The organism is Vreelandella stevensii S18214 (genome assembly GCF_000275725.1).
GTDB classification, from domain to species: domain Bacteria; phylum Pseudomonadota; class Gammaproteobacteria; order Pseudomonadales; family Halomonadaceae; genus Vreelandella; species Vreelandella stevensii.
The window spans coordinates 1-115,010 of sequence record NZ_AJTS01000015.1 but is presented as its reverse complement, the minus strand read 5'-3'; the positions used below and the strand labels follow the sequence as shown (position 1 = coordinate 115,010).

At 59.7% G+C, this 115,010-nt stretch carries 102 protein-coding genes, 5 tRNA genes and 2 pseudogenes (1 of these 109 running past the window's edge); 54 read left to right on the top strand and 55 right to left on the bottom strand.

The features are described 5' to 3' along the window. The 3 genes from ruvC to HSS18214_RS0102925 all read right to left on the bottom strand — a co-directional run. Window positions 1-458 carry the 5' portion of a crossover junction endodeoxyribonuclease RuvC gene (ruvC, locus tag HSS18214_RS0102935; RefSeq protein ID WP_016913813.1) on the bottom strand. Its footprint begins 94 nt before the window's first position, so 458 of the gene's 552 nt are visible here — the first part of the coding sequence; it begins with the start codon at window positions 456-458; its stop codon lies beyond the left edge, outside the window. Between the two features lie 97 nt (window positions 459-555). Beyond that, entirely contained in the window at window positions 556-2,337 is a 1,782-nt protein-coding gene (gene aspS, locus HSS18214_RS0102930) for an aspartate--tRNA ligase (protein ID WP_016913812.1), read from the bottom strand. A 65-nt stretch (window positions 2,338-2,402) separates the two neighbouring features. Next, on the bottom strand, window positions 2,403-2,678 hold the full coding sequence (locus HSS18214_RS0102925) for an FmdB family zinc ribbon protein (RefSeq protein WP_016913811.1): 276 nt from the start codon (window positions 2,676-2,678) through the stop codon (window positions 2,403-2,405). A 199-nt stretch (window positions 2,679-2,877) separates the two neighbouring features. Between HSS18214_RS0102925 and HSS18214_RS0102920 the strand changes: the two genes are divergently transcribed. After that, window positions 2,878-3,831 (top strand): D-2-hydroxyacid dehydrogenase, encoded by a 954-nt coding sequence (locus HSS18214_RS0102920; RefSeq protein WP_016913810.1) that lies wholly within the window; start codon window positions 2,878-2,880, stop codon window positions 3,829-3,831. Window positions 3,832-3,843: 12 nt separating this feature from the next. Here HSS18214_RS0102920 and yccX read toward each other — a convergent pair whose 3' ends face one another. Together yccX and HSS18214_RS0102910 are read right to left on the bottom strand one after the other, a co-directional pair. After that, window positions 3,844-4,119: an acylphosphatase gene (gene yccX / locus HSS18214_RS0102915; RefSeq protein WP_016913809.1), complete on the bottom strand. Its 276-nt coding sequence runs from the start codon at window positions 4,117-4,119 to the stop codon at window positions 3,844-3,846. 16 nt (window positions 4,120-4,135) lie between these two features. After that, complete coding sequence (locus tag HSS18214_RS0102910) at window positions 4,136-5,035, bottom strand: YihY/virulence factor BrkB family protein (RefSeq protein WP_016913808.1); 900 nt, start codon at window positions 5,033-5,035, stop codon at window positions 4,136-4,138. Between the two features lie 178 nt (window positions 5,036-5,213). On the opposite strand from HSS18214_RS0102910, the gene HSS18214_RS0102905 reads away from it, so the two are divergent. Continuing rightward, entirely contained in the window at window positions 5,214-6,308 is a 1,095-nt protein-coding gene (locus tag HSS18214_RS0102905; protein ID WP_016913807.1) for a bifunctional nicotinamide-nucleotide adenylyltransferase/Nudix hydroxylase, read from the top strand. Here the strand turns inward: HSS18214_RS0102905 and HSS18214_RS0102900 are convergent. The 7 genes from HSS18214_RS0102900 to HSS18214_RS0102870 all read right to left on the bottom strand — a co-directional run bounded on the left by HSS18214_RS0102900 (window position 6,305) and on the right by HSS18214_RS0102870 (window position 13,992). Next, a complete protein-coding gene (locus HSS18214_RS0102900; RefSeq protein WP_016913806.1) occupies window positions 6,305-7,222 on the bottom strand; it encodes a LysR substrate-binding domain-containing protein in 918 nt (305 codons plus the stop codon). The two genes, HSS18214_RS0102905 and HSS18214_RS0102900, sit on opposite strands and share 4 nt — an antisense overlap. Before the next feature lie 49 nt (window positions 7,223-7,271). Continuing rightward, a complete protein-coding gene (gene cls / locus HSS18214_RS0102895) occupies window positions 7,272-8,690 on the bottom strand; it encodes a cardiolipin synthase (protein WP_016913805.1) in 1,419 nt (472 codons plus the stop codon). A 144-nt stretch (window positions 8,691-8,834) separates the two neighbouring features. Beyond that, complete coding sequence (locus HSS18214_RS0102890) at window positions 8,835-10,340, bottom strand: fumarate hydratase (protein ID WP_016913804.1); 1,506 nt, start codon at window positions 10,338-10,340, stop codon at window positions 8,835-8,837. 170 nt (window positions 10,341-10,510) lie between these two features. Further along, a complete protein-coding gene (gene nei / locus HSS18214_RS0102885) occupies window positions 10,511-11,341 on the bottom strand; it encodes an endonuclease VIII (protein WP_016913803.1) in 831 nt (276 codons plus the stop codon). Window positions 11,342-11,344: 3 nt separating this feature from the next. After that, window positions 11,345-13,369 (bottom strand): excinuclease ABC subunit UvrB, encoded by a 2,025-nt coding sequence (gene uvrB, locus HSS18214_RS0102880; RefSeq protein ID WP_016913802.1) that lies wholly within the window; start codon window positions 13,367-13,369, stop codon window positions 11,345-11,347. A gap of 17 nt (window positions 13,370-13,386) precedes the next feature. Further along, complete coding sequence (locus tag HSS18214_RS0102875) at window positions 13,387-13,794, bottom strand: OsmC family protein (protein WP_016913801.1); 408 nt, start codon at window positions 13,792-13,794, stop codon at window positions 13,387-13,389. Further along, window positions 13,795-13,992: a hypothetical protein gene (locus tag HSS18214_RS0102870; protein WP_016913800.1), complete on the bottom strand. Its 198-nt coding sequence runs from the start codon at window positions 13,990-13,992 to the stop codon at window positions 13,795-13,797. It lies immediately after the preceding gene. 217 nt (window positions 13,993-14,209) lie between these two features. On the opposite strand from HSS18214_RS0102870, the gene ygfZ reads away from it, so the two are divergent. Further along, window positions 14,210-15,160 carry a CAF17-like 4Fe-4S cluster assembly/insertion protein YgfZ gene (gene ygfZ / locus HSS18214_RS0102865; protein ID WP_016913799.1) on the top strand — a complete coding sequence of 317 codons (951 nt, stop codon included), beginning with the start codon at window positions 14,210-14,212 and terminating at the stop codon, window positions 15,158-15,160. A 17-nt stretch (window positions 15,161-15,177) separates the two neighbouring features. Here ygfZ and HSS18214_RS0102860 read toward each other — a convergent pair whose 3' ends face one another. The 4 genes from HSS18214_RS0102860 to HSS18214_RS0102845 form a co-directional block, all read right to left on the bottom strand. Next, a complete protein-coding gene (locus tag HSS18214_RS0102860) occupies window positions 15,178-15,951 on the bottom strand; it encodes a TatD family hydrolase (protein WP_016913798.1) in 774 nt (257 codons plus the stop codon). 46 nt (window positions 15,952-15,997) lie between these two features. Continuing rightward, window positions 15,998-17,587 carry a peptide chain release factor 3 gene (locus HSS18214_RS0102855; RefSeq protein WP_016913797.1) on the bottom strand — a complete coding sequence of 530 codons (1,590 nt, stop codon included), beginning with the start codon at window positions 17,585-17,587 and terminating at the stop codon, window positions 15,998-16,000. A gap of 164 nt (window positions 17,588-17,751) precedes the next feature. Further along, window positions 17,752-17,961 carry a putative motility protein gene (locus HSS18214_RS0102850; RefSeq protein ID WP_016913796.1) on the bottom strand — a complete coding sequence of 70 codons (210 nt, stop codon included), beginning with the start codon at window positions 17,959-17,961 and terminating at the stop codon, window positions 17,752-17,754. Window positions 17,962-18,048: 87 nt separating this feature from the next. Next, window positions 18,049-19,290 (bottom strand): NAD(P)/FAD-dependent oxidoreductase, encoded by a 1,242-nt coding sequence (locus HSS18214_RS0102845; RefSeq protein ID WP_016913795.1) that lies wholly within the window; start codon window positions 19,288-19,290, stop codon window positions 18,049-18,051. 347 nt (window positions 19,291-19,637) lie between these two features. On the opposite strand from HSS18214_RS0102845, the gene amt reads away from it, so the two are divergent. Further along, on the top strand, window positions 19,638-23,012 hold the full coding sequence (gene amt / locus HSS18214_RS0102840) for an ammonium transporter (protein ID WP_016913794.1): 3,375 nt from the start codon (window positions 19,638-19,640) through the stop codon (window positions 23,010-23,012). A gap of 94 nt (window positions 23,013-23,106) precedes the next feature. Here the strand turns inward: amt and HSS18214_RS0102835 are convergent. The 4 genes from HSS18214_RS0102835 to HSS18214_RS0102820 all read right to left on the bottom strand — a co-directional run bounded on the left by HSS18214_RS0102835 (window position 23,107) and on the right by HSS18214_RS0102820 (window position 23,595). Continuing rightward, window positions 23,107-23,181 (bottom strand) — tRNA-His (locus HSS18214_RS0102835). 32 nt (window positions 23,182-23,213) lie between these two features. Further along, window positions 23,214-23,288, bottom strand: a tRNA-His gene (locus tag HSS18214_RS0102830). Window positions 23,289-23,345: 57 nt separating this feature from the next. Continuing rightward, window positions 23,346-23,422: transfer RNA gene (locus tag HSS18214_RS0102825), tRNA-Arg, on the bottom strand. 96 nt (window positions 23,423-23,518) lie between these two features. Further along, window positions 23,519-23,595, bottom strand: a tRNA-Pro gene (locus tag HSS18214_RS0102820). A 205-nt stretch (window positions 23,596-23,800) separates the two neighbouring features. Between HSS18214_RS0102820 and folD the strand changes: the two genes are divergently transcribed. Together folD and mtnN are read left to right on the top strand one after the other, a co-directional pair. Then, a complete protein-coding gene (gene folD / locus HSS18214_RS0102815; protein ID WP_016913793.1) occupies window positions 23,801-24,661 on the top strand; it encodes a bifunctional methylenetetrahydrofolate dehydrogenase/methenyltetrahydrofolate cyclohydrolase FolD in 861 nt (286 codons plus the stop codon). 48 nt (window positions 24,662-24,709) lie between these two features. Beyond that, entirely contained in the window at window positions 24,710-25,417 is a 708-nt protein-coding gene (gene mtnN, locus HSS18214_RS0102810) for a 5'-methylthioadenosine/S-adenosylhomocysteine nucleosidase (protein ID WP_016913792.1), read from the top strand. Between the two features lie 42 nt (window positions 25,418-25,459). Here mtnN and pyrC read toward each other — a convergent pair whose 3' ends face one another. Next, complete coding sequence (pyrC, locus tag HSS18214_RS0102805; protein WP_016913791.1) at window positions 25,460-26,497, bottom strand: dihydroorotase; 1,038 nt, start codon at window positions 26,495-26,497, stop codon at window positions 25,460-25,462. A gap of 150 nt (window positions 26,498-26,647) precedes the next feature. Between pyrC and HSS18214_RS0102800 the strand changes: the two genes are divergently transcribed. The 3 genes from HSS18214_RS0102800 to HSS18214_RS0102790 are packed head-to-tail and all read left to right on the top strand — an operon-like array spanning window position 26,648 to window position 28,919. Next, a complete protein-coding gene (locus HSS18214_RS0102800; RefSeq protein WP_016913790.1) occupies window positions 26,648-27,064 on the top strand; it encodes a hypothetical protein in 417 nt (138 codons plus the stop codon). A gap of 6 nt (window positions 27,065-27,070) precedes the next feature. Further along, complete coding sequence (locus HSS18214_RS0102795; RefSeq protein WP_016913789.1) at window positions 27,071-28,342, top strand: ATP-binding protein; 1,272 nt, start codon at window positions 27,071-27,073, stop codon at window positions 28,340-28,342. A gap of 37 nt (window positions 28,343-28,379) precedes the next feature. Beyond that, the gene (locus HSS18214_RS0102790; RefSeq protein ID WP_016913788.1) at window positions 28,380-28,919 is read left to right on the top strand and encodes a response regulator transcription factor; all 540 of its coding nucleotides are present in this window, start codon (window positions 28,380-28,382) and stop codon (window positions 28,917-28,919) included. Here the strand turns inward: HSS18214_RS0102790 and HSS18214_RS0102785 are convergent. Continuing rightward, window positions 28,916-29,689 (bottom strand): 3-hydroxybutyrate dehydrogenase, encoded by a 774-nt coding sequence (locus HSS18214_RS0102785; RefSeq protein WP_016913787.1) that lies wholly within the window; start codon window positions 29,687-29,689, stop codon window positions 28,916-28,918. The genes HSS18214_RS0102790 and HSS18214_RS0102785 overlap by 4 nt on opposite strands. A gap of 93 nt (window positions 29,690-29,782) precedes the next feature. Continuing rightward, window positions 29,783-30,214: a [NiFe]-hydrogenase assembly chaperone HybE gene (hybE, locus tag HSS18214_RS0102780; protein ID WP_016913786.1), complete on the bottom strand. Its 432-nt coding sequence runs from the start codon at window positions 30,212-30,214 to the stop codon at window positions 29,783-29,785. A gap of 150 nt (window positions 30,215-30,364) precedes the next feature. Here hybE and HSS18214_RS0102775 point away from each other — a divergent pair, with 150 nt between their 5' ends. Further along, window positions 30,365-30,628: a GrxA family glutaredoxin gene (locus tag HSS18214_RS0102775; RefSeq protein WP_016913785.1), complete on the top strand. Its 264-nt coding sequence runs from the start codon at window positions 30,365-30,367 to the stop codon at window positions 30,626-30,628. A gap of 129 nt (window positions 30,629-30,757) precedes the next feature. Then, entirely contained in the window at window positions 30,758-31,525 is a 768-nt protein-coding gene (locus HSS18214_RS0102770) for a VOC family protein (RefSeq protein ID WP_016913784.1), read from the top strand. Between the two features lie 25 nt (window positions 31,526-31,550). Here the strand turns inward: HSS18214_RS0102770 and HSS18214_RS0102765 are convergent, their stop codons facing one another. Beyond that, complete coding sequence (locus HSS18214_RS0102765; protein WP_016913783.1) at window positions 31,551-32,213, bottom strand: CoA transferase subunit B; 663 nt, start codon at window positions 32,211-32,213, stop codon at window positions 31,551-31,553. Window positions 32,214-32,260: 47 nt separating this feature from the next. After that, the gene (locus HSS18214_RS0102760) at window positions 32,261-32,959 is read right to left on the bottom strand and encodes a CoA transferase subunit A (RefSeq protein WP_016913782.1); all 699 of its coding nucleotides are present in this window, start codon (window positions 32,957-32,959) and stop codon (window positions 32,261-32,263) included. A gap of 186 nt (window positions 32,960-33,145) precedes the next feature. Between HSS18214_RS0102760 and HSS18214_RS0102755 the strand changes: the two genes are divergently transcribed. The 3 genes from HSS18214_RS0102755 to HSS18214_RS0102745 all read left to right on the top strand — a co-directional run bounded on the left by HSS18214_RS0102755 (window position 33,146) and on the right by HSS18214_RS0102745 (window position 35,977). Then, window positions 33,146-34,042 carry a LysR family transcriptional regulator gene (locus HSS18214_RS0102755; RefSeq protein ID WP_016913781.1) on the top strand — a complete coding sequence of 299 codons (897 nt, stop codon included), beginning with the start codon at window positions 33,146-33,148 and terminating at the stop codon, window positions 34,040-34,042. Window positions 34,043-34,193: 151 nt separating this feature from the next. Further along, window positions 34,194-35,075, top strand: coding sequence for a 1-acylglycerol-3-phosphate O-acyltransferase, YihG family (gene yihG, locus HSS18214_RS0102750; protein WP_016913780.1), 882 nt, complete (start codon window positions 34,194-34,196; stop codon window positions 35,073-35,075). 119 nt (window positions 35,076-35,194) lie between these two features. Beyond that, on the top strand, window positions 35,195-35,977 hold the full coding sequence (locus HSS18214_RS0102745) for a LysM peptidoglycan-binding domain-containing protein (RefSeq protein ID WP_026001679.1): 783 nt from the start codon (window positions 35,195-35,197) through the stop codon (window positions 35,975-35,977). 62 nt (window positions 35,978-36,039) lie between these two features. Here the strand turns inward: HSS18214_RS0102745 and gcvT are convergent, their stop codons facing one another. Together gcvT and HSS18214_RS0102735 are read right to left on the bottom strand one after the other, a co-directional pair. Next, complete coding sequence (gene gcvT, locus HSS18214_RS0102740) at window positions 36,040-37,152, bottom strand: glycine cleavage system aminomethyltransferase GcvT (RefSeq protein ID WP_016913778.1); 1,113 nt, start codon at window positions 37,150-37,152, stop codon at window positions 36,040-36,042. Between the two features lie 88 nt (window positions 37,153-37,240). After that, the gene (locus HSS18214_RS0102735) at window positions 37,241-38,644 is read right to left on the bottom strand and encodes an alanine/glycine:cation symporter family protein (RefSeq protein ID WP_016913777.1); all 1,404 of its coding nucleotides are present in this window, start codon (window positions 38,642-38,644) and stop codon (window positions 37,241-37,243) included. A gap of 409 nt (window positions 38,645-39,053) precedes the next feature. Here HSS18214_RS0102735 and gcvH point away from each other — a divergent pair, with 409 nt between their 5' ends. Then, window positions 39,054-39,443: a glycine cleavage system protein GcvH gene (gcvH, locus tag HSS18214_RS0102725; protein ID WP_016913775.1), complete on the top strand. Its 390-nt coding sequence runs from the start codon at window positions 39,054-39,056 to the stop codon at window positions 39,441-39,443. Between the two features lie 164 nt (window positions 39,444-39,607). Next, window positions 39,608-42,499: an aminomethyl-transferring glycine dehydrogenase gene (gene gcvP / locus HSS18214_RS0102720; protein ID WP_016913774.1), complete on the top strand. Its 2,892-nt coding sequence runs from the start codon at window positions 39,608-39,610 to the stop codon at window positions 42,497-42,499. 32 nt (window positions 42,500-42,531) lie between these two features. On the opposite strand, the gene HSS18214_RS0102715 is transcribed toward gcvP, so the two are convergent. Then, entirely contained in the window at window positions 42,532-43,431 is a 900-nt protein-coding gene (locus tag HSS18214_RS0102715; RefSeq protein WP_016913773.1) for a LysR family transcriptional regulator, read from the bottom strand. Between the two features lie 216 nt (window positions 43,432-43,647). On the opposite strand from HSS18214_RS0102715, the gene ppnN reads away from it, so the two are divergent. The 3 genes from ppnN (at window position 43,648) to HSS18214_RS0102700 (ending at window position 46,085) form a co-directional block, all read left to right on the top strand. Beyond that, the gene (gene ppnN, locus HSS18214_RS0102710; protein WP_016913772.1) at window positions 43,648-45,030 is read left to right on the top strand and encodes a nucleotide 5'-monophosphate nucleosidase PpnN; all 1,383 of its coding nucleotides are present in this window, start codon (window positions 43,648-43,650) and stop codon (window positions 45,028-45,030) included. 33 nt (window positions 45,031-45,063) lie between these two features. Continuing rightward, window positions 45,064-45,792 carry a sulfite exporter TauE/SafE family protein gene (locus HSS18214_RS0102705; protein WP_016913771.1) on the top strand — a complete coding sequence of 243 codons (729 nt, stop codon included), beginning with the start codon at window positions 45,064-45,066 and terminating at the stop codon, window positions 45,790-45,792. 89 nt (window positions 45,793-45,881) lie between these two features. Then, entirely contained in the window at window positions 45,882-46,085 is a 204-nt protein-coding gene (locus HSS18214_RS0102700) for a hypothetical protein (protein ID WP_016913770.1), read from the top strand. Between the two features lie 53 nt (window positions 46,086-46,138). Here the strand turns inward: HSS18214_RS0102700 and HSS18214_RS0102695 are convergent, their stop codons facing one another. The 7 genes and pseudogenes from HSS18214_RS0102695 to HSS18214_RS19640 all read right to left on the bottom strand — a co-directional run bounded on the left by HSS18214_RS0102695 (window position 46,139) and on the right by HSS18214_RS19640 (window position 53,158). Continuing rightward, window positions 46,139-48,850, bottom strand: coding sequence for a cation-translocating P-type ATPase (locus HSS18214_RS0102695; RefSeq protein ID WP_016913769.1), 2,712 nt, complete (start codon window positions 48,848-48,850; stop codon window positions 46,139-46,141). Between the two features lie 169 nt (window positions 48,851-49,019). Beyond that, window positions 49,020-49,096 (bottom strand) — tRNA-Pro (locus HSS18214_RS0102690). Between the two features lie 122 nt (window positions 49,097-49,218). Beyond that, the gene (locus tag HSS18214_RS0102685) at window positions 49,219-50,031 is read right to left on the bottom strand and encodes an inositol monophosphatase family protein (protein ID WP_016913768.1); all 813 of its coding nucleotides are present in this window, start codon (window positions 50,029-50,031) and stop codon (window positions 49,219-49,221) included. A gap of 138 nt (window positions 50,032-50,169) precedes the next feature. Continuing rightward, a complete protein-coding gene (locus tag HSS18214_RS0102680) occupies window positions 50,170-50,649 on the bottom strand; it encodes an anti-virulence regulator CigR family protein (RefSeq protein WP_016913767.1) in 480 nt (159 codons plus the stop codon). Window positions 50,650-51,010: 361 nt separating this feature from the next. Beyond that, a pseudogene (gene tnpC / locus HSS18214_RS17775) lies at window positions 51,011-52,460 on the bottom strand (IS66 family transposase). Between the two features lie 92 nt (window positions 52,461-52,552). Next, a complete protein-coding gene (locus HSS18214_RS17770) occupies window positions 52,553-52,708 on the bottom strand; it encodes a type IV pilin protein (RefSeq protein ID WP_016913766.1) in 156 nt (51 codons plus the stop codon). Between the two features lie 48 nt (window positions 52,709-52,756). After that, window positions 52,757-53,158 (bottom strand): pilin, encoded by a 402-nt coding sequence (locus HSS18214_RS19640; protein WP_016913765.1) that lies wholly within the window; start codon window positions 53,156-53,158, stop codon window positions 52,757-52,759. 245 nt (window positions 53,159-53,403) lie between these two features. Here HSS18214_RS19640 and pilB point away from each other — a divergent pair, with 245 nt between their 5' ends. Genes pilB through HSS18214_RS0102635 form a run of 6 tightly spaced genes read left to right on the top strand, consistent with a single transcriptional unit; the run spans window position 53,404 to window position 59,040 of the window. After that, window positions 53,404-55,161: a type IV-A pilus assembly ATPase PilB gene (pilB, locus tag HSS18214_RS0102660; RefSeq protein ID WP_016913764.1), complete on the top strand. Its 1,758-nt coding sequence runs from the start codon at window positions 53,404-53,406 to the stop codon at window positions 55,159-55,161. An 8-nt stretch (window positions 55,162-55,169) separates the two neighbouring features. After that, complete coding sequence (locus HSS18214_RS0102655; protein WP_016913763.1) at window positions 55,170-56,399, top strand: type II secretion system F family protein; 1,230 nt, start codon at window positions 55,170-55,172, stop codon at window positions 56,397-56,399. A gap of 41 nt (window positions 56,400-56,440) precedes the next feature. Beyond that, the gene (locus tag HSS18214_RS0102650) at window positions 56,441-57,283 is read left to right on the top strand and encodes a prepilin peptidase (RefSeq protein ID WP_016913762.1); all 843 of its coding nucleotides are present in this window, start codon (window positions 56,441-56,443) and stop codon (window positions 57,281-57,283) included. A gap of 12 nt (window positions 57,284-57,295) precedes the next feature. After that, window positions 57,296-57,895: a dephospho-CoA kinase gene (gene coaE, locus HSS18214_RS0102645; protein ID WP_016913761.1), complete on the top strand. Its 600-nt coding sequence runs from the start codon at window positions 57,296-57,298 to the stop codon at window positions 57,893-57,895. Window positions 57,896-57,929: 34 nt separating this feature from the next. Beyond that, a complete protein-coding gene (yacG, locus tag HSS18214_RS0102640; protein WP_016913760.1) occupies window positions 57,930-58,163 on the top strand; it encodes a DNA gyrase inhibitor YacG in 234 nt (77 codons plus the stop codon). A gap of 13 nt (window positions 58,164-58,176) precedes the next feature. Beyond that, window positions 58,177-59,040 (top strand): hypothetical protein, encoded by an 864-nt coding sequence (locus HSS18214_RS0102635; protein ID WP_016913759.1) that lies wholly within the window; start codon window positions 58,177-58,179, stop codon window positions 59,038-59,040. 9 nt (window positions 59,041-59,049) lie between these two features. On the opposite strand, the gene HSS18214_RS0102630 is transcribed toward HSS18214_RS0102635, so the two are convergent. Then, window positions 59,050-59,379, bottom strand: a complete 330-nt coding sequence (locus HSS18214_RS0102630; protein WP_016913758.1) for a hypothetical protein — start codon at window positions 59,377-59,379, stop codon at window positions 59,050-59,052. Between the two features lie 364 nt (window positions 59,380-59,743). On the opposite strand from HSS18214_RS0102630, the gene HSS18214_RS0102625 reads away from it, so the two are divergent. Next, entirely contained in the window at window positions 59,744-60,583 is an 840-nt protein-coding gene (locus HSS18214_RS0102625) for a helix-turn-helix transcriptional regulator (RefSeq protein ID WP_026001678.1), read from the top strand. Window positions 60,584-60,705: 122 nt separating this feature from the next. Here HSS18214_RS0102625 and HSS18214_RS0102620 read toward each other — a convergent pair whose 3' ends face one another. The 8 genes from HSS18214_RS0102620 to HSS18214_RS0102585 all read right to left on the bottom strand — a co-directional run bounded on the left by HSS18214_RS0102620 (window position 60,706) and on the right by HSS18214_RS0102585 (window position 71,673). Then, window positions 60,706-61,080 carry a histone-like nucleoid-structuring protein, MvaT/MvaU family gene (locus tag HSS18214_RS0102620; protein ID WP_016913756.1) on the bottom strand — a complete coding sequence of 125 codons (375 nt, stop codon included), beginning with the start codon at window positions 61,078-61,080 and terminating at the stop codon, window positions 60,706-60,708. A 293-nt stretch (window positions 61,081-61,373) separates the two neighbouring features. After that, window positions 61,374-63,053 (bottom strand): 30S ribosomal protein S1, encoded by a 1,680-nt coding sequence (gene rpsA, locus HSS18214_RS0102615; RefSeq protein WP_016913755.1) that lies wholly within the window; start codon window positions 63,051-63,053, stop codon window positions 61,374-61,376. A gap of 184 nt (window positions 63,054-63,237) precedes the next feature. Next, entirely contained in the window at window positions 63,238-63,927 is a 690-nt protein-coding gene (gene cmk, locus HSS18214_RS0102610; protein WP_016913754.1) for a (d)CMP kinase, read from the bottom strand. Next, on the bottom strand, window positions 63,917-66,205 hold the full coding sequence (locus tag HSS18214_RS0102605; protein WP_156808463.1) for a bifunctional prephenate dehydrogenase/3-phosphoshikimate 1-carboxyvinyltransferase: 2,289 nt from the start codon (window positions 66,203-66,205) through the stop codon (window positions 63,917-63,919). The genes cmk and HSS18214_RS0102605 overlap by 11 nt, the downstream gene beginning before the upstream one ends. Then, window positions 66,202-67,293 (bottom strand): prephenate dehydratase, encoded by a 1,092-nt coding sequence (pheA, locus tag HSS18214_RS0102600; protein WP_016913752.1) that lies wholly within the window; start codon window positions 67,291-67,293, stop codon window positions 66,202-66,204. The genes HSS18214_RS0102605 and pheA overlap by 4 nt, the downstream gene beginning before the upstream one ends. 5 nt (window positions 67,294-67,298) lie before the next feature. Beyond that, window positions 67,299-68,402: a 3-phosphoserine/phosphohydroxythreonine transaminase gene (serC, locus tag HSS18214_RS0102595; RefSeq protein WP_016913751.1), complete on the bottom strand. Its 1,104-nt coding sequence runs from the start codon at window positions 68,400-68,402 to the stop codon at window positions 67,299-67,301. Continuing rightward, window positions 68,386-71,085 carry a DNA gyrase subunit A gene (gene gyrA / locus HSS18214_RS0102590; RefSeq protein WP_016913750.1) on the bottom strand — a complete coding sequence of 900 codons (2,700 nt, stop codon included), beginning with the start codon at window positions 71,083-71,085 and terminating at the stop codon, window positions 68,386-68,388. Before gyrA ends, serC begins: the two co-directional genes overlap by 17 nt. 153 nt (window positions 71,086-71,238) lie before the next feature. Further along, window positions 71,239-71,673 (bottom strand): acyl-CoA thioesterase, encoded by a 435-nt coding sequence (locus HSS18214_RS0102585; RefSeq protein WP_016913749.1) that lies wholly within the window; start codon window positions 71,671-71,673, stop codon window positions 71,239-71,241. A gap of 184 nt (window positions 71,674-71,857) precedes the next feature. Between HSS18214_RS0102585 and HSS18214_RS0102580 the strand changes: the two genes are divergently transcribed. The 13 genes from HSS18214_RS0102580 to HSS18214_RS0102520 all read left to right on the top strand — a co-directional run bounded on the left by HSS18214_RS0102580 (window position 71,858) and on the right by HSS18214_RS0102520 (window position 85,300). Beyond that, window positions 71,858-72,823: a recombination-associated protein RdgC gene (locus HSS18214_RS0102580; protein ID WP_016913748.1), complete on the top strand. Its 966-nt coding sequence runs from the start codon at window positions 71,858-71,860 to the stop codon at window positions 72,821-72,823. A 35-nt stretch (window positions 72,824-72,858) separates the two neighbouring features. Beyond that, entirely contained in the window at window positions 72,859-74,040 is a 1,182-nt protein-coding gene (locus HSS18214_RS0102575) for a 1-acyl-sn-glycerol-3-phosphate acyltransferase (RefSeq protein WP_026001677.1), read from the top strand. 132 nt (window positions 74,041-74,172) lie between these two features. Further along, window positions 74,173-74,454, top strand: coding sequence for a hypothetical protein (locus tag HSS18214_RS0102570; protein ID WP_016913746.1), 282 nt, complete (start codon window positions 74,173-74,175; stop codon window positions 74,452-74,454). Window positions 74,455-74,536: 82 nt separating this feature from the next. After that, a complete protein-coding gene (gene metG, locus HSS18214_RS0102565) occupies window positions 74,537-76,573 on the top strand; it encodes a methionine--tRNA ligase (RefSeq protein ID WP_016913745.1) in 2,037 nt (678 codons plus the stop codon). A 153-nt stretch (window positions 76,574-76,726) separates the two neighbouring features. Next, entirely contained in the window at window positions 76,727-78,316 is a 1,590-nt protein-coding gene (locus HSS18214_RS0102560) for a diguanylate cyclase domain-containing protein (protein ID WP_016913744.1), read from the top strand. After that, window positions 78,313-78,900 (top strand): electron transport complex subunit RsxA, encoded by a 588-nt coding sequence (gene rsxA / locus HSS18214_RS0102555; protein WP_016913743.1) that lies wholly within the window; start codon window positions 78,313-78,315, stop codon window positions 78,898-78,900. Before HSS18214_RS0102560 ends, rsxA begins: the two co-directional genes overlap by 4 nt. Then, window positions 78,900-79,481 carry an electron transport complex subunit RsxB gene (gene rsxB / locus HSS18214_RS0102550; protein ID WP_016913742.1) on the top strand — a complete coding sequence of 194 codons (582 nt, stop codon included), beginning with the start codon at window positions 78,900-78,902 and terminating at the stop codon, window positions 79,479-79,481. The genes rsxA and rsxB overlap by 1 nt, the downstream gene beginning before the upstream one ends. Next, on the top strand, window positions 79,468-81,135 hold the full coding sequence (gene rsxC / locus HSS18214_RS0102545; RefSeq protein ID WP_016913741.1) for an electron transport complex subunit RsxC: 1,668 nt from the start codon (window positions 79,468-79,470) through the stop codon (window positions 81,133-81,135). The genes rsxB and rsxC overlap by 14 nt, the downstream gene beginning before the upstream one ends. Further along, window positions 81,132-82,175, top strand: coding sequence for an RnfABCDGE type electron transport complex subunit D (locus HSS18214_RS0102540; RefSeq protein WP_016913740.1), 1,044 nt, complete (start codon window positions 81,132-81,134; stop codon window positions 82,173-82,175). The genes rsxC and HSS18214_RS0102540 overlap by 4 nt, the downstream gene beginning before the upstream one ends. Beyond that, a complete protein-coding gene (locus HSS18214_RS0102535; protein WP_016913739.1) occupies window positions 82,172-82,807 on the top strand; it encodes an RnfABCDGE type electron transport complex subunit G in 636 nt (211 codons plus the stop codon). Before HSS18214_RS0102540 ends, HSS18214_RS0102535 begins: the two co-directional genes overlap by 4 nt. Continuing rightward, window positions 82,804-83,502: an electron transport complex subunit E gene (locus HSS18214_RS0102530; protein WP_016913738.1), complete on the top strand. Its 699-nt coding sequence runs from the start codon at window positions 82,804-82,806 to the stop codon at window positions 83,500-83,502. The genes HSS18214_RS0102535 and HSS18214_RS0102530 overlap by 4 nt, the downstream gene beginning before the upstream one ends. Window positions 83,503-83,517: 15 nt before the next feature. Beyond that, entirely contained in the window at window positions 83,518-84,156 is a 639-nt protein-coding gene (gene nth / locus HSS18214_RS0102525) for an endonuclease III (protein ID WP_016913737.1), read from the top strand. 28 nt (window positions 84,157-84,184) lie between these two features. Next, window positions 84,185-85,300: a carboxysome shell carbonic anhydrase gene (locus HSS18214_RS0102520; protein ID WP_016913736.1), complete on the top strand. Its 1,116-nt coding sequence runs from the start codon at window positions 84,185-84,187 to the stop codon at window positions 85,298-85,300. Here the strand turns inward: HSS18214_RS0102520 and HSS18214_RS0102515 are convergent. From HSS18214_RS0102515 to HSS18214_RS0102500, 4 genes are read right to left on the bottom strand one after another with little or no spacing between them, the layout of a single operon-like run. Next, the gene (locus HSS18214_RS0102515; protein ID WP_016913735.1) at window positions 85,285-86,337 is read right to left on the bottom strand and encodes a tRNA-queuosine alpha-mannosyltransferase domain-containing protein; all 1,053 of its coding nucleotides are present in this window, start codon (window positions 86,335-86,337) and stop codon (window positions 85,285-85,287) included. The genes HSS18214_RS0102520 and HSS18214_RS0102515 overlap by 16 nt on opposite strands. Then, complete coding sequence (locus HSS18214_RS0102510; protein WP_016913734.1) at window positions 86,337-87,344, bottom strand: ArsA family ATPase; 1,008 nt, start codon at window positions 87,342-87,344, stop codon at window positions 86,337-86,339. Before HSS18214_RS0102510 ends, HSS18214_RS0102515 begins: the two co-directional genes overlap by 1 nt. A 39-nt stretch (window positions 87,345-87,383) precedes the next feature. After that, the gene (locus HSS18214_RS0102505; protein WP_016913733.1) at window positions 87,384-87,683 is read right to left on the bottom strand and encodes a cory-CC-star protein; all 300 of its coding nucleotides are present in this window, start codon (window positions 87,681-87,683) and stop codon (window positions 87,384-87,386) included. A 26-nt stretch (window positions 87,684-87,709) separates the two neighbouring features. After that, complete coding sequence (locus HSS18214_RS0102500) at window positions 87,710-89,386, bottom strand: carbon starvation CstA family protein (protein ID WP_016913732.1); 1,677 nt, start codon at window positions 89,384-89,386, stop codon at window positions 87,710-87,712. Window positions 89,387-89,629: 243 nt separating this feature from the next. Here HSS18214_RS0102500 and HSS18214_RS0102495 point away from each other — a divergent pair, with 243 nt between their 5' ends. Genes HSS18214_RS0102495 through HSS18214_RS0102480 form a run of 4 tightly spaced genes read left to right on the top strand, consistent with a single transcriptional unit; the run spans window position 89,630 to window position 94,987 of the window. Next, window positions 89,630-90,013: a response regulator transcription factor gene (locus tag HSS18214_RS0102495; protein WP_016913731.1), complete on the top strand. Its 384-nt coding sequence runs from the start codon at window positions 89,630-89,632 to the stop codon at window positions 90,011-90,013. Then, window positions 90,010-92,067: a 3'-5' exonuclease gene (locus tag HSS18214_RS0102490; protein WP_016913730.1), complete on the top strand. Its 2,058-nt coding sequence runs from the start codon at window positions 90,010-90,012 to the stop codon at window positions 92,065-92,067. The genes HSS18214_RS0102495 and HSS18214_RS0102490 overlap by 4 nt, the downstream gene beginning before the upstream one ends. After that, a complete protein-coding gene (locus tag HSS18214_RS0102485) occupies window positions 92,064-92,270 on the top strand; it encodes a hypothetical protein (RefSeq protein WP_026001675.1) in 207 nt (68 codons plus the stop codon). The genes HSS18214_RS0102490 and HSS18214_RS0102485 overlap by 4 nt, the downstream gene beginning before the upstream one ends. Window positions 92,271-92,272: 2 nt before the next feature. Beyond that, entirely contained in the window at window positions 92,273-94,987 is a 2,715-nt protein-coding gene (locus HSS18214_RS0102480) for a sensor histidine kinase (RefSeq protein WP_040460758.1), read from the top strand. 354 nt (window positions 94,988-95,341) lie between these two features. On the opposite strand, the gene HSS18214_RS0102470 is transcribed toward HSS18214_RS0102480, so the two are convergent. Together HSS18214_RS0102470 and HSS18214_RS0102465 are read right to left on the bottom strand one after the other, a co-directional pair. Beyond that, the gene (locus HSS18214_RS0102470) at window positions 95,342-95,674 is read right to left on the bottom strand and encodes an HlyU family transcriptional regulator (RefSeq protein ID WP_016913726.1); all 333 of its coding nucleotides are present in this window, start codon (window positions 95,672-95,674) and stop codon (window positions 95,342-95,344) included. A 54-nt stretch (window positions 95,675-95,728) separates the two neighbouring features. After that, entirely contained in the window at window positions 95,729-96,949 is a 1,221-nt protein-coding gene (locus HSS18214_RS0102465) for an argininosuccinate synthase (protein ID WP_016913725.1), read from the bottom strand. A 213-nt stretch (window positions 96,950-97,162) separates the two neighbouring features. On the opposite strand from HSS18214_RS0102465, the gene rnt reads away from it, so the two are divergent. Beyond that, entirely contained in the window at window positions 97,163-97,834 is a 672-nt protein-coding gene (gene rnt / locus HSS18214_RS0102460; RefSeq protein ID WP_016913724.1) for a ribonuclease T, read from the top strand. Between the two features lie 128 nt (window positions 97,835-97,962). Beyond that, complete coding sequence (locus HSS18214_RS0102455) at window positions 97,963-99,222, top strand: 6-phosphofructokinase (RefSeq protein ID WP_016913723.1); 1,260 nt, start codon at window positions 97,963-97,965, stop codon at window positions 99,220-99,222. A 66-nt stretch (window positions 99,223-99,288) separates the two neighbouring features. Here the strand turns inward: HSS18214_RS0102455 and HSS18214_RS0102450 are convergent, their stop codons facing one another. Beyond that, the gene (locus HSS18214_RS0102450) at window positions 99,289-101,004 is read right to left on the bottom strand and encodes a bifunctional protein-serine/threonine kinase/phosphatase (protein ID WP_026001674.1); all 1,716 of its coding nucleotides are present in this window, start codon (window positions 101,002-101,004) and stop codon (window positions 99,289-99,291) included. A gap of 259 nt (window positions 101,005-101,263) precedes the next feature. On the opposite strand from HSS18214_RS0102450, the gene ppa reads away from it, so the two are divergent. The 8 genes from ppa to purH all read left to right on the top strand — a co-directional run bounded on the left by ppa (window position 101,264) and on the right by purH (window position 110,147). Continuing rightward, window positions 101,264-101,794, top strand: a complete 531-nt coding sequence (gene ppa, locus HSS18214_RS0102445; protein ID WP_016913721.1) for an inorganic diphosphatase — start codon at window positions 101,264-101,266, stop codon at window positions 101,792-101,794. A gap of 186 nt (window positions 101,795-101,980) precedes the next feature. Then, a complete protein-coding gene (gene dsbD, locus HSS18214_RS0102440) occupies window positions 101,981-103,846 on the top strand; it encodes a protein-disulfide reductase DsbD (protein WP_016913720.1) in 1,866 nt (621 codons plus the stop codon). A gap of 325 nt (window positions 103,847-104,171) precedes the next feature. Then, window positions 104,172-104,633 carry an acetyl-CoA carboxylase biotin carboxyl carrier protein gene (accB, locus tag HSS18214_RS0102435; protein WP_016913719.1) on the top strand — a complete coding sequence of 154 codons (462 nt, stop codon included), beginning with the start codon at window positions 104,172-104,174 and terminating at the stop codon, window positions 104,631-104,633. 30 nt (window positions 104,634-104,663) lie between these two features. Beyond that, entirely contained in the window at window positions 104,664-106,004 is a 1,341-nt protein-coding gene (gene accC, locus HSS18214_RS0102430; protein ID WP_016913718.1) for an acetyl-CoA carboxylase biotin carboxylase subunit, read from the top strand. 126 nt (window positions 106,005-106,130) lie between these two features. Further along, window positions 106,131-107,045 carry a 50S ribosomal protein L11 methyltransferase gene (gene prmA / locus HSS18214_RS0102425; RefSeq protein WP_016913717.1) on the top strand — a complete coding sequence of 305 codons (915 nt, stop codon included), beginning with the start codon at window positions 106,131-106,133 and terminating at the stop codon, window positions 107,043-107,045. 99 nt (window positions 107,046-107,144) lie between these two features. After that, window positions 107,145-108,185, top strand: a complete 1,041-nt coding sequence (gene dusB / locus HSS18214_RS17760) for a tRNA dihydrouridine synthase DusB (protein ID WP_016913716.1) — start codon at window positions 107,145-107,147, stop codon at window positions 108,183-108,185. Beyond that, window positions 108,182-108,505 carry a DNA-binding transcriptional regulator Fis gene (gene fis, locus HSS18214_RS0102415; RefSeq protein WP_016913715.1) on the top strand — a complete coding sequence of 108 codons (324 nt, stop codon included), beginning with the start codon at window positions 108,182-108,184 and terminating at the stop codon, window positions 108,503-108,505. Before dusB ends, fis begins: the two co-directional genes overlap by 4 nt. A 61-nt stretch (window positions 108,506-108,566) precedes the next feature. Beyond that, complete coding sequence (gene purH, locus HSS18214_RS0102410) at window positions 108,567-110,147, top strand: bifunctional phosphoribosylaminoimidazolecarboxamide formyltransferase/IMP cyclohydrolase (protein ID WP_016913714.1); 1,581 nt, start codon at window positions 108,567-108,569, stop codon at window positions 110,145-110,147. Between the two features lie 47 nt (window positions 110,148-110,194). Here the strand turns inward: purH and HSS18214_RS0102405 are convergent, their stop codons facing one another. Both HSS18214_RS0102405 and folE read right to left on the bottom strand, forming a co-directional pair. Then, entirely contained in the window at window positions 110,195-111,652 is a 1,458-nt protein-coding gene (locus HSS18214_RS0102405; protein ID WP_016913713.1) for an NAD-dependent succinate-semialdehyde dehydrogenase, read from the bottom strand. Window positions 111,653-111,784: 132 nt separating this feature from the next. Continuing rightward, complete coding sequence (gene folE / locus HSS18214_RS0102400; RefSeq protein WP_016913712.1) at window positions 111,785-112,336, bottom strand: GTP cyclohydrolase I FolE; 552 nt, start codon at window positions 112,334-112,336, stop codon at window positions 111,785-111,787. Between the two features lie 325 nt (window positions 112,337-112,661). On the opposite strand from folE, the gene HSS18214_RS0102395 reads away from it, so the two are divergent. Further along, a complete protein-coding gene (locus tag HSS18214_RS0102395; protein ID WP_040460754.1) occupies window positions 112,662-113,237 on the top strand; it encodes a TraB/TrbI/VirB10 family type IV secretion system protein in 576 nt (191 codons plus the stop codon). 52 nt (window positions 113,238-113,289) lie between these two features. Here HSS18214_RS0102395 and HSS18214_RS17755 read toward each other — a convergent pair. Next, window positions 113,290-114,275, bottom strand: a pseudogene (locus HSS18214_RS17755) (serine/threonine protein kinase). Between the two features lie 32 nt (window positions 114,276-114,307). After that, window positions 114,308-115,010 (bottom strand): ComFC family protein (locus HSS18214_RS17750; RefSeq protein WP_337459480.1); only part of this gene is annotated, 703 nt, incomplete at its 5' end.

The following is a 115,010-nucleotide window of genomic DNA, read 5'->3' as shown; positions in this document are numbered from 1 at the left end:
GCCAACGCATCGGCCGCATCGGCTTGAGGGGTGGCAGCCAACTGCAGCAACGTCGTCACCATATGCTGCACCTGTGTTTTCTCGGCCCCGCCATGCCCCGTGACGGCCTGCTTGATATGCCGAGCCGCATACTCGGAAATACTCAGCCCATGGTTGGCCAGGCATACCAGCGCGGCGCCTCGGGCTTGCCCCAGCTTTAGCGCCGAATCGGCATTTTTGGCCATGAACACACGCTCTACCGCCACCGCTTCAGGTCGATACAGGCCGATCACCTCACTCAGACCCGCATAGATTTGCGCCAAGCGCTGCTCCAGCGCCCCATCAGAGGTACGGATACAGCCGCTGGCCACATAGCGAGGCTTCATGCCTTCCAGATCAATGATGCCGTAGCCGGTAATCCGTGACCCAGGGTCGATACCCATGATCCGCACGGCTGCTGCGGACTGATTTCCTTCCATGCACTGACTCCTGGTAACGCATGACCCTAGCGTGACACATAACAAAACACCGACGCAGAGCGTCGGTGTTGACTACCACTGGCAAACAATAAAGAGACTATTCGCCTGCTGTCTCCGCCTTGGCCTTTTGGCGCAGGCGAATGCTCAACTCCTTGAGCTGCTCTGGGCTGACTTCGCCGGGGGCGTCGGTCATCAAGCAGCCAGCGCTTTGCGTTTTCGGGAAGGCGATGACTTCACGGATGGTTTTGGCACCGACCATCAGCATGACCAGGCGGTCCAGACCGAAGGCCAAACCACCATGGGGCGGCGCACCGTACTGCAAGGCATCCAGCAGGAAGCCAAACTTCTCCTGCGCTTCCTCCTGGCCAATCCCCAGAATGTCGAACACGGTGCTCTGCATGGACTGATCGTGGATACGAATGGAGCCACCGCCCAGCTCGGTACCGTTCAGCACCATGTCGTAAGCACGCGATAGCGCGGCGGCCGGGTTGGCCTTGAGCTCTTCCGGCGTGCAGGAAGGCGCCGTGAAGGGATGGTGCAGCGGGCTCAGGCGGCCTTGATCATCGGCTTCGAACATCGGGAAGTCGACCACCCACAGCGGCGCCCAGGGCTGGGTATACATGGCCAGATCAGCGCCCAGCTTGACACGCAGTGCGCCGATGGCTTCGTTGACGATGCTCGTTTTGTCGGCACCGAAGAAGATGATGTCGCCATCTTCGGCACCCACGCGATCGAGCAGCTCCTCGACGACGTTTTCCATGAACTTGACGATGGGCGACTGCAGGCCTTCCAGCCCCTTGGCGCGCTCGTTGACCTTGATCCAGGCCAGCCCCTTGGCGCCGTAGATACCAACGAATTTGGTGTATTCATCGATCTCTTTGCGCGACAGCTTGGCGCCACCCGGCACACGCAAGGCAGCTACACGGCCATCTTCCGCACTGGCAGGGCCAGAGAACACCTTGAAATCCACCTGCTGCATCAGGTCATCGACATCCGTCAGCTCCAACGGAATACGCAGGTCCGGTTTGTCGGAGCCGAAACGATCCATGGCTTCCTGCCAGGTCATGCGCGGGAACTCCGGCAGCTCGACATCCAGCACTTCCTGGAACAGCTGGCGGATCATGGCTTCGGTAATGCCCATGATATCGTTTTCCTCGACGAACGAGGCCTCGATATCGATCTGGGTAAACTCTGGCTGACGGTCGGCACGCAGGTCTTCGTCACGGAAGCACTTGGCAATCTGGTAGTAGCGGTCAAAGCCCGCCACCATCAGCAGTTGCTTGAACAGCTGCGGCGACTGCGGCAGTGCAAAAAAGCTACCCGCATGGGTACGGCTCGGCACCAGGTAATCACGTGCACCCTCCGGCGTTGCCCGGGTCAGGATGGGCGTTTCGATGTCCAGAAACCCTTGGCCTTCGAGGAATGCACGAACGCTGTGTGAAATACGCGAGCGTAGACGCAGCTTCTCGATCATGTCCGGGCGGCGCAGGTCGATGTAACGATGCTTCAAACGCACCTCTTCACCCACCTTGCCGTGCTCGTCCAGCTGGAAAGGCGGTGTGAGGGCGGTGTTGAGCACCTCGACTTCCTTGGCCAGCACTTCGATCATGCCCGTCGGCATGTTGGGATTCTGGGTGCCTTCGGGACGCAGGCGAACACGCCCGGTAATACGCAGAACATATTCACTGCGCGCACGGTCGGCATTAGCAAACGCCTCGGCGGTATCGGGGTCGACGACGAATTGCGCAATCCCATCGCGGTCGCGCATGTCGAGAAAGATAACCCCACCGTGATCACGACGGCGATGTACCCAACCGCAGACGGTGACCGTTTGATCCACCAATGTTTCGTTCAGCTGGCCGCAATAATGGCTGCGCATGTCTCTTCCTGTTCTGTTGCGTGACTATGTAAGGGGTCGCCAACTACCTCGGCTGACCGCCGCGGCTAAGCCGCGGCGCCTTTGCTGGGGGATGGCGTGCTGGTGTCGCTGGACGAAGAGCCAGCCGAGCCACCGCCAGCAGCAAGGTTCTTTTTGCTACCGGTTTTGAAATCGGTTTCGTACCAGCCGCCACCGGCCAGACGAAAGCCTGCCGCAGACACCAGCCGTTCGAGGTCATCCTGCTGGCAAGCGGGGCATTGAGTCAGCGGATCAGCGCTGACCTTCTGTAGTTTTTCCATGCGATGGCCGCAGGCCTTGCACTCGTACTCATAGATAGGCATGTTGAGGGCTCCTGAAAAGCACAACGTCAACAGACTGATATTTACAGAAAAGTGGCGAACGACTAGGCCGCCGAGCTGACAATATGTGGCCTGCTGGGATAAATTCCAAGACTGCGGTTGATAGCGCGAACATTATACCCTTTTGTGCCCCCTGCCGGGCAAGACCAAGCACCACTTGGCAGCCAATGGAGAAAACAACATGCCTCATGCGGTAATGCTGGATGCAGAAAGCCTGGGCCCCCATATCGACCTGACGCCGATTCGCGAAGCAGTCGATCACTTGGAAACCTATCAACAAAGCACCCCAGAGCAGGCCCGCGAGCGCCTAAAGAACGCGGATATCGCCATCGTCAACAAGGTCACACTGGACGCCGACACGTTGTCACAGTTGCCTTCGCTACGGCTGATCTGTGTCCTGGCCACGGGATTGAACAATATCGATCTTGACGCAGCCAAGGCGCATGGCATCGTCGTCAAGAACGTCTCCGCCTACGGCACGGCCAGTGTCTCTCAGCACACGCTGATGCTGATGCTGTCGCTGGCCAATCGCCTGCCGCGCTATCAGGCAGATATCGCCGCAGGAGAATGGCAGAAAAGTGATTTCTTCTGTCTTCAGAACCACCCGACGCTGCAGCTGGCTGGCAAGCAACTGGTCATGGTAGGCAGTGGCGAGCTGGGCTCGGAAGTCGCTCGTCTGGCCGAGGCTTTCGGCATGCAGGTGACCTTCGCCGCGCGGCCTGGCAACGAAGCCGCCGATAAGCGCCCGGCCCTGGACGACCTGTTGCCCCACGCCGATGTCATTAGCCTGCACTGCCCTCTGAACGACGATACACGACACTTGATCAATCAAGCGCGTTTGGCCAAGGCCAAGCCTTCACTGCTGCTGGTCAACTGCGCGCGCGGCGGCATCATCGACGAAGAGGCCGCTCTGGAGGCGTTGCGCAAAGGAGCGCTGGGCGGGCTGGCCGTTGACGTGCTGCCCGCTGAACCACCCCGCCAGGGGCATGCGTTGCTGGATGCCCTGGCAGCAGGAGAGCCGCTCAACTTGATCGTTACGCCGCACAACGCCTGGATCACCCCCGAAGCGCGCCAGAATATCGTCTTGCTGACCGCAAAAAACATCACTGACTGGCAGGCAGAGCAGACCGCATGACGCGGTGACACGTTAAAACGTCGCAAAATGGCCGGGAGCGTGATATTGGGCCAGGGTTTCCAACGATACATGCGACACCCTGGCCCCAGAAGGCCCCTGCCACAGCCACTCACTCAGCTCGGCGACGGCGTCCGCCGAGCCACACAGGATGACTTCCACGCGGCCGTCGGGCAGATTTTTCGCATACCCGGTGACCCCCCGCTGTAGCGCCTGCTCCTGGGTAGCACGGCGGTACCCGACTCCTTGAACCTTCCCTGACACTATTGCACGCAAACAGCACTGTGACATGACAGCCTCCTGTTCATTAAAGCAGTTCCTGGCGTACCAATACGGCGCTGTTGCGGGGCACCAGTGGGCGCCCCCGGCGCAGCAGCAGCGAACGGGTAAACGACGCACCGAACAACAGTATCAATGAACTGTAGTACACCCACAGCAGGATCATCACCACCGAGCCCGCGGCACCATAGGTAGATGCGGTGGCCGTATAGGCCAGATAGATGGCAATCAGGCTACGGCCTATCGTAAACAGAATCGCCGTCACCAGCGCGCCGATCAGCACGTCCTGCCAACGTAATACCACATCGGGCAGCACTTTGAAGATAGTGGCAAACAGCAAGGTCACCATGGCCAGCGAAATAAGCGACTCTGCAGTAGTAGTGACGATGGTCGCGATGGGCAGCAGGTCACTGGTGGCGTGCAGCATGCTGCGCAGGAAAACGCCCAGCACCAGAGAAACGAGCAGAATGAAGCCAATCGAAAGCACGACGGTCAGCGACAGCAGGCGCGTCTTGATGAAAATGAAGGCGCTGTTGCTGGTAGGCTTGGCCGTGACGCCCCAGATGGTATTGAGTGAAAACTGCATCTGAGCAAAGACCGTGGTGGCACCCACCAGCAGTGCAACCACCCCTAAGACAGTAGGCAGCAGCCCGGACTCTTCGATACGCGACTGGGCAACCGCCTGTTCCACCGCTTGGGCAGCCTCGGCCCCTAACGTGCCTTGAAGCTGCGCCACGATTTGCCCTTGAGCGGCATCTTCCCCCAGCACCACCCCGATGACGGTGACCGCAATAATGATCGTCGGAGCCAGCGAAAAAAGCGTATAGAACGCCAGCGAACCAGCGTAGCTGAAGGCATTACGCTCCAACCATAGCGAGACTGCATCTTGTACCACGTTCCACCAGAAAACGAGCGTGCGCTTCAGCATAGTTATTCCCTTTAAAACCATTCCCAGCGTCCTTTTTTATAACGCCACTATTGCTATCAGTAGGTAAGCATACCGAATGAAACCGTTGAGCGCAGGATTTGGTGCATTGCACAGCGTTAGCGCTCTGACCATAATGGCCTCGCCTGACGACCAACTGATCAGCGAACAAGGACACCCCATGACATTGGATGCGGCCCCCACGACATCGACCCACGAATTCGACTGCCTGGTATTCATCGGTCGTTTTCAGCCGCCGCATCTGGGCCATTTGGCCATCATCCGCGAAGCCCTCAAGCAGGCACGTCAGGTCATCGTCATGGTCGGCTCTTCGTGGCAAGCGCGCTCCTTGCGTAACCCTTGGCACTTCAATGAGCGTCAGGCCATGATCCGCTCGGCGTTCGACGAGGCCGAGAACCGCCGCCTGGAAATCACCCCACTGCTGGACGCTCTTTATAATGACGATGTCTGGGTACGGGATGTACAGCGCAAGGTGCGTGACCTGGCCACTCCAGCCAACGCGCGCCTGCCACGTATCGGCCTGATCGGAGCCAGTCGAGGCCAATCCAGCTACTATCTTTCGCTGTTTCCTCAGTGGGAGTCGGTCAGCGTTCCGCTGGTGGAGGGAATTTCAGCAAGTCAGATTCGTGAGCGTCTATTTCGCTCACCGGACGCCACCGGCGACTATCTAAGCACCGGAGCATTTCACGACCTCCCCCCCGGAGTGGTCAAAAGCGTGGGGCAGTTCTGCAAGGGCGACGCCTATCATCAACTGCTGGAGGAGCAGCACTTGCTGGACCAGTATCGCCAGGCGTGGGCCAAGGCTCCCTACCCGCCCATTTTCGTCACGGTAAATGCCGTGGTGGTGCAATCCGGCCATGTGTTGTTGGTCAAGCGTACCGCCGCCCCGGGCAAGGGGCTGTTTGCCCTGCCCGGCGGCTTCATCAATCCCCACGAACGCCTGCTGGATGCCTGCCTGCGCGAGCTGCGCGAACGCCTGCGGCTGAAGGTGCCGGAGCCGGTGCTGAAAGGATCGTTACGCGGCCAGCGCCTGTTCGATGAGCCCCATCGCAGCTGGCGCGGGCGCACGCTGGCCGAGGCCTTCTACTTTGCGCTGACTCCCGACCAACAGCTACCTCGCTTGAAGCCGGTCAAAGGCGGCGAGCATGCCCGCTGGGTGGCGCTAGCCGACCTGGAGCCAGAGAGCCTGTTTGAGGATCACTTCTTTATCATTCAAAATTTTCTGGGGCTGCCAGCCAATCTGGGTGGCGCTTAGCCCTGCAGAAAATCGCGCGGCAGCTTCATCATCTGCCGCCAGAGGCGCTCTACACCGGGCTTGTGCACCAGCGAGCAACGATACAAACGGATTTCCAGAGGAATATCCCACCCCTCATCTCCTGCCCGAACCAGCCGACCGCTCTTCAACTCTTCACGAATGCAGAAGTCGGGAATCCAGGCCACGCCGACCCCTTGCAACACCATGCCCTTCAGGCCCTCGGCCATGGCGGTTTCGTACACGGTGCGTAGCTTCATGCGTAGCGGATCGTTCTTCAGCAGCATGCGCACACTGCGACCGAGGAAAGCACCCTGTGTATAAGCCAGGTAGGGGATCGACTGGTCACGCTGTAGTGAAAAGAGCGGTTTGCCCTGCTCATCCGGGAGTGACACCGGCAACATCTTGACCTTGCCAATCGAAAATGAGGGGAACACTTCGGCGTCCAGCTGCATGGTGGCAAACGGGTCGTAATAAGCCAGCATGAGGTCACAGTTGCCCTCCCGCAGAACATGGATGGCCTCTCCCACGTTCATGGCTACCAGCCGCGTCGGCAGTTCGCCCAGCCCCTTCTGCAGCCGAGATATCCAGGGCGGATAAAAGCTCAGTGCCAGGGAGTGGGCAGCCACGATATCCAGCGCTTCATTGGCAATGGAGAGGCCACGCAAATGGCTGAGTGATTCATTGAGTTGCTCCACCAGGTTGCGCGCAGTGACCAAAAAAAGCTGCCCTTCCGAGGTGAGCCCGACAGGTGTCGTCGAACGATCCACCAGGGTGACGCCCACCGCTTGTTCCAGCGCCCTGATACGACGACTAAAGGCAGGCTGGGTCACATGACGCTGTCTGGCAGATGCAGAGAAACTGCGCGTATTGGCCAGGGCCACAAAATCCTCTAACCATTTTGTTTCAAGATTCACCCAACACTCCCTTTGTTTATTGGCTTTGTGATTGCGGCTGGCCCAGTCGCTACTGAACGGGTGACATCAGGTACGCAGCGCGGGATACGACTTTTTTCCACATCGGGCGCTGGCTGACTTCATCGAGGGTGACGCGTCGACACTGAGCAAAATCGGCTTCCAGCATCTCGGCCACTTGCCGAGTAAAATCAGCGCTGGGTATGAAGGCGGTAATCTCGAAATTCAGTCTGAACGAGCGATTATCCAGATTGACCGTGCCGACGGCAGATGAGCTGTTGTCGATAAGCATGACTTTTTGGTGTAAAAAGCCAGGCTGATAACGGTATATTTTAACACCTGCCTTGAGCATCTCTGGCAAAAACGAGAACGCCGACAGGAAGACCAGCAAGTGATCCGGGCGCTCCGGGATCATCACACGCACATCCACACCGCGCATGGCCGCCAGGCGCAGCGAGTCTTGTACGCCCTGGTCCGGCACGAAATACGGGCTGGTGACCCAAAAACGTTCGTTGGCACTGTGGATCAGCTGCTGCACCAGCAACCCTGCGGTATCCTGCTTGTCAGCAGGCCCTGACGGCACGATGACGACCTGCTGGTCATGCCCCGCAGCGGGTGATGCATGCCAATTCAGCGTGATCACCTCTCCCGTGGCCCAGTGCCAATCCTCCCAGAAAGCCTCCTGAAGACCGAGCACACTAGGGCCGTTCAACAGCAGATGGGTATCACGCCAGGGGCCGTGCTTCTTGCTCTGCCCCAGGTACTCTGTGCCAACATTGAAACCGCCTACCCACCCTTGCTCCCCATCCACCACGGCAATTTTGCGGTGGTTACGGAAATTGAGCTGAAAGCGGTGCTTGATGCCGCGCGACGATCGAAACGGGGTCACTTCGACACCTGCCTGCTTCAGCTCTTTGAAATAACCGTCTCGCAGTTTGCGGCTGCCAATTTCATCGTAGAGAAAATAGACACGCACACCACGTTGTGCCGCGCTCACGAGATGCTGCTGCAGCTCACGTCCCAGCGCGTCATCCCTCACGATGAAGAATTGCAGCAGCAGGTAGTGCTGAGCCTGTGCAATACCTTCAAACAGGCTGTCGAACGTCGCCTGCCCATCGATCAACAGCTGCGGGTGATTGCCCCGGGTCAGGGGCATCATGGCCAGCTGCTCCACCGCCTTGATGTCGGTATTGGTGGACTCGACCACATGGGGTTTGATGTTATGACGATAGCGTACCAATACCCTGCGCAGCACCGTATCCTTGGCACCCCGGGCCGTTACATAACCATAAAAGCGGGGGCGCCCAAAAAACCAGTAGGCCGGTAACGCGATATAGGGAAAGGTCAGCAGCGAAATGATCCACGCGACGGCGCCCTGCGACGTCCGACTGGACATCAGCGCCATTACCGCCGAGACCATCCCCAGAACGTGGATCATCATGATCCCTGTGCCTAGCAGCCATGAGGCCATTAACGCTTCCTCGTCATCGTCGGAACACCTACGGTTTACTGCGCCTGAAGTTTTTCAACTTTTCCATCGTGACCATGCGGAAAAGCCCCGCCTGGGACGGGGCTTGCGATCACTCACCCGGTCACCCGGGTTGCCTATCGGCCATCAGGCCTTTTGAGCAATGATCTCTTTCCATTTGGCAGGCCCCGTCTGGTGCACTGACGTGCCCTGGCTATCGACGGCGACCGTGACCGGCATGTCTTCTACCTCGAACTCATAGATGGCTTCCATCCCGAGGTCCTCGAAGCCTACTACACGAGACTGCTTGATGGCCTGGGCCACCAGATAGGCAGAGCCCCCGACCGCCATCAGATAGACGGCCTGGTTGTCGCGAATCGCGTCGATGGCCGCCTGGCCACGCTCGGCCTTGCCCACCATCCCCAGCAGCCCGGTCTCTTCCAGCATGGTACGGGTGAACTTGTCCATACGAGTGGCGGTCGTTGGCCCTGCTGGCCCCACGACTTCATCGCCTACCGGGTCTACTGGCCCAACGTAGTAGATGAAGCGCCCTTTCATGTCTACCGGCAACGGCTCGCCTTTGGAGATCATGTCGACCATGCGCTTGTGCGCCGCATCGCGGCCGGTCAGCAGTTTTCCGTTGAGCAGCAGCGTGTCGCCTGGCTGCCAGGTGCTGACCTCTTCAGGAGTGACCGTATCGAGATTCACGCGCTTGACGTTATCACCCGCTTCACGAGTGATTTCCGGCCAATCTTCCAGCCTGGGAGCTGGCAACGAGACGGCACCGGAACCATCCAGAGTGAAGTGCGCATGACGCGTAGCCGCACAGTTGGGAATGATGGCCACCGGCTTGTTGGCCGCATGGGTGGGATAATCCTTGACCTTGATATCCAGCACAGTGGTCAAGCCGCCCAGCCCCTGGGCACCGATACCACTCTTGTTGATCTTGTCGAACAGCTCCAGACGCAGCTCTTCTGCCCGATTGCTGGGGCCACGTGCCTGAAGGTCTTGGATGTCGATCGGATCGAGGAGCGCTTCCTTGGCGATTTCCATGGCCTTTTCGGCGGTTCCACCAATCCCGATACCGAGCATGCCGGGCGGGCACCAGCCAGCACCCATCTTGGGCAACTGTTCCATGACCCAATCCACCACGCTGTCGGAAGGGTTGAGCATGGCAAACTTCGATTTTGCCTCGCTACCACCGCCCTTCGCTGCCACGTGAATGTCGACCTTGTCGCCAGGCACAATCTTGTGATGGATGATGGCGGGCGTATTGTCCTTGGTGTTTTGGCGCTTGCCATCCGGGTCCGCCAGAACCGACGCACGCAGGACGTTATCCGGCAACTGGTAGGCCCGGCGCACGCCTTCGTTGATCATGTCATCCAGGCTGAGATCCGCGTCCCAGGTCACGTTCATGCCGACATGCACGAATACCGTCACGATGCCGGTATCCTGACAGATGGGACGATGGCCCGTGGCGCACATCCGTGAGTTGATCAGGATCTGAGCAATGGCATCCTTGGCCGCCGGATTCTCTTCGCGCTCATAAGCGGCTGCCATGGCATCGATGAAATCCTTGGGATGATAGTAAGAGATGTACTGCAGAGCATCGGCAACGCTTTGAATCACGTCGTCCTGGCGAATCACGGTCATGGATGAACAGCTCCTCGGTTATCGTGCTGAGTGCGACCTTCTCGGCCGTCTAAGTGTGCAGGAAGTATACCGTATTGAAGCAGCCACGGCAGCCAATACAGGCCCACGCTACCGCTCCGAGCGTAAGGCTTTGGTCTGACAAATCTTCAACAGGCAGGATAACGGTATAACTATGCAGAAGAGGCTTTCTGACAACCCGGACACCGATATAACCGCCGGGAGCCGACCATGCTGCGTTCGATGACATCGCCACAGCGATGGCAACTGAGGCCAGCCCGCTCGAATACTGCAAAACGCCACTGCCTGCGAGGCTCCCCTGAGGCCACCGCCTGGGATATCCACTCGGGCAGGTTGGTGACGCCCGCCTGCAGATAGGCCTGCCGGGTGATCTCGACGATATTTTCGGCCAGTAACGCGAGCTGCGTATCGTTCAGCTCAGCAGGCCGCTGGCGGGGATGCAACTGGGCGAAAAACAGAATTTCCGAGCGCAGGTAGTTACCCAGCCCTGCCACCAGACTCTGATCCAGCAGCAGTGCCCCCAGGCTACGCCGCCGAAAAGCAGGCAACAGCAAGCGCTGCCTGACCTGCGCGGGGGTAACCCGCTCGCTCAACAGATCAGGGCCAAGCCGAGACAAGAACGGGTGTTGAGGCAGGTGCTCTTCATGCCACAAGGAAACATCCGAGGCGCTGTAAAGACTGGCAGACCTTCCCTCCGCGGTCAGCCGGACACGCAACGAGCGCTGGGTACTGGGCGGCCTGTCCTCGGCATGCAGTTTCCAGACGCCATAGAGCTGATTGTGTGAATAGAGCACACGCTGATCGGCAAAGCGAATCAGCATCGCCTTGCCACGGGTATCCACCGCCTGCACGTTGACGCCAATGAGCGATGCCGCCTGCGGGGCCAGCTCCGGAAACGCAAACCACACGTCTTCCAGCGTCTTCTCCGCGAGCTGCTTCTCGATACGATCCGCGGCACGCCGGATTTCAGGGCCTTCAGGCATCGCCTACCCCAGCGCCAGCTGCTGTTCTTTCATGCGGTGCACCTGATCACGCAATCTCGCCGCCTCTTCGAACTCCAGGTTCTGGGCGGCCTCGAACATGGCGTCTTCCAGCTTGCTGATGGCCGCCAGCAGGTCTTGGCGACTCATGGACGCCACGTCATAGCTACCCTCAGGCTCGGCCACCTTGCGCTCGTTGCCACGACGACGGGAGCTCTTCTTGCCGGGCGTTTGGGCGGCTTCGAGAATGTCGGCCACCGAACGCGTCACGGTGGTCGGCGTGATGCCATGCTCTTCATTATGGGCCATCTGCTTGGCGCGGCGGCGCTCGGTTTCATCGATGGCCTTGCGCATCGAGTCGGTAATCCGGTCACCGTAGAGAATCGCTTTACCGTTGGCGTTACGCGCCGCGCGGCCAATGGTCTGGATCAACGAACGCTCGGCACGCAGGAAACCTTCCTTGTCTGCATCCAGAATGGCGACCAGCGACACTTCCGGAATATCCAGCCCTTCGCGCAACAGGTTGATCCCCACCAGCACATCGAACTTGCCCAGCCGTAGATCGCGGATGATTTCCACCCGCTCGACAGTGTCGATATCGGAGTGCAGGTAGCGCACCCGAATATCGTGTTCGTCGAGATAGTCGGTCAAATCCTCGGCCATACGTTTGGTCAGCGTGGTCACCAGCACGCGCTCGCCCACCGCGGTGCGCAAGCCGATTTCGGATAGCAGGTCGTCGACCTGGGTGCTGGCAGGGCGCACTTCGATTTGCGGGTCGAGCAGCCCCGTGGGGCGCACCACCTGCTCGACCACCTGACCGGCATGCTCTGCCTCATAAGGCCCCGGGGTAGCCGAGACGAAAATCGTTTGCGGCGAAATCGACTCCCACTCTTCGAACTTCATCGGCCGGTTGTCCAGCGCGGAAGGCAGGCGGAAGCCGTACTCCACCAGCGTCTCCTTGCGGGAGCGGTCACCTTTGTACATGCCACCCACCTGGGGCACGCTGACGTGGGACTCATCGATGAAGAGCAGCGCATCGTCGGGCAGGTAATCGAAAAATGTCGGCGGCGGCTCGCCAGGGGCACGGCCAGACAAGTAGCGCGAGTAGTTTTCGATGCCGTTGCAGTAACCCAGCTCCAGCATCATTTCGATGTCGTAGAGAGTGCGCTGTTCCAGGCGCTGGGCTTCCACCAGCCGTTCATGCTTTCTCAGCCACTCGAGCCGCTCTTTCAACTCTCCCTTGATGGCATCGATGGCCTCCAGGATGGTTTCCCTGGGAGTGACATAGTGCGACTTCGGGTAGATCGTCATGCGCGGTACCTGGCCACGTATATCCCCCGTCAGCGGGTCAAACAGGCGAATGGAGTCGATCTCGTCGTCGAAGAGTTCGACACGCACAGCCTCTTCATCGGCATCCGCCGGAAAGATATCGATCACATCGCCTCGCACACGGTAGGTGCCGCGACGAAAGTCCATGTCGTTGCGCGTGTACTGCAGCTCCGCCAATCGGCGCAAGAAGGCACGCTGATCGATCAGCTCGCCGCGGGTAAAGTGCAGGCGCATTTTCAGATACTGGTCCGGATCACCCAGACCATAGATCGCCGATACCGACACGACGATCAAGGCGTCACGCCTTTCCAGTAGCGCCTTGGTGGCAGACAGCCGCATCTGCTCGATGTGATCATTGATCGAGGCATCTTTTTCAATGAACGTGTCCGAGGAAGGCACGTACGCTTCCGGCTGATAGTAGTCGTAGTAGGAGACGAAATATTCGACGGCGTTGTCGGGAAAGAACGACTTGAATTCGCCGTACAGCTGAGCCGCCAGCGTCTTGTTGGGCGCCATGACGATGGTCGGCCGCTGTAGTTGCTGCACCACGTTGGCCATAGTGAAGGTCTTGCCGGAGCCGGTCACGCCCAGCAGCGTCTGGTGGGCCAGGCCCGACTCCAGGCCGTTTACCAGGCTGCGGATCGCGGTGGGCTGATCGCCCGCAGGCTTGAATTTTGACTGCAGACGAAATTCCTTGCTCATCATGGCTCCTGGGGTGGTCACTCGGTGCGAGTGGTGATCTCGATGGTGGCCTGGGTCATCAACCGCTGAATGGGGCATTTGTGGCTGATCTCTTCCAGCTTGGCTTTCTGCTCAGGGTCGCTGATACCGTGCAGTTCGAGCTGAACGGCCAGCCGATAAACGCCCTTCTTTTCATCCTGGTCGTCTCGCTGCACCGTGACCGTAATGCCTTCCAGCGGCCACTGCTTGCGCTTGGCATACATTTGTACGGTAATGGCCTTGCAGGTTCCCAAGGCAATGTCGAAATAGTCGTGAGGGTCCGGCGCGCTTTCATCGCCACCCACCACCGCGGGTACGTCTGCGTAGAGGTCTTCCAGGCCATTGACCTCGATACGCTGACGAAACGCCCGGTTGCGCTCACTGATCACTACGATAGGCGGATGCATTCACGACACCTTGATGGGTAGTTTGAGCTGTTCGACCGCCTTGATCAGCGCGTCGCGCTTGGCGCGTCCTTCCACTTCGGCGCCATGACGCCCTACTTCGGCGCTGTCCACCCCATCCAGCATCATCAATGCCGTGGTGATCTTGTTCACCTGATCAGCGTTGGAAACCCCTTGAAAACTGAGTGATTGCACTGCCATGCGCTGCCCTTTTATGTGTTAATGAGTCTTGTTAAGTATATGCTAGCGGGATCGATCGGCGATACGACGCAAAAATTCTTGTGCAAGACCGATACGCGGAATTGAAGTTTAGCACGCGCAAGTGCGCTTGCAATTGCAGCCCACTGCCCGCACCTAGCGTAACCTATTGCCGCGCCTTTCACTTCATGTCGCGCAGCTTTCATCTTCAGGAGAGACCATGGCCACCGCCGAGACTCACCCCTTCACCGGTACCGTTTATTTGACGCACCTGGCAGCGCTGGACGTCACGGGTCCTGATGCCGAAAAATTTCTTCAGGGGCAAACCAGCGCCCAGGTCGGCCTCGCCAATGGACACTTCGCCCCTCTGACGTGCTTTTGCACCCCCAAAGGGCGCATGCTGGCCAATGCCCAGCTGCTGCGCCTGGCGCCACAGCACTATCGGCTGGTTCTCGACGCCTCGCTGGCCGAATCTCTGGCCAACCATTTGAAAAAGTTTGCCGCTTTCTACAAGACCGAGCTGACGATTGCCACATCCGTAACGTTCGTGGGCAGCAGCGCCCCGAACGCCTCGCTACTGGAGCAGACAGGCGTGACGTTGCCCGATCAGGCCTATACGCATCATACCAGCCCCTTGGGCACCGCCCTGCGTATGCCAGGCACTCCTCGCTGGCTGCTGATGCTGGAAGAGACACCCCCAGAGGAGGCTTCGCAAGAGACGCTACAGCAAGCCTGGCAGTTGGCGGATATCCGTAGCGGCCTCGCCTGGTTGACGGCGGCACAGCAGGATCACTTCCTGCCACAAATGCTCAACTGGGAAGCACTGGGCGGCATCAGCTTCAAAAAGGGCTGCTATACCGGGCAAGAAGTCGTCGCTCGGGCGCACTTTCGCGGCCAGGTCAAAAAACGCCTGGTGCATGCGCACCTCAGCGCCAGCGCATTACCCCAGATAGGCGACAGCCTGGTAGATAAGGAAGGGAAAGCCCTGGGTGAAGTCGTCAACAGCGCGTTCAGTGACGAGCAGCAGGTAGAGCTGCTGGCGGTTATGAATACCAAAGTGGCGGAGGAGCAGATCTCCGTCTACTGGCAAGCGCAGCCAGTGAGCCTGCACGCGCTGCCTTACCCCGTCGAGCGCCTGGACCCTGAAGCGCTAGCGGCTCAATTGAGCTGACACCAGCGGGGCAGCACTCACAGGCCGAAAATACGTGCAGCGTTGGCACTGCTCAGCGCTGCGACGTGTTCCAGCGATTGCTGACGCAGCTTAGCCACCTGCTCAGCGACGTGCTTCACGCGCGAAGGTTCATTGCGCTGCCCTTGGAAGCCACTCAGCGGCATATCGGGGCTATCGGTTTCCAGCACGAACCCGTCATCCGGCAATGTGGCCACCACACGATGCAGGCGCTGAGCACGAGCGTAGGTGACGGCGCCTCCCAGCCCCAGTACAAACCCCGCATCCAGAAACCTTGCGGCCTGCTGGTAGGAACCGGCAAAGGCATGGATCATGCCGGGCCTCGCCAGTGACCGCTGATGAAGCCGCTTGGCCACGTCATCGTTGGCCTTCACACAGTGCACGACGGGGGGAAGCTGGCAACGGCTCGCGATACCGAGCTGGGCATCGAAATATTCCCACTGCGGCGAGAGACTCTCGCTGAAGCGGCCATCGATACCACACTCGCCAATCGCCACCAGGGCGGTTTCCGGGCAGGCCAACTGCTGCTTGACCAGCGCCTCCAGCGCCGCCAGGTCATCGGTGTGATGCTGGGCAATGAAATAGGGGTGAAGCCCGAGGCAGATGCTGACCCCTTCGCTCTCGCCCAGCGCCAGCACATTCTGCCAGCGCTGGCGCACCGTGGCAGCCACGATGAAACCCGTGACGCCCACGGCCCTGGCTGCGGCGATGACGGCCTTTCGGTCTTCATCGAACTCCGCGGCATCCAGGTGGCAGTGGGCGTCAATGAGCATGGCAAGCGCTCTCGTTTGGGTAGGCCTCTTGAGGCGAGTCTTGAGATTAGTGCTCTCGGGTCGGCTGGAAACGGATATCCGGCCAGCGCTCCTGGGTCATTTGCAGATTGACCCGGGTCGGGGCGATATAGGTCAGGTAGCCGCCGCCGTCGATCGCCAGGTTGGCACTTGCCTTGCGCTTGAACTCTTCCAGCATCTTCGCATCGTCACAATAGACCCAGCGAGCCGTCTGCACGTTGACACCTTCGTAGAGACAATCGACCTTGTACTCTTCCTTCAAGCGGTGTGCGACGACGTCGAACTGCAGCGTACCTACTGCGCCAAGAATCAGGTCATTGTTATCCACCGGCATGAAGACCTGAGTAGCTCCTTCTTCCGATAGCTGCTGCAGGCCTTTCTGCAGTGCTTTCATCTTCAGCGGGTCTTTCAGGCGCACGCGCTTGAAGAGCTCCGGCGCGAAGTGCGGGATGCCCATGAAGCGCATGTCTTCACCCACGGTAAAGGTGTCACCAATCTGAATGGTGCCGTGGTTGTGCAAGCCGATGATATCGCCGGGCCAGGCCTCCTCCACGTGGGAGCGGTCCGAGGCCATGAAGGTCAGCGCATCGGCAATCTTGACGTCCTTGCCAATGCGCACATGGCGCATCTTCATGTTCTTTTCATACTTGCCGGAACACACCCGCAGAAAGGCAATGCGGTCACGGTGGTTCGGGTCCATGTTGGCCTGGATCTTGAAAACGAAGCCGGTAAAGCGATCGTCCTTGGCCGTGACTTCTCGAGTATCGGTCTCGCGGGGCTGCGGCGATGGCGCGTACTCGACGAAGCCGTCGAGCATTTCACGCACGCCGAAGTTACCCATGGCGGTACCGAAATAGACCGGGGTCAGCTCGCCACGACGATAGGCTTCCAGGTCGAACTCATGGGAAGCGCCGCGCACCAGATCGACTTCCATGCGCAGCTCTTCGGCCTGCTCTTCGCCCAGAATGGCATCCACCTCTGGGTTATCCAACCCTTCGATACGCTTGTCGTCAGGGATACGGCTGCCCTGCCCCTGGGTATAGAGATGAATCACATCGTTGTAGAGATGATAGACACCCTTGAAGTGCCGCCCCATGCCAATGGGCCAGGTCATCGGAGCACACTGAATGTTGAGCACCGTCTCCACTTCATCCATGACTTCGATGGGGTCACGAATATCGCGGTCCATCTTGTTCACGAAGGTGAGGATGGGCGTAGTACGCAGCCGGCACACTTCCATCAATTTGATGGTGCGATCTTCGACACCCTTGGCCCCATCGATGACCATCAGTGCAGAGTCGACGGCGGTCAAGGTGCGGTACGTGTCTTCAGAAAAGTCCTCGTGCCCAGGGGTATCCAGCAGGTTGACGATTCGCCCGCCGTAGGGGAACTGCATGACCGACGTGGTCACCGAGATGCCCCGCTCCTGCTCCATCTTCATCCAGTCGGACGTCGCGTGGCGATCATTGCGCTTGCTTTTCACCGAACCGGCCATCTGAATGGCGTTTCCGAACAGCAGCATTTTTTCGGTGATGGTCGTTTTACCGGCGTCAGGGTGGGAAATAATGGCAAAGGTGCGGCGTAGCTCTGCTTCGCGCGCTAATTGAGCGTCAGACATGGAGTTCTCTAAATAGGGGGACTGCGTAATAACCAAAAAAGCGCCAGACCAGTGGCGGGGTGCGCCTATGGTAACGCAACTCCCTGCCTGCGGCATACCAAAGCAAAAAACGCCGACAAGGTCGGCGTTTGGGTATTGATTGAGAAAGGCGTTGTTCCAGCGGATTAAGCGAAGGTATTGATTTGCGTACCGACGCTACCTTCCTGAGCAAGCTCGGGCTGCGCTGCCGAATCCGCCGACGCCAATACTTCCGTGACCTGATCGGCTTGCTGCTCCAGCGCATCTCTGAACATTTGCATCTGCGCCTGTTCCACGGTTTGCGCCTGATTCATGTAAAGCGCCGTGCTCACCGTATTACTGACCGCGACATCCATTGCGGAACCTCCATCTAGCGGAATTTCATCTACAGCCTAGCAAACATCCCTTCCGGGTGCCAAACAAACCGGAACGCCACCTGACATCTAGAAGCGGTCCGCGCGGAACGGTGCCATATCGATGGCTGTCGGTTTATTCTCCATCATGTCAGCCAGCAGTTGGCCGGTAGCAGGCCCCAGCGTAAAGCCCTGGTGGCCGTGACCGAATGCCAGCCACAAGCCCGGATGGCGTGGCGCCGGGCCAATCACCGGTTTCATGTCCGGCAGACAAGGACGCGCGCCCTTCCAGGCACGCTCGCCCTTGCGATCGGCCAGCGGAAAAATGGTCCGCGCCACGCTCTCTGCCGCCCCTAGCTGCTCTTCATCGGCCGGCGATTCCAGGCGATCCAGCTCCGCCCCCGTGGTCAGCCGCACGCCAGCGTTCATGGGCGCCAGCAGGTAGCCGACTTCTGCATCCATCAGCCAATAATGCAGCCTGGTGTCCGGTTGCGTGGCGTAGTGCATATGGTAGCCACGCTTGACGAACGTCGGGAAGTGGTAGCCCAGCGACTTCATCCACTCTCCCGCCCAAGGGCCCAGTGCCATCACCACATCATCTGCCGTGAAGGTATCGGTGGCGGTGGTCACCTGCCACTGCGCCCCCTGCTGACTGACGTCGGTGATGTCCGCTTGTACCAGCTGGCCACCCAAAGCAACGAACGACTCGGCGTAGGCCGCTACCAGACCACCGGGGTCAGCAACGGTCCAGGGGTCCAGCCAATGAATAGCTCCAATGATCTGCTCTCCCAGCTGGGGCTCTTTTTCGGCAACCCCTTGGCGGTCGAGCACCGCAAACTGCACACCATAGAGATCGCGGGCTTCCTCTGCTTCCTTGACACGCTTGGCCAGCTTCTCGGGGGTTCGATAGATTTCCAGCCAACCCTCGCGACGTACCAGCGCATCGGCACCTGCCGCTTCGATCATCGGCGCGTGGGCGTCGAGACACAGCTGGATCAGCGAGGCGTACTCCGGGACGATCTTCTTGTAGAGCCGCGACGACGAATGATGCCAATAACTGAGCAGCGGAGAGGCCGCCTTGATCATGCCGGTGGGCCGATAGCGAATATCGACACGACGGTTGGGCAGCACACTCAAGATGGTTTTCATATCGCGCGGGAACGGATAGGGGCGCACGGCCTCACGCTGGATGATGCCCGCGTTGCCAAACGAGGTTTCACGGCCGGGCTGACGACGATCGATCAGCGTCACCTGATAACCGCGCTTTTGCAGCTGCCAGGCAATACTGACGCCCACCATCCCTGCCCCTAAAACCACTGTTTGACGCGCCATTTTGATGCACTCCTTTCCGAAAGATGATGGTGCTACCAGACCCTCCCCGGCAGCACTTCAGTAAATTGAAAAATATCACCATTCAAAGAGTAATTGCACAGTCATAAATACCGTTTTTTACCTAAATTTCAGTTTTTAATCACGTAAAAAACCAAAATAAGGAGGAGTTCACTAGCCACGGCATGACATTTGCTTGATTCACATTAGCAGTGCTGCAAGCGTTCGTCACGGCGACGGGGATTCCCGCTCCCTTTACCCAACAGTGACGCATTTACCCACCCCCGAAGCACCAATGCAGTGCACACCCTGCACCAGGCAGCGACAAAAGCACCAACAAGGACCCGCACATGGCAATGATTCTGGAGACCAGGCTTCTCGATACCTTATGGGTGCTGTGGGCCGCCGCCATGGTGTTCGTCATGCAAGCGGGTTTCCTGTGCCTGGAGGCAGGCACTACCCGCACCAAGAATGCCATTAACGTCGCCATGAAAAACCTGGCCGACTTTGCGGTTTCGGTGACGGTTTTCTGGCTGATCGGCTTTGGCATGATGTTCGGTGTTTCCCAAGGGGGTTGGTTGGGGCTGTCGTTATTCGGCTGGGAGATGGAGGCCAGCAACGCCTGGCTGATGACCGTGTTCATCTTTCAAGCCATGTTCTGCGCCACCGCAGCCACTATCGTGGCGGGCGCAGTGGCTGAACGCATGCCTTTCCTGGGCTACCTATGGACAGCCTTCTGGATAGCACTATTGATCTACCCAGTGTTTGGCCACTGGGCGTGGGGGGGCTTACTCGGTGGCACGCCTGGCTGGCTGGCCGCTCGTGGGTTCGTCGACTTTGCCGGAGCCACGGTAGTGCATAGCGTGGGCGGCTGGGTGGCCCTGGCCGCCGTTCTGGTGATTGGCCCCCGCACCGGGCGCTTTCGCGACGGCGTTAACGCCAACCCTTTTCCAGCGGGCAACCTGCCGCTGGCCATGCTGGGCGCACTGTTCATGATTTTGGGCTGGTTTGGCTTCAATGGTGGCAGCACCCTGGCATTGACTAGTGCCATTCCTGGCATTATCGCCAACACCCTGCTGGGCGCGACAGGCGGCATTCTATCGGCCATGTTGATGGGCTGGCGTATTCGTCGTTATGCCGACGTCATGTATGCGATCAACGGTGCCATTGCAGGTCTGGTCGCGGTCACGGCAGGTGCTCACGCCCTGTCGCTGCACGCTGCGTTCATGCTGGGCAGCGTTAGCGGCGTACTGATGGTGGCCGCCAGTGAGTGGCTGCTCAAAAAACGCGTCGATGATGCCGTAGGCGCCATTCCCGCCCACCTTGTCACCGGCATCTGGGGCACGCTGGCACTGCCCTGGGTGGCTAACCTGGAAGCGCTGGGCACCTCGCTGAGCCGCTGGGAGCAGTTTCATGTTCAGCTCATGGGGGTGATTGTGTGCGGCGCATGGAGCTTTGGCATCGCTTGGCTACTGCTAAAGCTGAGCAAGCGTCTCATGCCTCTGCGAGTTTCACCCGATGCCGAAAAGATGGGACTCAACCTGGCGGAACATGGCGCCAAGAATGAGCTGCATCAGCTCCTCGAACACATGCGCCAACATGAACGCCAGGGCGACATGCGCCAGCGTATCGACGCCGACCCGTTTACCGAGGTAGGGGAAATCGCTGCCAGCTACAATCGAGTATCCGCCGCCCTGGAGCGCGCCGTAGGCCACACCCGCGTCATGCTGCGTAACCTGCGTGACGGCGTCTTGACCTGGCAGGCAGATGGCACGCTTACCAGCCTCAACCCTGGCGCCGAGGCCTTGTTCGGCGTACAAGCCCAACAGCTCATTGGGCAGCCCATCAGCACGCTGTTACCCCGCCGCTCCTTGACGCCTGGCACACGGTTGGAAATCAAGCGACGCACCGAAGACCAACAGGTACGCTATCTCGAAATTCAGGTCAGCGAGGGGGCTGAGGGGTCACACTCGGAACGTTCAGGCATGGTGCGCGACATCACCGAGCGCAAACTGCTGCAGGAGCAGCTGAATCGAGAGCGCGATCTTGCCCGCACCACGCTCGCCTCCATTGGCGACGGGGTGATCACCTGCGATGCCAGTGGCAACATTACCTTCATGAACAGCGAAGCGCAGCGCTTGACCGGCTGGGACGCCAGCGAAGCCTCGAACAAACCGATTCACCGTATCTATCAGCTGCGTGACGAACATAGCGACGAACCAATCAACAATCCCGCCCGCCATGTCCTGACCCAGCATCGTCCACTTCAATACACCGACCCCAGCATGCTGCTGCACCGCAATGGCAAGCGCTACCCGATCCAGCACAGCGCATCGCCTATTCGCTCGCGCAGCGGCATCACCCTGGGTGCTGTCGTGGTCTTTCAGGATGTCAGCCTGACGCGCAAGCTCTCCGAACAGCTCAGCTATCAGGCCTCCCACGACAACTTGACCGAACTGGTCAATCGCCGCGCCTTCGAATCGCTGCTCGGCAAACTACTGGCACAGCCGGGAGGCGACCACACGCTTTGCTACCTGGACCTGGATCAGTTCAAGATCGTCAATGACACCTGCGGCCACCAGGCAGGTGATGAGCTGCTTCGTCAGGTGGCGCGCAAGCTGAAAGCGCATGTCCGCAGTAGCGATACCGTGGCGCGCCTGGGGGGCGATGAGTTTGCGCTGCTGCTGCCCGACTGCTCGTTGGAAAAGGCCCAACTAATTTGCGAAGCGCTACGCAGCGATATAGAGCAGTTCCGCTTTGCCTGGCAGGAGCACACCTTCGGCATCGGTGTCAGCATTGGGCTCGTCGCCATTACCTCAGCCCACCCCATGCGCCTTGCCGACACGCTGCATGCGGCCGACGCGGCTTGCTACAGCGCCAAGGAGGCAGGCCGCAACCGGATCCACTGCTACCAGCCCGACGACCAGCTGCTGCTGGAAAGACACGGGGAACTGCAGTGGGTACAGCGCTTGCAAAATGCTCTGGACAACGACACTTTCCGCCTGTTTGCACAGCCAATCTACCCTGTGTGCGCCCCTCACAAGGGATATCAGGAGATTTTGATACGCTTGGAAGAGCATGGTCAGCTGATTACCCCCGGCAGCTTTTTACCCGCCGCCGAACGCTACCATTTCATGCCGCGCATCGACCGCTGGGTCATTCGCAACACGCTGGCCTGGCTAAGTGACCGCTGCCGCAGTGCCGAACCCGATATCGTTGGTCGCTGGGGGATCAACCTGTCTGGCGATTCATTGTCCGACAGCGATTTCTGTCATGAGCTGATTCGCCAGGTACGCGCCGCCAAATTACCCCCTGGCACTCTGTGCTTCGAGATCACCGAAAGCGCTGCCATCGCGCAGCTCTCGAAAGTCAGCGAGCTGATTCAAACCTTGAAGTCGATGGGCTGCCATTTTGCGCTGGATGATTTTGGAACCGGCCTGTCGTCGTTTGGCTATCTCAAACAGCTATCGGTCGACTATCTCAAGATTGATGGCCGCTTCATCCGCAATCTGCACCAGGACCCCATTGATTGCGCCATGGTGGAAGCTATTCACGCCGTGGGCAAGGCCCTGCATATTGAAACGGTGGCTGAATTCGTGGAAACGCAGGAAACCCTGGATAAGCTACACGAACTGGGCATCGACTATGCGCAAGGCTATCTTTTGGGCACACCCATGGAAATAACACGCGCGGAGGGAAGTAACATCAAAGTCATGCCAAGATAATCGTGCCACAGTAGGCGACGAAGGATAGGCGGATGATTGAAAACAACGAGAAGAGTAGAACGAGAATTTCGAGGAAGAAACATGATCAGGTTAATGGGGTGGATGATGGGGATCGAACCCACGACCACCGGAGCCACAATCCGGGGCTCTACCACTGAGCTACACCCACCACAACCTGGATACTGCAGAACGTTTTGTCGATGGGGTGGATGATGGGGATCGAACCCACGACCACCGGAGCCACAATCCGGGGCTCTACCACTGAGCTACACCCACCATGACAAAACAGATGCTTGATAATAACGACAGGAGAATACGATTTCGCATTCTTGATGGCACGCCCAGCAGGACTCGAACCCGCAACCTACGGCTTAGAAGGCCGTTGCTCTATCCGGTTGAGCTATGGGCGCACATAATGTATCCAAAGATACCGATGAGCACTTGACCACAACCAAAGCCTGGAAAGCAGTGTTACTTTTAACTTCAAGTAATCGGCTTCAAGTAAATGGTCGGGATGGAGGGATTCGAACCCCCGACATCCTGCTCCCAAAGCAGGCGCGCTACCAGACTGCGCTACATCCCGATACTTGCCTTGAACGCTGCTGCGTGTCCCGTCTCAAGCGAGGCATATATTACTATTTCTGATTCTAAAGTCAACACTTAAAGCGTTTGATTCGATCGATGCTTTGCCTGACCGCCCGGCCATGCGAAAATTGCACAGCCGAATTGCTCGCTTGCCGAGCCATATCTTTTGTTCGCTTCTCCATTTTCAATAGGGATCTCACTACATGACCGCCCAACTCATCGATGGTAAAGCCATCGCCGCTCATGTCCGTCAACGCGTTGCCGCCCGCATTCAGGCACGTCAGCAGGAAGGTGTGCGTGCGCCCGGACTAGCCGTGGTCGTGGTCGGCGAGGACCCAGCCTCACATGTCTATGTCAATAACAAGCACCGCGCCTGTGAGCAGGCAGGCATTCTCTCTTTCCAACACGCCCTGCCCTCGGATACCTCACAATCCGCCCTCGAAGCGCTGGTAGACGAACTCAACGCCGACCCCAGCGTCGACGGCATCCTGGTGCAGCTCCCTTTGCCGGCACATCTCGATGCCGGCCCCATTCTGGAGCGCATCCGGCCCGACAAGGACGTAGATGGCTTCCACCCCTACAACCTTGGCCGCCTGGCCCAGCGGCTGCCTTCTCTACGCCCCTGCACACCCAAGGGCATCATGACCCTGCTGACGCAAAGCGGCATTGCCGTACGCGGCATGGATGCCACGGTCGTCGGCGCCTCCAATATCGTCGGTCGCCCCATGGCGCTAGAACTTATGCTGGCAGGCTGCACAACGACGGTCTGCCACCGTTTTACACGCGACCTGGCAAGCCACGTCAGCCGTGCAGACCTGGTGGTGGTCGCCGTCGGAAAACCGGGTATCGTGAAGGGTGAATGGATCAAACCCGGCGCGGTCGTCATCGATGTGGGCATCAACCGCCAGGACGATGGCCGTCTGATTGGCGACGTGGACTTTACCGCAGCGGTCGAGCGCGCCAGCTACATTACTCCCGTGCCCGGCGGCGTAGGCCCCATGACGGTAGCCACTCTGCTCGAAAACACGCTGGAAGCCGCTGAGCGACACGATCAGCAGCATTGAACCCGGCAACGAACGCCTTATCCCCACCGACCCGCGGAGAATATCACGGTGCAACGTATTGGTATCATTGGCGCCATGGCGCAAGAAGTGAACATTCTGGCGAGCCAACTGGCGAGCGCTGAGCGTGCCGAGCATGCAGGCTTCGTGTTTCATACCGGCACGCTGCATGGCCTGGAGGTGGTCATTCTCCAATCCGGCATCGGCAAGGTGAACGCCGCTGTGGGAACCGCCATTCTGCTGGAACGCTACCAGCCAGACGCCATCATCAACACCGGGTCTGCAGGCGGGTTTGCCACAGACCTGGCCATTGGTGATGTGATCATTTCGGACGAAGTGCGCCACCATGACGTAGATGCCACGGTCTTTGGCTATGCCCTGGGACAGGTGCCCGGCATGCCCGAGGCTTACCCGGCCAGCGAACACCTGCGCAGCGTGGCACGCAGCGCCATTGCAGCCCTGGGCGAAGTGACGGTGCGAGAAGGCATGGTCGCCACCGGCGATTCATTCATGGCCGACCCGGAGCGGGTAGCCAGGACCCGCGCCCAGTTCCCCACCATGCTGGCGGTCGAGATGGAGGGTGCCGCCATTGCCCAGACCTGTCATCTGTATGGCTGCCCCTTCGTGGTGATTCGCGCCCTGTCCGACATCCCGGGCAGCGGTGACAACCACCTCTCTTTCGAGCAGTTCCTCGAAGTGGCCGCCGACCACTCTTCACGCATGGTCAACCAGATGCTGTCGAAGCTGGCCAGCGAATGACTCTGAAACCCCCATCGCCGCCAGGCGATGGGGACTGACCTCTTACGCCTCCATCTGCCACGCCAGGGTTTCACCCGCCTGCAAAGGCACGATGGTCTGCCCTGCGGTATAAGGGTAGCTTTCCGGCAGTTGCCAATCACGGCGCACCAACGTAATCGTGTCGCCATTGGGCGCCAGCCCATAAAAACGCGGCCCATTCAGGCTGGCAAAGGCCTCCAGCTTGTCCAGTGCCCCAACCGACTCGAACGCCATGGCGTAAAGCTCGATAGCGGCAGGTGCCGTATAGGCGCCGGCGCAGCCACAGCTTGACTCCTTATCACCCTTGGCGTGAGGAGCACTGTCGGTTCCCAGGAAGAATTTCGCACTGCCGCTGGTGGCCGCTTTCAACAGCGCTTGACGATGCTGCTCACGTTTCAGGATTGGCAGGCAGTAGTAGTGAGGACGAATGCCCCCGGCCAGCATCTGGTTACGATTGAACAATAGGTGGTGAGCGGTGATGGTCGCTGCGACATTGTCCGACGCGTCAGCGACGAATTCAGCGGCCTGCTGCGTCGTAATGTGTTCGAACACGACCTTCAACGTCGGGTGACGAGCCAACAGAGGCTTCATGACGCGCTCGATGAACACGGCTTCACGGTCGAAGATGTCGATATCATGGTCGGTCACTTCGCCATGGACCAGCAACGGCATTCCCAGCCGCGCCATGGTGGCAATGGCCGCGTCGCAATGAGCGATATTGGTGACGCCGGAAGCCGAGTTGGTCGTTGCCCCCGCCGGATAGAGCTTGACCGCTTTGACCACACCGCTGGCGACAGCCCGTTCGATCTCTTCTGCGGGCGTCGTATCGGTGAGGTATAGCACCATCAGCGGCTCGAACGCACTACCCGCCGGCAAGGCCGCCAGGATACGTTCACGATAGGCCATGGCCTGCTCGGTCGTGGTCACCGGCGGTTTGAGGTTGGGCATGATGATGGCCCGCCCCATCTGGGCTGCGGTATGGCCTACCACCGCATTCAGCGCCTCGTCGTCGCGAAGGTGAAGGTGCCAATCGTCGGGGCGAGTGATCGTGATAGCGTCCACGGCAAGTCCTGTCTTGAAAGTGAAAGAGGGGTGTCACGGCTGCACAGTATACCCAATCGCCCCGCGGGATAAATCTGCACACGACCCCCACAGGCCCAGCCAAGTGTCGTATCATGACGCCACGTTGTAAGACCAAGGATGCTGTTGTTTATGCAGAACGTACGACGCTATGCGGATGTCATTGCCAGCATAGAGGGGTTGGTGTGGCTAGGCCTTGCCTGGTCGATCTCCATTTCCATGTATCAACAAAGTACCGAGCCGACGCTGGCCATGTTGTTCGTGGTAGGCGCGCTGCTGCTGTTCAGTTGGGCACACCGACCGCTGCGCTACCTGCTGATGCGTTACCATATCCGCAAGCGGCGCACCGACATGTGGATGCATACCCTGGCCCTGCCCCTGTTGCTGGCCATGTTTTTCCATATCCTGCTGGAAACGCTGTTGGGGAGTGCCTGGCTGCCACCCAAGATATTGCTGTTCAACCTGCTGGCATCGGCGGGTTGGTTAACCTTCGTCATGACGCTATTCATCAAGTTCGTGATTCATAGCGTCAAGACATCGAACAAGTAATCGTCCATGGCTACCGCCCTGCCCCTACCGCTCTCCACGCCCAACCGCAATCTGGTCCGGCTGACCATCGTCCGGGGGATTACCTGGACGGGCTTTCTGATGGCGATCATCGTCGGCATCGAGCTGCTGGCGTTCAATCTGCCGGTCACGGCGGTGGTCAGCGTAGTCATTGCCATGGGCATGCTGAACATTGCCACCTGGTGGCGGCTGGGCCGCCCCAGGGCGGTCACCCATATCGAGTATCTGGCCCACCTGCTGGCAGACATTACCGGCCTGACGCTGCTGTTCTATTTTTCCGGGGGGTCTACCAACCCTTTCATCACCTACTACCTGGTGCCGGTGACCATTGCCGCTGCCACGCTGCCGTGGCGACATGCCTGGATCATTGCTGCCTGTGCCATGGGCGGCTATACCTTCCTGATGTTTTTCTACCACCCCATTCCGCAGCTAGGTCATATCAGCAGTGACGGCCCTTTAAGCCTGCACGTGCTGGGCATGTGGCTCAATTTTGGCCTGTCGGCAGGGCTCGTGACTTTTTTCATCTACAAGATGGCCCATGCCCTACGCAGCCGCGACAAGGCACTGTCACGCACCCGGGAAGCCGCGCTACGCAACGAGCAGGTGCTGGCAGTGGCCACTCAGGCCGCTGGCACCGCCCATGAGCTGGGCACGCCGCTGTCGACCATGGCCGTGCTGTTGAAGGAGATGCAGACCGATGTAGCGCAAGGCTCTGCGCTCGCCGATGACATCGCACTGCTGCGTCAGCAGGTGGATATCTGCAAATCCCGGCTGCAGCACCTGGTCAACAACGCCGACCGACGCCGCATGGCCGAACCGGAAATCCTCGATGCCGAGATATGGCTGGCCGGCGTGGTTCAGCGCTGGCTGGTGATTCGTCCTGACGTCAACCACCATTTCGACGTGGCCGAGCGGCGGGGACGGCCGTGGATTGCCGTGGACGCCACCCTCGATCAGGCGCTCACCAACCTGCTCAACAACGCCGCCGACGCCAACCCCGAGCACATCGCCATTCGCCTGGATTGGCACGAGGAAAGCGTCGTGATCGATATCCGCGACCATGGCCCCGGTATCGCCATGTCGATTGCCGACCAGCTGGGTGACACCTTCGTGTCGACCAAGAGCAAGGGAATGGGCATCGGGCTTTTTTTGACGCACGCCACGATCAATCGGTTTGGTGGCGGTGTCAGCCTGTATAATCACCCGGAAGGGGGAACACTGACGGAAGTGACGCTGCCACGCTGCTCCGCACCGGGCTAGCCTGCCATCAGTGCCAAGTCAGACCATCGAGGATGCCATGCAGAACCAAGACCAGCGCCTGTTGATCGTGGATGATGATGAAATGTTCTGTCACGTACTGAGCCGCGCGTTGACGCGCCGTGGCTTCGAGGTGATGGTGGCCCATGACGCCGACCAAGCCATGGCGACCGCCGCGCAGTTCCTGCCCACCATGGCCACACTGGATTTGAAGCTCGAGCACAGCTCGGGGCTCAAACTGCTGCCCGAGCTGCTCAACACCGTGCCGGGCTGCCGTATCGTCGTACTCACCGGCTACTCCAGCATTGCCACCGCCGTCGAAGCCATCAAGCTGGGAGCCATCAACTACTTGTGCAAACCCGCCGACGCCGATGACGTCATGGCGGCCTTCGAGCACCCGGAAGCCGACCCCAACGTGGAGCTGGCCGACAACCCGCCCTCGATCAACCGCATTACCTGGGAACACATCCAGAAAGTGCTACAGGAGCACGATGGCAACATTTCGGCCACGGCAAGAGCCCTTGGCATGCATCGCCGGACGCTTCAGCGCAAGCTGCAGAAGCGCCCGGTACGCCGTTAGTGGGCGGTCCAGCCCAGGTCGATGTTCCAGCTGGCACCGGTCACTGCGCCCGCAGCATCCGACGCCAGATAGGCGACTAGCTGGGCCACTTCGGAAGGCTCGATCAGGCGTTTTACCGCTGCGTTTTTCAGCATGATCTTCTCGATCACTTCCTGCTCACCCATATTATTGAGCTTTGCCTGGTCGGCAATCTGATTGTCGACCAGCGGCGTCTTGACGTAGGCCGGACAAATGGCATTGGCCGTGATGCCCTGCTCACCCCCTTCGAGGGCCGCCGTCTTGGTCAGACCGATCATGCCGTGCTTGGCACTGATGTAGGCGGCCTTGCCGGGTGACGCCACCTGAGCATGGATAGAGGCGATATTGATGACTCGCCCCCACCCTTTCTGACGCATGTGCGGCCAAGCCGCCTGGGTCAGCAGGAAAGGCGCGGTGAGCATCAGGTCGATGATTTGCCGCCACTTCTCCTCTGGAAAAGACTCGATGGCCGCCACGTGCTGAATACCGGCATTGTTCACCAGGATATCCACGCCACCAAAGCGCTTCACGGCGTCGGCAATGGCACCACGGCAGGCGTCCGGGTCGGTCAAATCGGCCTTGTAGAAAGCCGCACCGGCCTGATCGGCCACCTCCTGACCTGCCTCATTGAAATCCACTGCCAAGACCTGGTGACCCTGCTCGCAAAAATGCTGGACCACGGCGGCACCAATACCGCTGCTGGTACCGGTGACGACTGCAACACGGGGCGTTGACGCTTTATCTGCTGACATGCAGGCTTCCTTTTATCGAATCGACTGAAATGAAGGTATAAACGCTTAAAATTATAGGTGCAGTCTCGGGCTTCTGCCTTCTACCGAGTAAACTCAGAGAGTAGCAAGTGACATCAACTGCTCCATCATGCGCTGGGCAAGCCGAGACGCCTCTTGCAGGCTCTCCAGCTCGCTCAGGTCGTTCAGAATGCAACGCTGATAGAACTCGATACCGTTCGGCAAGCGCTCGAGCGTCATCCGATAACGGCCAGACGGCAAGGACACCACCAGGCTCTCTTCCAGGGGGGCCGACAGCGTTGCCTGCTCAGGCACCACCAGCATCCATAATGCGCACGGGGTAATCAGCGCACCGACCAGGGTGCTGGCGCCGTTGATTCGCACCTCGCCGTATTGAAAACACAGCGCATCGACGCTCAATCGAGGGTTGTAGTGCGCCTCCTTTTTCAGCGCCGCTAACGATGCGTCTCGGTAGCTGTTCGCCAACTCGGCCAGATAGCCATAGTCCTGGGCCTGCAAGGCTTGCATGAGAATACTCCTGTGAATGCTCGGTGTTGCTGGCCCCTATTGTAGGGCTTTATGGAGAGCGTAGCGTCCTGCTATTGGCGAAACACCTCGGGCTACGCCACAATGGGGCGCTACTGTACAAGCCATACCTTACTCAACGGAGTCATTGCCATGTTCGTGGTTATTTTTGGGCGTATGTCCTGCCCCTTCTGTGTACGCGCCAAACAGCTTGCCGAGCATCTGGAAAACAGTGGCAAGATCGAAGGCTATCGCTACGTCGACATGCCTTCCGAAGGCGTTACCAAGGAAGATATTGCCAAAACGGCTGGCAAGCCCATCCACACCGTGCCGCAAGTCTTCATCGACCAGCAGCACGTGGGCGGTTACACCGAGTTCGACCAGTTCGTTCGCGACAAGCAGCTGCTCGCCTCCTGACCCTGCCTGATCATCCGGCGTTAAAACCTCCATCGATTCGCGTTGAAGCCGCCAAGGCTCGCTTGCCTATACTGAGCTTTTGATAACCGTGTTCGTTTTACCCAGGCCAGTAGGCGGCGAGGAATCCCGATGCAGCGCGAGGAGTTTTTACAACAGCTTTGGCTGGACTATATCCATAATCATCCGGATATCGGTGCACTCAGGCTATGGCCCATCAGCACCAGCGCAGAATACCTGACGCTGGTAACACTCAACCATGGCCCTTTCGCTACCAGTGCGCTTAGCGCCCCCTTGGCCAGAATGGGCTATCGTTCCGTCGGCCACTACGCCATGGCTGACAAAGGGTTACTGATTCACCTGCTGGCACCCAACGATGACAGTAGCTGGCTGGTGCTGGCGGAGCTGCAGGTCGGGGCGCTCTCCAGAACACCCAGAGAAGCCCTGACCGCTCTGATACAGCAGAGCCACCCCGCCGACTGCAAGGGCCACAACCTGCTGTGCCGAGGGCGTCCGTGGCCCATGCCAAGCTGGGCACTCTATCAACAGCTGTATACGGCACACCCATTGGCTGCCTGGCTGGCCGTCATGGGACCACGCCTGCATCATGCCGGATTCGATTGCGCCACGCTGGATGCCTCGCTGGACGCACTGGGCCTACAGCTGGAACACGTGGGGCTGCATGCCCTCGATAGCCAACAAAACGGGGTATTTTCGGTGTCCAGCCTGCTGGATCATCGCTTCTATCCCGCCATGCCGCAGAAAATCGTCTTCAGCGAAGGCGATGAGCACCGCCTTTGCCTCGGGGGGCTTTCACTGACACAACGCCACGTGGAAGATGATCACAAACGGCTAGCGGAAATTCTGCTGCCGTTCCATGCCCGCTGCGAAATGGCGTGAGTCGCGTTGACCCACGCCACCCACGTCATGCGTCGAAGGTCATTTCTGGCACATGGTCGGGGACGATCAGCTTGCCCGCGGTCTTTTCGACGATCTCCTCGACGCTGACCCCAGGCGCACGCTCCTTGAGAATGAACGCGCCGTCCTTGATTTCAAGATAAGCCAGGTCGGTCAGAACACGGTTGATACAGCCAGCACCGGTCAGCGGCAGCGAGCATTTTTCCAGTAGCTTGGACTCACCATGCTTGGAAGCGTGAGTCATGGTGCAGATGATGTTCTCTGCGCCCGCCACCAGATCCATGGCGCCGCCCATGCCCTTGATGAGCTTGCCGGGAATCATCCAGGACGCAATATTGCCCTCCTGGTCCACTTCAAAAGCGCCGAGCACGGTCAAGTCCACATGCCCACCACGAATCATGGCGAAGGATTCGGCTGACGAGAAAATGGCCGCGCCGGGACGCGCCGTCACGGTCTGCTTGCCCGCATTGATCATGTCAGGGTCGACTTCTTCCTCGGTAGGAAAGCGCCCCATGCCCAGCAAGCCGTTTTCCGACTGCAGCATGACATCCATGCCGTCGGGGATATAGTTGGCCACCAGCGTGGGAATGCCGATTCCCAGATTCACATAGAACCCGTCCTGGAGTTCACGAGCCACTCGCTGTGCCATTTGTTCGCGTGTCAAAGCCATGGTGCCACCTCTTGTCGTTGAGCAGTAATGGAAAATAGGCAAACTGATTAGCTGCGCACGGTGCGCTGCTCGATACGTTTCTCGAACGTGCCCTGAATGATGCGATCCACATAAATGCCGGGAGTGTGGATCTGACTGGGCTCCAGTTCGCCTGGCTCAACAATCTCCTCTACTTCTACCACGGTAATCTTGCCAGCAGTGGCGGCCATGGGATTGAAGTTCTGGGCAGTGTGACGGTACATGACGTTGCCATAACGATCGGCTTTCCACCCTTTGACGATGGCGAAGTCACCCTTGATGGCCTCTTCGAGGATATAGTGACGACCGTCGAACTCACGCACTTCCTTGCCTTCACCAATCGGCGTGCCGTACCCGGTGGCCGTGAAGAACGCCGGGATACCTGCGCCAGCTGCGCGCATCTTTTCCGCCAACGTCCCCTGCGGCGTCAGCACCACTTCGATTTCATCATTCAGCATCTGCCGCTCGAACAGCGCGTTCTCGCCTACATAAGAGGCAATAATCTTGCTGATCTGGCGGTCTTCGAGCAGGATGCCCAGCCCAAAACCGTCGACACCGCAGTTATTGGACACCACGGTCAGGTCGCTGACCCCACGGCGCTTGATTTCAGCAATCAGGTTTTCGGGAATGCCACACAGGCCAAAGCCACCTGCAATCACGGTCATGCCGCTTTCCAGGCCTTCCATCGCTTCTTCATAGGAAGATACACGCTTGTCGAATCCTGCCATTGTGTTGCCTCACGTGGTTGGTAAAACGTTATCGGATATTGTTCGTTACGTGGTTGCTGACCAGTCTGGCACAAAAGCTGCGCGCTGGATGCAGTTGCTTCGATAGAGTCAGTGTTGTGCTTGATGATATATTTGTTAAGTTTGTTTTTCTTATCAATTTATTTTAATAACTTATAAAGAGTCCTCATGACCGTCAAGCAGCTCAGGGCCTTTCTGGCCGTGGCCCAAACACTCAGCTTTACTCAGGCATGCGAACGCCTGCATCTTTCCCAACCCGCACTTAGCCTGGCCATCAAGGGGCTCGAAGACTCACTGGGCGGCAAGCTGCTGATTCGCAGCACGCGTAGCGTTCGCCTCACCCCTGAAGGCGAGTCACTGTTTCCGTTGGCCAAGCACCTGCTGGCCCAGTGGGACAATACCGAAGAGCGCTTGCGCCAGCGCTTCACGCTACAGCTGGGCCGTCTGAGCGTGGCCGCTATGCCCTCATTTGCTTGTAATCTGCTACCCGGTGCGCTGGTCAAGTTTCGCCAGCGCTATCCCAAAATCAACGTCACCGTGCACGATGTCATCAATGAGGAAGTCATGGACATGGTGCGCTCCAGGCAGGTCGAGCTGGGCATCGCGTTCGCCCCCGAGGGCGCTGGCAGCTTGAGCTTTACGCCACTCTTCGAAGATCAGTTCGTGGCTGTCGTCCCTCCCGGCTCCCCGCTGGCCCACCGGCACAGCCTGAACTGGCAAGCGCTGCTGCGCCACGACATGATCACACTGCAACGCCCCTCCATGGTAAGGCGCTTGCTGGAGCAGGAGTTGGCAAGGCAAGGTATCGAGCTTCCCGTGGCTTTCGAAAGCCATCAGCTCTCGACCGTAGGGCGCATGGTCGCGGCGGGGCTAGGCGTCAGCGCCGTGCCCTCCATGTGCATTCAACAAATGGACGAGCTAGGCGCCCACTGCCTGCCGCTGACCGAGCCCGGCATTGCCTGTCGAGTGGGCATATTGACTCACCAGGAGCTCTCGGTGGCCGCCCATGCGTTACGTAACGTACTCATCGAAAACATTAAAACTCCCGGACTGGCGCGCCACTGATCACGCCACGCACGGCAAAGTTATGCTGGGCAGTCTGCGCTTGTTCCATTAGCATTTGTCCCTACAGGCGCAGAGTGCTCCTGGCGCGCCTTCCCTCAGGGAGCCCTGGCAGCCGCTCTGTGCGTAGCATCAGTAGATCGAGGACCGCGGTATGCCAATCATCAAAGGGGCTGTCAGCATCTTGCTGCTGACGCTGAACACACTGGTTTGGGGTGTGCCCCTGATTATTTTGACGCTGCTCAAGGTCATCACTCCCGGCCGTAAAGCCAAGGAGTGGCTGCTGAAAGGACTGTGCGCGGTGGCCTTGAACTGGATCGGCGTGAACCTCTGGTGGATGCGCCTGTGGTTGAAGCCTCAGGTGTCCATTCAGGTGCCTGATAACCTAACGCCTGAGCAGTGGTGGCTGGTCATCTCCAATCACCGCAGCTGGACCGATATTTTCATTCTGTTCATGGCGCTGCACCGCCGCATCCCGATGCCGCGCTTTTTTCTCAAGCATCAGCTGATCTGGATTCCGATTGTCGGGCTGGCCTTTTGGGCACTGGAATTCCCCTTCATGCGGCGCTTTACCCGCGAACAGATTGCCAAAAACCCAAGGCTTGCTACGGTAGACAGAGAATCCACCGAGCGTATCTGCCGCCGCGCACGGCACGCCCCCATTTCGATATTCAACTTTGTGGAAGGCACTCGCTTCACGCCGCTCAAGCGTGACGCTCAGCAGAGCCCTTACCGTCATCTGTTACGCCCCAAGGCGGGCGGCGTCGGACAAGTACTTAGCCTGCTGGGCAACCAATTGGATGGTATCCTTGATGTCACCATCAGCTATGCCAATCCGACGCCAACCTTCATGGGCTTTCTGTGTGGCAAAGAAGCCCCCATTACCCTCGAAGCCCGGCAGATTGCCATCCCGGAGTGGATGCAGGATGCCAACTACCACGAAGATTCGCAGCACAAGGAACGCTTCCACGCATGGATCAATTCACTGTGGCAGGAAAAAGACGCGCTGCTGGACAGCCTCAGCGACCACGACTAGGGCTTTGGCTGAGCGCTTGCCTTATCGTCAGCCTGCTGGCGGGCTGTGCCAGCTCGACACCGGCGACCAGCCAACGCACCTCGGAAAGCAGCAGTGCCAGCACATTGAGCGGTGGCTGGATCGAGGTAGGCCGAGGAGACACCTTGGGGCAGTTGGCCGCTCGCGCCAATGTGCCCATCGAGCGTCTGGAGCGTTTCAATCCGGGCGTCAATGCTCAGCGCCTGAACGTCGGCCAACGGCTGTTGATTCCCACCCAGCAGGAGCGTGCCCCCTCAGGCGGGCCTTACCGCTATCAGGTACGCGCGGGTGATACCTACTCTGGCATTGCACGCCATTTCGGCACGACCACAGGCAGGATACAAAGCGCCAACCCTGGCACCCCCGCCACCGCACTGCGGGTGGGCCAGATCATCAGCGTACCCTTGAGTGGTAGCGGCAGAGCCGTCGCAGCCAGCAGTGGCGGGTCGAGCGGCTCATCGGCAGCACCCGCGACGCCTGCGGCAACGCCCAGCGCCAGCCTGCCCGCGTCGGCACGCCGCTGGCCCTGGCCGCTGGAAGATTATCGGGTCGTGCGGCGCTTTGGTGCCGATAGCCGTGGTACGCTACAGCCGATGTTGCTGGCCACCCAGGCCGGTGCCAAGGCCAAGGCCGTGGCGCCTGGAGAAGTGCGCTTTGCCGATGGCATGCGCCAGCTGGGTGAGGTGGTGATCGTGCATCATGCCGACAACCTGCAAAGCGTATATGCGCTCTGCGAGCGACTGCTGGTCAACGTCGGCCAGCAGGTGAGCGCTGGCGATGCCCTGTGCGAAGTCGGCCAAAGCGCCTCGACGCAGCGCTATGACCTGCTCTTCGACCTGCGCCAGGGCGGCAAGCCCATCGACCCGCGACAGGTGTTGAGATAGAAGGTATTGAGGTAGAAGGTATCGAGCAAGCCCCCGCTTTTGGGGGCTTGCACAGAAGTACCTCACCCTCGATAGTAGCCTGGCTCCACGAAAGGCATTGGCGTGACCGTCATGGGCAGCGACTTACCCCGAACCAGCGCAAACACCGTCGTGCCCGGCGCTTCCCATTGCCGTTCCACGTAGCCCATGGCCACGGGCTTACCGACGCTGGGGCCAAACCCGCCGGAGGTTACCTGACCGATCTCCTGGCCTGACTCATCCACCAGCGTGACGCCTTCACGTACCGGGGCACGCCCTTCCCCCACCAGACCGACCCGCTTGCGGGTATGATCCTTGGCATCCACCTGATGCAGAATGATATCCGCCCCCGGGAAACCTGCCGGGCGCTCTCCCCCATGGCGGCGCGGCTTGCCGATGGCCCAGATCAAGCTGGCCTCTACCGGCGTGGTGGTCATGTCCATGTCGTGGCCGTAAAGGCACAGTCCCGCCTCAAGACGCAGGGAATCCCGCGCCCCCAGGCCAATCGCTTCCACTTCCGGTTCGGCGAGTAGCGCTTCGGCCAACGCCTGGCTCGCTTCTGCGGCCACGGAAATCTCGAAGCCATCCTCTCCGGTATAACCGCTGCGGCTGATCCACACCTCGTAACCGGCCAGGCTGAAACGACCATGCTGCATGAACGTCATGTCACAGGCCGCGGGGCACAGGCGCTGCATGACATCACGCGCCTGGGGCCCTTGCAGCGCCAGCAAACCTCGGTCCAGCACGTCGATCTGGTGAGTAGAACCCAGGTTGGTGCGTAGATGAGCAATATCCTGATCCTTGCAGGCCGCATTGACCACCAGATAGAAGTGATCTCCAGCGTTCACAACCATCAGGTCATCGATGATTCCGCCCTCGGTCCCGGTAAACAGGCCATAGCGCTGCTGGCCGACCTTCAGCCCCACCAGATCGGCGGGAATCAATGTCTCCAGCGCTTCTGCCACGTCGTCGCCGGACACCAGAATCTGCCCCATGTGCGACACGTCAAACAGACCGCACTGCTGGCGCGTATGCTCGTGCTCCTTTTTCACACCCAACGGGTACTGCACGGGCATCTCATAGCCCGCAAAGGGCACCATTTTCGCGCCTAGCTGAGTGTGCAGTGCATGCAGCGGCGTACGTTTAAGATCGGTCATGGGTTTCCTCAATGGTCAAAAGAGAAACGGGAAGCCTTAAAGGCTTCCCGGCTCTGGTGGATCTTATCTTCCCGCCTGTGAAAGGCGCTTATTTATCGTGATCCAGGGCTTCACCCGGCAGGATGTCCTTACCGGCAAAATAATCCCGAGTGAGTTTAAACACAACCGGCGACAGCAGCGCCAGCGCAATCAGGTTGGGAATGGCCATCATCGCGTTGAAGGTATCGGCCATCAGCCAGATGAAGCCTAGCTGCGCGATGGCACCCAGCGGGATGGCCAATACGAACAGTACGCGGTACAGCATGATGGAGCGCGTGCCAAACAGGAACTGACAGCACTTCTCGCCGTAGAACGACCAGCCCAGAATGGTGGTAAAGGCGAAGACGGCCAGCGCCACGGCCACAATCTGATTACCAAAGCCCGGCAAGGCCGCATCGAAGGAGAGCGCGGTCAGAGAGGCCCCTGCTTCGCCATCGATCCACACCGTCGAGGTCAGAATGACCAGCGCGGTGATGGTACATACGATGATCGTGTCAATGAACGTGCCCAGCATGGCGATCAAGCCCTGACGAACCGGGTTCCGGGTCTGCGCCGCCGCATGAGCGATGGGCGCGCTACCAAGGCCCGCTTCGTTGGAGAAGATACCCCGGGCCACACCAAAACGAATGGCCGCCATGACGGCAGCACCGGCAAAGCCACCGGCAGCGGCAATCGGGTTGAAGGCGTAGTAGAAGATCAGCCCAAAGGCCTCGCCAATTTGCCCCGCGTTGACGATCAGCACCAGCAGCCCAGCCAGTACATAGGCAATCCCCATGATCGGCACCAGCTTACCGGCCACCTTGGCAATACGCTTGATACCACCGAGAATCACTGCCCCGGCCAGCACCATGATGATCACCCCCGTCAGCCAATGGGGAACGCCAAAGGTGGCATCCATGGCATCCGCCACCGAGTTGGACTGTACGGTATTACCGATACCAAAGGCGGCCACGGCGCCAAAGAATGAAAACAGACCACCCAGCCATAGCCACTTTTTGCCCAGGCCGTTCTTGATGTAGAACATCGGCCCACCGATGTGGTTGCCCGTGCTGTCGGTTTCACGGTAACGCACCGCCAGAACCGCCTCGGCAAATTTCGTTGCCATGCCCACTAACGCGGTGATCCACATCCAGAACACAGCACCTGGCCCGCCCAGCGCGATGGCCGTGGCGACACCGGCAATGTTGCCCGTGCCGATCGTCGCGGACAGCGCCGTCATCAAGGCGTTGAACGGCGAAATTTCCCCGTCACTGCTGGCTTCCGATGCGCTCTTGTCGGCAGGTTTTACATCGCGGCCTTGCCACATTAGCTTGAAACCCATGCCGAGCTTGCGTATCGGCATCAGTTTCAAGCCAATTTGCAGGTAGATACCCACCCCCAGCAGCAGCACCAGCATCAACGGCCCCCACACCACGCCGTTAATGGCCCCTAATAGGTTCGTTAACATTTCCACACGACTCTCCTTAACCGAAGGATTAGCAAGTTTATTATAAAGGTCCGGTCACGCTCCCCCCATGACGCTCAGGGAAGAAGCTCCTACGCCTGCCTACCATAGCGTCTACTGCACGCTGAAAAAACGCAAGATTGGCATGTTTTATACCATCTTACTGGTGAACATCCATGGTCATGTCGCCAAACGGCAGAGAAAGCCTCTTTTTTTGGAAAATCAAACGCGCGTCGCCCCAAAGTGAATGGCGTCCAATTTTTTCTCTTTTTGCCACTGATGAGAAACTTGTTTCCAATTGGAAACAAGGTACCATACGCACATGGCACACTAGACAACCCGTGCCCAACAGTCGCCAAGCTGACCGACAGACGCTAGTATGCTGTCGTTCACTCCACTGTTTAACAAGGGAACCTTCATGAGCAATCTTCCAGCTAATTTGCGCTACGCTGCCAGCCACGAATGGGTACTGGATCATCAGGACGGCACCGTTACCGTCGGCATCACCGACCACGCCCAACAAGCGCTGGGCGATGTGGTCTTCGTCGAGCTGCCGGAGGTCGGTCAGAGCCTCAGCAAGGGCAAGGAGTTTGGCGTGATCGAATCGGTCAAGGCTGCTTCTGATCTCTACTCGCCGGTGGATGGCGAAGTGATCGAGGTCAATGAAGCGCTGGAAGATGCGCCTGAAACGGTCAATGAAGCCCCTTACGAAGGCGGTTGGATCATGAAGGTGCGCGTCGAAGGCCAGGCCCTCGAAGGCCTGCTGGACGCCGATGCCTATCAGGCGTCGCTCAGCGCCGACGATTGATAAGCTTTACCCGAACGCCTGCCTCCGTGCAGGCGTTCACGTTAACACCCTGATGCATCACGCGGCCGCCTACCCCTTGGCGGGTTGGACACGCTGCACCGTAGCCACGCTGAACCGGCTGCCCTGAGACCCCACGGTTTACTCATCACGTTCGGAACCTTCCCATGCCTTTTGAAACACGCCGTTTGGCCGAACTGGCCGACCACGATGCTTTTATCAAACGCCATAACGGGCCTAGCCCCGACGATGTCGCCACCATGCTAAAAGCGCTCGATTTGCAGCGCATGGAAGATCTGATCGAGCAGACCGTGCCAAGCGACATTCGCTTGGGCCGCGAACTGGCACTGGACGCCCCCCGTAGTGAAGCAGAAGCCCTGGATTACCTGAGCCAGCTGGCACGCCAGAACCGCGTGGCCAAAAGTTACATTGGCCAAGGTTATTACAATACCCACATGCCCGCCGTGATTCAGCGCAACGTGCTGGAAAACCCCGGCTGGTATACCGCCTACACGCCTTACCAGCCCGAAATTTCTCAAGGGCGCCTGGAAGGTCTGCTGAATTTCCAGCAGGTGGTCATGGATCTCACCGGCATGGAGCTTGCCAACGCCTCCCTGCTTGATGAGGCCACCGCCGCCGCCGAGGCCATGGCGCTGTGCAAACGTGGCAACAAGAAGAGCAAATCCAACACCTTTTTCGTGGCCGAAGACGTCTTCCCGCAAACCCTGGACGTCATCAAAACCCGCGCGGAATTCTTTGGCTTCGAACTGAAGATTGCACCGGCGGAGCAACTGGCAGACGAGGAGGTGTTCGGCGCGCTGGTTCAGTACCCGTCCGCCAGCGGCAACATCACCGACCTCGCGCCGCTGCTCGCCAAGGCCCAGGAAAAGGGCATCATGACCTGTGTCGCCACGGATCTGCTGAGCCTGGTACTGCTGAAAGAGCCCGGTATCTTTGGTGCCGACATCGTCGTGGGCAGCTCGCAGCGCTTTGGCGTACCCATGGGCTTCGGTGGCCCCCACGCGGCGTTTTTTGCCACCTCCGACAAGCTCAAGCGTTCCATTCCGGGCCGCATCATCGGCGTTTCAAAAGACAGCCGTGGCAAGACCGCGCTGCGCATGGCCATGCAGACCCGCGAACAGCACATTCGTCGCGAGAAGGCCACTTCCAACATCTGTACCGCCCAGGCGCTGCTGGCCAACATTGCCGGTTTCTATGCCACTTATCACGGTGCCGAGGGGCTGCGCAAAATTGCTGGCCGCGTTCACCGTCTGACCACCCTGCTGGCCACCGGCCTGCAACAGGCGGGTGTGCAGCTGGCCAACGATAGCTGGTTCGATACGCTGCGCCTTACCCAGGTCGATGCAGGCAAGATCCATGGCCGCGCCATGACCCACGACATCAACCTGCACTATTTCGCCAATGGCGATGTCGGCATCAGCCTCGACGAAACCACGACGGCCCATGACGTCGCGACCCTGTTCGATGTGCTGCTCGGCGATGAGCACGGTCTTTCCGTCGCCGCCCTCGACGAGCAAGTGGTGGAAGGCAAGCTGGCAGGCATTCCGGCAGAGTACCAGCGGGAAAGCGACTTCCTGAGCCATCCGACGTTCACGCGCTACCGCAGCGAAACCGAAATGCTGCGCTACCTAAAACGCCTTGAGAACAAGGACCTCTCACTGGCCCATGCCATGATTCCGCTGGGCTCATGCACCATGAAGCTCAACGCCACCAGCGAGATGATTCCGGTCTCTTGGCCTGCCTTCGCGCACCTGCACCCCTTCGCACCTCGCGACCAGGTGGCGGGCTATCATCAGATGATCGACGAGCTGGCCGCTTTCCTGGTGGAAGTGACCGGCTATGATCATATCTCCATGCAGCCCAACTCTGGCGCTCAGGGCGAATATGCCGGCCTGCTGGCCATTCGCCGCTACCAGGCCGCCCAAGGGGAAGCCCACCGGGATGTGTGCCTGATTCCCAGCTCTGCCCACGGCACCAACCCGGCATCTGCCGCCATGCTGAGCATGGAGGTGGTGGTGGTCGAGTGCGACGCCAACGGCAACATCGACCTGACCGACCTGACCCAGAAGGCCGAGCAGTACAGCGAGCGGCTCTCGGCGGTGATGATCACCTACCCGTCTACCCACGGCGTATTCGAGTCCCACGTTCGTCAGGTGTGCGAGGTGATTCACCAGCACGGCGGTCAGGTCTACGTGGACGGTGCCAACATGAACGCCCAGGTGGGGCTGACACGCCCAGGCGATTTCGGCGGGGATGTATCGCACCTCAACCTGCACAAGACCTTCTGCATTCCTCACGGGGGTGGCGGTCCAGGCATGGGCCCCATTGGCGTCAAGGCGCATCTGGCTCCTTACGTTTCCAACCACGTGGTCACGCCCATCGATGGCGTACAGCCCGGCGGCGCAGTGTCTGCTGCCGCCTTTGGCAGCGCCTCGATCCTGCCCATCTCCTGGGCGTACATCAAAATGATGGGCGCGCGGGGGCTGCGCGAGGCAACGGAGATCGCCATTCTCAACGCCAACTACATCGCCAAACGGCTGGCCTCGTCCTACCCGATTCTCTATCGCGGCCAGAACGGCTATGTGGCCCACGAGTGCATCATCGACATCCGCCCGCTCAAGAGCGCCTCGGGTATCAGTGAAGAAGATATCGCCAAGCGACTGATGGACTATGGCTTCCATGCGCCGACCATGTCGTTCCCGGTACCCGGCACGCTGATGATCGAGCCTACCGAGTCCGAATCACTCTACGAGATCGACCGCTTCTGCGACGCGATGATTGCCATTCGTGAAGAGATCGCGCGCGTCGAGAATGGAGAGTGGCCGCTGGACAACAACCCGCTGGTCAATGCGCCGCATACCCAGGCCGACGTCATGGACAGCGACTGGCAGCGCCCCTATGACCGCCAGCTAGGGGCTTTCCCCAGCGAAGCCGTCGCCGCCGCCAAGTACTGGCCGTCGGTCAACCGAGTGGATAACGTCTTTGGTGATCGCCAACTGGTGTGCTCGTGCCCCAGCATTGACGAATACCGCCGCTAGGCAAGCCTCCCCTCGCGCCTCTGGGGCCCTGTTCAGGGTTCCAGAGGCGTCGTTTCTTGTAGCCGCTGGTCATGGAAGCCCTTGAGCAGCTTCTCGTAACGCTTGGGCAACACGGAATCCTTGCGCCGCAGCAGATAGAGCACTTCGTGAATGACCTGCGACAGTGGCAGCGGCTTCACCTGGCGCTGCCAGGGAGAAGTTTCCAATACCAGCCGTGACACAACGGTAAAGCCAAGCCCCCGGGCCACGGCGTCCAGCACCATGCTGACTTCGTTGGTAAACCCCTGGTGGCGAAAATGCGTCATGGAGCGGAACTCGTCGGGGAAATTGGCCCGCAGCAGCGCGTTGGCGTGATTGATGCCATCGTAGTAATTGATGAAGCCTAACCCCATCAGCTCGGCCAGGGAACTGCCAGCGAAGTCGGCGGGTACCACCAGGCACAAGGGCTCCTTGTGCCAGACGGTGCAGGCAAGCTCGGTATGGTTGAGCTGCTCGGTGACGATGCCGATATCGTAACGCCCTTCCAACAGGTCGTTGACGATTTCATGATTGAAGGCAAAGCTGTAGTTGACGGTCAGGCTGGGGTGCATCTGCTGCTGCCCCAGGATGTAGGGGTAGAACATCAGCCCAACGCTGCCCGGGGAGGCAATGCGGCACTCGCCGCTATCCAGCGAATCATCGTCCAGCCCATGCCTGAACTGTTCATGCTCGGCAAACAGCTTCAGCGCGTAGTCATAGGCGCGGCGGCCGGACTCGGTGAGCGTAAAACTGCGCCCGTGACGCTCGATCAGCGCTTTATCCAGATAGGTTTCCAGCTTTCTGACATGCTGGCTGACGCCCGGCTGCGTCATTTCAAGGCGTCGTGCGGTGCGCGTGAAACTGCCCGTCTCCACCAGCGTGATAAAGGTACGAAAGTATTGAGCGTTGAACATGGTTTCCCGGCAACTTCATCATTAACGGTCACTGTCACAGTGAGGATCATTAGGGCGCCTAACGCGGATGCCTGCCAGCGCCAAGCCTCTAGCCTAGCATAAAATGCGCCCGCCTCGGCCATGGCACCCCCGAGGCGCAGCAAGGCTGCTGAACGTGAATGAGCGGCATGCTAGTATGCCGGTTGGTCATGATCATACTCAGGGATAGTCCATACAATGACGCAACCTTCAGCACCCCGCGCCACCATTTCCAGCATCATTTCTCCCGAAGGCAGCCTGGAAGTGCTGTCCCAGCACGAGGTCAATCGCCTCAAGAGCACCTCGAAAAGCGGGTTACATGATTTGTTGCGCCGCTGCGCCCTCGCCGTACTCAACTGCGGCAGCCCCACCGATGACAGCCTGGCCCTCCTCGAAGCCTACAAGGATTTCGACATCGAAGTGCTGCAGCAGGATCGCGGCATACGCCTGAAGCTCACCAACGCTCCAGCGGAAGCCTTCGTTGACGGACGCATGATACGCGGCATTCGTGAGCACCTGTCGTCGATCATCCGTGACATCGTCTACGTCTATAACGAGATCCAGCACCACAATCGTTTCGACCTCAGCACCGGCGAAGGCACCACCAATGCCGTGTTCCACATTCTGCGCAAGGCGGGCACGCTGAAGCCGGGCCGCGACCCGAGCCTGGTAGTGTGCTGGGGCGGCCACTCGATTTCCCGTGAAGAGTACGAATACACCAAGGACGTCGGCTATCACCTGGGGCTCCGCGACCTGGACATCTGCACCGGCTGCGGCCCAGGGGCCATGAAAGGTCCCATGAAAGGGGCCAATGTGGCGCATGCCAAGCAGCGCCGCAAGGAGGGCCGCTACCTGGGCATTTCCGAGCCAGGCATCATTGCCGCGGAAGCCCCCAACCCGATCGTCAATGAACTGGTGGTGATGCCGGACATCGAAAAGCGCCTGGAAGCCTTCGTGCGCCTGGGCCACGGCATCATCGTGTTCCCCGGCGGCGTGGGCACCGCCGAAGAGATTCTCTACCTGCTGGGCATTCTGCTGCACCCCAGCAACCAGGACATTCCCTTCCCGCTGGTCTTCACCGGCCCCGCCAGTTCCGCCGAGTATTTCGAGAAAATCGACGAGTTTCTGGTCTACACCCTGGGTGAAGAGATCCGCCGCTTCTACACCATCATCACCGGCGACCCGACGGCCGTGGCACGCACCATGCGCGATGGCATACAGCAGATCAGCGAGTTCCGCCGCCAGCACCAGGATGCGTTCTACTACAATTGGCGTCTGACCATTGCCCGCGAATTCCAGGCCCCCTTCGAGCCTACCCATGAGGCCATGCGCAGCCTGGCGCTGCACCGCCAGCAGCCCACCCACGAGCTGGCAGCCAATCTGCGCCGTGCTTTTTCGGGCATCGTGGCAGGCAACGTGAAAGAGCCGGGCATTCGGGCCATCGAGGCCCACGGGCCTTTCGAGCTGACGGCAGAGCCCGAGCTGATGCAGCGGCTGGACGCTCTGCTCAGCTCCTTCGTGGCCCAGGGCCGCATGAAACTGGATGGGCAGCCCTACACGCCCTGCTATGTGCTCAAGTAAGCCCATGTACTCAAGTAATCTGAGTAACGCCGCATGATCGTTGCCTTTCTGACGCTGATGGCCGCGGGAATCATCAAGGGTGCCATCGGCTCTGGCGTACCGGTCATCGTCATTCCCGTGCTGACCATGCTGTACGACGTCAAACTGGCCATTGCCGTGCTGGTGGCGCCGAACCTGTTCAGCAATGCCCTACAGGTCTGGCAGTACCGCCACCACCTGCTGCCGCATCGCTTCCTGCTCTGGTTCGGCCTCTCCGGCGGGCTGGGCATCGTGATCGGCACCTGGGGGCTGGTAGTGCTGTCGCCCACGCTGCTATCGCTGGGCGTGGCGGCGGCCATCGTGCTCTATCTGGCCATCAAGCTGGCCAACCGCAGCTTCACACTGCCTTTCCCGCTGGCCCAGCGCATCGTGTTGCCGGTGGGGCTGGTGGCAGGCGTGCTGCAAGGCGCGGCGGGCATGTCCGCCCCGGCGTCGGTGACCTTTCTGAACGCGATGCGTCTGGAGCGCCCGGTGTTCATCGGCTCGATATCGGTGTTCTTCGTGGCGATCACCCTGGTGCAGATTCCGGCCCTGCTCAGCGCGGGGATTCTCACCTGGGAGCGCTCGCTGTACAGTCTGGCGGCCCTGCTGGTCATTCTGGCGGCCATGCCGCTGGGCGCCCGGCTGGGCAAACGCCTGCCCCATCGCTGGTTCGACAGGCTCATCATGTGCCTGCTGGCCACGATTGCCGTCAAGATCGTCGTGGATGCATTGATGGCCTGAGGCTATACTGACGGCTGTCTGCTGCCGGGCTGCGCTCGGCATCAGGTACTTATTACCTCTTACTTCAGCACCAGGGAAAGGAGCGACCCATGGAAATGATCAATCAACTGAGCGATGGCAAGGCCAAGGCGTTTGCCAAGCACTGTTTTGAAAGCTACTCCCCGGAAGAGCTGAATGCAGCAGCGGCTGGCAATCCTGACAAGGAGCAGGCCGACCACTGGGGCATTACCGAAGGGCAGTGGCAAGAGGCCGTAGCAGCGGCACTTGCCGACCACAAAGCCCAGGGCAACTAAGCACCCACGTCGCGCTAACGTTTCTGCCGCCTGCCCTTGGCAAGCGGCAGTACTCAACTCCTCCGGCGAAGGATACTTTTCTCCACCTCGACCACGCCATACACGGCCACGCTCCCCGCCAGGATGGCAAGCCAGTGGTGAGCAGCCAGCCCCTCGCTGACCAGCACGAACTGCATGAAGGGTAAATAGGTGAACCCCAGTTGCAGCAGCAGGACCAACCCGATGGCAAGCCACACCGGCCGACTGCCAAACACGCCTTTCCAGGTCAGCGTGCTGTTGAGCAAGTAGCGGCTGTTGATCAGGTAAGCGGCACTGCCCGCCACCAGCATGTTGACCGCCCCCGTGCGAGCCAGCGCTTCGCTACCCCCCTGCCCCAGAATCCAGTTGAACATGCCGAATACGCCAATCAGCAGCAGTAGCGATACGAACACCACCCGCCAAAGCAAAAAGAGATCCAGCAGCGGCGCTTTGGGGTCCCGGGGCGGTCGCTGCATCAGGTCCTTCTCACCGGATTCGAATGCCAGCGCCAGGCCCAGCGTAATGGCCACTACCATGTTCACCCACAGCGCCTGCAGCGGAGTCACCGGCAGGCTCGTGCCCGCCAGCACGGCCAGCATGATGGCCAGCCCTTGGGCACCGTTGGTAGGCAGGATGAAGGTAATCGTCTTGCGAATGTTGTCGTAAACCTTACGCCCCTCTTCGATGGCGTGGACGATGGTGGCGAAATTGTCATCGGCCAGCACCATTTGCGAGGCATCCTTGGCCGCTTCCGTTCCTTGAATGCCCATGGCGACACCCACATCTGCCCGCTTGAGCGCCGGGCCATCGTTGACCCCATCACCCGTCATGGCACACACGCCTCCACGCGCCTGCATGGCCTTGACCAACCGCAGCTTGTGCTCTGGTGACGCCCGAGCAAACACATCCACCTCCAGAATGATCGCTTCGAGCTGCTCATCCGACATGGCCTCCATTTCACGCCCGGTCAAGGCCCGTTCGGTGTGCTGAAATCCCAACTGCCGGGCAATGGCCAAGGCGGTGGCAGCATGGTCTCCGGTGATCATCACCGGGCGAATACCGGCGCGCTGGCAGCGTTTCACCGCCTCGATGGCCTCTTCACGGGGCGGGTCCAACAGCCCTATCAACCCCAGCAGGCGCAACCCCGACTGCACGTGAGGGTGGTCGAGCTCAGCGTCTTCTTCCATTGCCTTCTCGGCAATCGCCAGCACCCGCAAGCCTTTCGAGGACAGCGCTTCGATATGCGCCTCCCACTCGCTGGCCACCAGCGGGGCCTCGCCTTCATCGGTGATCACATGGCTGCTCATTTCGATAATGCGATCCGGCGCGCCCTTGACCAGCAGCCGCCGCCCACCCTCAAGGTCATGCAGCGTGGCCATGTACTTGTGCTCTGACTCAAAAGGAATCGCATCGAGACGCGGGTACTGCTGGCGCAACGCCAGGTGGTCAATCCCCGCTTTCTCGGCGGCCACCACCAGCGCCCCTTCGGTGGGGTCGCCAAAGATTCGATAGCGTTCATCTTCCTGGTGCAACTCGGCATCGTTGCACAGCACACTGGCCAACAGGCAACGCTGCAAGGCAGGCTCATGGGCCCGTCCATTGCACTGCTCCTCGGCGGCCGCTCCTTCCCGGCATAGCTTGCCATGCGAGGCAAAGCCGATACCCTCGAGCGTGAAACGGGCATCCTGCAGCCAGATTGCCTGGGCAGTCATCTCATTACGGGTCAGAGTGCCGGTCTTATCGGAGAAAATGGTGGAAATCGAACCCAGCGTTTCCACGGCGGGCAGCCGCCGGATAATGGCCCGCCGCCTGGCCATGCGCTGAACGCCCAGCGCCAGGCCAATGGTTACAATCGCAGGCAGGCCCTCGGGAATGGCCGCTACCGCCAGGCCCACGGCCGCCATGAACATCTCACCCAAGGGCTGCTGATGCAGCCAGGTACCCAGCAGCGCCGTGATCCCAGCGGCCAGCAGGATAAACACCGCCAGTACTCGGCCAGCTCTATCCAACTGCTGTAGCAATGGCGTCTTGATCTGCTCGACACTGCGCAGCAATTCGGAAATCTTGCCAATTTCCGAGCGCCCTCCGGTCGCCACCACCAGGCCCCGGGCATTCCCCTGCACGACCAGCGTGCTGGCAAACGCCATGTTCGAACGCTCGGCCAGCTCGGTATCGCGGGCCAGCGGTTCGGGCTGCTTATCGACGGGTACCGATTCACCGGTCAGGGCAGCCTCATCGGTTTTCAAGCGCCGTACTTCCAGCAACCGAACATCCGCAGGCACGCGATCCCCGCTCTCGAACAGCACGATATCCCCGGGCACCAGCGCTTCGGCGGGCACCGTGGTGCGCTGGCCATCGCGCAGCACGTTTGCCCGGGGAGAGAGCATGTTGCGAATACTGTCCAGCGCCTGCTCGGCCTTGCCTTCCTGGAAAAAGCCGATCAAGGCAATGATCAACACCACGCCTACGATGGCGGCCGCATCAATCACGTGGCCCAGCAGAAAGCTGGCCACCGCCGCGACCACCAGAATCAGCATCAGAATATTGGCAAACTGCGCCAGCAGCCGCTTGTACCAGGGGCGCCCTTGGGCCTGCTCCAGGCGGTTTTCACCATACTGAGCCAAACGCGCCTCTGCTTCTTCGCGGCTCAGACCTTCGCGGGTCGCCGACTGTTGCGCCAACGCTTCGTCTACCGATAGCCCATGCCATGCCTCGGGCGTTGCAGCCTGCTTGCCTGTGCGACTCATCCCTGCCTCCTGATCGATGCGCTTGAGTAGACCTTCCACCTGCCCAAGAGCATACCGTACCTGGCTGCACAGAATGATTTCCACCGTTCAAAACTTGACGTATATCAAGAGACACCAACATGAGCCAACGAAAAAAGCCGCTGCAATAAATGCAGCGGCTTTTCGATATTGGTCGGAGTGACAGGATTCGAACCTGCGACCTTTGCAACCCCATTGCAACGCGCTACCAAGCTGCGCCACACTCCGATGCCCGTTGGCTTTCGCTTCAGGACGGTGCGTATACTAGCGCTTTATTAGCCAAATGAAAAGCCCTTTTTGCGCTTTCTTTTCAAATGCTTGCCGTACTGGGCTGAAAAGCACCCATCAGGCTAGCGATCCGCGTTTGCCAGCAGCGTCGCCATGGCATCGTACACGCCGGGGGCGGTTACCAACAGCTGCTCTGGGAAAAGGTCGGCAGGAATGCCTTCCGGCACCTCGACCAAATGCCCCACGCGCGCCCCGGCTTCCCGGGCGATCACCCAGCCTGCCACAAAATCCCAGGGGGATACGCTTTCGTAATAGGCATCCAGGCGCCCACAGGCAATGTCGCAGATATCCAGCGCCGCGGCACCGTTGCGTCGGATGTCCTGGCAGTGGGTCAGGACGGCTTCGAGCCGTGGCAGCAGGGCCTTGCGGGCCTGCTTGTCGTAGGGAAACCCGGTAGCCACCAGCGTGCTGGCCAGCGATTCGGCACCGCTGGGCTGAATACGCCGCTGGTTGCAGTAAGCCCCCAGCCCCTGGGCTGCGCTGAAGGTCTCATTCAGGAACGGTGCATGAACGACACCTATCTTGCCCACGCCCTGCTCGATCCAGCCAATGGACACCGCCACATGACGCTGGCCCTGGGCAAAGTTCACCGTGCCATCGATAGGGTCCACGACCCATAGCTGTTCGGCGGGATGGGAGAGCGCCTGTTCAGGGCTCAGCTCTTCGCTCAGCCGAGCCTCACCGGGAAAATGCTCTTCCAGCCGCTGACTGATTCGCTGGTCGACGGCGACATCCACATCGGTGACCAGCTCAACGCCCTCTTTCAAGCGTTGGGCGAAGTTCTGCTGCTCACGCGCCTCGCGGATCATCTGCCCCGCCTCTTCGGCGATGGTGATTGCCAGCGCCAGGCGCGCTTCCAGGGTATACGCTGCCATCAAGTTGCCTCTTCTAACTAACAATGGATGAGTGACAATGGGTGAATTAATAATGAATAAATCAGCATAAGCGTTAGCCGATGGCATTACCATGACAGCCCAAGGCGCTACCGACAGCACTGGCGAAAGGGCATGTATTTAACGTAGGGCGTCTACCAATACATCGACGACCACCCGCGTAGCGGCTTCGATGAGCACCACATCTGCCCCGACGCGCTCCCACTCATAGCCCGGGTAGCGTGGCAGCTGCTGTGCAATGGGGCCATCGAAGCGCTTGGCAATCCCCGGCGGTAGCGGCTTGCCCCGCTCCAGGCGGCGCTGTATGCCGGGCGGCAGCGGCTCGGCGCGGGGGGCTTCGTATTGGCGCAGCAGGCCAAGCAGCTCCCGCTCGTTGATACGCGGCAGATCGATATAGCGCTCCGAGCGCTGCTCACGATCACGGCGATATTCATGGCGATGCTCCCGCTGATATTCATGGCGATGCTCACGACCATTCTGGCCCGCCTGCTGCTCCTGGTGGCCACGGGCGCCATGGGCGGGGGCATGTGCAGGTTGAGCACTCGCCAGGCCGTGCCAGCATAGCGTGCCAAGGAGCACTGCTAGAGAAAGTGGTTTCATGGTTGGCTCCCGATATTGACGTTACCTGAAGAAGCCATGAGTGTAGGCGGGAATTACGCAGGGAGTGTGTAAAGTTCGCGAACTTGTATGAAGAGCCAGCTTGGTAACGCACCTTCATGATCAAGGTGTGACGACGCGCTCGACCATGCCTTGGCTCGTTATGCGAGCCTGAACGTTTGGACGCTGGGTATTCAGCACCAGAGAAGTGGCATCGCCATCGAATACGCCGCGTAAAGCATTAGCAACGGCTAACTGGGTAGGTTGGTTGCTTTCACCTACGGAGCAGGCTGCGAAGCGGTATGGTTCAAGGGCATCATCCAGGTGTTCCGTTGCCAATACGCGAGTTTTATAAATTCTGTAACTATTCAGCACCGGTTGGCTGAGTCGGGGCTTCTTGCTGCATGAAGGCTGGCACATCACCCGCAAACAGTTGCTCCAGTGCGGTATGCGCCGCCACCCCTTGCTTGACGGCGGTCGAGAGGAAGCTGCGCATCCGGCAGAAGAATCTCCGCCCCCTCCCAGGAGCGGAAACAGCCCGAGATTTTCTGCTGGACCTTGGTCATTCGCAGATCGCGTTCCCCCTGGTTGTTGGTGAAGGGAGCGGCAGGGTCGTCGAGGAAGCGCAACACGTCGTCCTCGTACGCCTGGAGGCGTTCCAGGAGGTTGCGCGACTTGGTGCGCTTGGCCCGGCCTCGCGTTCCAGGTGGCGGTTTCACCGGCGGGGGGCTCTCGGCGTCCCCTTTCGCCAGGCAATCTCGATAGCGCTGCCGCCAGGCTCGGGTCTCATCGGCCGAGAGGCAGCCGTCGGCCACCTCCACGGCGCGATGCATCTCCAACAACAGGTCATGCAAGGCCTTGGCCCATGCCTGGCCATCGTTCTCCCAGGCCGCTGTCAGCTCCCGAAGGTGGTGCGCATTACAGAGCGCGTGCCGGCAATCCGGATAGCGGTAGTAGGGCTTCCAGTGATCATGCACCAGCACGCCACGCACGAAGGGCAATACGCCGATGGCGTCCATCGCTTCCTGGCCGCGCTTGGGGTGCGGGGCCAACCAGGTCAGGGCCTCGTTGGAGGCGCTGTGTAGCCAGTAGCGTTTGCCACCGACCTGCATTCCGGTTTCATCGGCATGGACGGTGGCTGCTTCACGTAGCGCCGGGATCACCCACTCGGCGAACGCCTCGGCCCGCTGGTAGGCCTCCTGGTTGAAGGCGAACAGGGTGCCGGTGCTCAGCGACAGGCCGCACTGCGAGGTGAGCAACTCGCGGATACGCGCATAGGGCAACAGCTGATACTGGGAGAGATAGACGACATGCGCCTTGAGGCGAGGGCCATACTGGATGGGGCGAGTCACGCCCTCGGGGAATGGCGCCACGTAGCGTTGCCCCTGATCATCTTCGAGGACCTCAGCCTGATATTCGGTGACCACGGCCTGGATTACGATGTCCTGCACTTGGCGCGTTTCGACGCCGACCGGGCGGTAAGAACGCCCCTTGGGGAGTTGCCGACGATCGACACGGAGCTTGACCACCTCGTCGGGGTCCGTCACCGGCGCCAACGTCTTACCCTCATGCCCTGGCTGTCCGCCGGGGCGCCGCTCGCCTTTGGCGCGCGAGCGGCGCTGGCGATTGGGATCCTGGGACGGTGGCTTGCTGCTGTTGCGGCTACTGGTGGCCAGGCGATCGGCCATGAGCTTGACCAGCAACATCAGCACATCGATGGCCGCACGCAGCGACGGAGAGACCGTCTGGTCTTCCTTGAGCTGCTGTCGGACCCGCTCCAGAGCCTCGTCGACGTTGATATCGCTGATGGTCATGTCACCGCATAGATATGCCGAAGGATTAGGCACACTATACCAGAAAAATCAGGTGGTTGGCGATATCCCATCCGCAGCCACCTGAATAGTTACTAAATTCTTAGCTCTTGCTGGCAGGCGCTGAAGGCGGAACGGCCGAGGTAGGCTAAAAAGGCGGGAAGGCTAACGCCCGCCAAGATAGCGACAATAGCCACCACAATAAGAAGCTCGACAAGGGTGAAGCCAACAGCAAGTTTATGTTTTCTCATGCGCGTCACCTAAAGCAAAAGCCGCCCAGGTGGGCGGCTTTTCACAGCTTAGGTGTCTTCAACGTCGATCTGACCATCACGAACAAATATTTCCGCGTCGCCCCTGCTAGGGTACACAGAGGTTTGAGTACCTGCGCCGACCAGAGCAATTAGAACACTATCTTTATCAACTTGACCTTCTCCGGCTGAAGTGCCAAAACACGACTGAAATTCAAACGCATCCACCGCATCAGAGCCTTCATTGAACGCAGCTTCTGCGGCAGCCACGCTCCTGAAGTTGCTTAACTCAGCTTTACAGGAGTTTTCTGCTGAACGATCCAGATAATTCCCATACTGCGGCACGCCCACCGCCGCCAAAATACCGATAATCGCCACCACAATCAGCAGCTCGATGAGGGTGAAGCCCTGCTGCTTGAGGCGGCGGGCTTGGTTGAGTTGGGTCGTTTGCATTAAGAGGTTCCCTTGCGGTGTAGGAGTCATCGTCAGGCCGAAGGTTAATGAACCTCAGCCTTGCGTACCGGTTACATTAGCTTACCCACCCATCCTTGGCAACCAGCTTTATCCTCCTGACATGCCCCGATAATCGGCGTATTTCATGGTATGGAACCTGTACGCGGCTAGTACCTCAGGAACAGTAAATATGGTACAACCCTCAGCATTGCATTCCGTTTCATTTGCCCGCTGCCGAGTATGCCATGAGCCAACCTGCCCCTGAGTCTACGCTGAGCCATGCTGCCCTGAACGGGGGGCTGCGCGGCATCGCCAAACGGCTGGTCAAGCACGGCCTGCTCACGGATGCCCAGGCCGCCATTGCGGAAAATACCGCCACCGAGCTGGAGATATCGCTACTGCAACACGTAGTGGATAGCGGTCTGGTCTCCGCAGAAGAGGCTGCCGTGGCGGCTGCCTGGGAGTACGGCCTGCCGGTGGTGTCGCTGGAGGCCATACGAGTGGCCGCCCTGCCTGCTGCCAGTGACTATCCGGTCAAGATTCTTGAGCGACTGGGTATTTTGCCTTTGGCGCGCCATGGCCACCGGTTGACCGTGGCGGTCCCTTACCCCGCCACGCTGACCCAGCTGGACGAGCTGCAGTTTGCTACCGGGCTGAGCGTGGACGGCGTACTGGCCCCTGCCGATCAGCTACGCGATACGCTCGTACAGTACCTGGCGCAAAACGAACGCAGCATGCTGGACGAGCTTGAGGACGTGGACGATGCCGTCAGTGAACTCAATGTCGTACAGCACGAAGATGGTAACGAAGCAACGCTGGATAAAGCCACCCAAAGCGGTGAGGACGCGCCAGTCGTCAAGTTCGTCAACAAGATCCTGCTGGATGCCATTAGTCGAGGCGCTTCGGATATTCACTTCGAGCCTTATGAAACCCAGTATCGGGTGCGATTTCGTATCGATGGCATGCTGGTGGAGATCGCTCGGCCACCGTTTGCCCTTCGCCATCGCATTGCTGCCCGCTTGAAGATCATGTCGCGGCTCGATATCTCCGAGCGTCGCCTGCCCCAGGATGGTGCCTTGAAGCTGCAGCTGTCACGCACCCGCTCGATCGACTTCCGCGTCAACTCGCTGCCCACGGTGTGGGGCGAAAAGGTCGTACTGCGTATTCTCGACCCCACGTCTGCTCAGTTGGGCATCGACCAGTTGGGGTTCACCCCTGAGCAGCAAGCCGCCTACGAAAGCGCCCTCAAGAAGCCCCAGGGCATGATTCTGGTCACGGGCCCCACTGGTAGCGGTAAAACCGTGACCCTGTATACCGGCATCAATATCCTCAATCAGGTGCAGCGCAATATCTGTACAGCGGAAGACCCGGTGGAAATCAAGGTGTCCGGCATTAGTCAGGTCAACGTATTGCCCAAAATCGGGCTCAACTTTGCCAGCGCCCTGCGTGCCTTCCTGCGCCAGGATCCGGACGTGGTGATGGTCGGCGAGATCCGCGATCTGGAAACGGCGGAAATCGCCGTCAAGGCAGCGCAAACCGGGCACCTGGTACTCTCCACCGTGCATACCAACTCCGCCGCCGAAACCCTGACACGCCTCTCGAACATGGGGGTGGCTACCTATAACATTGCCAGCTCCGTCAGCCTGATCATCGCCCAGCGGCTGGCGCGTAAGCTTTGCCACCTGTGCAAAGCACCTGCCGACATTCCCGCCGAGGCGCTGCGCAAGGCGGGCTTTAGCCAGCAGGAGATTCGCAATGCCACCATTTATCAGGCAGTGGGCTGCAAGCAGTGTACTCAAGGCTACAAGGGCCGGATTGGGGTATACGAAGTCGTGCCCATCAGCGACGACATGCGCCAGTTGATCATGCGTGACGGCAACGCCATCGAGATCGACGAGCAGGCCAGACGTGAAGGCCACCCCAGCCTCTATCAAAGTTGCCTTGGCCGTGTGCTGGATGGCAGCACCAGTCTCGATGAAGTCAACCGTATCAGCAAGGAGTGACCCCTCGCATGGCCAAAGCCAAGGCGCGCAGCGCCAAACCGGCCCCGTTGCACCGTTGGAAGTGGTCGGGGAAAGGCCCCCAGGACCGCCCAATGAAGGGGGAACTGATCGGCAGAACCAGAGCCGATATCGTCGATCAGCTCGCCAGGCAACGGATCGTCGCCGGCAAGATCCAAAAACGCAGCAGCTTTAGCGGCCGGGGCAAGGTCAACAATGTCGATATCATGGTGTTTGCACGGCAAATGGCCACCATGGTACGCGCAGGCATCCCCATTCTTCAGGCCCTTCAAGCGGTCTCCGAGAGCCTCAAGAAGCCCGCCATGGTGGCGCTGACTCAGCAGATCATGGGAGACGTCTCTTCCGGCGACAGCCTCTCCACGGCCATGGCCAAACATCCGAAGCAGTTCGACCGTCTGTTCGTCAACCTGGTGGATGCCGGTGAACAGGCCGGTGCGCTGGACCAGATGCTGGAGCGTATTGCCAGCTACAAGGAAAAGGTCGAATCGCTGAAAAATCGTGTCAAGAAAGCGCTCTGGTATCCCACAGCGGTCATGGCCATTGGGGTCGGGGTGACCATGTTGCTGCTGATCAAGGTGGTTCCCGAGTTCGAGAGCATGTTCCAGGGGTTTGGTGCCGAGTTGCCAGCGCTGACGCAGTTTACCGTCAACCTCTCCGATATGGCCCAGCGCTACTGGCTGCATGCCATCGGCGGCCTGGTGGGCAGTGTGATGCTGCTCAAGGCGGCAGCCCGGCGCTCTCCAAAACTCGCCTATCGGCTGGATGGCCTGCTGCTCAAGCTGCCGGTGATCGGGGACATCATGCACAAGTCCGCGGTGTCTCGTTTTACGCGGACGCTGGCAACGACCTTTGCTTCCGGGGTGCCGCTGGTAGAAGGACTGGAAACGGCGGCGGGTGCCGCCGATAATCGTGTTTACATAAAGGCCATCAACGAAGTGCGCCAGGACGTGACTACCGGCCAGCAGCTGCACTTTGCCATGCGCATGACCAATCGCTTCCCTGCGCTGGCAGTGCAGATGGTGAGCATTGGTGAAGAGGCGGGCTCACTGGATGCCATGCTCAACCGAGTGGCCGACTATTATGAAGAAGAAGTCGATAACAAGGTCGATGCACTGACATCGCTAATGGAGCCGCTTATCATCGTGGTCCTGGGCGCCCTGGTAGGCGGTGTCGTAGTCTCCATGTATCTGCCCATTTTCGAAATCGGCACGGCGCTTTAATCGCTCGGCCGTCGACACGCTTATTTCACCTCAGGATCTCCATGGGTTTATCGCCAACCTTACTGCTCGCTATCTCGCTGATGCTGGGGCTGTGCTTCGGCAGCTTCTTGAACGTCGTCATCACCCGACTACCCGTGATGTTAATGCGTCAGTGGCGCAACGAAGCCCTGGTCGCGCTGGAGCAGCCAGCCGAAACGCACCCCCGCTTCAACCTGGCATACCCTGCTTCACTGTGCCCTTCATGCCAGCACGCCATTGCCTGGCATGACAACCTGCCCCTACTGGGCTGGTTGAAACGCCGTGGACGCTGCGCCAACTGCCGCACACGAATCAGCCCCCAGTACCCGGTCGTGGAACTCATGGGTGGACTGTTGGCGGTAGCCGTCATGCAGCTGCATGGCCCAACGCTGACCAGCCTGTTTCTGTACGCGGCCTGCTTGACGCTGCTGGTACTGGCGGTCATCGACCTGCGCACCTATCTGCTGCCGGACATTCTCACCCTACCCCTGCTGTGGATGGGGCTACTGTACCAGCTGCTGTTTCAACCGCTGATGCTGCCCAGCGCCGTGATTGGCGCCATGGCGGGTTACTTGATCCTTTGGAGCTTCTACTGGCTGTTCAAACTACTCACCGGCAAGGAAGGCATGGGGTTTGGCGACTTCAAACTACTGGCAGCGCTGGGTGCCTGGCTGGGTTGGGAAATGCTGCCACTACTACTGATCGTCTCAGCCGGTCTGGGCGCGATCATCGGGCTGACGCTTCAAGCGACGATGCCCAGGCTGCGTGGTCAACCGATGCCCTTCGGGCCTTTTCTCGCCCTGGCGGGCTGGTTAGGGCTTTTGGCGGGCAATGAGCTGATGGCCCTTTATCTCTCACTCTTCTGACCGGAGGCGATGATGATCATCGGATTGACAGGCGGTATCGGCTCCGGCAAGTCGACCGTGGCACGCGCATTTGGCGAACTAGGGGTGGGCTGGGTAGATGCCGACGATATCGCCCGCGAAGTGGTCATGCCCGGAGAGCCAGCGCTGGCGGCGATTGCGCAACGTTTTGGCCAACAGGTGCTCGATGCCGATGGTGGCCTGAACCGCGCCGCGCTGCGTCAGATCGTTTTCAGCGACCCCGAACAGCGCCGCTGGCTGGAAAGCGAAACCCATCCGCGCATTCGTGAACGCCTGCAGTTGCGGCTAAAGGAGCTTGCTCTGAACTCGCCTTATGTTCTGCTGGTATCGCCACTGCTGTTCGAGTCAGGCCAGGATGCGATGGCGCAACGCACACTGGTGGTCGATGTACCAGAGGAGCTTCAGCTATCGCGCACTTTAGCGCGCGACGGGGTGAGTGAAGCCCAGGTGCGTGCTATCCTCGCCGCCCAGCTATCGCGCCAGGAACGGCTCAGCCGTGCCCATGACGTGATCGATAACAGCGGCAGCCTGGAGCACCTGCAGCACCAGGTCGTCACGCTGCATCGACGCTACAGCACGATAGCGCACGATTGAGTAATGCACGATTGAGTCATGAGAGGAGAGATGCATGAAGAGCGCTGCCAACGATGCCCCACTGGAAGTCGCCTGCCCACAATGTGCCACGCCCGTGACCTGGAGCGCACAAAGTACCTATCGACCGTTTTGCAGCCAGCGCTGCCAGCTACTCGACCTGGGTGCCTGGGCCGATGAATCACACCGTATTTCCGGCGAGTCGGCCATGGATGAAGCGGATATGGACGCTCTGCTGGCCCAGGCGGATCGCGATGCCCCACTCTCCTGAGGCCTGACCCACGATGTCGTCCTCGCCCGCCTACCGCCTGCTGCATGAACTGGATGACCGTTTCGATCAGTTGATGCAAGCCATTGAACAAGCCGTTTCGCTTTATGAAACCCAGCCGTTGCCCATGTGGCGCTTCGATGGCCTCAGCGACCCCGGCTGGCTACGCCGTGCGCTGCTGGACATGTGGCATCAGCAAGCCCAGGATGGGCGTGAAACGCGCAATTACATTGGGGTCATCGCGGCGGACGAAGCACTACTGAAGGCCTTTCATGACGTCAATCATGCCAAGCAGGCGATCAGTGACTGGCTCAGGCACATCAAACAGGCCCACCCTACTGCATTGAGCGAAGCCAGGCAGCGGCTCCCTCGCCGTCACCCTGACCTGGACAGCGTGCTGCGTCAAAGCGGGTTGGCCAGGCTACATTTGAAGCAGTGCTGGCGACTGATCCCTCTCGCCGAAGCCCCCGTCGCCAGAATTCGCTTTGCCTGGTATACCAGCGGCCGCTCCATCAAACGCATAAGCGTTCAGGAAGCGGAGCAGAAGCTACTGCAACTGGACACCGACGCGCCTCATGTACGCATCCAGTTGCGCAAGTTAGCCAGCCTCCCCAGTCAGGAAGTGCTGGCCCAGGTACAGAATCAGGCCCCGCTGATGCGCGCCAACCTTTTCTACACCGAACCGCTGGCAGATGGCCACACGCGTCGAGCGCTCAACGTGGCCATGCCCCTTGTGGTCCCTGCGCCAGAGGGGCGTCTACCCGATATCAAAACGCCACCACAAACAGCGCCCATAGCCCGCACCCGCGCAAAGCGACGGGATGAAAAGCTGGAGAGCGAGGTGTTTCTGCCCAGCCTGCGGGTCTTCCGCTACCGTTAGCAGCCCCCTTCACTCACCGGGTATTTCCTCCAACGCCCACACATTGTACTTGAGCAACGTATCGATCAACTCGCGCAACGCCCCTGCCGATTGGTCGTACTCGGCCATCAGCGCATGCAGGCGCTCGCCGAACAGCTCATCACGCCGCTTCTGTTGGTCCGCCTGATCTTCTGCTTCTAGCTCGGCCAAGGAGCGCACCGGAGGGCCGGTGGGAATATCGAAATCACTGTCAGGGTCTTCCAATTGACGCAGCGCCTGGGCAAAGGCGTCATCCAGCTCACGAAACTTGCGTAGCTTTTCACGCTCATCCAGCTGTTTAGAAACCTTGTGATATTTCATTGATGTTTCATCTACACCCTACTGAAAATGGTCGACATGCCTGAGCAACAGGCCATTTTAATCAAAAACTGTGCACAAACGCGTATTCTTTAAGAGCAAACTTGCCTTTGCTACCGCTTGGAAGCATAAAGACAGCAACGCGATGATCTCACCATCGGTAACAATGACTAACCGAACAGGTGATTTATGCTAATACCTTTTACGTCATCGCTGGCAAGGTACGGCCACTCTGTCTATTTCCATGCCCCGGCACGCACTGCCACCAGAGATGGCCTACCAGGTCATGAGTCACCAAACGCACCGGGAGAGTGCACAGGCAGGTCAGTCGCAAGCTACCTGTTGAACCCGCATAGGAGGCCAGATAGTGTTCAATGCAATGTCACGAGCTGAAATCTGGCTACAAGATTCGCTTGATCAACCGCTGAGTATCGAAGATCTCGCCAGGCAGTTGGGATATTCAGCCTCACAGGTACGGCGACAGTTCCGCCAGTGCTTTAACATGTCACCCCGAGCATACCGGGAGCAGCGCAGACTGGAGCGTGCCGCTGTACTGCTATCGCTGACCCAGCAAAATATAGCGCATATCGCCGCGCAATGTGGCTATGTAAATCACTCATCCTTTTCACGCGCCTTCCAGCGACGCTACCAGCTGTCGCCCAGGCATTATCGCCAGGCTCTCAACGATAGGCATCAACTGAAGCCGCCACTAAAGTCATTTACCACGGATATAAAGCAAGGCGGCCCCCGCCAAGCCGTCTATATGCGTATCTACAAAGCGGCACACGCCATCAGCGGCTTGGGTAATCGTAAGCGCCATACCAACCATCTTCCATGTCTGGAAGCTCAACTCGGCGGCTCTACCCCCGCCGTGGCCCTTCCTGACCTGCTAGCAGACAAAGTATCGGCGCTCGACAGCACGACCAAGCCGTATAAACTACGCACCGATATCGGGCTGCATATCGAAAACCAGGCGAGCACTGACAGCGTGGCTTTACCGGTTGAATATCGACGTATCGATATTCCCTCACAACACTATGCGGTAACGCTGTTTGATGACTTTAGCGAGCTCTCGGATGCGCTGACGGCAACACTGTGCCAACTGCACTACCACCAGAGCCTTTATCACGTTAGCGGGGGGGCACCCCATGTGCTGTGGCGCAAGGGACGTCTGGAACTCAAAGTACCGTTGCAACGCCTGGCATAATCACTGTTCAATACAGGGAGAAGGCTGGGAAATTGTGGAGAGCATTACCTGGCCTCGATGGCAACACTTCGATACTGCTAAAACAAAACCGGCACTTCTGGGGAGAAATGCCGGTTGTTAACTTAATCTTCCAGGCGCACGAGCCAGGATTCGACGGTGTCATCGCCGTGCTCGTCTTTCCAGCTACGCAGGCCTTTGTGGTTACCACCGCGGGTTTCGATCACTTCACCCGTGTTCGGGTTCTTGTAGATCTTCAGGCGACGCTTGCGGCGAGTAGCAGCGGCAGCTGCCTTGGGTGCGCTACGCTGATCGGCAGCAGGATCCAGCAATGCAATGACGTCGGATGGGCGCTTGCCAAACTCGGTCATTAACGCTTCCAGTTTAGCTTTAAATTCAAGCTCACTTTTCAGACGCTGGTCATTTTCCAAACGCTGCAGCTCTTCCTGGAGCTGCTTAAGCTGCTGTTCTTTTTGGATGTAATCATTTAACAGAGACATGGGAGGTCCTTTTAGAAAAAATAACTGCATTGGCACTGAGCCGGGAAACTCAACACCGACTACTTCAGGATGCGGACACATTATTACCTTAAATCCACTGATTGACAATAGTCTAGTTGATTTTAGCGCCTTTACTAAACAATTTTATACACTCTAATGCCATTAAAGGCGATGTGACAATTGCGCATACCACTTATAGCAACGTTTGCACCCCCTTAACAACAACCTATTTTAAGCAGACAGAAACAAAAACGCCGCCCCAAAGGGCGGCGTTTTCCGAGACAAGACTGGTATTAGTCCTGGCCCATTTGCTGCTTGATCAGATCACCAATCGTGGTCGGACCACCGGCAGTTTCCGGCTCTTGCTCACGCAGTTTCTTCAGGTTCTGACGCGTGTCGTCCTGCTCTTTGGCCTTGACGGACAGAGCAATCTGACGGCTCTTGCGGTCAACGCTGACGATACGCGCTTCGACGCTGTCGCCTTCGCTCAGTACGTTACGTGCGTCTTCAACACGGTCAGCACTGATTTCAGAAGCCTTCAGAACCGCGATGACGTCAGTGGCCAGCTCGATGTGAGCTTCCTTGGCGTCAACTTCTACGACGCGACCCGTCACGATGCTGCCCTTGTCGTTGACAGACAGGTATTCGGCAACCGGATCGGAATCCATCTGCTTGATGCCCAGAGAGATGCGCTCGCGCTCAGGGTCGATAGACAGGATAACGGCTTCTGCCTCGTCGCCTTTCTTGAAGTTGCGAACCGCTTCTTCACCGGTTTCCGTCCAGGAGATGTCGGACAGGTGAACCAGACCGTCGATACCGCCTTCCAGGCCGATGAAGATACCGAAGTCTGTGATGGACTTGATGGTACCAGAAACGCGGTCGCCTTTGTTGTACTCGGCGTTGAAGGTTTCCCACGGGTTAGCAGTGCACTGCTTGATACCCAGGGAGATACGACGACGCTCTTCGTCGATATCGAGCACCATGACGTCAACATCGTCGCCCACTTGAACGACTTTAGACGGATGGATGTTCTTGTTGGTCCAGTCCATTTCAGACACGTGAACCAGACCTTCGACACCCTCTTCCAGCTCAGCGAAGCAGCCGTAATCGGTCAGGTTAGTGACCACTGCCTGCACTTTCATGCCTTCCGGGTAACGGTCTTTGATGTTGACCCACGGATCTTCACCCAGCTGCTTCAGACCCAGAGAAACGCGGTTGCGCTCGCGGTCGAATTTCAGCACTTTGACGTTGATCTCGTCGCCAACGGCAACGATTTCAGACGGATGCTTGATACGCTTCCACGCCATGTCGGTGATGTGCAGCAGGCCATCGACACCGCCCAGATCTACGAAAGCACCGTAGTCGGTCAGGTTCTTGACGATACCCTTGATTTGCTGACCTTCTTGCAGCGTGGCCAGCAGCGCTTCACGCTCGGCGCTGTTTTCAGCTTCAAGCACGGCACGACGCGATACAACGACGTTGTTACGCTTCGGATCCAGCTTGATGACTTTGAAGTCCAGCTCTTTGTTTTCCAGGTGCGCAGTGTCGCGAACCGGACGAACGTCAACCAGAGAGCCCGGCAGGAAGGCACGGATGGAGTCGACGTCGACAGTGAAGCCGCCTTTGACTTTACCGTTGATCACGCCTTTGATGATTTCGTCTTTCTCGAAGGCCGCTTCCAGAATCTTCCAAGCTTCTGCGCGCTTGGCTTTTTCACGGGACAGGCGAGTTTCGCCGAAGCCATCTTCTACGGCTTCCAGCGCAACGTGCACATCGTCACCGATCGCGATGGTCAGCTCACCATTCTCGTCACGGAATTGTGCCGCAGGGATCTGACCTTCGGATTTCAGACCAGCGTTAACGGTAACCCAGTCACCGTCGATGTCGACAACTTGAGCCGCAACGATGGCGCCCGGCTCCATGTTGATGTCGTTAAGGGACTGTTCAAACAGTTCAGCAAAGCTTTCGCTCATGGTTTTCCTACGTGATCAACGTTGTTGAGGCATAACTGCCTTCTCCGTACCACCAGCGAGTACGGGCCTAATGTCATTCAGCTTCTGGAGGTGTTAGCGCTGGTTGGACCTGACCGGGCTCACTAAGATATTACTGTCGCCCTGCCACGTCGTGACACCTTTCCAAAAACGCCGCAAGGGAGAATCAAGCGCCGTTAAACATGCCCCGTTGGGCAAGCAGCTCGGTTAGCCGATCAACCACTTCCGGTATACTCAGGCGCGTGGTGTCAAGCGTGATGGCATCATCTGCCGGCTTGAGCGGAGCCACACTGCGCTGCGTGTCGCGTGCATCGCGTGCCTGAATCTCCTTCAAAAGACTCGACAGACTAGCATCCACCCCTGCTTCCTGCAACTGCAGATGCCGTCTATGCGCCCTTTCCTCGGCACTGGCGGTCAAAAAAATCTTCAGCGGCGCCTCTGGAAACACCACCGTGCCCATATCGCGTCCATCCGCCACCAGCCCGGGAGACTGACAAAAATCACGCTGTCGCTGCAGCAGCGCAGCGCGTACCTTTGGCAATGCGGCCACCTGGGAAGCACGTTCGCCCGCTTGCTCGGTACGAATGAGCCGACTGACGTCTTCGCCTTCCAGCAGCGTGCGTGGCTGACCCTCCTCCACCGGGAAAGCAACGTCCAGGGTTGCTGCGATATCGGCCAGCGCCGCTTCGTCATCCAACGCCACGTGATGCTTGACGGCCGCCTGGGCCGTCAACCGATAGAGTGCACCGCTGTCCAGCAAATGCCAGCCCAGTCGTTCAGCCACCAGGCTGCTGATCGTGCCTTTACCGGCACCACCGGGGCCATCGATGGTCAGCACAGGAGCGTTAGCGGTCATGGACGCCCTCCACATCGACACGCATACCGATACGCTGAGCCAGCGTCACGAAGTCAGGGAAGGACGTTGCCACGTTGGCGCAATCGTCGATGACGATCTCAGCACCCGCGCGCAGGGAGGCAATCGCAAACGCCATGGCAATGCGGTGATCGCCGAGGCTATCGATGCGGCCACCGCCGTAACTCGGCACGCTCTCGTCACCGTTACCGATGATGTCGATGCCGTCTTCCACGACCGTATGCTCGACACCCAGAATCGCCAAACCATCTGCCATGGCCTGAATACGGTCCGACTCTTTGACGCGCAGCTCTTCAGCTCCGCGCAGCCGCGTGGTGCCTTGTGCATTGGCCGCCGCAATGAACAGCGCCGGGAATTCATCGATGGCGAGCGGCACTTGATCGACAGGAATATCGATACCCTTCAGCGGCGCATAGCGAATACGGATGTCCGCCACGGGCTCACCGCCTACCTCGCGCTGGTTTTCAAGCGTCAGGTCAGCGCCCATCAGGGTCAGAATATTGATGACACCGATACGCGTCGGGTTGATGCCCACGTGCTCCAGCGTGATGTCGGAACCAGGGGTAATGGCAGCGGCGACCAGGAAAAAGGTAGCCGAAGAGATATCGGAGGGCACGTCAATCGGCCCCGCCGTCAGTTGACCGCCTCCCTGCAGCCAGCAGGTGTCGCCCTCGCGAGAAACGGCGTAGCCAAACCCGTTGAGCATCCGCTCGGTATGATCGCGAGTCGGCGCTGGCTCGCGCACGCGGGTCTCTCCCTCGGCGTAAAGCCCTGCCAGCAGCAGGCACGACTTCACCTGAGCACTGGCCATGGGCATATCATAATGAATGCCTTTCAGCGCAGCGCCGCCATGAATTTTCAATGGCGGACGGCCACCCTCTGCCGTATCGATGGTCGCTCCCATCAGGCGCAGCGGGTCTGCCACACGCCCCATGGGGCGCTTGGTCAGTGACTCATCACCGGTCAATTCGCTATCGAACGCCTGACCCGCCAGCAGCCCGGCAAACAGGCGCATGGCGGTGCCAGAGTTACCTACATACAGCGGACCTGCCGGCGCCTTGAGGCCGTGCATGCCAACACCATGAATGGTCACACGCCCCTGGTGCGGGCCTTCGATGGCCACCCCCATTTCACGAAAGGCCTGCAAGGTGGCCAGACTATCTTCGCCCTCCAGGAAGCCCTTGACCTCGGTCACCCCTTCGGCCAACGCGCCAAGCATGATCGAGCGGTGAGACATGGATTTATCGCCCGGCACCCGCAAACGCCCCTGCGCCTGGCCGCCTGGCTGCACGCGATAAGTCACTTGACCGTGTGGTTGCATATGATATTCCGCCTGATAACTGGTTTTATTCAATAACGTATCAAAATAGTGGCGAGCATGACTGGCCCGGTCAAAGGTGGCAATCATCGCATCGCTGTCGGCACTTTCCACCGCCTGACGCAGCCGCTTGAGCCCCGCCTCGAAATCATCCAGAGAAGAAAGCACGGCGTCACGATTGGCCACGAAAATGTCGCGCCACATGACCGGGTCACTGCCTGCAATACGGGTAAAATCACGAAACCCGCCCGCGGCATAACGGAAGATATCCAGCCGCTCGTCCTGCCGCGCCAGCGTGTCCACCAGTGAAAACGCCAACAAATGGGGTAAGTGGCTGGTGCGCGCCAGCACCTGATCATGGCGCTCGACGCTCATTTGCAGCACGTCGGCGCCGCAGGCTCTCCACAGGGTTTCTACTCGCGCCAGCGCTGCCGGGTCGACATCCGGCTCCGGCGTCAGAATCACCTTGTGATTGACGTACAGAGATGGATTGGCGGCTGCCACACCGCTTTTCTCGGAGCCCGCAATAGGATGACCCAGCACGATATTGGGCATGACACGGCCGAATACGCGCTCGGCACAGTCACGTATGGTGGCCTTGGTACTGCCTACGTCGGTCATCACGACATCGGGAGCCGCCTGATCGAGAGAACGCGACAGCGTGCTCATCACGCTCTCCATGGCCAGCACCGGGACCGCCAGCACGACCATGGAAACGTCCTTCAAACAGTTGGCGAGTTCGACACCGCCGGCATCTACCAGCCCCAGCTCGATGCCCAATGCCACTTCCCGCTCATTGGGGTCGCAGGCGATGATCTGGCCAGCGTAGCCCGAGGCACGCAATGCGGCGGCCAACGAGCCGCCGATCAGGCCAAGACCGACAATCAGAATGCGCGGCTCGACACACGCCACCCGAGGCGCAAGAGAAGGTGGAACCGTCACAGCACACCCTGAGGATAGGAACCCAGCAGCCGCAGCTCAGAGGCGCGCAGGCGAACTTCTTCCAGCACTGCAGCCACCTGAGGCTCGTCACGGTGGCCCTTGAAGTCGATGAAGAAGACGTAGTTCCACACACCGGTACGCGAGGGCCGCGTTTCGATACGCGTCAAGTCGATCTTGTGGCGATGGAAGGGCTCCAGCAACTCGTGCAGCGCACCGGGCTGGTTACGCATTGCCACGACGATAGAGGTCTTGTCTTCGCCCGACATGGGCACATCCTGATTGCCAATGATCAGGAAGCGCGTGGAGTTATCCGGCCGATCTTCGATTTTATCGGCAATGCGCTCCAGGCCATACAGCTTGGCAGCCATGTCGCCGGCAATTGCGGCGCTGTGCCACTCGGTTTTCACCAGCTTTGCGGCTTCGGCGTTGGAGGAGACCGGCACCCGCTCGGCATGAGGGTAGTGAGCATCCAGCCACTTGCGGCACTGACCGAACGACTGAGGGTGCGAATAGATGCGTGACACCTTCTCCTGCCGCGTGGTTTCACTAATCAAGAGATGGTGGTGAATGCGCAGCACCACTTCACCACAAATCCTGATGGAGGAGTCCATGAACGTGTCGAGGGTGTGATTGACCACCCCTTCGGTGGAGTTCTCGACGGGAACGACGCCATAGTTGACGGCCCCCGCCTCCACTTCCCGGAACACTTCATCGATGGCTGCCATCGGCAGACTGACGGCGCTTTCACCGAAGTGCTTCAACGCGGCCTGCTGGGTGAAGGTGCCTTCAGGCCCGAGATAAGCCACCTTGACCGGCTGCTCCAGCGCCAGGCAGGCAGACATGATTTCGCGAAACAGCCGCGCCATCTCTTCGGAGTCCAAAGGCCCCTTGTTCAACGCCATGATACGACGCAGCACCTGGGCTTCGCGCTCCGGACGGTAGAACACCGCATCCTTGTCCTGAGCCAGCTTGACGTGAGCCACCTGCTGGGCACAGTTGGCCCGCTCACTGATCAAACGCAGAATATCGCCATCCAGCTGGTCGATACGTTGACGCAAGTCGTCGAGATTGATCGGCGTATCGGACATGGGGGTTAGCCTCTTCGTTGTTCGAAATCTGCCATGAAGGCAATTAACGCATCCACCGCATCTTCCGGCACCGCGTTATACAAGCTGGCACGCATGCCGCCGACGCTGCGGTGACCCTTGAGGTTCAGCAGCCCGGCCTCATCGGCCTCCTTGAGGAAGGCTCCGTCCAGCCGGTCATCCGCCAGCACGAACGGCACGTTCATGCGCGACCGATTGGCTGTGGCGATGGGGTTGCTGTAGAAGTCACTGTCATCGATGGCCGCGTAAAGTTTCTGCGCCTTGCGCTGGTTCATGCGGTCCATGGCGTCCAGCCCGCCAATGTCGTTTTTCAACCACTGAAACACCAGGCCCGAGAGGTACCAGGCATAGGTAGGCGGGGTATTCACCATCGAGCCTGCGTCAGCCAGCATCTGGTAGTCGAACAGTGAAGGGACGTTTGCAGGCGCCTTGCCCAGCAGATCATCGCGGACGATCACGATGGTCAATCCCGCCGGACCGATATTCTTCTGCGCCCCGGCATAAATCACCCCGAAGTCGCTGACATCGATAGGCCCCGACAGGATATTGGAGGACATGTCGCAGACCAGGGGCACGTCACTGCCATCGGCACGGGTGACGTCTGGCACGTAGTCGAACTCCAGCCCGCCAATGGTTTCATTGGAGGTGTAATGCAGGTAGGCCGCGTCGCTGCTGAGCGACAGGGAAGCTTCGTCAGGCACCGCCAGATGTCCATTGGACTCGCTGCTGCCCGCCACATGGCAGGCAAAACCGAGCCGCTTGGCTTCGCTCAGCGCCTTCTTGCCCCAAATGCCCGTCTGGATGAAGTTGGCACTACCGCCCCCACCCAGCAGGTTCATGGGGAGCATGGCAAACTGCATGCTGGCACCGCCCTGCAGAAACAGCACCTTGTACTGATCAGGGATGCCCAGCAGTGACCGCAGATCGGCTTCTGCCTGCTCGGCAATGGCAATGAACTCATCGCTGCGATGACTCATTTCCATCACCGACAAACCGCGCCCCTGATAGTCGAGCAGCTCACTGCGAGCGCGCTCCAGTACGGCAACAGGCAGGGCCGCGGGCCCTGCGCAAAAATTATAATGACGTGTCATCGGTTCCCGGTTCCTGTGCGCCATTGTCTTGTTCGTCTGGCTCGACCGCCTCGGGCGCTCCCGTATCTTCGGGCTCATCGACACGCACGGTTTTCACCAGCCGCTCTTCTTTGCCCAGGCGAATCAGCATCACGCCCTGGGTATTACGCGACGTGATCGACACTTCTTCCACCCGCGTGCGCACCAGGGTGCCACGGTCGGTGATCAGCATCATTTCATCGCTGTCATACACTTGCATGGCCGCCACCAGGGCGCCATTGCGCTCACTGGTCTGCATGGCAATCACGCCCTGTCCACCGCGACCACGCAGCGGGAACTCTTCCAGGCGGGTGCGCTTGCCATAGCCCTTCACACTGGCGGTGAGGATGTAGATCTGACCATCACTCTGCGCTAGCTCGGCGGCATCTGCCGGGGCTTCCTGCTCGGCATCGGCGTCCGCTTCGGCATCAATTTGCTGGCTCTTGGGAATGATCAGGCTGATCACTTCCGCGTCGTCCAGCAGGCGCATGCCGCGCACACCGCGAGCGGTACGGCCCATGGCGCGCACGTTGCTTTCCTCGAAACGGATCGCCTTGCCATTGGAGGAGAGCAGCATGACGTGGTCGCTGCCCGAGGTAATCGCAGCCCCCACCAGGCGGTCGCCCTCTTCCAGATCGATGGCAATCAAGCCCACGCTGCGCGGGCGAGAGAACTGCTCGAGACTGGTGCGCTTGACGGTACCGTTGGCGGTGGCGAAGAAAATATAGTGCTCGGGGTCGTAGTCACGCACAGGCAGGATGGCGTTGACCGACTCGCCCTCTTCCAGCGGCAGCATGTTCACCAACGGCTTGCCGCGTGAACCACGGCTGGCGTTGGGCATCTCGTACACCTTCAGCCAATACACCTTGCCCCGGTTGGAGAACAGCAGCACCGTGTCATGGGTCGAGGCAACCAGCAGGTGTTCGATGACGTCCTCGTCCTTCATGGCCGTGGCGGACTTGCCGCGACCACCCCGACGCTGGGCCTGATAGTCCGAAAGCGGCTGCGTCTTGGCGTAGCCCGAACGCGACACCGTGACCACCATGTCTTCTTCGGCAATCAGGTCTTCGATGGACAGGTCCAGGTGGCTGGCCTGAATTTCCGTACGACGGTCGTCGCCGAACTGGTCGCGCACCGCATGCAGCTCTTCCCGAATCACTTCCATGAGGCGGTCGGCAGAGGCAAGAATTTCTGTGAACTCGGCAATCTTTTCGAGAATCGACAGGTACTCATCCAGCAGCTTTTCGGTTTCGAGGCCGGTCAAGCGGTGCAGACGCAGTTCCAGAATCGCCTGAGCCTGAGCAGGCGAAAGGCGGTACTCGGTGGCCGAGGGGTTTAGTCCAAACCCTTCATCCAGGTCTTCGGGCTTGCAGGAAGTGGCTCCGGCACGCTCCAGCATGGCCGTCACCTGGCCCGGCTGCCATACCTTGTCCAGCAGCTTTTCGCGGGCTTCGGCGGCATTGGGCGATGCCTTGATCAGCTCGATGACCTCATCGATGTTCGAGATAGCGACGGCCAGGCCTTCCAGCAGATGGCCGCGCTCACGCGCTTTCTTGAGTTCGAACAGGGTGCGCCGCGTGACGACTTCCCGACGATGGCGGATGAACGCCTCGAGCATCTCTTTCAGATTGAGCGTGCGCGGCTGGCCATTTTCCAGCGCCACCATGTTGATACCGAAGACGTTCTGAAGCTGGGTCTGGGCAAACAGGTTATTGACCACGACCTCGCCAGACTCACCGCGCTTGACTTCGATCACCACACGCAAGCCATCCTTGTCGGACTCGTCGCGCAGCTCGGCAATGCCCTCGATCTTTTTCTCTTTGACCAGCTCGGCGATCTTCTCGATCAGCCGCGCCTTGTTCACCTGATAAGGCAGTTCGGTGACGATGATGTGATCACGCCCGGTCTTGTCATCGTGTTCGATGGTGTGACAAGCGCGCACGTAGATACGGCCACGCCCGGTGCGGTAGGCATCCAGAATGCCGGCACGGCCATTGATGATGCCGCCGGTGGGGAAATCAGGCCCGGGGATGTACTGCATGAGGTCATCGACGGTCAGGGTGTAGTCGTCGATCAGCGCCAGGCAACCATCGATCACTTCCCGCATGTTATGGGGAGGAATGTTGGTGGCCATGCCCACGGCAATGCCCGAGGAACCGTTGATCAGCAGGTTCGGCACTTTGGTGGGCAGCACTTCGGGGATACGTTCGGTGCCGTCGTAGTTATCGACCCAATCGACGGTATCTTTTTCGAGATCCGCCAGCAGCTCGTGGGCCAGGCGCGCCATGCGCACCTCGGTGTAACGCATGGCAGCCGCGTTGTCGCCGTCGATGGAACCAAAGTTACCCTGACCATCGACCAGCACGTGACGCATGGAGAAGTGCTGTGCCATGCGAACGATGGTGTCATACACTGCAATGTCACCATGCGGGTGATACTTACCGATGACATCGCCAACGACACGCGCCGACTTCTTGTACGGTTTGTTCCAGTCATTCCCCAGCTCATGCATGGCAAACAGCACACGGCGATGAACCGGCTTGAGGCCGTCGCGCACATCGGGGAGCGCACGACCAATAATGACACTCATCGCATAGTCGAGGTACGACTGCTTGAGCTCGTCTTCAATATTGACGGGCAAGATTTCTCTGGCGATGTCACCCATGAAAGTCAGATCCTTTGCACTGCATTGGCACTGCGAGAGTTGAAAGCGCTTGAAAATGCCGCCTTTAGCTAACCAGCAAGGCGGCGCGCAGAGTCGCTCACATCATACCACTGCATACGCATCAAGGGCAGTCGGTGACACCTCCATTGCTATTTAAGCCAAAAAGGCCTCTTTGCCGACCTGCAGCCCCATGAGCGCTTCACGCACGTCGCCTTCGATGGTCGCCGCGCGATTTTGCTGCATGTCCAGCAGCACGAAGGTCAGATCCGCCTGAGCGACCACGCTGCCATCCTGACGCACGATGCGGTGATGGCAAAGCGCGCTGCGCTCATTCACATCGATGATGCCGGTCTGCACCGTGAGATCGTCCCCTTGCAAGGCTGCCGCACGGTAATCGATATTCAGATTCACCACGACGAACGCCCGCTTCGCCTGATGTAGCTGCTTCATCAATTGCGGGTGCTCATCGAAAAATGCCCAACGCCCCTCCTCCATGAACTCCAGGTAGCGCGCATTGTTGACGTGGCCATAGCCGTCCAGGTGGTAGCCCCGCACGCGCATGGTAACGCTGGAAATCGCTTCAGACATGACAACCTCTTTTATTGATGACAGTGATCAGCAGGCGCAGGCACCTGCCAGCGACAGGCAACATGCCCCACACAAATCAAACACAAGTTTAAAACTAGTGCAACAGCATGACGGCACACCAGAGTGCTGGCAGGAAAGGCCTGCTTTCGACATAATGTGCCACCTTTTAAACAGGATTGGTGACATGTGGTTCAAGCACCTGCATCTATATCGCCTGCACGGCGCGCCCGAGCTCGACAGCCACACCCTGGCCAACGCGCTGGATGAACACGCCGCCAAGCCATTGGGCAATGCGGATGCTCGCCGACTAGGCTGGACCGCGCCCGCAGGCCGTCTGGGCGGCGGGCAGCGCCTGCACGAGATTCAGGGACATCGGCTGCTGTCGGCACTGCGCCAGGAACGTCTGCTGCCTGCCTCGGTGGTCAAGGAAGAGGTCGATGAGAAAGTCGCCGACATCGAAGCCAGCGAAGGACGCAAGGTGACGCGCAAGGAAAAGACGGCTCTCAAGGAGCAGGTCACCGAAGAGCTGATGCCTCGCGCCTTCGTGCGCAGCCAGAAAATCGACCTCTGGTGGGACACCCAGCATCAGCTGATCGGCATCAACGCCAGCTCGCGCACCCGCGCTGAAGACGTGCTGGACTTGCTGCGGGAAACCCTGGGCAGCCTCAAGGCAACGCCGCTCAGCAGCCAGACGTTGCCGATACGCGCCATGACGACCTGGCTGGGTGACCCCGCCAGCCGCCCCGCCGACCTGCAGTTGGGTGACCAGGTAGAGCTGAAGGCGAAAGGCGATGACGGCGTACTGCGCGCCCGCCAGGTGGACCTGGATAGCGACGAAATACAGCAGCTGCTCGAAAGCGGCCGTCAGGCCAGCAAGCTGGCCATGCAGATAGAGGGCCGCTTGAGCTTCGTACTGCATGACGACCTTGCTCTGAAATCTCTACGCTTTGGCGATGCGCTGATCGAAGAGGCCGACCACGCCGATGATGGCGACGACGCCCTGGCACGCCTGGAAACTGATTTCATTTTGATGGCACAGTCGCTGTCCGAGGACATTCGCCGCCTCATGGCGTGGCTGGGCGGTGAAACTGAGCGGGAACCAAGTGCGCTCTCCGGCACCCAAGATGGGCACGCCCAACCTTCTCGGTGAATCGATCACTTACTTGCTGACACGTTACGGATCGCATGACTCAACACAATAACGCTCCTCACGCAGACACCACGAGTGACCCCTGGGCCGATATTCGCCCCTATATGGATCATGAGGTTCCTGAAGTTATTGCTCGACTTTCTCACGACACAGAGCTGCTGGATGCGCTGACCCGCTTTCGCCTGCCACGCATGGCCAAGTGGGCACCGCCGCTGGCCAGGGCGCTGGCCGGTCACGCAGTACGTCGCGAGGTCAAGGGCGTGACCAGCGTGCATGAATTTCAGATGCGCATTGCCCGTTACATGGAGCGAATGATTCGCACCACCACGACGGCTTTTGACGTTTCAGGCCTGGACAAGCTCGATGAGCACAGTGCTTATCTCTTCATCGGCAATCACCGCGACATTTCGCTGGACCCGGCGTTCGTCAACTATGCGCTCTACCAGGCGGGTCGTGATACCGTGCGTATCGCGATTGGCGACAACCTGCTGAAGAAGCCTTACGTCACGGACCTGATGCGCCTGAACAAGAGTTTCATCGTGCCGCGCAGCGCCAGGGGCAAACGTGCCATGCTGGCTGCCTACCAGCAGCTGTCAGGCTACATTCGTCACTCGATCACCGACGACAACCACTCCATCTGGATGGCCCAGCGGGAAGGTCGCGCCAAGAACGGCATCGACCGCACCGACCCCGCCATCATCAAGATGCTGATCATGGCCAAACGCCTTGCCGAGCGCGACATCGTCTTTGGTGAAGCAGTAGCGGAACTCAAGCTGGTGCCCGTTTCCATCAGCTATGAATACGACCCTTGTGACGTGCAAAAAGCCCAGGAGCTGCACGACATCGCTACCCACGGTCGCTATGCCAAAAGCGAATTCGAAGACATTCGCTCCATCGTCTCCGGCATCACCGGCTCCAAAGGCCGCGTTCAGCTGCGCTTTGGCAGCCCGGTAGGCTCGGACATGGAGACCCCTGATGAAGTCGCCGCCGAGATCGACCGCCAGGTCATCGGGGGCTATCGGCTTTTCCCGAGCCATTACCTAGCCCTGGAAGCACTGGGTGAATCACCGGAGCTGGTGGCACGTAAGTCGATCACCCGCCAGGACCGCGAGCGCTTCAAGGCGCGGCTTGCCGAAGTACCGGAAGCACTACGCCCCTATTGGCTGGAGCAGTATGCCAACCCCGTCAAGCACAAGGCCGGCAGGCTGAGCCTGTAACCCGGTTAGTCATTGATCGCGTTGGGCAGGCCATGCGACTTTGCATGCTCAACATGCAAAAAAGTGCTATGGTCAAGGCATTCATTGGTCCCACCAGGGCACCTGCCCTGGCGTGGTCTTAAGGAGACTCCCATGTCCGCATCAGAAATCCAAAAAACGCGCATTATCAACGAACTGCGTGGGTTCATTCGCAAGCTTCTCCAGGATCCCAAAATCCTCGAGCAGTCGCTGGCCATTGCCCGCCAGCAGCTTGCGGAAGGTAGCAGCCCTGCCGTCATGGCGCGCATTGCCAACGAAATTTCCGACACCACCAGCGTGCATATCCCTGAAGACCCGGCCGAGCACTCCGACGCCGACAAACTGTTTCTGGAACTGCTGCGCGAAGTGGTTCAGGAAGAGCAGGCGCTGTATTAGTGTTCGCTGGCTGACGGCCAAGCGACAGCGCACCCTTTTGTCACTCTATTTTTGTTTTGCCTAGACGGAATCAACCTTCACCATGTCCAACACTGCTCCACGCAACATTCTGGTGACCAGCGCACTGCCCTATGCCAACGGTGCCATCCACCTGGGTCATCTGCTTGAGTACATCCAGACCGACATCTGGGTACGTTTTCAGAAAAGCCGTGGCCAGCAGTGCTACTACGTATGCGCCGACGACGCCCATGGTACGGCCATCATGCTGCGGGCCGAGCAGGAAGGCATCTCCCCGGAAGCGCTGATCGAAAGAGTCTCCCGGGACCATCAGCAAGACTTTGCTCGCTTTGGCGTAGGCTTTGACAACTACCACTCCACCCACTCCGAAGAGAACCGTCACTACAGCGAACTGATCTACAAGCGCCTGCGCGACAAGGGCCATATTGCGACCCGCGACATCGAGCAGATGTACGATCCCCAGAAAGGCCTGTTCCTCGCGGATCGGTTCATCAAGGGCACCTGCCCCAAATGCCATGCTGACGATCAGTACGGGGATAACTGCGAGAAGTGCGGCGCTACTTATACCCCCGCTGATTTGATCAATCCGGTGTCCGCCATTTCCGGCGCCACGCCCGAGGTGCGTAGCTCGACCCACTACTTCTTCAAGCTGCCGGACTTCGCCGAGTTCTTGCAACAGTGGATCAACGACGGTCACGTTCAGCCCCAGATTCGCAACAAGCTGATGGAGTGGTTCGAATCCGGCTTCAATGAGTGGGACATTTCTCGGGACGCGCCCTATTTCGGCTTTGAGATCCCGGATGCGCCCGGCAAATATTTCTACGTCTGGCTGGATGCCCCCATCGGCTACCTGGCCAGCTTCAAGAACCTGTGTGACCGCCAGGGCATCGACTTCGACAGCTTCTGGCAGCCGAACTCCAACGCGGAGGTCTACCATTTCATCGGCAAGGATATCGTCTACTTCCACGCCCTGTTCTGGCCGGCCATGCTCCATGGGGCAGAGTTCCGTACGCCCACGGCGGTCAACTGTCACGGCTTCCTGACCGTGGATGGTGCCAAGATGTCCAAGTCCCGTGGCACCTTCATCAAGGCCGCCACCTATGCCGAGCACCTCAACCCCGAGTATCTGCGCTACTACTTTGCCGCCAAGCTGACCTCCAAGGTCGACGACCTCGACCTGAACCTCGATGACTTTGCCGCGCGCGTGAACTCGGATCTGGTCGGCAAGGTCGTGAACATCGCCAGCCGCTGTGCAGGCTTCGTCAAAAAGCTCGGCGGCGGAACGCTCTCCGAACATTGCGCTGAACCGGCCATGGTTGCCCGCTTCATCTCGGCCGGTGAGGATATCGCTGCCGATTTCGAAGCGCGGGAATTCAGCCGCGCCATGCGCAAGATCATGGAGCTGGCCGATGAAGCCAATACCTACATCGCTGACAAAGCGCCCTGGGCACTGGCCAAACAGGATGGACGCGAACAGGAAGTGTTGGAAATCTGCTCGGTGGGCATCAACCTGTTCCGCCAGCTGATGGTCTATCTGGCACCGGTGGTGCCGAGCATGGCAGAGCAAGCGCGTGAGTTTATAAATGTTGACACTTTGAATTGGGAGAGTCGTGGTAACGTTCTGGTGAACCACTCCATCAACAAATTCAAACCGCTGATGACTCGGGTAGAGCGAGACAGAATCGACGCCATGATCGACGCTTCCAAGGAGGACCTGGTGGAAGAGCAGAAACTCAAGAACACTCCTAAAGGCCCGCTGGCCGAGGATCCCATCGCCGCAGAGATCAGCTTCGACGATTTCGCCAAAGTCGACCTGCGGATTGCGCGTATCGCCAAGGCACAGTACGTGGAAGGCGCAGACAAGCTGCTGCAGTTGACCCTCGATCTGGGCGGCGAGACCCGCAACGTCTTTTCCGGCATTCGCTCCGCCTATTCTCCAGAAGCGCTGGAAGGACGACTGACCGTCATGGTCGCCAACCTGGCCCCGAGAAAAATGCGCTTCGGCCTTTCAGAAGGTATGGTGTTGGCGTCCGCCAATAACGACGGTATCTATCTGCTCTCCCCGGACTCCGGCGCTGAGCCCGGTCAGCGGGTAACCTGACCAGCGCGCCGTTCGCAGAGCACGAACCGCCTCAAGGGGCATGGCCAACCGCCTGCCCCTTGTTATTTAGGGCGATGAAATTCAGCGACCATGACAGCGACGCTATATCCATATCGAGCGCCGTCCATCGCGACAACAGGACTGAGTGTACCCATGGTTCATCGCTGGGCTTTGTCATTGCGCTTTCGCTTTCTCGCTTTGCTGGGTAGCGTATTAGTGTGCGCCATGCTGGCACTGGGGGCGCTGAGTCACTGGCTGATCTTTCCTGCTCTACAGGCAGAGGAAAGGGCCGCTGCTCACCGGGAGCTGGATCGCACCGCCCGCGGTCTGGTCTTGAGCCAACAGCAGCTGCATGCACAAGTGCGCGACTGGGCGCACTGGGACGATACCTATCGTTTCCTGCAAGGCGATTACCCGGGCTTCACCGAGGTTAATTTTAGCGCGCAAATGTTCGAGGACATGCGCTATCAGCTCATGGCGCTCTTCACCCTCGACGGTGAGCTGTACTTCCTCTCGGGCATCGACCCGCAAACAGGCCAGTTCAGCACCTGCACCTCAGCCACCGACGAGTGCGCCTGGATGGCACCCTGGTCCCATACCATGCAGCAGGCCATCGAGAGTGGCCATGCCAACGAGACCCACATTGCTATCGAGGGGTGGCCAGCCTTGCTGGCGGGTAGCCCTATCCTGCAAACCGACGAGAGTGGCCCCGCCGCGGGGTGGCTGTTCAAGCTACGTGCGCTGAACGACGCATGGCAAGCCCTCATGGCGGATTACACAGGGCTGCCCATTGCACTGTCGGTGACGGACGCGACACATCCGCCGGAAGCACAGTTGACCTTTTCCGACGACACGGCCTATGCCGAACAATACTTCCCAACGCTAGGCAGTGCCAGCCAGCTAGCCTTGGGGATCGAGCTCAACCGGCATCGCTATCTAAGCAGCTTGACGACCTTCAACTACGTCCTGATCTGGACGGCCGTGCTGATGTCTCTGGTCATCGGGCTGGTGTTGCTGGTGCTGGAGCGGCTGGTACTGAAGCCCTTGCGCCAGTTGACCCACTTTACCCAACAGTTGGCGCCAGCAGAGGCGGCAACGCTCACCCTGGCAGAGCGGCGGGATGAGATCGGCACCTTGTCACGCGCGTTTCACCAGCAACTCGCCTGCCAACGCCAGTTGAACACCGAGCTGATCAAGCTCTCCACCCATGATCCGTTGACAGGCCTGCCCAATCGGCGGCTATTCGACCAGCGTCTGGAGGCTGCCATTACGGATGCCCAGCAGCACCCCGTCGCCGTCATGATGCTGGATATCGATCATTTCAAACTCTATAACGATCATTATGGGCATGTGCAGGGTGACAAATGCCTGCAACAAGTCGCGCAAGTACTTGAGCGCTGCGCTGCTGCGCGTGGCTATCTGATTGCCCGCACCGGTGGCGAAGAGTTCAGCGCCCTGCTGCTTGCCACGGAGCCTTCGCAAGCCCTGCAGCTTGCCCGGCACATCATCGCGGCCATCGACCAGCTCGCACTACCCCATGCCACTTCGCCCGTCTGCCATCATGTCACCATCAGCGTGGGCGTTGGCTCGCTGCAGGATAGCCAGACGGCTCAGCCAAGCGCCGTCATGAGCACCGCCGACCAGGCGCTGTACATGGCGAAGGCGCAAGGCAGACACCGCGCCGTTCGATTTGCATCTCCGCTAGCCAGCGACGCCAGTTCCACGCACAATACGCCGCCATGAACGAACTGTTTGTCATTCTGATCAGCACCGCGCTGGTCAATAATTTCGTGTTGGTCCAGTTTCTTGGCTTATGCCCTTTCATGGGTGTCTCCAACAAGCTGGAGTCGGCCATGGGCATGTCTCTGGCCACCACCTTCGTGCTTACCCTGGCCTCGGCGGCCAGCTACGTGGTGTACCACGGCCTGCTGGTACCGCTGGACATTACCTACCTGCGAACGATCAGTTTTATCGTGGTCATTGCTGCCGTCGTACAGTTCACCGAGATCATGGTGCGTCAGCTGAGCCCGTTGCTGCATCAAGTGCTGGGTATTTTCCTGCCCCTGATCACCACCAACTGCGCCGTGCTCGGGGTGGCGCTGCTGTCGCTCAACCGCGAACTGAGCTTCTTCCACACCACCCTCTATGGCCTGGGCGCGGCAGCAGGTTTCTCGCTGGTGCTGGTGCTGTTCGCCGCCATGCGTGAACGGCTGGCCGGTGCCGATATACCAAAGCCGTTCCAGGGCGCCGCCATTGCCATGGTGACCGCCAGCCTGATGTCGCTGGCGTTTCTGGGCTTTTCCGGCCTGGTGCAGGGGGCATCGTGATGGGCGAATCATTGTCATGGTGGGGGGTCGCCAGCGCCGTGGGCGCATTGACCACTCTGGGCCTGCTGCTCGGGGCGCTGCTGGGTTTGGCCAGCGCGCGCTTCAAGGGGGATGAAAATCCCCTGGTGGAGCAGATCGATGCGCTGCTGCCACAAACCCAGTGTGGCCAGTGCGGCTACCCCGGCTGCCGCCCCTACGCCGAAGCGATCAATCAGGGCGACGCCATCAACAAGTGCCCGCCAGGCGGTGACGCCACGGTAGTGGCCCTGGCCGAGCTGCTGGGCCGCGAGCCAGCGCCCCTGGATGGCGAAGCCCCCAGCGAAGATCGCGTGGCCTTCATCCGCGAAGCCGAGTGCATTGGCTGCACCAAATGCATTCAGGCCTGCCCGGTGGATGCCATCATCGGCGCGGCCAAACAGATGCACACGGTCATCGAAGACGAATGTACCGGCTGCGATTTATGTGTCGCTCCTTGCCCGGTGGACTGCATCGACATGCTGCCACGGCGCAAGCCGTTGAGTCAGTGGGAGCCCATTATCAGCGACCGCGCAACGCCAGGGAGCGCTCATGTCCCGTCATGATTTTCCCGGCGGTATTTATCCGCCCGAGCGCAAGCAGCGCTCACTCACCGCGCCGCTGAGGGCGGCCTCGCTGCCTGCGCAAGTGGTGTTGCCCCTCGATCAGCATGTCGGCAAACCCGCCCTGCCCTGCGTGGCCGCAGGCGAGCGCGTGAAGGTGGGCACTGTGGTGGCCCGCAAAGGTGGGCTGATATCGGCCAATGTGCATGCCAGCCTGAGCGGCACCGTGCGTGAGGTCAGCCCTCAGTCGGTGACGATCGTAGGCGACGGCGACGATGAGTGGCAGCGGCTGGCCCCGCTCGACTGGCGGCGGGCGGAGCCTTCAGCGCTGGTGGCGCGCCTGGACGACAGCGGCCTGGCAGGGCTGGGTGGGGCCGGCTTTCCGACTCACGTCAAAGCACAGGTCAGCCTGCAGCACCCCATCGATACGCTGGTGGTCAATGCTGCCGAGTGCGAACCCTACATCACCGCCGACGACATGACGCTGCGCCACTATGCCGCCCAGGTGCTGGAAGGCGCAGCAATTTTGGCCACCCTGTGTGCCGCGTCGCGTATCGTCGTGGGTATCGAGGATAACAAGCCCGAGGCACGGCAAGCCCTGCAGGCGGCGCTGCCCCAGGTGCCATCGCCGCTTCCGGTGACGCTCGAGGTGATCGAAACCCGCTACCCCAGCGGGGGCGAGCGACAGCTGATCAAAAAGCTGCTGGGCAGAGACGTGCCCAGCGGCGGCCTGCCAGCGGATGTGGGCGTTCTGTGTCACAACCCGGGGACGCTTCTGGCGGCACAGCAGGCCATCTGTGAGGGCACACCGCTGGTCGAGCGCATCGTCACCCTGACAGGCGAGGCCATCGAACGGCCAGGCAACTACTGGGTACGTCTGGGCACCCCGATAGAGGGTCTGCTTGAGCAGGCGGGGCTGGCGCCGGATGCCCTGCATCAAGTGGTGGTGGGTGGGCCCATGATGGGGAAATCGCTGGCATCGCTGGACGTTCCGGTCCTCAAAACCACCAACTGCCTGATTGCCGCCACGCGCCAGGAACTGCCCCCGGCGCCAGACGCTTCCCCCTGTATTCGCTGCGGTGCCTGCGAAACCGTCTGCCCGGTGCAGCTGCTGCCCCAGCAGCTGCATTGGCACGCGCAAAGTGGCCATGACGCGGCCCTGGAAAAACAGCACCTGTTCGACTGCATCGAATGCGGCGCCTGCAGTTTCGTATGCCCCAGCCATATCCCGCTGGTGGCGGAATACCGCACGGCCAAGCAACGGATCCGTTTGAAACGCATCGAAACCGCCAAGGCAGAGCACGCGCGCCACCGCTTCGAGTTCCGCCAGGCCAGGCTGGCCAGGGAAGAGGCGGAGAAGCAGGCTCGCCGCCAGGCGCGGCTTGCCCAGCAGCGTCAGCCGTCGTCATCGGGTGCCGAGCCCCGCACCGCAGAGCTGCCAGCCGTTGACCTGCGCAGCTTGCGTATCGCACAGACCGCGGCCAGGGCGGCGGTCAAAAAAGCCGAGAAGGCGCTGGCCCGCGCCGTGGCAGAAGACCCTCAACAATCTCAGGAGGATCTGGAGATGCAGCTGGCCACTGCCCAGGAAAACCTGCTCGCCGCGGACGCCCGACTGGCCGATGCCAGAGCCCGCGAACGGGAGCACACGACACCATGAGCATGCTCCAGGCCTCGACCTTGGGCCTTGCCCCTTCCTCGGCAACAATCATGCGCTGGGTCATTTTGGCGACCCTGCCGGGGCTACTGGCCATGACCTTCTATTTTGGGCTGGGGGTGCTGACCAACGTGGCAGTGGCCGCCGGCGTTGCCATGCTGGCAGAGGCCGCCATACTCGCCCTGCGCCGTCGCCGCGTGGTTGCTACCTTGACCGACGGCAGTGCCCTGCTGACGGGCGTTCTGCTGGGCGCCTCGCTGCCCCCCGGTAGCCCCTGGTGGCTGCTGGCGGTAGGGGCCATCGCCGCGGTGGTGGTCGCCAAGCAGCTGTATGGAGGGCTGGGGCACAACCCCTTCAATCCGGCCATGGTGGGTTACGCCCTGCTGCTGGTATCGTTTCCAACCTACATGACGCTGTGGCCAGTGCCGCACCAGGCAGGTTCGATGGCGACACTCTGGGCCCAGGTCAGCGGCACCCTCTCCGCTGCCGAGCTGGACGCGCTGAGTGGCGCCACGCCATTGGATGCCTTCAAGCATAAAGGACTGACAGGGGCAGATGAGTTCTGGGCGGCGGCTGCGCTGGAAGACACGGTACAGGCCTGGCGCATGATCGCGCTGGCGTGGCTGGCAGGCGGGTTACTGCTGTTGTTCAAACGAGTGATCAGTTGGCATATTCCGGTTGCCATGCTGGGTAGCATGGCACTGGTAGCGGCACTGCTCTACGGCCTGGACAGCGACCACTACGCCTCTCCGCTGTTTCATCTGACCATGGGGGCTGCCCTGTTTGGTGCCTTCTTCATTGCCACGGACCCGGTGTCGGCGGCGACCAGTCGGCGCGGCAAGCTATTGTTCGGCATCGGCATTGGGGTGTTGGTCATGATCATCCGCACCTTCGGCGGCTATCCGGATGCCGTCGCCTTTGCCGTACTGCTGATGAACCTGTGCGTGCCGCTGCTGGATCTTTATAGCGCTCCTGTTCCTACAGGGCATCGTCCCACAGAGCGTCGTCCCACAGGGCACCGCCCCCCGACGAGGCGCCCATGACACTCTATCAAGCCATGTGGCGTGGGGCGCTGGCGCTGGGCACCTTTGCGCTGGTAACGGCAGGCAGCGTGGCATTGACTCGGACGTTGACCGCCGAACGCATCGAACAGCACCAGTTGGCCTATCAATATCGCCAGCTGCAGGCAGTGCTGCCAGCTTCGTTGGTCACGGACTCACAGGCATCGCTGCTGGAAGACACCTTCGAGCTGCCGGAGCCCGAACGGCTGGGCCACCGCACGCCCACACACGGCTGGTATGTTCACCACGCAGACGAAGCTGCCGTCGTCCTGCCGGTGATCACCCACCAGGGCTACAGCGGAGCCATTCACCTGCTGGTGGGGATTGACCATGAGGGCCGTATCAGCGGCGTTCGGGTCACTCGGCACCAGGAAACGCCAGGGCTAGGCGATGCCATCGAACGCCAGCGCAGCGACTGGATCACTCGCTTCGATGGCCTGGCACGCCACAGTCTGCCCCCCGAAAGCTGGGCGGTGCGACAACAGGGCGGCGCGTTCGATGGTTTCACCGGGGCCACCATCACCCCAAGCGCGGTCATCGATGCCGTTCACGATGCCCTGCGCTACGCCCATGAGGTCCGCTTGCCTATCACCATCGAGGAGCCCGAGACATGACGCCATGGCAACAGCTGACCCAGGAAGGGCTCTGGCGCAACAACCCTGCCCTGGTGCAACTACTGGGGCTCTGCCCGCTGCTGGCCGTGAGCGCCAGCGTGGTCAACGCACTGGGGCTGGCGCTGGCCACCCTGCTGGTCATGGTCGGGGCGAGTACGACCATCTCGTTGATTCGCCATCAGGTGCCCAGCGCGGTGCGGCTACCCGCCTTCGTGATGATCATTGCCGCCTTCGTGACCTGCGCCGAGCTGTTGATGGCTGCCTTTGCCTATTCGCTCTATCAAACTCTGGGCATTTTCATCCCCTTGATCGTGACCAACTGCGCCATCCTGGGACGCGCCGATGCGTTTGCCTCGCGCCAGCCGGTGCTGCCTGCCGCTCTGGACGGGTTCATGATGGGGCTCGGGTTCGGCTGGGTGCTGGTCTTGCTGGGAGCGATCAGAGAGCTGCTGGGCCAGGGGACGCTGTTCCATAACATGCATCTGCTGCTGGGCCCCAGGGCCGCCGAGTGGCAGATAACGGTGATGGACGACTATCAGTTTCTGTTTTTCATGTTGCCGCCAGGGGCCTTTTTCGTTGCGGGCCTGCTGATCGCGCTCAAGAATGTCCTCGACCAGCGCCAGCGCCGTGCACAGCCCGCCCCTACCCACGAGCGCAGCGAACGCCGCGTCCGGGTCACTGGCATCATCAAATAGTCTGGAGAAACGTTCATGAATGCCCAGAAACGACAGGAGATTTTTGCCCGCCTGCAGGCGGAAAATCCGCACCCCACCACCGAGCTGAACTGGAGCACCCCCTTCGAGCTGCTGGCTGCGGTGCTGCTCTCGGCACAGGCCACCGACGTGGGCGTCAACAAAGCCACCGACCGACTGTTTCCGGTGGCCAACACCCCCGAAGCGATCATCGCACTGGGCATCGAGGGTCTCAAGGAGTACATCAAGACCATCGGCCTGTTCAACACCAAGGCTGAAAACCTGATGAAGACCTGCCATATTCTGGTGAACCAGCATGGCAGCAACGTGCCGCAAACCCGCCAGGCGCTGGAAGCCTTGCCGGGTGTCGGGCGCAAGACCGCCAACGTCATTCTCAATACCGCCTTTGGGCAGCCCACCATCGCCGTGGACACGCATATCTTCCGAGTCTCCAACCGGACGGGCATCGCCAAGGGCAAGGACGTGGTCGAAGTGGAGCAGAAGCTGTTGCGCCATGTGCCCAAGGCTTTCAAGCAGGACGCCCATCACTGGCTGATCCTGCATGGCCGCTATACCTGTATCGCTCGCAAGCCACGCTGCGGTAGCTGTATTATCGAGGATCTCTGCGACTATAAAGACAAAACCGAGCTGGCCTGAACGTTTGGGCCGCCCCAGGGAGCTGCCTATGCCCAGCACAGACCACAGTGCCATTTCAAGTACCAGCAGCCGCTCTGCCCTACGGCTTCACCAGCGCCCTATCCACGAGCGAATCGATGCGCTGCTGGCTCTCTCCCGCCAGCACGCAGAGCACTTCTGCAGTCCTGACGCATGGCTGGCACGGCAGCGCTATCTGGCGCAGCACCCTACCTCCCTGCTGGTGATGAAGTGCATGGATGGCCGTATCCACCTTCCCCATGCCACCCGCACCCCGCTGGGCATCATCACGCCGTTTCGCAACCTGGGGGGTATTTTCGACCTGGGCTGGCCTTATCTGGGCGAGCTGCTCACCGATTCGGTGCTGGCGGCAGCGCAGCAGGGGCGCGGCACCTTGATGTGCATTACTTATCACTACTCCGCCGGGCAGCCACAGCGGGGCTGCGCAGGCTTCGGCTGTGATACGGCGGCCGCCCGGGCTCACGCATACGGCATTGCCGAGCAGGCGGGCAGTCTGTTTGGCAAGGACCACCAGCAGGTGTACCCGCTGGTGTGTGGCTTTGAAACGGATAGCGACGCGCTGGTGATTCATGGCAAGGCAGGAGCGGTCCTGGACATTCGCGACTGGGTAGGCCAACCGGCAGAGGCCTTGGCCGTCCGTCTCGCCGCCGTCTGCCCGGATATGCCTGACGACATACGCCGTGACCTGCTACCGCTGCTGGAAGGTAACCTGGCCCATGTCACTAGCCTGTATGGCACCGCCCGGGCGCTGGATATCGAACACCGCGAGTGGGTCATTTGCATTGGCCGAGGTTTCGATTTTCTTCACCTGCCCAATACCGCACTGATCATCGGCCCCTACGGACCCGACCTGGCAGAACCCATTGGCACGGCGGCGGATATCATCGCCGCCAACATGCTCCATGGCCGCATTCCAGACGATGGCTTCATGCTGCTGGCCTCGACCCCTTATCAACACAGCGGCGTCGATCGCGCGCGGGCAGAGCTGAAATCCCGGTTCCTGTCGCGCTTTGCCGCACAGGTGATCGGCCAGCGTCATCCTGAGCTGGCCAGCAAGATGCGACCTCACACGGCCGTGGTGCACTGGCCTACCAGGCGCCTGGACCTGCTTCAGTCCAACAACTGACGATACGCCTCGCGCCACTGGGGCCACTCCCAGGGCGACGTATCCAGCCGCTCAGGGGCGGCCACTGTACCTTGTAGCCACGCGGCAAGGCGCTGATAGAGCCCCTCCCGTGTCCCATCGTACCGGTAGGCATCAGGATAGAGTTCCGGAAAGCAGAGTCTGTCCGGCACCAGTGGCCACGCGCCACGCTGGGCGGCCTCCATGATGGCCAGCCCCTGAAACTCATGCCAGGTGGTCGACACGACGATGCCGCCGCCGTTCAACAGCGCCTGGTACTGCTCCTCTGGCTGAGGCCCCCAGCAGACGAGATGCTGCGCCAGCCGCACCTGCGCCTCGGCAAAGATGGCGGGCTCGTCGCGAAACCGTTGGCCCATGACAGCAAGCTCGAAAGGCACACCCTCCTCACTCAGCCTGAACAACACCGCAAAGAAGTCCTCGGGGTTCTTGTCGTACTCCCAGCGGTGGTTCCAGACGATGCGGCGAGGTGGCGGTGCAATGTCGGGCCCCTGCGCCAGCGGCTGCAAGGGCACCGGCAGCACGTTTGCCGAACGCCTCAGCCGCTCCAGCGGTGCGGCGGCCGGCAGATTCTCGGGCATTTTTTTCAGAAATTGCCTGACGCCCGTAAAAAAGGAGTCGCGGTTATAGGCGGTGTTGAATACCAGGGTATCCGCCGCCAGGGCCGCATAGAGATTGACCATTTTGGCTTCGACCTGGGGCACCTGCTCGCTGGACTCCGGGTAGGCAAACTGGTTCTCGTGGAAATAGACGATCTTGCGGGCCTGGCCCAGGTGCGGAAACAGCCCGACCAGCGTAGCCATGTCCACCATGGAGGTGGCCAGCACCACATCGAAGCGCTGGCTGAGGGTAGCGTGTTCCTTCAACCACCAGCTCAGCGGATTACCGCGTATGCGCCAGGCAAAATGGCGCGGTGGCAAGCTCAGCAATGTCCATTCCACATCCGTCAGCTCAGCCATCAAACTGTTTGCCCAGTAACGATGGCTGACCGCCTCGTAGGCGGAAAGCAGTAATACCCGCATCAAAATCCTTGCTGTTCAAGCTGGGTAGCCAACTGCTCCAGCACCTCAATACCTTGTACATCTGTCGGCAGCCAAGGTAGCACGGGGCGCGGCAGGTGGCGAAAGTGTTGTTCGATGCGCGCCAGATAAGTGGCCTCCTGCTGCCGCCTGGCTGCCAGGAACTCGCCGTCGGCGTCTGCGGGAATCACCCGATTGATGAGCACCCCCGCCACCGGGATATGCACCTCCTCCAGTGCTTTCACCGCACGATCGGTTTCCAGGATCGGTAGCCGCTCGGGGGTCATGACGAACAAGAAGCTGCACGCGTTTTCATCCTCGATACGCCGGCGTGCCTGGTGAAACAGGCGGCGGCGCTCGATCAGCGTGCTGGCCACGTCGCGGGTGCGTTCATCCAGGTCTTCCAGCGGGTCCTGGGTGGGGTCGTCAAAGGGCGTCGCCACGTCCCTGCCTCGCTTGGGGGTCAGATGCTCCAACACCTTGCCCAACTCGGCGGATTTGCGGTTATGGGCCAGCAGCCCGTCGGTCCACGCGGCCATGGCCTCGGGCAGAGTCAATAGCCTTAGGGTATGCCCCGTGGGCGCCGTATCGAAAATGATCACGTCATAGGGGGCCTCATCGTCCACCATCAGACGAGCCAACCGCTCCAGCAAGGCGGCCTCCTGAGTGCCGGGAGACTGACGTGTCAGGCGCATCTGCCGCTCCAGCTCCTGCATCATTTCTGGCGCTGCATAACGCCGCATCTGGGCCACGACGCGGGCAAGGTGTGCTTCCACTTCACGGTCGGGGTCGATCTCCATGGCATCCAGGTTGGGCAACAGACGGCGAGGCGTATCGCCCAACTGCCTGTCGAACACATCGCCCAGGCTATGGGCAGGGTCAGTGGAGACCACCAGCACCCGTTTGCCTCGGCTGGCGGCCAGCACGGCCAACGAGGCCGCCACGGTGGTCTTGCCAACGCCCCCTTTGCCACCTACCCATAGCAGGCGTCGATTCAATACAGCGTGCATGGTCTGTCCTGATGTGCGGGCTACTGCTGGGCAAATGCCTCAACAGCAGCGGAAGTGATCCAGTGGGGAGTGCTCCATGCCCATGCGTCGATGCCAGTCATGGAAGCGTTCGAGCAGCAATGGCTGCAGCTCAAGCGTGTAATAAGCAGCAGGATTCTGCAGGCCCATCATTTCGGCAAACACCAGCAGCATGAACAGGTCGTCTTCATCACGTCGTGCTCTGGCGATGGCGCCCCGGTAGCGGGCGCTGTACACCTCTTCGGTAAAGAAGCGGGCCTGGTCGAGCCAGGCCCTGAGCGTTTCTCGACGCGACGACCCGGAATGCAGATCATCGCTCATGGGGTTTCTCCAGGGTTGTGCAGCGGCTAAGGCTGCTGCTCGGCGACTTCGGAACGCGAGCGCTTCAGCGCGGCCGCACACTCCATGGCCACCATGATGGCCGCAATCAGAACGACGATGTCCAGTACCAGCAGGAACATGTTGCCCTGATTCCAGAAGGTGCGCAGCTGCAGCAACAGCGCCAGGATCGTCATCACTAGCAGGAAACACAGCGGTGCCAGGGTGTACCACATGGGCCGTTTCAGGCGCACCAGCATCACAGTGATCACCAGCAATGTCAGGCCTGCCAGCAACTGGTTGGTGGTCCCAAACAGCGGCCAGATGATCAGCCCACCCGAGCCGTCGGCCCCACCGGCGCCAAACGCCAGCAACAGGCAGCTACCCACGGCCAGGCCGGTGGCAATGGCGGGTTTCTTCATCCACGGCTGCTGATAGATATCGCCCCACTCCTGGAAAATATAGCGCTGCAACCGCAGCCCGGTATCCATGGTAGTCCCGGCAAACAGCGCCGCCATGACCGTCAGCAGCGTCGCCGCCGTCACTTCAGGCAGCCCCAGGCCGTTATGGATGATGTAGGCTCCGCCTTCCACGAAGGCGTTGACGCCCCCCTGGCCAAAGGCACTGTACATGGCCTGCCAGTCACCCAGCGTTGCAAAGCCCGCGGTAGCCGCGAGGATCGCCGCCAGGGCCAACATGCCTTCGCCTACCGCGCCGAAATAGCCCACGAACCGCGCGTCGGTCTCCTTGTTGAGCTGTTTGGAAGTGGTCCCCGAAGACACCAATCCATGGAAGCCAGAGATTGCCCCACAGGCAATGGTCACGAACAGCAAGGGAATGAGCGATGGCGTTCCCGCAGGCACATCACTGTTGAACGCCGGTGCTACCAGGGTGGGGTTCAGCAACACCAGGGCGCCATACAGCACCAGCAGACCGATGAACAGCTGCAGGCCATTGATATAGTCACGGGGTTGCAGCAGCATCCAGACGGGCAGTAAGGAGGCGATGGCGGCGTAGGCAAACAGGATCAGGATCCACACCGCGTTACCGGACATACCCGCCACTTCCGAGGGCATCTGGATCGGCACCGAAGGGCCAATGAAGATCAGGGCATAGAGCGCAATGACCCCCAGCACCGAGACGACGGGCAAGCTCATGATCCGACGGTAGATCAACTGGCCGATGATCAGTGCCACGAGGATGGCTCCCCATACCGGCACGACCGCGCTGGAGAAGTTCATCATGAGCCCGGCAATGACCACCGCGAACACCGCGTTGACCATGAGCAGCACCAGGAAGATGACGATCATGAAGATGCTGCGGGCACGCTTGCCAACGACATCTCCTGTGAGCGCCCCCACGGATTTTGCCTTGTTGCGCACGCTGGCCCAGATGGCGCCGAAATCATGAATCCCGGCAAAGAAGATCGTGCCGAACACCACCCACATGAAGGCCGGTGCCCAGCCCCAGATCACCGCGATGGCCGGTCCGACGATGGGTGCAGCGCCCGCCACCGAGGTAAAGTGGTGCCCCCACAGCACGAACCGATTGGTGGGCACATAGTCGACGCCGTCTTCAAATTCGTGGGCAGGGGTTTTAAAGTCAGGGTCCAGTTGATAGATCTTTTGAGCAATGAACCTGGAGTAAATAAAGTACCCCATCGCCATTGCCCCAAGACCCACCACCAGCAAGAAAATAGCACTCATAAGCGCAGCTCCTTTAATGATGATGCTTTATTGTTGGGCTTACTCGCTTGCTCACTCCGAGCGTTTTCATAGTGGTATGAGTCGTCTGGCAAGTCCATGAAAAAGCCCTTTTATGGCTTTAAACCACGGCGAAAGTTGTAGACGTCATGGTAATACTCATCGAAGGTCGTCTTGGCGGGCTCGACCTGACTACCTAAACTTCATTCATACTCAATAATAACGCTGCGCTATCAGGAGCCCACCATGGCCAAAGTCTTAGTGGTCGACGATGAACCCAATATTGTCCTGTCACTGGAGTTCTTGATGGCCCATGCCGGACTCGAAGTCGTGACTGCCGAGGATGGAGAAAGCGCGCTTTTACGTCTGGAAGATGCCTCCCCCGACCTGCTGTTATTGGATATCAGCCTGCCCGGGATCAGCGGCTTCGAAGTGCTCGAGCAGCTGCGCCAGCGTGAACAGCAAGCGTCGACCCCGCGGCTGCCGGTCATCATGCTGACCGCCCACGGCCGCGAGGTAGAGCGCGAGAAAGGCCTGGCGCTGGGAGCGGACGACTACGTGACCAAGCCCTTTTCCACTCAACAACTGGTGGAAAAGGTCAAATCCCTGCTGGGTGAGCGAACATCATGACCGGCAAAGGGTTACCCAAACGCCAGCGACTCATGGGCGTATGGCTGCTGTTGAGCGGGATCAGCCTGCTCGGCGGGGCTATTTTTGCCGCTTGGCTCGATGCCCAGTTGAACCTCTCGGGGGCTGGGCGCGCCGCGCTGTGGCTGGGCAGCTTCTCTGGTGGCATGACGATTTTTCTGGTCGGGCTGCTGCTCGAACGCATGCTGTTTACACCGCTGCGCCACCTTCAGGCCCAGCTGGCTCGCTGGGTGGCCAACCCGGATGCCCAGGACGAAAAAACACCCGAAGGCTGGCTAAAGGGCCTCGGCCCGGATTTGCGGCGCCTCAGCCAGAGCTGGCGCGCCGACCGGGGGCGGTTGGCCACCGCTCATGCAGAGGGTGCGCGTAGCGCCACCCGCATACGCCAGGAGCTGGAAACCCTGCTGCAGGTGTTGGAAACACCGCTGCTGCTCTGCGACCGCCACCGCCGGGTCATGCTGTTCAACCAGGCCGCCGAGGACTTCTTTGCCGGTCACACGGGGCTGGGGCTTGGTAAACGTCTCGACACGCTGCTGCCCACCGTTGGCCTGGAGCATGCCCTGACCCAGCTGCCGGACGATGGCTCTCCCCGCGAACTGCTGGCCCCCTGCGAGCAGCGCTGGCTAAAAGTGGTGATTCGTCGCGTGCCCGGCAGCGAGAAAGAAACCCTGGTCACGTGCAGCGATGCCACCACGGCATGGAACAATGAGATGGGCGTGCGTGCCGACCTTGGCAGTCTATTGCCATCGCTACGCCAGCACTCTGCCAGTCTGGGCAGCGCAGCGGATGTGATTCGACAGCTGGGCACTCTGCCCCAAGACCCTGCATTAAGAGAACGCCTGGAGCAGGTCATTCATGAAGAGAGCCATGGCCTGAACCAGCAGGTCGCCAGAATGGCCACGCTCCTCGAAGACATGCAGTACCACGGCGAGCGCTTGCGGCCCATGTGGTCCAATGATTTCTGGCAATCCCTGGATGAACGCCTGGACCCTGCCCATCGGCTGATCACCCCTATTGGCATGCCTGCCTGGTTCAAGGGCGATGCTCCCGCTCTGATCGAGCTGTTCAACTCATTGGTACGCTATTTACATAGTCACTTGCCCAGCGGCGGCTTCGAGGGTGAGCTGAGCCATCATCAGAAACGCGTTTACGTCGACCTGATCTGGCAAGGCCCTCCCGTGCCCGAGAGCGAGCTGGTACGCTGGCGTGAAGAGCGACTGACGGCGCTGCCGCTAGGGCCATCGGTGGCCGACATCCTTCGCCAGCACGCCGCCGATATCTGGAGCGTTGCCGACAGCGACAAGCGCCACGCGCGTTTGCGCATGCCGCTACCCACCATAGAGCGTACCGACGCCCCCCGTGAACCCGCCCCGCCACGGCCCGAGTTTCATGACTTCGGCATTGCCCAGCTGCCTGCCCCGGATGATGCGCTGGCCAACCGACGCTTGCGCAACCTGGATATCGTCTCCTTCGACACGGAAACCACCGGCCTGGAGCTGCGTCGAGGCGATACGGTGATCAGCCTGGGGGCGTGCCGTATCGTCAATGGCCGACTGTTGGCCAGTGACGCTTTCAACCATTACGTCGACCCCCAACGTCCCATTCCGGCAGCCAGCACGGTCATCCACGGCATTACCGATGCCGATGTGGCGGGGGCTGCCACGCTGGACAGCGTGCTGACCTGGTTCAGCGCCTATGTGGACAATGCCGTCTTGCTGGCCCACAACGCCGCCTTCGACATGCTGGCCATCAGCGGCCACGGCGTGCGCTTTGACATGCCGGTGCTCGATACGCTGTTGATCTCCAGAGCACTGGACGAAGCGCTGGATGGGCACGACCTGGATACCCTTGCCAAGCGCTACGATCTGCACTTTCCCCCCGGCACGCGGCATACGGCGCTGGGCGATGCCCGCGTCACGGCGGAGCTATGGTTGGCGCTGCTGCCCCGGCTGGAAGCCAGAGGTATCGATACCCTCGAGGAGCTGCTAGCCCTGCAGGCCAATGCCTTCGACCGTGAGGATGCCAGCGCTTCATGAAAAACACCCGCCCACTCTCCCGACGTCAGGAAAGATTGATCGCCTTGATCATATTGGCGCTGCTGCTGTTTTGTCCGCCTGCCCTGCTGATTATGGACCGTTTGCCCTCCCCATTGGGTTGGCTGCCGCTCTACCTGTTCGTGGTCTGGGGCGCGCTGATCGGCATGACCGCCTGGCTGGTGGAAGCGCCCAAGCGGCGATGACCATGCGTACCGACCTGGTGGTGATTGGCGCTGCCTTCAGCTACTTGGCACTGCTGTTCATGGTGGCCGCTTGGGGAGACCGCCGCGCCGAACAGGGGCGCTCGCTGATTGGCTCGCCCACGGTGTATGCGCTCTCCATTGCGGTCTACTGTACCGCCTGGACCTTTTACGGCAGCGTGGGCCGGGCCGCGCAGTTTGGCCCTAGCTTCTTGCTCATCTATCTGGGGCCAACGCTGGCCATGCTGCTGGCGCCTTTCACGCTGCGCAAGATGGTGCGCATTGCGGCTCAGCAGCGGATCACCTCGATTGCCGACTTCATCAGTGCTCGTTATGGCAAGAGTTCTCTGCTGGGTGCTCTGGTGGCCCTTATGGCCTTGATTACCATCACGCCTTATATCGCGCTGCAGCTCAAGGCGATCACGGTCAGCCATGCAGTGCTGATGAATTACCCGTTGAGTGCCGACGCGACCCTGGCCACCGAGCGGTTCTGGAGTGATCGCTCGTTCTGGATCGCCATGGTACTGGCCGTGTTCATCATTCTGTTCGGCACTCGGCATCTGGATGCCAGCGAGCGCCATGAGGGCATGGTCGCGGCCATTGCGGTCGAATCGCTGGTCAAGCTGGTGGCGTTTCTAGCGGTAGGCATCTTCGTCACCTTCGTGCTGTTCGAGGGGCCTGCCGCCCTGTTCGCACAGGCCGCGGCCATGCCGGAGCTGGCCAACGCCATGCGGCTGGAGAGTGTACCCGGCGGGGCCACCGGCTGGGTGGGCATGCTGCTGCTCGCGTTTCTGGCTTTTTTGACCCTGCCACGTCAGTTCCAGGTACTGGTCGTCGAGAACGTCGATGAGCAGCACCTGATTCGCGCCAGCTGGCTGTTTCCGCTCTACATGCTGCTGATCAACCTGTTCGTGATTCCCATTGCCCTGGCGGGGCTGCTGCTGGATGCCGGAGACCCGGACAGCTTCGTGCTGACGCTGCCTCTCTCCGCAGGTCTCGAGGGCCTGCCCTTGTTGGTGTTCATCGGTGGGCTGTCCGCGGCCACGGGGATGGTGATCGTGGAAACCATCGCGCTCTCCACCATGGTGAGCAACCAACTGGTCATGCCGCTGTTGCTCAAGGTCAAAGGGCTCTATATCGGCAGCCACGGCAAGCTGGCCGATTGGCTGCTGGGGATACGCCGAATCGCCATCGTCGTGATTCTGCTGATGGGGTATCTCTACCACGCGCTGATTGGCGACACTTACAGCCTGGTCACCATCGGACTGGTCTCGTTTGCGGGCGTCGCTCAATTTGCCCCTGCGCTGCTGATCGGCCTTTACTGGCGCGGCGCCACCCGCCAAGGGGCGGCCGCGGCTCTGGTAGCAGGCTTTATCGTCTGGTTCTACACCCTGCTGCTGCCGGGCTTTGCTCAATCGGGATGGCTGGATAGCGCGCTGATCACCCAGGGCCCTTGGGGGCTAGCGTGGCTGTCGCCCTATGCCCTGCTGGGCCTGACCGGCTGGGACATTTATACCCACTCACTGTTCTGGAGCATGCTGTGCAATGTGGGACTGCTGGTGGGTGTGTCGCTGTTTACCCGGCCCACGCCGCTGGAACAGACTCAGGCAGCGCTCTTCACCGGCGCCATGCACCCGGGCCTGCACACGACCTCTCTATGGCGAGGCGAAACCACCGAAGGCGCCCTACACGCCCTGCTCATCCGCTACCTGGGCAGTACGGCCACCGAGCGCGTGTTTACCCAACATGGGCCGCTGAACAAAACACAGCCTGCTTCCAGCGGTCTGATCACGCGGGCCGAGCAGGCGCTGGCAGGCTCGCTGGGCAGTGCCTCCGCCAGCGTGTTGATCAATTCGGTGCTGCGCGGTGAAGCGCTGGACGTTGCCTCGGTGATGAGCATTCTGGATACCACGTCACAGACGCTGGAGTACAACCGTCGCCTTGAGCAGAAATCCCAGGAGCTGGCCCGGGTGGGCAAGGAACTGCGCAGTGCCAATGAGCGGCTGCGCGAGCTGGACCGGATGAAAGATGAGTTCGTGGCCATGGTCAGCCATGAGTTACGAACCCCCCTGACGTCGATTCGCTCGTTTGCCGAAATATTGCGCGATACGCCGGACATCAGCGATGACAAGCGCCATCAGTTCCTGGCCATCATGGTGCAGGAAAGCGAACGACTTTCCCGGCTAATCGAGGAAATACTCGACTTGGCGCGTCTGGAAAGTGGACGTTTCACCATGTCACCCCAACCCGTCGATCTGGTAGTATTAGCCCGACAAAGCAGCGACGCACTGGCCCGCTTGCATCAAGAAGAAGCCCTGACCTTTGAATTGGTGGTGCAGCCCGAGACTGCCATGGTAGAAGCCGACCCCGACAGGCTGGAACAGGTGATCATCAATCTGCTGGAAAACGCGCGCAAGTTCGCGCACCACACCCACCCAGAGATAATGCTAAGCGTAGAAGCCTATGAAGATCATTTTCGTCTGAGCGTGGACGATAATGGGCCAGGCATTCCCGAAGAAGAAAGGGAGCATGTTTTCGAAAAGTTCTATCAGTTGCAGCGCAACGGACACTCCAGCCCACAGCGACCCAAAGGCAGTGGGCTGGGATTACCCATCAGCCGTGCCATCGTTCTGCATCTCGGGGGAAAATTGTGGGCAGAGGCCTCGCCCTTGGGTGGCACTCGGATGTCGATTGAACTCCCTGCACAGCTTGATAAGTGAAAAAATGTGACAGGCAAGCGTATCTGAATGTAACTGGCATGTTCTTCATCTTGTACGCTATTCTTGGCTTTCTAAATGCATTTACCCCGCCAGGCAGAGTAGGATATTGCAGAAGAGACATTTATTGTGGGGCTTTTCTCGCATATGCCAATCATTTTGGGTATTGATCTGGTCACAATGCTGCAAGAGCTGCCTTTAAGTCCGAATGTCCATAAAGCGCTAGCAAGCCATGTTGGCGTATGGGGCAGCTTTTAGAGGATGTAGAGGCCTTTGAACAGGGCGCCTTATTAGCGGCACCTGCAGACTTGATGCTGCAGGCCGCCGCAGAAGCGCGCACCCTGATGGATTCACAGCTTAGTTAGGGGTACCGCTTTCACGACGGGGGTCCGGTTCGAACATCGCGTCCCCCACCTCATCGATGAAGCGCTGCGCCTTGCTGACCATCAGCGCATCGCAGGCATCACGCCCTGGCAGCATGTCAGAACGCTCGAAACGGTGCTCTTGAACGCTATCACCCGCAATGGCTTTACGAATCACACCGCTGACACGGTACTGGCCACTCTGGTCATCCGGCTGGGAAATGATCAGGTACTCTTTGTAGGCGACAGGCTCTGCCGCCTTGGTGCCCGAAGCGCCTCCACGCTCATCGCTTGACCCAAACAGGCCCGCAAGTAGTTTTTTAAACATGACCACTCCAGGAAAGAGTGACCAACCCATCGGGGCTGGTCACAAGGGAAGAGACTAGCTTTGCTGGCGACCTTTACCGGCCGCAATGCGCAGGCGCAGTGCGTTCAGCTTGATGAAGCCTTCGGCATCTTTCTGATTGTAGGCACCGGCATCGTCTTCGAAGGTGGCAATGGACTCGTCGAACAGCGACTGCTCAGATTTGCGGCCCACCACCGTGGCATTGCCCTTGTAGAGTTTCATGCGCACGACGCCTGAAACGTTTTTCTGCGTTTCGTCAATGGCCGCCTGCAGCATGCGACGCTCGGGGCTCCACCAGTAGCCGTTGTAGATCACTTCGGCGTACTTGGGCATCAGCTGATCTTTCAGGTGTGCTTCTTCACGGTCCAGCGTCAGCGACTCGATCGCGCGGTGGGCACGCAGCATGATCGTGCCTCCGGGAGTTTCGTAGCAGCCGCGAGACTTCATGCCCACATAGCGGTTTTCGACGATATCCAGACGACCGATACCGTTGTCGCCGCCCAGCTTGTTGAGCTTTTCGAGGATTTCATGGGGCTTCAACGGCTCGCCATCGATGGCCACGATATCGCCTTGCTCAAAGGTCAGTTCGACGTAGGTGGGCTGCTCAGGGGCGGCTTCCGGTGAAACGCTCCAGCGCCACATGTCTTCTTCGGCTTCGGCCCATGGGTCTTCCAGAATGCCGCCTTCGTAGGAGATGTGCAGCAGGTTGGCATCCATGGAGTACGGGGATTTCTTCTTCTTGTTGGAGAAATCCACCGGGATATTGTGCTCTTCGCAGTAGGCCATCAGCTTCTCGCGGGAAGTGAGGTCCCACTCGCGCCAGGGCGCGATGACCTTGACGCCCGGCTTGAGCGCATAGCCGCCCAGCTCGAAACGCACCTGGTCGTTGCCTTTGCCGGTCGCACCGTGGGAAATGGCGTCGGCGCCGGTTTCGTTGGCGATTTCAATCAACCGCTTGGCAATCAGCGGGCGAGCGATGGAAGTACCCAGCAGGTATTCGCCTTCATAAATGGTGTTGGCACGGAACATGGGGAAGACGTAATCACGCACGAACTCTTCACGCAGGTCTTCGATATAGATTTCCTTGACACCCAGCGCTTGGGCCTTGGCACGCGCGGGCTCGACTTCCTCACCTTGACCGATGTCGGCAGTGAAGGTCACTACCTCGCAGTTGTAGGTCTCTTGCAACCACTTGACGATAACGGATGTGTCCAGGCCGCCTGAATATGCCAGCACAACCTTTTTGACATCGGACATTCTTTGCTCCTCTTGAATATAAACGCAGTTCACCAGAATCGGTAGCACGCTCGGGCGCTACCCATCACTCCTGGCACCCAGTATAGCGCTCTCGTTGCCCAGCGAATACCGTCAACGACGCCTTGGGCCCAAAGCTGCTAGAATCAGCACATTCGTGGCGACTCCCCATAACCGCCACTGTGTTCGATTACTCGCTTTACTAAGGAGAGCTGCATGAGCGAGGCAATTGCCCGCGATCTGATGGCCCAGCGTTTTCGCAGTTACCTGCCGGTGGTCATTGACCTGGAAACGGGGGGATTCAATGCCCAGACGGATGCCGTACTGGAAATTGCCGCTGTGACGCTCACCATGGACCCGGAAGGCAATCTACTGCCCGACGCCACCTATGCTTACCATATTCACCCCTTCGAAGGGGCCAATGTGGAGCAGTCGGCTCTCGATTTCACGGGCATCAACCTGGATGACCCGCTGCGCCGCCAGGTCGCCTTGAGCGAGTCCGAGGCGTTGGGGGAAATCTTTCGCCCCATTCGCAAGTCCATCAAGGCGCATGGCTGCTCTCGCGCCATTCTGGTAGGCCACAACGCGGCGTTCGATCAAGGGTTTCTGAACGCAGCCGCCAATCGGTGTGGCGTCAAGCGCAACCCGTTTCATCCGTTCTCGAGTTTCGATACAGCGACCCTGGCGGGCTTCGTTTACGGCCAGACCGTGCTGGCACGCGCCTGTCGTGCGGCGGGTATCGAATTCGACAACAAATCCGCCCACTCCGCCCGTTATGATACCGAGCGCACCGCCGAACTGTTCTGTGCCATGGTCAATCGCTACAAGGATCTGGGCGGCTGGCGGCTGGCGTTGAAAGAGCAAGCCATGGACGCAGGCGAGGAGTAGTTCCCTGACCTTGCCCTGCGTGTAATGCAGTGGCAACGGCTTTAGGCTAAACTCCGCAGCATTTACTGATAAACCCGAAAACTCATTTAGCTAGCAACACGACACTCGCTCAGGAGACGAAACGTTCCATGGCCCTGCACAATGCCTTTTATGCCCAGTCCGGTGGCGTCACCGCCGTCATCAATGCCAGCGCCTGTGGCGTGATCGAAGCGTGTCGGCAAGCTCCCAACCAAATCGGCAAGGTGTATGCCGGCCATAACGGCATCATCGGCGCCCTGACCGAAGATCTGATCGACGTCAGCCAGGAGAGCGACGACGCCATTGCCGCGCTGCGCCATACCCCGGGCGGTGCTTTTGGCTCGTGTCGCTACAAGCTCAAGGATATCGACACCCACCGCACCCAGTACGAGCGCTTGATCGAGGTCTTCAAAGCCCACGATATTCGCTACTTCTTCTACAACGGCGGAGGTGATAGCGCCGACACGTGTCTCAAGGTATCCCAGCTATCGGAAAAAATGGGCTATCCGCTGACCGCCATTCACGTCCCGAAAACCGTCGACAACGATCTGCCCATCACCGACAACAGCCCCGGATTTGGTAGTGTGGCCAAGTACATTGCCACTTCTACTCGCGAAGCGTCTCTGGACATCGCCTCGATGTGTGCCACGTCTACCAAGGTGTTCGTGCTCGAGGTCATGGGGCGTCATGCAGGCTGGATTGCGGCGGCGGGTGGCCTGGCCGGGGAAGGCGAAGGTGAACCGCCTCACCTGATCATCTTCCCCGAGGTAGCCTTCAACCGTAAAGCGGTCATGGCCAGGGTCGATGAGAGCGTCAAGAAGTACGGCTACTGCGTCATCGTGGTATCTGAAGGGGCACGCTACGAAGACGGCACCTTCCTCGCAGACGCGGGCAACACCGACGCCTTTGGCCACCGCCAACTAGGCGGCGTAGCCCCCACTCTGGCGGGCATGATCAAGCAGGACCTGGGTTACAAGTACCACTGGGCCGTGGCTGACTATCTGCAGCGGGCGGCGCGCCACTTGGCCTCCAAAACCGATGTGGAGCAGGCCTATGCCGTGGGCCGCGAAGCCGTGACGCTGGCGCTGGCAGGCAAGAACTCCATGATGCCCGCGATTCGTCGTATCTCTCAGACCCCGTACCAATGGGACGTGATCTCTGCTCCCTTGGCACAAATCGCTAACCAGGAAAAGTTCATGCCACGCGACTTCATCAGCGACAGTGGCTTCGACATCACTCAGCAGTGCCGCGACTACCTCTCCCCGCTGATTCAAGGTGAAGACTTCCCGCCCTTCGAAAACGGCCTGCCCAAGGTCGCCAAGCTGAAGCTGGCGAAAGTGGCGCAGAAACTGCCCACGTTCACGCTGTAATTCGGCCTGAACGACCCGCAGTCGCGATAGAAGGGATGGCCCAGGCCATCCCTTCTGCGTTCTGACCTAGCGTAACAGCCAGGAGAGCACTAACAGCAGCAGAAGTATGCCCGCCACCCCCTGCCAGAACCGCCGAGCTTCTGGGCGCGGCTCTTCACGTACTGGCAAGCGACCCAAGGGCACACGCAGCGCGTAGAGGAACTCTGACATCCGGCGAAAGCGCAGCGCACGCTGGGAGTCCAACGCTCGGCGCAGCGCCTCATCCAACTCCGGGGTAATCTCAGGGTTGGTGGTACGCGCGCTGCGATAGGCCAGCTCTTCAAGATCGGTATGGCTGCGCAGGCGGTTAGGCGTCAACAGGTACGGCAGCTCACCGGTCAGTAACCAGTAAACGGTCGAAGCCAGCGAATACTGGTCGCTGCGGCGGCCAATGGTGTCGCCCAGCGCATACTCAGGCGCCGTATGCTCGCAAAGACCTACCTGCCGCAGCAGGTCGCCGGATTGGCGATGGCCATCCACCTCGCGCATGTGGCAGGCGCTAAAGTCGGCCAGCACGACTTTACCGTGCTGGTCGATCAGTACATTATCCGGGTTGATTTGCTGATGAATGATATCTCGGTGGTGCAGTGCCTGTACCGCCTTGCCCAGCTGGTTGGCAATGTCCAGACGCTGGTTCAAGCTGGCTTGAGGGTGGCGCTGCGCCCACTCACGCAACGTCTCGCCCTCCACGTTCTGCATGAGATAGTAGAGATAGCGGCGTGGACGCGACAGCTCCATGACCTTGACCACAAAGGGGGAGTTGACTCGCTCGACTACCCACTGCTGCAGCAGGAAGTGCTCCAGGTAGGCGTTGCGCAGCGAAAGCTCCGGGCTTGGCGCTTTCATGACCATGATACGGTCGCTGTGCACGTCGCGCACGCGGTAGACCCTGGACTGGGCGTTTCGCGACAGCACCGCCTGTATTTCGAGGCCATCCAGCCGCTCGCCTACCGCCAGTTCCGGAGGAATGGGCAGGTCTCCATACAGCATACTGGGGGTATCGCTGGGCTCTTCCGGCAGCTCATCGACCCGCAGTATCTGGAAGCAGAACTGCTCACCCCCATAACCTCGCTCCTGGGCGCGCTGCTTGGCCTCGCTGGCCAGGCGCTCACAGGCCGCATCGAGATCGCTGGCATCTTCACGAATCAAGCGCACATAGTCAGACGGCATGAGCGTGCCGCGCACGGCCTGGGTGGTGAAGACGAAAAAATCTCCCTGCTTGAGCGGCAGATGGGTGTAATCGATGTCCAGGCTGCCATCCATGCCCAATGCCCGAGAAGGATAGCGGTACCCCCCCACGTCGGTTACATGGTCACGAGTCAACTGTTCGAACTCGGCCCCACGCAGACGAAAGACCAGCGTGTCCCCCATATGAAACAGGTGCCCTTCGCGGCCAAGCAATACCAGGGCAGACATGGAGGACACAAAACCGCCTTCCTTGACGTGCTGACTCTGGCTATAACACCAGCTGTTGAGCGCCCTCAAGACACGGGTGGCGGACGTCTTGGTATCCCAGTGCTCGGGGGTGGAGTAATAGTCGGACAAAAAGCCACGCACGCTTAGATCACCTGCCTGCTTGGCCATGGTATTGCGCGACAGCGAGTCGCTGATGACGGCACAGCCACCTTTCGATTTCAATACGGGCGCATCCGGCAGGCGCACCGACATGGAGCTGCGATGCTGGCGGCGCTGCGGGGCAACGAAAGCCTGACCATAACTGATTAGCAACTGGGCGTGCGCCAACTCATCCTCCTGGACATAAAGGTCCTTGCCACGATCACACGGCGACATGATACACGCTGCGACGCCGAAACGATGCCCACCAAACGTCGCGTCGGCCATCAAAGAGCACTCCGCCCCCTGTCTTCATCAACGTCAAACACCTATGTCGCATTGGTAATCTGGCAGTCATGTTCGTATAATTCTGCCCTATTAATGCAATGCATCAATTGTTTGACATCTGCCTCAATCGCAATAGATAAGCCAAGCCAAGGAACTCAAGATGAACTTCGATAACATCCCCGCTGGAAAGGATCTGCCCAACGATATCTATGTGGCGATCGAAATTCCTGCCAACCACGCGCCGATCAAATACGAAATCGACAAGGATATGGGTGCGCTGTTGGTTGACCGTTTCATGGCCACCCCCATGTTTTACCCGGCCAACTACGGCTTCATCCCTCACACCCTGGCAGATGACGGCGACCCCCTCGACGCACTCGTGGTGACCCCCTACCCGGTCGCTCCCGGCAGTGTCATTCGCGCCCGCCCGGTAGGCATCCTGAACATGACTGACGAAGCAGGCGAAGACGCCAAGCTGGTATGCGTACCTCATGCCAAGCTGTCTGCCCTCTATGATGACGTCAAGGAAGTCACCGACCTGCCAGAACTGCTGCGCCAGCAGATTGCCCACTTCTTCGAGAACTACAAGGACCTGGAGAAAGGCAAATGGGTCAAGGTAGAGTCATGGGAAGGGGTTGAAGCCGCTCGCAAGGCCATCGAAAAATCGGTGGCGGCTTACAAGAAGTCCTGAGTCGACGTTCAAGTGGCAAACGTTCTGCCATGATTCGTCCAAGGCCGCCTTCGGGCGGCCTTTTGCATACTGGGTTAAGCGAACATGAAGTAGCGCGTCACGTCACCGCAGCCGCTACGCCTGGGCGAACGGTTACGGTATTCTGCGTGCTATTGTTGCCTCGACACCGCTGCGTAAGGAAACCTCGTGTTACTGCTCAAACGCTTCTCTCTTTTTTGCCTACTGGCCTGCTTGCCATTGCTGGCGCAAGGCCAATGGTTTTCGTCCAGTAATCAAAGCGATTTTCTGCCTGTCATGGAGGCGTTCCAACCCAGCGCCTGGCATGACGCAGAAACGCTGTATATCGGCATCGACATTGCCGATGAGTACTATCTTTATCGGCACCAGCTCGCGGTTGCCAGCCTGCAGGACGATCTCCGCCTGGAAGCCCCCATTATCGCCGAGGGCACGTTCACCAACGATGAGTTCATGGGCGACGTCTATATCTTTCGCGACAGTCTGGTGTTCGAAGTACCCTTTTCCGCGCCCCATTCTGGCCCGGCCCATATCGAGCTGACGTTTCAAGGGTGTGCCGATGCCGGACTTTGCTACCCGCCAGAGCGGGTAACGCTGGAAGCTCCGCAAGCGTCACCCCCCAGCCAGTTCGCCCAATGGAGTGAACACCAGGGGACGGATGCTCCAGCCAATACTGCATCAACAAGCGACGCGCAGTCCTCTATCGCCCAACCCTCAGCCTTTACTGCCCCGCAAAGCGAGGACAGCCGTTTTCGCCACCTGATGAGCGAGGCCAGCCTGCCCTTGATGCTAGGGCTATTCTTTGTGGCGGGTATCGGCTTGACCTTTACGCCCTGCGTGCTGCCCATGATTCCCATTCTCTCCTCCATCGTGGTAGGGCAAAACCCGACCAGACCCCGTGCTTTCGTGCTGTCAGCCAGCTACGTGCTGGGCATGGCCAGCACCTATGCGCTGGTGGGCGTGCTGATGGGGCTGTTTGGCGCAGGCTTGAACCTGCAGGCACATCTTCAGTCAGCGCCGGTGCTCATCACCTTTGCACTGCTGTTCACCCTCTTTGCGCTGGCCATGTTCGGCGCCTTCGATCTACGCGTTTCTCCCCGAGTGGCCAACACCGTCGACGCCTGGCAGGCGCGAGCCCAGCGCAGCGGCCCGGCAGGCCTGGCCCTGGCGGGAGCGCTCTCGGTGCTAGTGGTTTCACCGTGCGTCACGGCGCCACTGGCGGGCGCCCTGGTGTTCATATCGTCCACGGGCGATGCCATGGTGGGCGGTGCCGCCCTCTTTGCACTGGGCCTGGGCATGGGCGTGCCGCTACTGCTGGTCGGCACCTTTGGCACGACGCTGCTACCGCGCTCGGGCGCCTGGATGAACGGCGTCAAGATCGCGTTTGGCTTGCTGATGCTAGGGGTCGCCATCTGGATGATCGAACGTCTTGTGGCACCTTCCATCGGCCTGCTGCTCTGGGCAGCGCTGGCGATCGGGACTGCCCTGACGCTGGGAGCCTTGACGCTCCAGCACGCGTCGGGCTGGGCCAAGGCACGCCAAACCCTGGGCCTGATGCTGCTTGCCTGGGGGATAGCCCTGGTACTGGGGGCGGCTCAGGGTGGCACCAACCCACTACGCCCATTGACGCTGGGCAGCAGCTCGACCACCACTACTGAAACGGCACTACCGTTTGAAACGGTTAGTACGCTGGGCGAGCTACAAACCCAGCTGGCACAAGCTGCTCAATCCGATCAGCCAGTCTTCGTACACTTCACTGCCGACTGGTGCATATCCTGTAAATTAATGGAGCGAGACGTCTATCCCAATCCGCAAGTAGCCGCGCAATTGAACGATTTTCAGCGTGTCGCAGTCGATGTTACCAATACCAACGCAAACAGCAGAGAGCTATTGAATCATTTCGACCTGTTTGGCCCGCCCAGCCTGCTGTTCTTTCATCAAGGCGAAGAAGTGCGCGACGCACGTATACAGGGCGAAGTCACGGCACAAGCACTAACGCAGCACCTCGATTCACTCAAGCGGTGGCAGCAAGGTTAGCCTTGCACTAGTCTGAATGACATGGTCAGCGCAGTACGGTGCGCTGGCCATTTTTTTAGCGCTTTGTCGCCAACGTCGTCAAACGGTCGTTTAAGTCGCAAAATTAGCCACGCCTGAGGCGACCACTGGACAGTGCGCTACTTTTTCGGCAAACTCCGCAGCCATATTTGCTAAAAAGCTCATCTTTTAGCGTTGACACAGGGGTAACGTTCGCCATCGTGCAGCGTTCTCTTCGTTTTAAAATCAGGTTTACTGCGCCGCACGCAAGCAGGCAGGTTCGACCTGCTGCGCCGTGTTTTATTGATTAACGTTTGGGGCTATATAGATGGATATTCGTAAGGTCAAAAAGCTGATCGAGCTGCTGGAAGAGTCCAACATCAGCGAAATCGAAATTCAGGAAGGCGAAGAATCAGTGCGTATCAGCCGCCATCCGAATGGAGTCAGCTGGCAGCCACAGCCAATGCCACAATACGCCCAGCCCGCATACGCGCCGCAGGCTCCTGCGCCAAGCGCCCCCAGCGCCGAAGCGGAACCTCAAGGTGCCAGCTATCGCGGTGAAGCCGTCAACTCTCCCATGGTCGGCACTTTCTACCGCAGCCCGGCCCCTGGCGCCAAGGCCTTCGTGGAAGTTGGCGACACCGTAAAGCAAGGCGACACCGTGTGCATCGTCGAAGCCATGAAAATGATGAACCAGATCGAAGCCGACCGTGATGGTGTGGTCGAAGCCATTCTGGTGGAAGATGGCGAGCCGGTGGAATTCGATCAGCCCATGATCGTCCTCGCTTAATCTTTCATTACGATACGGGTGGACTCTCCCATGCTGGACAAGGTACTTATCGCGAACCGCGGCGAGATAGCCCTACGCATCTTGCGAGCGTGTAAAGAGCTAGGCATCAAGACCGTAGCGGTTCACTCCAAAGCCGACCGCGAGCTGATGCACGTTCGCCTGGCAGACGAAGCCGTCTGCATCGGCCCTGCTTCTTCCGCGCAATCCTACTTGAACATCCCAGCCTTGATCAGCGCCGCTGAGGTGACGGACTCGAGCGCGATTCACCCGGGCTATGGCTTCCTTTCCGAGAACGCCAACTTCGCCGAGCAGGTAGAACGCTCTGGCTTTACCTTTATCGGCCCCCGCGCAGAGACCATTCGCTTGATGGGCGACAAGGTCAGCGCCATCGAGGCCATGAAGGCAGCAGGCGTACCAACCGTTCCCGGTTCGGATGGCCCTCTGGGCGATGACGATGCCACCAATCTGGCCACTGCGCGCCGCATTGGCTACCCGGTGATCATCAAGGCCGCGGCCGGTGGCGGCGGGCGTGGCATGCGCGTGGTGCATACCGAAGGGCACCTGCTGTCTGCCATTACCGTCACCCGCACCGAAGCGCATGCTGCTTTTGGTGACGGCACGGTCTATATGGAGAAGTTTCTCGAGAAGCCTCGCCATGTCGAAGTGCAAGTACTTGCCGATGGTCAAGGTAACGCGATTCACCTGTTCGACAGGGACTGCTCCCTGCAGCGCCGCCACCAAAAGGTGCTGGAAGAGGCCCCAGCGCCCGGCCTGGACCCCGAGGCACGCGCCAGGGTTCTGGAAGCCTGCCGCCAAGCCTGTATCGAGATCAACTATCGCGGCGCCGGCACCTTCGAGTTCCTTTACGAAGAGGGTGAGTTCTTCTTCATCGAGATGAACACCCGGGTTCAGGTGGAGCATCCCGTGACGGAGATGGTCACCGGCGTGGATATCGTCAAGGAGCAGCTGCGCATCGCCGCCGGCATGCCGCTGTCGATTCGCCAGGAAGACGTTCAGCTCAATGGGCATGCCTTCGAATGCCGTATCAATGCCGAAGACGCCCGCACGTTCATGCCGTCTCCTGGCAAAGTGACGCTGTTCCACGTCCCAGGTGGCCTGGGCGTTCGCATGGACTCGCACCTCTACACGGGCTACACCGTTCCACCGCATTACGATTCGCTGATCGGCAAGCTGATCACCTGGGGCGCCGATCGCGACATTGCGCTGACCCGCATGCGCAATGCGCTGGACGAACTGCTGGTGGAAGGCATCAAAACCAACATCGACCTGCAGAAAGACCTGGTTCGAGACAGCTATTTCCGCCAGGGTGGCGTCAACATCCATTATCTGGAAAAGAAGCTGAGCAGCTAGTTATTGACCTGATGCTTGCAAACCTGACGCCTCCTCATCGGAGTAACGCCAGGTTGTCTACGCGGGGTGGCGATTGCCACCCCGTGAGCGTTTCATGACCATTCACTGACCCCGTGGAGACTTCTCATGCCCTGGCTGCAATTAAAAGCGCACGTTGCTCCTGAGCAGGCCGAGCTTCTTGAAGAGCTGCTGCTGGACGAGGGTGCTACGGCCATCGGCCTTCAGGATGCCCACGACGACCCCGTCTTCGAACCGGAGCGTGGCACCACGCCGCTCTGGCAAGACACCGTCCTGACGGGACTGTATGACGACCTCGATGGCATCAGCGAGATGCTGGAGCGTATCGAGGCCGCCTGGGCAGAACACATGCCCGGCGAACCCTGCCCCACCATCGAGTACGAGCTGCTGGCCGACCGGGACTGGGAGCGGGAATGGATGGATGACTTCACCCCCCTACGCATGGGCCAGCGGCTGTGGATCGTGCCCAGCTGGCTGGAGCCCCCAGAAGCAGAGGCGGTGAACCTGATCCTGGACCCCGGCCTGGCCTTTGGCACCGGCACCCATCCCACGACGGCTCTCTGCCTGGAATGGCTCGACCACCTGGCCGTGCAAGGCGTTCTGACCCACCAGCGCGTGCTGGACGTGGGCTGCGGCTCAGGCATTCTGGCCATTGCTGCCCTGAAACTGGGGGCGTCCAGCGCCGACGGAACCGACATCGACCCGCAGGCGCTGCAAGCCAGTCGCGACAATGCGCAGCGCAACGGTATTGCCGAACAGGCCTTGTCACTTTACTACCCCGAGCAACTGGCCGATGACCAGACCTACCCTATCGTGACGGCCAACATTCTGGTCGGCCCGCTGGTCGAACTATCGGGCATGATTGCCAGCCACGTGGCACCCGGAGGCCACATTGCGCTCTCGGGCATTCTTGCCAAGCAGGCCAACGACGTACTGGAAGCATATGAAGCCCAGGGACTTATCATGGAAGAGCCGACCCTGCGTGAAGGCTGGGTACGCTTGACCGGCTGGAGACCCGCATAATTTGCTGCGCTTTCCTTCATTACTGCGGCGAGTAGGCGTATCATACGCTCCCTTGAAACGCGCTATTCGTCGTTTTCATGCCTATCAAAGTGCACCGCCATGACCATGATGACTATCCAGCCCCCTGCGATTGGGCCTTATCAACTGCCCAACCCCGTGATACTTGCGCCCATGGCCGGTGTCACCGATCGTCCTTTCCGGCAGCTGTGCCGGCGTTTGGGGGCAGGCTGGGTGGTGGGTGAAATGGTCACGTCCGATCCTTCGCTCTGGCACACGCGCAAATCCCAGCTGCGTATGGATCATCAGGGTGAACCTGCACCCCGGGTGGTACAAATTGCCGGTGGCGATGCGCAGATGCTGGCCGAAGCCGCCCGCCTGAATGCCGAACTGGGCGCGCAGATCATCGACATCAACATGGGCTGCCCCGCCAAGAAAGTGTGCAACAAGGCCGCTGGCTCAGCGCTGCTGCGCGATGAAGCCCTGGTGGCCGAGATTCTCGATGCGGTGGTCAGCGCCGTCGATATTCCCGTGACGCTCAAGATTCGCACGGGCTGGTGCGCCGACTCTAACAATGGCCTGCGGATTGCCCAACTGGCCGAGTCGGCAGGCATACAGGCGCTGGCCGTGCATGGACGCCACCGCCAGCAGCGCTACACAGGCGAAGCCGAATACGACACCATCGCCGAGATCAAGTCACGACTCTCCATTCCCATCATTGCCAATGGCGACATCACTTCGCCAGAGAAGGCGGCCCGCGTGCTGCGCCATACCGGTGCCGATGCGGTCATGATTGGTCGTGGTGCCCAGGGCAATCCGTGGATCTTCCAGCAGATCACTCACTACCTGACCCATGGCGAGCACTTGCCCACCCCTGAGCTGGCAGAGCGCCGCCAGGTGTTGACCGAGCACCTGCACGCCCTGCACGCGTTCTACGGCGACACCATGGGCGTGCGCATTGCGCGCAAACATGTGGGCTGGTATCTCGATGAAGACACGCGCTTCACCCATACCGAGCAGCGCAGCTTGAAGCAGCAGTTCAATGCGCTCGCATCACCCGATGCGCAGTTTCAATGGATTGATGACGCCATGACCCATAGCGCCTCCCAGCATTTGCTAGCCAAAGGAACCCATGCCGCATGACTGAACGCGACCTGCTCTCAAGCGAAAGTTCATCGCCACTGGCGGGCACCCTGGCGGACCCGGCGACCACGGCCCAGCCTCAACCGCTGCGGGAAGCTGTCGAAACGGCCATGCGTCGCTACTTCGAGCACCTTGATGGAGGTCAGGCATCGGACCTGTATGCCATGGTGATGGCCGAAGTGGAGGCGCCGTTACTGGCCTGCGTGCTGGAGCACACCGACGGCAACCAGACCCGTGCCGCCGACGTGCTGGGCCTGAACCGCGGCACGCTGCGCAAAAAGCTCAAGCTGTATGGACTGATCGATCGTGACGCCCCTTAAGGGGCGTTGCCGTTTTTAAACCTGGCTGTTCCAACCCTAGACCTGATATATGAGCACTCCCATGGCTGATAGCACCGCTACCCCCGTCCGCCGCGCCCTGCTGAGCGTCTCCGATAAAACCGGCATTGTCGAGTTCGCACAGGGCCTCGTGAAACATGGCGTCGAACTGCTCTCGACCGGCGGCACCTACCGACTGTTGCAAGAGAACGACGTCCCCGTGACCGAAGTCTCCGAACATACCGGTTTTCCAGAAATCATGGACGGCCGGGTCAAGACCCTGCATCCCAAAATCCATGGTGGCATTCTGGCCCGTCGCGGTCAGGACGACGCCGTGATGGCCGATAACGATATCAGCCCCATCGACATGGTCGTGGTGAACCTCTACCCGTTCGCGGCCACCATCGCCAAACCGGATTGCACGCTGGAAGACGCCATCGAGAACATCGATATTGGTGGCCCTACCATGGTGCGCGCCTGCGCCAAGAACCATGCCTACACCACTATCGTCGTCAACGCGGACGACTACTCCCGCGTGTTGAACGAGCTGGCCGAGCATGGCGGCCAGGTGACTCAGCCGACGCGTTTCGACCTGGCCGTCAAGGCATTCGAACACACGGCGGGTTATGACGGCGCCATTGCCGACTACCTGGGCCGCAAAGTGGCCAGCGAAGAAACTACCTTCTCGCGCACGTTCAACCTGCAACTGCACAAGAAGCAGGACATGCGCTACGGTGAAAACCCGCACCAGCAGGCAGCTTTCTACGTCGACCCCGAGGCCAGCGAGCCCAGCGTGTCTACCGCTCGCATGCTTCAAGGCAAGCCGCTCTCTTTCAACAACGTGGCCGATACCGATGCTGCCTTCGAGTGCGTCAAGGCTTTCGATGACACCGCCTGCGTCATCGTCAAGCACGCCAACCCCTGCGGAGTAGCGGTGGGCGCCAACGCCCTGGAAGCGTACGACAAGGCATTTGCCACCGACCCTACCAGCGCCTTTGGCGGTATTATCGCCTTCAACGTCGCCCTGGATGCCGCCACCGCCCGCGCCATCGTTGATCGTCAGTTCGTGGAAGTCATCATTGCCCCCGGGGTAAGCGATGAAGCGGCCGCTATCGTGGCTGAAAAACAGAACGTGCGCCTGCTGGATGTCAGCGCACATTGGCCAGGCCAACCGCAGGCTGCCTACGACTTCAAGCGCGTCAATGGCGGGCTGTTGGTCCAGGAGCGCGACGAGGGTATGGTCAGTGAAGCGGAGCTGACGGTGGTCAGCGAGCGTGCGCCCACCGAGCAAGAGTTGCGTGATCTGGCGTTTGCCTGGCGCGTGGCCAAGTTCGTCAAGTCCAACGCGATCGTGTATGCCAAGGCTGGCCAGACGATTGGCGTGGGAGCAGGCCAGATGAGCCGCGTCTACTCCGCCAAAATTGCGGGTATCAAGGCTGCCGATGAAGGGCTCACGGTGCCTGGCTCCGTCATGGCGTCGGATGCCTTTTTCCCGTTCCGCGATGGCATCGATGCCGCCGCGGCGGCTGGCATCACTGCGGTGATTCAGCCGGGTGGGTCAATGCGTGACCAAGAGGTTATCGATGCGGCCAACGAAGCGGGCATTGCCATGGTCTTCACCGGCATGCGCCACTTCCGCCACTAAGCCTTTAAAAACCCCCTGCGAAGCACTTCGCAGGGGGTTTTTGAGCGTCACCCCAGATCGATGCACAGGTACTTGGTTTCCAGGTACTCCTCCAGCCCCTGATGCCCCCCTTCACGCCCCAAGCCGGATGCCTTGACACCGCCAAAGGGCGCGGCCGCGTTTGAAATCAGCCCAGTATTGATCCCCACCATGCCATACTCGAGCGCTTCGGCCACGCGCCACACCCTGGCCAGATCACGCGAATAAAAATACGCGGCCAGACCATACTGGGTATCGTTGGCCATCTCGACCGCCGTCTCCTCTTCATCGAAGGGGAACACCGCTGCCAAGGGGCCGAACGTCTCTTCCTGGGCCACTTTCATGCTGTCGTTGGCAAAGCTGACCAACGTGGGCGTGAAGAAATTCCCCCCCAATGGATGCGGGTGGCCCCCTAGCAACAGCTCGGCGCCCTTGTCGATGGCGTCCTGAACGTGCTCACTGACTTTTTTGACGCCATTTTCATCGATCAGCGGGCCAATGTTGACCCCTTCTCGCGTCCCGTCACCGACTTTCAGCTCGCTGTTCATGGCCACAGCCAGCTTCTCGCAAAACGCATTGATGACGCTGGACTGCACCAGGAAGCGGTTGGTGCAGACACACGTCTGCCCCGCATTACGGAACTTGGCGGCCATGGCGCCTTCGACGGCAGCGTCCAGATCGGCGTCTTCGAACACGATAAAGGGCGCGTTGCCGCCTAATTCCAGCGAAATCTTCTGAACGTGCTCAGCGGCTTGGGCCATCAACTGGCTGCCTACCTCGGTCGAGCCTGTAAAGGTGATCTTGCGCACCTTGGAAGAGTGAGTGAGCGCCTCTGCAATATCTGCCGCACGCCCGGGCACGACGTTGAACACACCACGCGGCACGCCCGCCCGCTCGGCCAACAGCGCCAAGGCGGTCGCCGAGAACGGCGTCTGGCTGGCAGGCTTCACGACGATGGTACAGCCCGCTGCCAAGGCAGCACCGGCTTTACGGGTGATCATCGCCGCCGGAAAATTCCACGGCGTAATGGCACCGACAACGCCCACGGGCTGCTTGGTCACCACGATACGCTGATTGGCTTTGGCTGCAGGAATGGTCTCGCCGTAGACTCGACGTGCCTCTTCGGCAAACCAGCGTAGAAAACTGGCCGCATAGGCAATCTCGCCGGCGGCTTCCTTGATCGGCTTGCCCTGCTCATAGGTCATCAGCATGGCGAGATCCTGCTGATGCTCCATCATCAGATCGTGCCATTTCATCAACACGTCGGCACGCTCTTGCGCTGTCATTCCGCGCCAGGCAGGCAGTGCAGCGTACGCAGCATCGATGGCGCGCTCGGTTTCTGCCTTGCCCAGCTTGGGCATATCACCTACGAGCTCACCCGTAGCGGGGTTCACCACCTTGATTTGCTCGCCGCTGTCGGCGGCTACCCAACTGCCGTCGATATAGGCAAATGGGCAGTAAAGCTGTGTTTCTCTCAGCGCTTCCATGACAAACTCCTGACCAGAGGATGGCCTTGCAGGCTCATTGACCTCTTCATGCTAAGACGAAATGGCACTCTTGACCAAGTTCTCGTCAGGAATCCTTGTACGTATCGTACCTTAACTGAGTGCGTATCGACCCTAGCTGATGAGCGTCAAAAACTCTTGCCGTGTTGCCTGGTTGGTGCGGAAGCCCCCTAGCATGACCGACGACGTCATGCTCGAATTCTGCTTCTCGACGCCACGCATCATCATGCACAAATGGCGAGCCTCGACCACGACGGCCACCCCTTTGGCTTGCGTGACCTGCTGCACCGCTTCGGCAATTTCACGGGTCAGATTTTCCTGGATTTGCATGCGACGTGCATACATATCCACGATACGTGCGAACTTGGACAGCCCCAGCACCTTACCGCTCGGCAGATAGGCGATGTGACATTTGCCAATGAAAGGCAGCAGATGGTGCTCACACATGGAGTAGAGCTCGATATCTTTCACCAGCACCATTTCATCGGTTTGCGACGCGAAGACAGCGCCATTGACCAGCTCTTCCAACGACTGCTGGTAACCCGCATTCAAAAACTGCATGGCCTTGGCAGCGCGCTTGGGTGTATCACGCAACCCCTCGCGATCAGGATTCTCTCCCAGGGCAGTAATAATTTGACGGTAATGCTGGGCGATTTCGTCGGTCATGTTAGGCCTCTTCATTCGGTGCGTGTTCGCTTTTACTGGATCGCCTTGGAGAAACTGTCTCGCCACGGGTGGCGCGGCACAGACATCAAAGCCCTTTCATGGGTCAGCCCTGTGGCTGCCTTGCCCGCCGCGAGCAAAAACTTATACAGGAAATATACCTTAAAATAAATTATGTACAATGCAGTAATGCAATTGCCTATTCTAACGCACATGAAGTGGCTGTGGCAGAGTGACACGCACCCCCCTTCGTGCTTATCGGTGCTGTGCTATCATAAAGGCACAATTTTCCTGCCAAATAGGCGGGTGCACTATTTGAGATCCGATTATGTCATTTAAATCATCAGCCTATTGGCTAACGGCCTTGATGGGCACAGCGATCATCACCCCCGTGCTTGCGGCAGAACCCAAACTGACACTGCCCAGTGGTGCCAGCGTGGGCGTAGAGGTGGTCGAATCCCTGCGCTTTGATAGCCAGCACGCTCGTCACAACGACATTCTCCTCCACCCTGCCCAGGCCGAGGGTAGCTCACACGAGCTGCCAGAGTATTGCCTGATGGTGGCCAATGCCCAACTGAGCGGCGAGCGCATACGTATCACCACGCAAGATGCCACGTGCATCGAAACCGAAGGCAGTGAAAGTGCCATTTACTCAGGGAAATTTGCCGCCAGCGCCTATGCTTCTGATGGGCAATACGGGATAGATTGCCCGTCAGGTAACTGCGAGCTTACTCCCGGCCAGCGCTTTTTACTGACGCTGGACGAGAGTGTAAGCATTGATGCGCAGGACAACCCCTCCGCCGAGATCAATGCAACGCGTCGGCAGGCCAATGGAGATGGCGTCGCCAACCCTATTCCCAACGAACGCCCCGACCCAGACCAGGCACCCGCAGGCAATCAATAAGCCTGGCGCCAGCCGCTGCCTGAACAAGCTGGCCTGACAATGACAGGTCAGCTTATCGGTTGCCTCCGGCAAGCCACAAAGGCGATTCCAGCTGCAGGCCCTGCTGTTCGAGCAGACGAATGTGCTGATCCCAGTACCCTCGCTCTGTCACCCAGGGAAAAGCAGCAGGAAAAGCCGGATCATCCCAGCGCGATACCAGCCAGGCCGCGTGACGAATCAAGCGATAGGCGCGCAATGGCTCGATCAACGCCAACTCATGCTCAGGGAATGCCCTTACCTCTTCATATCCTTCGATCAACTCACCCAGCTGCCCACGCCACAGCTCAGGGTCGTCTACAGGCAGCAGCATCCAGACATCCTGGATGGCGGGCGCCATCAGGCAGTCATCGAAATCCACCAGCGTAAAGTCATCATCCCGCCCCAGGATATTACCCAGATGGCAGTCACCATGAGCCCGCAGATAGGCGTCGGGGCTTAGCTGCACGTGCTCCAGGTGCCCCATCAACTTTTCCACCACGGCCTGGTATGCCCGGGACTGGTACTTGTCCAAATGAGGGCTTGCCAGGACTCGCTGCGCAGCATCGGTAACGCCATCCGTGAGCGACAAACTCTCCCGATGCTGAAACCGCTGGCGAGCGGCAACATCATGCAAGCGCCCCAAGACATTTCCCAGCGCAAACAGGTGTGCCGGGTTATCGAGCTCTGGCGCCTGGCCTACACATTGGGGGAAAAGCGCAAAGCGGAAAGTCTGGAAGTGATGCAATGAAACGCCATCAGCTGAGCACCATGGCGCGATCACAGGGACACCGGCCAGCGCCAGCTCCTTCAAGAAGTCATGCTCCTCCTGAATCGCGGCATCCGCCCAACGTCCGGGGCGATAAAACTTGACCACCCAGCGCTCGCCCTCTTCATCGCGAAACATCAGCACGCGATTTTCATAACTGTTCAAGGCAAAGGGCTCGCCTGCGGGCCAGAACCCACCGACTCGATGGCCGACATCACCAGGTCGGGCGACAGGCTGCTAAACGGGTGCGCCATGGATCACTCCTTTCATTGGGCCAGCCAGTATATCAACTCTTCTCCAGCGGCGTGCGAGACGCCGCCCACACGTCCACGCGCGTGGCACCCGCCGCCTGAGCCGCCAACGCCAGCGCATGCCCCGTGGCACCCGTCGTGACCACGTCATCGATGATGATGACCCATTCTGGCAGTGGCCCCGCCACGCGGTAGGCTCCTGCGAGGTTACGCTGACGCTCGGCTCGATTCAGCGACCGTTGCGAGGGTAGCCGCTTGTGGCACTCAGCCTCCAGCACCGGAAGCTGTAGCCGCTTTCCCAATTGTCTGGCCAACCACTGGGCCTGGTTGAAGCCTCGCTCGCGCGCCCTGGAAGGGTGCATGGGCACCGGCAACAACGCGCCCCCCAGTTGCACCGGAGGCTTGCAGAGCATCAATTCGACCAACAGCGTTCCCGCTCGCGCGGAACCATGAAACTTGAAGTCATGCACCAGTTCTGCCACGCCCTCCAGGTAGCGTAGCGCCGCCGTTGTATGCGTAAAGGCAGGGGGCGCTACCAGGCAGTGGCCACAGCGTCCACCCCCACCAGCGGGCAAGGGTTCGGCACATTGCGGGCATGCCGGCGTGTTCCAAGGCAGCTCCCGAAAGCACTGCGCGCACCACCCCTGCTCACCGCAATCCGCCGACAGGCAAAACGCACAGTAGCCCGGTAATTGGCGCGACAACCACTGGTTCACGTACTGAACCATTCGCATAGCC

Bases quoted from the DNA above. Each gene is read 5' to 3' on its own strand.
- uvrB (WP_016913802.1), bottom strand. From the start codon at position 13,369: ATGAGCAAGGAATTTCGTCTGCAGTCAAAATTCAAGCCTGCGGGCGAT.
- gyrA (WP_016913750.1), bottom strand. From the start codon at position 71,085: ATGGGTGACATCGCCAGAGAAATCTTGCCCGTCAATATTGAAGACGAG.
- HSS18214_RS0102455 (WP_016913723.1), top strand. From the start codon at position 97,963: ATGGCCCTGCACAATGCCTTTTATGCCCAGTCCGGTGGCGTCACCGCC.
- aspS (WP_016913812.1), bottom strand. From the start codon at position 2,337: ATGCGCAGCCATTATTGCGGCCAGCTGAACGAAACATTGGTGGATCAA.
- cls (WP_016913805.1), bottom strand. From the start codon at position 8,690: ATGGCCTCATGGCTGCTAGGCACAGGGATCATGATGATCCACGTTCTG.
- dusB (WP_016913716.1), top strand. From the start codon at position 107,145: ATGACCATGATGACTATCCAGCCCCCTGCGATTGGGCCTTATCAACTG.
- HSS18214_RS0102695 (WP_016913769.1), bottom strand. From the start codon at position 48,850: ATGAGTCGCACAGGCAAGCAGGCTGCAACGCCCGAGGCATGGCATGGG.
- HSS18214_RS0102630 (WP_016913758.1), bottom strand. From the start codon at position 59,379: ATGAAATATCACAAGGTTTCTAAACAGCTGGATGAGCGTGAAAAGCTA.
- HSS18214_RS0102705 (WP_016913771.1), top strand. From the start codon at position 45,064: ATGATCGTTGCCTTTCTGACGCTGATGGCCGCGGGAATCATCAAGGGT.
- HSS18214_RS0102585 (WP_016913749.1), bottom strand. From the start codon at position 71,673: ATGTCTGAAGCGATTTCCAGCGTTACCATGCGCGTGCGGGGCTACCAC.
- HSS18214_RS0102795 (WP_016913789.1), top strand. From the start codon at position 27,071: ATGGCTACCGCCCTGCCCCTACCGCTCTCCACGCCCAACCGCAATCTG.
- folE (WP_016913712.1), bottom strand. From the start codon at position 112,336: ATGACCGACGAAATCGCCCAGCATTACCGTCAAATTATTACTGCCCTG.
- HSS18214_RS0102755 (WP_016913781.1), top strand. From the start codon at position 33,146: ATGACCGTCAAGCAGCTCAGGGCCTTTCTGGCCGTGGCCCAAACACTC.
- nei (WP_016913803.1), bottom strand. From the start codon at position 11,341: ATGCCTGAAGGCCCTGAAATCCGGCGTGCCGCGGATCGTATCGAGAAG.
- HSS18214_RS0102470 (WP_016913726.1), bottom strand. From the start codon at position 95,674: ATGTTTAAAAAACTACTTGCGGGCCTGTTTGGGTCAAGCGATGAGCGT.
- HSS18214_RS0102570 (WP_016913746.1), top strand. From the start codon at position 74,173: ATGTCCGCATCAGAAATCCAAAAAACGCGCATTATCAACGAACTGCGT.
- HSS18214_RS0102925 (WP_016913811.1), bottom strand. From the start codon at position 2,678: ATGCCTATCTATGAGTACGAGTGCAAGGCCTGCGGCCATCGCATGGAA.
- HSS18214_RS0102845 (WP_016913795.1), bottom strand. From the start codon at position 19,290: ATGGCGCGTCAAACAGTGGTTTTAGGGGCAGGGATGGTGGGCGTCAGT.
- HSS18214_RS0102860 (WP_016913798.1), bottom strand. From the start codon at position 15,951: ATGCTCATTGACGCCCACTGCCACCTGGATGCCGCGGAGTTCGATGAA.
- HSS18214_RS0102775 (WP_016913785.1), top strand. From the start codon at position 30,365: ATGTTCGTGGTTATTTTTGGGCGTATGTCCTGCCCCTTCTGTGTACGC.
- HSS18214_RS0102715 (WP_016913773.1), bottom strand. From the start codon at position 43,431: ATGTTCAACGCTCAATACTTTCGTACCTTTATCACGCTGGTGGAGACG.
- HSS18214_RS0102800 (WP_016913790.1), top strand. From the start codon at position 26,648: ATGCAGAACGTACGACGCTATGCGGATGTCATTGCCAGCATAGAGGGG.
- HSS18214_RS0102920 (WP_016913810.1), top strand. From the start codon at position 2,878: ATGCCTCATGCGGTAATGCTGGATGCAGAAAGCCTGGGCCCCCATATC.
- yccX (WP_016913809.1), bottom strand. From the start codon at position 4,119: ATGTCACAGTGCTGTTTGCGTGCAATAGTGTCAGGGAAGGTTCAAGGA.
- HSS18214_RS0102760 (WP_016913782.1), bottom strand. From the start codon at position 32,959: ATGGCAGGATTCGACAAGCGTGTATCTTCCTATGAAGAAGCGATGGAA.
- HSS18214_RS0102890 (WP_016913804.1), bottom strand. From the start codon at position 10,340: ATGACCGTGATTCGCCAGGACGACGTGATTCAAAGCGTTGCCGATGCT.
- metG (WP_016913745.1), top strand. From the start codon at position 74,537: ATGTCCAACACTGCTCCACGCAACATTCTGGTGACCAGCGCACTGCCC.
- HSS18214_RS0102875 (WP_016913801.1), bottom strand. From the start codon at position 13,794: ATGCATCCGCCTATCGTAGTGATCAGTGAGCGCAACCGGGCGTTTCGT.
- HSS18214_RS0102505 (WP_016913733.1), bottom strand. From the start codon at position 87,683: ATGAGCGATGATCTGCATTCCGGGTCGTCGCGTCGAGAAACGCTCAGG.
- HSS18214_RS0102490 (WP_016913730.1), top strand. From the start codon at position 90,010: ATGACCGGCAAAGGGTTACCCAAACGCCAGCGACTCATGGGCGTATGG.
- HSS18214_RS0102575 (WP_026001677.1), top strand. From the start codon at position 72,859: ATGACTCAACACAATAACGCTCCTCACGCAGACACCACGAGTGACCCC.
- pheA (WP_016913752.1), bottom strand. From the start codon at position 67,293: ATGTCCGATACGCCGATCAATCTCGACGACTTGCGTCAACGTATCGAC.
- HSS18214_RS0102520 (WP_016913736.1), top strand. From the start codon at position 84,185: ATGCCCAGCACAGACCACAGTGCCATTTCAAGTACCAGCAGCCGCTCT.
- amt (WP_016913794.1), top strand. From the start codon at position 19,638: ATGGCAATGATTCTGGAGACCAGGCTTCTCGATACCTTATGGGTGCTG.
- yihG (WP_016913780.1), top strand. From the start codon at position 34,194: ATGCCAATCATCAAAGGGGCTGTCAGCATCTTGCTGCTGACGCTGAAC.
- HSS18214_RS0102905 (WP_016913807.1), top strand. From the start codon at position 5,214: ATGACATTGGATGCGGCCCCCACGACATCGACCCACGAATTCGACTGC.
- yacG (WP_016913760.1), top strand. From the start codon at position 57,930: ATGAAGAGCGCTGCCAACGATGCCCCACTGGAAGTCGCCTGCCCACAA.
- HSS18214_RS0102560 (WP_016913744.1), top strand. From the start codon at position 76,727: ATGGTTCATCGCTGGGCTTTGTCATTGCGCTTTCGCTTTCTCGCTTTG.
- ppa (WP_016913721.1), top strand. From the start codon at position 101,264: ATGAACTTCGATAACATCCCCGCTGGAAAGGATCTGCCCAACGATATC.
- HSS18214_RS19640 (WP_016913765.1), bottom strand. From the start codon at position 53,158: ATGCAAACGACCCAACTCAACCAAGCCCGCCGCCTCAAGCAGCAGGGC.
- HSS18214_RS0102765 (WP_016913783.1), bottom strand. From the start codon at position 32,213: ATGGCTTTGACACGCGAACAAATGGCACAGCGAGTGGCTCGTGAACTC.
- HSS18214_RS0102700 (WP_016913770.1), top strand. From the start codon at position 45,882: ATGGAAATGATCAATCAACTGAGCGATGGCAAGGCCAAGGCGTTTGCC.
- HSS18214_RS0102910 (WP_016913808.1), bottom strand. From the start codon at position 5,035: ATGCTGAAGCGCACGCTCGTTTTCTGGTGGAACGTGGTACAAGATGCA.
- HSS18214_RS0102530 (WP_016913738.1), top strand. From the start codon at position 82,804: ATGACGCCATGGCAACAGCTGACCCAGGAAGGGCTCTGGCGCAACAAC.
- HSS18214_RS0102580 (WP_016913748.1), top strand. From the start codon at position 71,858: ATGTGGTTCAAGCACCTGCATCTATATCGCCTGCACGGCGCGCCCGAG.
- ygfZ (WP_016913799.1), top strand. From the start codon at position 14,210: ATGGCCACCGCCGAGACTCACCCCTTCACCGGTACCGTTTATTTGACG.
- HSS18214_RS0102500 (WP_016913732.1), bottom strand. From the start codon at position 89,386: ATGAGTGCTATTTTCTTGCTGGTGGTGGGTCTTGGGGCAATGGCGATG.
- HSS18214_RS0102850 (WP_016913796.1), bottom strand. From the start codon at position 17,961: ATGGATGTCGCGGTCAGTAATACGGTGAGCACGGCGCTTTACATGAAT.
- HSS18214_RS0102620 (WP_016913756.1), bottom strand. From the start codon at position 61,080: ATGTCTCTGTTAAATGATTACATCCAAAAAGAACAGCAGCTTAAGCAG.
- HSS18214_RS0102480 (WP_040460758.1), top strand. From the start codon at position 92,273: ATGCGTACCGACCTGGTGGTGATTGGCGCTGCCTTCAGCTACTTGGCA.
- HSS18214_RS0102510 (WP_016913734.1), bottom strand. From the start codon at position 87,344: ATGCACGCTGTATTGAATCGACGCCTGCTATGGGTAGGTGGCAAAGGG.
- HSS18214_RS0102685 (WP_016913768.1), bottom strand. From the start codon at position 50,031: ATGGCAGCGTATACCCTGGAAGCGCGCCTGGCGCTGGCAATCACCATC.
- HSS18214_RS0102785 (WP_016913787.1), bottom strand. From the start codon at position 29,689: ATGTCAGCAGATAAAGCGTCAACGCCCCGTGTTGCAGTCGTCACCGGT.
- HSS18214_RS0102680 (WP_016913767.1), bottom strand. From the start codon at position 50,649: ATGAAACCACTTTCTCTAGCAGTGCTCCTTGGCACGCTATGCTGGCAC.
- HSS18214_RS0102515 (WP_016913735.1), bottom strand. From the start codon at position 86,337: ATGCGGGTATTACTGCTTTCCGCCTACGAGGCGGTCAGCCATCGTTAC.
- HSS18214_RS0102485 (WP_026001675.1), top strand. From the start codon at position 92,064: ATGAAAAACACCCGCCCACTCTCCCGACGTCAGGAAAGATTGATCGCC.
- rsxA (WP_016913743.1), top strand. From the start codon at position 78,313: ATGAACGAACTGTTTGTCATTCTGATCAGCACCGCGCTGGTCAATAAT.
- gcvP (WP_016913774.1), top strand. From the start codon at position 39,608: ATGCCTTTTGAAACACGCCGTTTGGCCGAACTGGCCGACCACGATGCT.
- HSS18214_RS0102495 (WP_016913731.1), top strand. From the start codon at position 89,630: ATGGCCAAAGTCTTAGTGGTCGACGATGAACCCAATATTGTCCTGTCA.
- serC (WP_016913751.1), bottom strand. From the start codon at position 68,402: ATGACACGTCATTATAATTTTTGCGCAGGGCCCGCGGCCCTGCCTGTT.
- HSS18214_RS0102465 (WP_016913725.1), bottom strand. From the start codon at position 96,949: ATGTCCGATGTCAAAAAGGTTGTGCTGGCATATTCAGGCGGCCTGGAC.
- ppnN (WP_016913772.1), top strand. From the start codon at position 43,648: ATGACGCAACCTTCAGCACCCCGCGCCACCATTTCCAGCATCATTTCT.
- gcvT (WP_016913778.1), bottom strand. From the start codon at position 37,152: ATGACCGATCTTAAACGTACGCCGCTGCATGCACTGCACACTCAGCTA.
- nth (WP_016913737.1), top strand. From the start codon at position 83,518: ATGAATGCCCAGAAACGACAGGAGATTTTTGCCCGCCTGCAGGCGGAA.
- accC (WP_016913718.1), top strand. From the start codon at position 104,664: ATGCTGGACAAGGTACTTATCGCGAACCGCGGCGAGATAGCCCTACGC.
- HSS18214_RS0102790 (WP_016913788.1), top strand. From the start codon at position 28,380: ATGCAGAACCAAGACCAGCGCCTGTTGATCGTGGATGATGATGAAATG.
- HSS18214_RS0102535 (WP_016913739.1), top strand. From the start codon at position 82,172: ATGACACTCTATCAAGCCATGTGGCGTGGGGCGCTGGCGCTGGGCACC.
- pilB (WP_016913764.1), top strand. From the start codon at position 53,404: ATGAGCCAACCTGCCCCTGAGTCTACGCTGAGCCATGCTGCCCTGAAC.
- rpsA (WP_016913755.1), bottom strand. From the start codon at position 63,053: ATGAGCGAAAGCTTTGCTGAACTGTTTGAACAGTCCCTTAACGACATC.
- HSS18214_RS17770 (WP_016913766.1), bottom strand. From the start codon at position 52,708: ATGAGAAAACATAAACTTGCTGTTGGCTTCACCCTTGTCGAGCTTCTT.
- coaE (WP_016913761.1), top strand. From the start codon at position 57,296: ATGATCATCGGATTGACAGGCGGTATCGGCTCCGGCAAGTCGACCGTG.
- fis (WP_016913715.1), top strand. From the start codon at position 108,182: ATGACTGAACGCGACCTGCTCTCAAGCGAAAGTTCATCGCCACTGGCG.
- gcvH (WP_016913775.1), top strand. From the start codon at position 39,054: ATGAGCAATCTTCCAGCTAATTTGCGCTACGCTGCCAGCCACGAATGG.
- HSS18214_RS0102395 (WP_040460754.1), top strand. From the start codon at position 112,662: ATGTCATTTAAATCATCAGCCTATTGGCTAACGGCCTTGATGGGCACA.
- accB (WP_016913719.1), top strand. From the start codon at position 104,172: ATGGATATTCGTAAGGTCAAAAAGCTGATCGAGCTGCTGGAAGAGTCC.
- HSS18214_RS0102405 (WP_016913713.1), bottom strand. From the start codon at position 111,652: ATGGAAGCGCTGAGAGAAACACAGCTTTACTGCCCATTTGCCTATATC.
- HSS18214_RS0102635 (WP_016913759.1), top strand. From the start codon at position 58,177: ATGTCGTCCTCGCCCGCCTACCGCCTGCTGCATGAACTGGATGACCGT.
- hybE (WP_016913786.1), bottom strand. From the start codon at position 30,214: ATGCAAGCCTTGCAGGCCCAGGACTATGGCTATCTGGCCGAGTTGGCG.
- rsxC (WP_016913741.1), top strand. From the start codon at position 79,468: ATGTCCCGTCATGATTTTCCCGGCGGTATTTATCCGCCCGAGCGCAAG.
- prmA (WP_016913717.1), top strand. From the start codon at position 106,131: ATGCCCTGGCTGCAATTAAAAGCGCACGTTGCTCCTGAGCAGGCCGAG.
- rnt (WP_016913724.1), top strand. From the start codon at position 97,163: ATGAGCGAGGCAATTGCCCGCGATCTGATGGCCCAGCGTTTTCGCAGT.
- folD (WP_016913793.1), top strand. From the start codon at position 23,801: ATGACCGCCCAACTCATCGATGGTAAAGCCATCGCCGCTCATGTCCGT.
- HSS18214_RS0102540 (WP_016913740.1), top strand. From the start codon at position 81,132: ATGAGCATGCTCCAGGCCTCGACCTTGGGCCTTGCCCCTTCCTCGGCA.
- HSS18214_RS0102870 (WP_016913800.1), bottom strand. From the start codon at position 13,992: ATGGCAGTGCAATCACTCAGTTTTCAAGGGGTTTCCAACGCTGATCAG.
- HSS18214_RS0102650 (WP_016913762.1), top strand. From the start codon at position 56,441: ATGGGTTTATCGCCAACCTTACTGCTCGCTATCTCGCTGATGCTGGGG.
- purH (WP_016913714.1), top strand. From the start codon at position 108,567: ATGGCTGATAGCACCGCTACCCCCGTCCGCCGCGCCCTGCTGAGCGTC.
- rsxB (WP_016913742.1), top strand. From the start codon at position 78,900: ATGGGCGAATCATTGTCATGGTGGGGGGTCGCCAGCGCCGTGGGCGCA.
- HSS18214_RS0102855 (WP_016913797.1), bottom strand. From the start codon at position 17,587: ATGTCTGACGCTCAATTAGCGCGCGAAGCAGAGCTACGCCGCACCTTT.
- cmk (WP_016913754.1), bottom strand. From the start codon at position 63,927: ATGACCGCTAACGCTCCTGTGCTGACCATCGATGGCCCCGGTGGTGCC.
- HSS18214_RS0102770 (WP_016913784.1), top strand. From the start codon at position 30,758: ATGCAGCGCGAGGAGTTTTTACAACAGCTTTGGCTGGACTATATCCAT.
- HSS18214_RS0102655 (WP_016913763.1), top strand. From the start codon at position 55,170: ATGGCCAAAGCCAAGGCGCGCAGCGCCAAACCGGCCCCGTTGCACCGT.